Source organism: Streptomyces sp. NPDC088261 (assembly GCF_044740805.1).
In the GTDB taxonomy this organism is placed as follows: domain Bacteria; phylum Actinomycetota; class Actinomycetes; order Streptomycetales; family Streptomycetaceae; genus Streptomyces.
The window spans coordinates 13,903-129,245 of the sequence record NZ_JBIURL010000003.1; the positions used below are offsets into that span (position 1 = coordinate 13,903).

Sequence of the window (115,343 nt, forward strand, 5' to 3'; positions counted from 1 at the left end):
CGGCCTGGGCGGGGCCGCCGGGTGGGGGTGGCTCCCCCCGCCCCCGGTCCCGGCCACCCCCGCCGCGGGGGGGGGGGGGGGGGGGGGGGCGCGGGCGGGGGGGGGGGGCCCCCCACCCCCCCCCCCCCCACCACCGTCATGTCCGCTTACGGTCGTCCCGCTGCGAGTCGCCGATCAACGGCGGCCGCTCACAAGGGAGATCGGGGGTGTCCTCGTGCGGATCGGACTGCTCACGGACGGTGGCCGTCCGTATGCGAGGGGTGCGTGCAGGCCGTGGTGCGACCGGCTCGTGCGCGGGCTCGCGGGGCGCGAGCGCCGCCGGTTCGCCGCGTACGTCGGACAGCTCGCCCCGGGGAGCTGCGCGGCCCCGCGCTCCGAGGCCGCCGTACGGATCCTGGAGGAGGCCGCCTGCCGCGCGCCCGGCGCACGCCGGGGTGTCCCGCACCCGACTGTCCGCGACCACCTCGCCGTCGCCGGCCGGTCGGAGCGCGCGCCGCGCCCCCTTTCGCTCCCTCGGTACGAGGACGGCTGGTACGAGGACGTCTGGTACGAGGCCGGCGCCTCCGGCGCGGACCGGGGCGCGGACCCCGGCGTACGGGACGGCCGCAGTGCGGTCGGCCTCCGTCACGCGGCGGCCGGCGGCACGGCGGCGCCGCCGGACCTGCCGGGTCCGGTGGCCAAACGCTTCTCCGGCGTTCCGCTGCCGGTCACCGCGTACGGCGTGCGGCTGCGGGCGCACCACCCGGTGGCGGGCGGCCCCGTCGCCCCCTCCGGAGACCCCGCGCCGGGTGCGGGCCGCCGGACCACGCCCCGCGAACCGGTCGGCGCCCGCGCGGAAGCCGGAGGCCGCCATGTCTGACCACGCCCCCCGCACGCCCCCCACGCCGACGGCCCCCTCGACCGGCCGCGCCCCGGCCGGCGAGGCGCGTATAGCCCGGCCCGCCATGACGGCGGGCCCCTTCGCCCCGGCCGCCGGACCCGCCGACCCCGCGGCCGCCGTCCTCACGCCGCTCGTCGCCGCCGGACCTGCGGCCGCCGGACCTGAGGCGTACGGCATGACCGACCGGACCGCCGCGCGGATCCGGCACCGTGACGTGTTCCCGCTCCGCGGGGAGCTGTACGCCCGCGCCCGGCGCGGAACCACGCGCCCGGCGCGCGCCGACGCCCACCGCCCGGTCCCCGGCGCCGGCCTCTCCGCCCCCTGGTCCGCGCCCCTCACGCCGCTCGCCGCGATCGCCCGCGTACGCCCCCTGCCGCCCGCGCCCGGCCCGTACGCCGTGGTCCTGGCCGGGCTCGTCGCGCCGAGCGGGTGGGGCGTGGGAGGTGCGCGGCCTGCGGCCTCGCTTCGTCCTCCATCGCCGGACGGGCTTGATCTTCCCGCCCTCGCGCCCGCGACGGAGCACCAGCAAGCCCGTCCGGCGATGGAGGACACACCCGGCGACGGAGGCGCGCTCCCGCTCCTCGCCGTACCGGTCGCCGTGCCCGCCCCCACCCGCGCCCCCGCCGCGCCGGGGCCGCGCCCCCACGCCGGCCTCGTACTCGCCCGGGCCTCGGCCCATACCTGAGGAGCCACCCCCGTACCGCCCCGGTACGCCCCATGACCGCACCACCCCCGTACGCCCCTACGAACACCACCCCGTACGCCCCCTAAGGAGACGACCCACATGACCCCGCACTCCCCAGCCCCGGCCGCGGCCCCCGCGCCCGCGCCGGACCATCGCCCGCGTCGGCACAGAGGGGCGGGCGCGCGATGAGGGTCCTGCTGCTCGGCGCCAACGGTTTCCTCGGCCGCTTCGTGGCCGACCGGCTGCTCGCCGACCCCGCCGTGCATCTCACCGCACTCGGCCGGGGCGACGACGCCGACGTACGGTTCGACCTCGCCGGCGGCAGCCCCGGCGCGCTCACCCGCTTCCTGGACGCCGTCCACCCCGGGGTGGTCATCAACTGCGCCGGCGCCACCCGCGGCGGCGCCCGCGAACTGGTCCGCCACAACACCGTCGCCATCGCCACCGTCTGCGAGGCCCTGCGCCGCAGCGGCTGCGGCGCGCGCCTCGTCCAGCTCGGCTGCGCGTCCGAGTACGGGCCCTCCCCGCAGGGCTCGTCGACCGCCGAGGACGCCGTGGCCCGGCCGGGCGGCCCGTACGGCGTGAGCAAGCTCGCCGCGTCCGAACTCGTCCTCGGCTCCGGCCTCGACGCCGTCGTCCTGCGGGTCTTCTCGCCCGTCGGCCCCGGCACCCCCGCGGGCTCCCCGCTCGGCCGCCTCGCGGAGGCCATGCGCCGCGCCATGCAGTCCGGCGACGGCGAGCTGAAACTCGCCGGCCTCGGCGTGCAGCGGGACTTCGTGGACGTACGGGACGTGGCGCGCGCGGTCCACGCCGCCTCCCTCTCCGCCGCGCAGGGCGTCGTCAACATCGGCACCGGCCGCGCCGTGAAGCTGCGCGACGCCGCCGCCGTCCTGGCCAGGGTCGCGGGCTACGCGGGCGCCCTGCACGAACTGGACGCGCCCGGCGGCCCGGTCCGCGCCGGGCACGCCGCCCTCGGCGCGCAGCGCGGTGAACCGCTCGTGGAACACCTGGGCATCGGGCCCTCCCCGTACCCCGACGGCTGCGGCAACTGGCAGCAGGCGGACGTACGCACCGCCCGCGACCGGCTCGGCTGGCGCCCCCGTATCAATCTGGAGGAGTCCCTCGCGGACATCTGGATGGAGGCGGCGTGCCGCATCTGACCACCACCGGCGGCCGCCTCTCCGCCACCGGCGCGGACCGCCTCGGCCTCGGTGTCCCCGGGTACGCGCACCCGCTGCTCGCCCGCGCCGAGTGGGCCGGGCTGACCCGCCCGGGCACCCCCCTGCACTGGGCCGTCCTCAACGTCGCGGACGGCCCGGGCTCCCGCCCCGACCCGCACTGCCTGGAGGCCGCGGGCCGCCTGCGCAACGCGGGCGTGCGGGTGCTCGGGCATCTCGACCTGGCGTACGGGGAGCGGTCGTTCGGCGAGATCGTCGCCGAGGCGCACGACTACACGGACTGGTACCGGGTCGGCGGCTTCTACCTGGACCGGTGTCCCACGACCGCCTCCGACCTGACCGACGTACGGCTGATGACAGCCACGCTGGAGGTGGTGCTGGAGAGCGGGCCCGGCGGGCTCGGGGACGGTGGGTCCGGCGGCGGGTCCGGCGGGGAGTCCGGCGGGGGACCCGGCGGAGGGTCCGGCGGCGGGCACATCGTCCTGGCCCACGGGACGCACCCGCACCCCGGGTACGCCGAGATCGCCGGCCAACTGGTCACGTTCTCCGGGCCCTGGGACAGATACCGCTGGTCACAGGCGGCCGAGTGGACCGCCGACCACCCGCCCGAGCGGTTCGTCCATCTCGTCCACGGCGTCCCGCGCACCCATCTCGACGAGGCGATGCGCGTCGCCCGCTGGCAGGGCGCGGGCACGATCTTCTTCACCGACCGGGGTGACGGGACGGGAGGGAACGACCCCTTTGCGGCGTTGCCCGGCTACTGGGACGAAATCGTCTCGCGAGTCGGACCAGGTATCTAGGAATGAGCGGGGCCGTGGCAGTGTTACAGGGAAGATTCCTTATTGAATGACCGACCAACCCCATGTTGAGGTCCCTGTGTCGCTGCCCCCCCTGGTCGAGCCCGCTGCCGAGCTCACCGTCGACGAGGTCCGCAGGTACTCCCGTCATCTGATCATCCCGGACGTCGGGATGGACGGGCAGAAGCGGCTGAAGAACGCGAAGGTGCTGTGTGTGGGGGCCGGTGGCCTCGGCTCACCGGCCCTGATGTACCTGGCGGCGGCCGGTGTCGGCACGCTCGGCATCGTGGAGTTCGACGAGGTCGACGAGTCGAACCTCCAGCGCCAGATCATCCACAGCCAGGCCGACATCGGCCGGTCCAAGGCGCAGTCCGCCCGTGACTCCGTCCTCGGGATCAACCCCTATGTGAAGGTCGTCCTCCACGAAGAGCGGCTCGAAGCCGAGAACGTGATGGACATCTTCTCGCAGTACGACCTGATCGTGGACGGCACGGACAACTTCGCCACCCGCTATCTCGTCAACGACGCCTGCGTGCTGCTGAACAAGCCGTACGTGTGGGGTTCGATCTACCGCTTCGACGGCCAGGCGAGCGTCTTCTGGTCCGAGCACGGCCCGTGCTACCGCTGCCTCTACCCGGAGCCCCCGCCCCCCGGCATGGTCCCCTCCTGCGCCGAGGGCGGCGTGCTGGGCGTGCTCTGCGCGTCCATCGGGTCCATCCAGGTGACCGAGGCGATCAAGGTCCTCACCGGCGTCGGCGAGTCGCTCGTCGGGCGCCTGATGATCTACGACGCCCTGGAGATGCAGTACCGCCAGGTCAAGGTCCGCAAGGACCCGGACTGCGCGGTCTGCGGCGAGAACCCGACCGTCACCGAGCTGATCGACTACGAGGCCTTCTGCGGCGTCGTGTCCGAGGAGGCCCAGGAGGCGGCGGCCGGCTCGACCATCACTCCCAAGCAGCTCAAGGAGTGGATGGACGACGGCGAGAACATCGAGGTCATCGACGTACGGGAGCCGAACGAGTACGAGATCGTCTCGATCCCCGGCGCCAAGCTGATCCCGAAGAACGAGTTCATCATGGGGACGGCCCTGGCGGGCCTGCCGCAGGACAAGAAGATCGTCCTGCACTGCAAGACGGGTGTCCGCAGCGCCGAGGTGCTGGCCGTGCTCAAGGCCGCGGGCTTCTCGGACGCGGTGCACGTGGGCGGCGGGGTCATTGGCTGGGTCAACACGATCGAGCCGGAGAAGCCGGTCTACTAGGACGCGTCCTGTAGACCGCGTCCTAGGACGTCAGCTGTACGAGAGTGGGGCGGGCCGGAGACGGTCCGCCCCACCGTCGTACCCGGCTGCTTCCCGGGCCCTGAAACGGATCGTGCTTCCTAGGAACCCTAGGAACAGACCGTGCCCGCCGCCGGCACCTTCCCGTTCAGCAGGAAGCCGTTCACCGCCTTCTGGACGCAGGCGTTGCCGCTGTTGTACGCCCCGTGGCCCTGCCCCTTGTACGTGATCTCCACGCCGACGCCCTTGCCGAGCGCGTCGACCATCGCCCTGGCCCCGGCGTACGGCGTGGCCGGGTCACCGGTGTTGCCGATGACCAGGATCGGTGCGGCACCCGGCGCGCTGACGTCCGGGTGGGGCCACTGCCCCGGCACCGGCCAGCGCGAGCAGGACATCATGCCCCAGCCCAGGAAGTCCCCGAAGACGGGCGACGCCTTCCGGAACTCCGGGAGCTTCGCCCTGGTCTGCTCCACCGTGTAACGGTCCTTGGAGTCGACGCAGTTGATCGCCGCGTTCGCCGCCTGGAGGTTGCTGTAGCGGCCCTGCTGGTCGCGGCCGTTCATCGAGTCCGACAGGGCCAGCAGCAGGGCGCCGCTGCCCGCGTCCGCCTCGTCGAGCCCCTGTTCCAGCAGGGGCCAGAACTCCTGCGAGTAGAGGGTCTGGGCGATGCCGTTGGTGGCCTCGGTCTGGGTCAGCTTCCGGGGGCCGATCCCGGCGATGGGCTTCTTGTCGAGCTGCCCGAGCAGCCCGGTGATGAACGCCTCGATCTCCTTCGGGGTGGTCCCCGGCAGCTTGCACGCGCCGCCGCGCGACACACAGTCCTTGGCGAAGTTGTCCAGCGCGAGCTGGAAGCCCCGGGCCTGGCCGAGCGAGCCCTGCTCGGAGTCCTGGCTCGGGTCGACCACCGCGTCGAAGACCGTCCTGCCGACGGACTTCGGGAACTGGTGGGCGTACACGCCGCCCAGTTCGGTGCCGTACGAGATCCCGAAGTAGTTCAGCTTCTTGTCGCCGAGGACCTGGCGCATCATCTCCATGTCCCGCGCCGCGTTGGTCGTACCCACATGGGGGAGTGCCGGGCCCGAGTGCTTCTCGCAGGCGGAGGCGTAGGCCGCGAGGTTCTTGGTGAAGGTCTTCTCCTCCGCCGCGGTGTCGGGGGTGGCGTCCTGCGCGTAGTACGCGTCGAGCTGCTTGTCGCTCTCGCATTCCACGCCGTCGCTCCGGCCCACGCCGCGCGGGTCGAAGCTGACCAGGTCGTACCGGCCGCGCAGGGTCTCGTAGTCCGGCGCGAAGGACGGCAGGGCGGTGATCCCGGAGCCGCCGGGGCCGCCGAAGTTGAAGACCAGCGAGCCGATCCGCCTGCTCTTGTCGCGGGCCTCGGCGCGGATCAGGGCCAGCGCGATGGTGTCGCCGTCCGGCTTCGCGTAGTCGAGCGGTACGTCCATGGACGCGCACTGCCACCGCACGCCCCCGGGGAGCGGTGAGGGGGCCGTACCCCCGCCCTGTGCGGCGCTGGGCGCCTTGCAAGCGGTCCAGTCCAGCCGCTGGGAGGCGAGGCCCCTGGGGCCGTTGCGGTCACCGCCGTCCCCGCCGACGGGGCCCGCGCCGGCGGACCCCCCGCCGCCGGAGCATCCGGTGACGGCCAGGAGGGCGGCGGCGGTGACGGCGGCGAGCGGCGCGGAGCGCCGGGCGGAGGGGGTCGGCATGGAACCATCCTGCGCCGGGTCCCGGCGGGGCGCCCGGGGCCGCGGGCCAAGCGGGTGGCGGGCCGTGCGGGACGGCGTGCTGTGCGGGCCGGGGGACCGATGAGTTTCGGGGGCGGCCCCGGTCTGCACTGGTACCACCTGACAAGAGTGAGACATGGAGCCTGAGATGACCGAGGAACAGACGACCGCCGACGGTTTCCCGTACACGCTGGAGCGCGTCCTGGAGGCTCCGGTGGCGGCGGTGTGGAACGCCTGGACCACCGCGGAGCCGTACACGCAGTGGTCCTACGCCGCCCCGGGGACCGTCGAGATGGACGTGCGGCCGGGCGGGAAGTGGACGTCGACGATGGTCACCCCGGACGGTACGAAGGTCCCGTTGACGGGCTCGTACGCCGAGGTCGACGTGAACCGGCGTCTTGTGGTCGGCATGGACGTGCCCGGGCAGGACGCGCAGGCGCTCATGACGGTCGAACTCGCCGAGCAGGGCGCCGACGGGACCCGCATCACGGTGACCCAGACCTGCGACACCGCCGAGCAGCGCGACATGGCCGAGCAGGGCACCACGATGCTGCTGGACAGCCTGACGGTCTTTCTGAAGACCGCGAGCTGACCCGCCCCGCCCTATTCCCCGAACGCCGAGCGGCCGGGCGGGTGCGGACACCTCCTAGGACGTGTCCGCACCCGCCCTAAAGCGCTCCCTTGCGCGTCAGGTGGTTGAACGACACCCACCCCGGCAGCACCGGCAGCCACAGCGTCATCAGGCGGAACAGCAGCACCGCCGGGGCCGCGACCTCCTTGGGCAGGCCCACCGCCAGCAGACCCAGCGTCAGCGCGCCCTCCACGGCGCCCACCCCGCCGGGCGTCGGCGCCGCCGAGCCCAGCGCGTTGCCGGCCAGGAAGACCACGGCGATGCTCGCGTAGCTGAGCTGCTGGTTGCCGTTGTCGAACGCGCGGATCGACGCGTCCAGGCACATCACGAACGTGCCGGTCAGCAGCAGCATCCCGCCGATGCCCGTCAGCAGCTTCATCGGCTGCTGGAGCACGTCGAGCATGCGCGGTACGACCCCGGCGAACAGCGACCGCAGCCGGGTCACCACGAACTTCCGCAGGAACGGGATCGCCGTCACGACCAGCACCAGCACCGCGACCGTGAGGAGGCCCGCGATCACCGTCCTGGACGGGGTGAGCGACGCGGTCTTCTCCGTACCGGTGAGATAGCCGAACGAGAGCAGCAGCACGATGTGCGCGCCGAGCCCGAAGAGCTGCGAGGCGCCCACACTCGCCACGGCGAGCCCCGGCCGGACGCCCGACCGTTGCAGGAAGCGGGTGTTCAGCGCGACCCCGCCGACCGCCGCCGGGGCGACGATCTTGACGAAGGACCCGGCGACCTGCGCCTCGACGGTCCGTTTGAACGACACCCGCTCCGGTACGAAGCCCAGCAGGCTCATCGAGGCGGCGACGTAACTGAGCGCCGAGAACGCCGCCGCGGCGGCCACCCAGCCCCAGTGCGCCTCGCCGACGACCGTCCCGAAGTCGACCTGCGTGATCTGCGTGAGCAGGAAGTACGCGGCGACCGCGCCGGCGATGAAGCTGAGCAGCGTCCGGGGCTTGATCCGTTCGAGGCGTACCGGCTCGACCGGCGCCTGCGGCCTGATCAGCAGCACCTGCTGCCGGATCTGGGAGAGCAGATCCTCTTCGCGCGCCTCGTCGAGCGCGTCGTCTATGGCGCGCTTCTCCGCCTGCTTCTCGGCCCGCAGGGACTTCCGTACGGCCCGCCGGGGACCCTCGCCCTCGGCGGCGGCCGTACGGGGCGCTCCCTCGGTGGTGTGGCCCGCGTGTGCCGCGCCGTCACCGGAATGGGGTCCCGCGTGTGTCTCGTCCAGCCGGGCGCGCTTGTTCGCCTCGGACGCCTTGAGCACCGCGTCCCGTTCGCGCTGCGAACGCTCGCGCGCGAGCCTGCGCAGCGTCGCGCGCGTGGAGCGGCTCAGCGCGATCGGCTGGAGCAGCGGCAGGCAGTCCGCGATCGCGTCGGGGCCCAGCACCTCGACCCCGGCGGCGACCGAGCGCTCCGCGCCGACCCGCAGTCCCATGGTCGTGAGCAGCTGGGCGGTGTCCATCCGCAGGACGACGTCGCCCGCCGCGATCTCGCCGCCGCGCAGCTCGGTGAGCACGACCCTGCCGGAACGATCCACCACCAGGGCGTCGCCGGTGAGCCTGCGGTGCGCGATACGGCGCGACTGGAGCGCGCTCACCTGGCGCCAGGCGCCGCGCATCAGCTCGTCGGTGATCTCGTCGTCGGCGAGCGCGTCCAGGGACCGGCCGCCGAGGTGCTCGTACACGAGCATGACGGCGTCTGGTCCCAGCTCGGAGGTGGCGATGAGTTTGGGGGCGTTGGCGCCGGCGGCGATGGCCGCGTACGCGAGCAGGGCTTCCTGTTCGAGGGCCTGGCGGAGGGAGGGGATGGATCTGCGGGTGGTGATGGAGCGCAGGGTCAGCTGCCGCCACACGCGGTAGAAGAAGCCCTGCGCCTGCTGTTCGCGGTCCACGACCGTGACGTCGAGCGGGGGGCCGTCCTCCAGGGGCACGAAGTAGCGGCGGCCCCGGTCGCCCTGCTCGGCGGAGTCGGGGACGTCCTCGGCGCGCATGGCGCTGATCGGGTGGAAACCCACCCGGCGCAGACCCGCCATCAGCGTCTGCCCGGTGGGGCGGACGTTGGGCGAGCCGACCGTGTAGAGCGTGCCGTACGCGACGGTCCAGCCGATCAGGACGGTGAGGATGATCGAGAACGGGGTGGTGTACCCGGCGACGAGCATGGCGAAGGCGTCGAGCAGCAGCACCACCCACAGGACGACCCGCCAGCGGGGTCTCCGGGCCATCCCGACGGCCGTCATGTAGGCGATGACGGGGGCGAGATAGCCGTGTACGGGGTCGGTGAGCCCGGCGCCCAGCTGGGGTCTGGTCAGGGCCTCCTGGATGGAGTCGGGCGCGGACCTGGCGACCCAGAGGTCGGTGGCGAGGGTGACGCCGTGCGCGAGGACGGCGGCGAGGACGCCGTCGGCGATGCGCAGTCCGTCGCGTTTGATCAGCCGCTCGATGGCGAAGGCGACCGGGACCAGGAGGACGGCGATGGAGGACGCCAGGCCGGCCAGTTTGACCATGAGGTCGGGGGCCTGTCCCGTGCCCTTGCTGATGTCCTGTTCGAGGCCGGCGGTGGTGCCGTGGGCGAACGCGGAGAGGCCGATGACCAGGGCGATTCCGAGCAGGCCGATCAGCAGGCGGAGCAGGTCGGAGGGGCGGTGCACGCGGGCGGCGAGGAGCGGTTCGTCGCCGGAGAGGCGGTCGACGCGGGTGGCGCCGCCGGAGGTGTCGTCGCCGGGGTCGGCGGAGTCGGCGGGCGTCTTGTCGGCGCCGGGGTGGGAGCGGGTGGCTCCGGTGTGCTCGCGGGGGGAGGCGGGGGGGTCCTCCGGCGGGTGCGGCGGGTCGGCCGGATCCGGCGCGCCACGGGGGGACTCGTGGGCTGCGGGGGGTTCGTGGGGCGTGGCGGGCTCGCGGGACGGCTCGGGCCGGGACCCGGAGCCGGATCCCGTGCTTGATCCCGTACCGGATCCTGCGGCTGACCCCGTGCCGGATCCGGCGCCTGACCCGGCACCTGTTCCCGTACCCGACCCGGCACCTGAGCCCCTGCCGGACCCTTCTCCCGATCCGGAGCGCGCGCCGGGGCCCGGCCCGGAGTGTGCCCTCGCGCGGCCGTCGTCGGAGAACCGTCCCGGTCGCGGCCCGGTGGACGCGTCGGGGCGCGACTCAGCCCCTGAAGTGTCCGCCGCCGCAGGTGGCTGCACGCCCTGCCCCTCCGCCGAGTCCGTCTCTTCTTGATCTCGTATCACCAGTCACCGCCCGCATGATGGTGGCACGAGCGGCCGACAGACGGGGGCATCAGGGTGCATTGCGGGGGCGTGGAGTGTGCGAGATACGTCCCTTTGCGTGTGTATGCACACACGGTGACCGAACGAATGCGCTGGGGCGCGAGGGGCGGGCGGGGGCGGGCGGGTTGTCGGTGGCGTGCGGCAGGATGGGTCGGATGAGGCACGAGGAGCGGGACAAGCCGGACATGGAGGTGTCCGGGGAGGAGCCGGAGCGGCCGGGCGACCTTCCCGTCTACGCGGAGCGGGTGCTGGAGGTCGCCGAGCTGGTCCCGGCCGGCCGGGTGATGACGTACGGCGATGTCGCGGAGTGGCTCGGCGAGGGCGGCCCGCGCCAGGTCGGCCGGGTGCTGGCGCTGTACGGCGGCGCGGTGCCGTGGTGGCGGGTCGTCCGTGCGGACGGGGTGCTGCTCGCGGGTCACGAACTGCGGGCCCTGGGCCACTACCGCGACGAGGGCACCCCGCTGCGCGAGGCCCCGCGCAGCGCCGAGGGCCACCTGCCGCGCCTCGACCTGAGACGGGCCCGGTGGGACGGCGGGGCTGCTGACGGGGACGCCGGCGACGGGGCTCACATATGACAGCTTCCGCCATTCGGCCGCGCGGCGGGGAATCCGGCGGTGGCGCGGGGGCCCGGACGGAGTACGGAGGGGTGCCGCTGGGGGCGTACGGCGGTACCGCGCGCGGCCCCCGGTACGGACCGGAGCGCCCGCGTCCCCGGCCGGGGACGGCGTAGCGTCGGCGCCACGCGCCCCGCGGGCGTCGCCGTGGCCCGGGCGTCCCGCCCTGCCCCGTACGCCCACCGCTCGCTCCGGCTCCCGTACGCTCACCATCTCCCCCTCCCACTCCAGCTCCTGCTCGCACCCCAGCTCCAGCTCCACCCTCTCCAGGACCGGCGATCCACGTGAGTTCCTCCTCCCCCTCCACCGGGCGTACCCCGCACCGCCGGGTACGGCAGCGGACTCCTGGCGCCTACCGACTGGTCCGTACCGCACCCGTGCCGGTGGACCCCCCTGTGCTGGACGCGGCGCAGCGCGCGGTGGTTGACCACGGCGCCGGGCCGCTGCTGGTGCTGGCGGGTCCCGGCACGGGCAAGACCACGACGCTCGTGGAGTCGGTGGCGGCGCGGGTGGAGCGGGGCGCGGATCCGGAGCGGATGCTGGTGCTCACGTTCAGCCGCAAGGCGGCGGTGGAGCTGCGCGACCGTACGGCCGTGCGACTGGGCGGCACCCGCGGGCCGCAGGCGACCACGTTCCACTCCTTCTGCTACGCGCTGATCCGCGCGCACCAGGAGGCCGAGCTCTTCACGGAACCGCTGCGGCTGCTGTCGGGGCCCGAGCAGGACGTGGCCGTACGGGACCTGCTGGCGGGTCAGCTCGACCTGGAACGGGAGGGGCGGGCGCACGTCCGGTGGCCGGACGAGCTGCGGGCGTGCCTGACCACGCGCGGTTTCGCCGACGAGGTACGGGCGGTGCTGGCGCGCAGCCGTGAACTGGGCCTGGGGCCGGACGCGCTGGCGGCGTTCGCGCGGCGTACCGGTCGGCCCGACTGGTCGGCGGCGGCGTCCTTCCTCGCCGAGTACTTGGACGTCCTGGACATGCAGGGGGTCCTCGACTACGCGGAACTGGTCCACCGGGCCGTGCTGCTGGCGTCCCGTCCCGAGGTGGCGGAGCAGTTGGCGGGGCGGTACGACGTGGTGTTCGTGGACGAGTACCAGGACACGGACCCGGCGCAGGTGCGGCTGTTGGAGGCGCTGGCGGGGCAGGGGCGCACGCTGGTCGCGTTCGGCGACCCCGACCAGTCGATCTACGCGTTCCGGGGCGCGGACGTGAACGGCATCCTCGACTTCCCGTACACGTTCCCGGGCCGGGACGGCCGCCCGGCGAGGGTGGAGGTCCTGACGACGTCCCGCCGCTCCGGCGACAAGCTCCTGGACGCGACGCGGCTGCTGACGCGCCGGATGCCGCTGCACCGGCTTCCCGCGGAGAAGATCCGGGCGCACCGCGAACTGGGCGCCGTCCGGGAGGGCGGCGGGGTCGAGACGTACACGTATCCGACGGCCTCCACGGAACTGGAGAACATCGCGGACATCCTGCGCCGCGCGCACCTGGAGGACGGCGTTCCCTGGTCGGACATGGCGGTCCTGGTCCGCGCGGGCGGCCGCACGATCCCGTCGATCCGCCGCGCCCTGACCTCGGCGGGCGTCCCCCTGGACGTGGACGGCGACGACGTCCCCCTCCGCCACGAACCGGCGGTGTCCCCTCTCCTGACGGCCCTGAGGGTGGTGGCGGAGGCGGCGATCCGCCCTGGTCGGGCGGCGTCCGGGGACGAAGCGGGCCGTGGGCTGCCGGCGGAGGCCGGGGCGGTCGGTGCGGACGGGCGGGACGACGCGCCCGACTCCGGCCTCCCGGAGGACGGCCCCGCTCCTGGACCGCCGGAGGCGCCGCCCGGCGGGGCGGGCGGACCGGCCCCGCATGGCCGCACACGGCCCGTGGTTGAGGCCGACCCCGACGGGGAGACCGGAGCGTCCCCGTCCTCCGAGGGCGCGGAGGACGACGCGGCCGACCTCGGCCGGGCAGGGGCCGCGGTCGATCCCGGCCCGGCAGTGGCGTCCGCGTCTCCCGAGGACACGCAGGACGTGGCCGGGAGCGTCGGTGATTCACGTCCCCCGGAAGGGGGCGGGTGGCTCGGGGTCGAGGCCGCGCTCTCGTTGCTCGCCTCGCCCCTCGGCGGGATGGACACCGCCGATCTGCGGCGGCTCGGGCGGGCGTTGAGGGACGAGGAGCGCGCCGCCGGGAACCGGCTGCCGCCGTCCTCCGACACGCTGCTCGCCCTCGCGCTCGCGCAGCCCGAGCGGCTCGTCGCGCACGACCCGGCGTACGCCAGGGGCGCCCAGCGCCTCGGCGCGCTCCTGCGCAAGGCGCGTGAGCTGCTAGAAGGCGGCGGCACCGCCGAAGAGGCCCTCTGGGAGCTGTGGGACGGCACCCCCTGGCCCGGACGGCTGGAGCGGGCCGCCCTGCGCGGCGGCGCGGCCGGCCGCAACGCCGACCGCGACCTCGACGCGGTCTGCGCCCTCTTCGACGCCGCCGCCCGCGCGGAGGAACGCACCGGCGGCCGCGGCGCGCTCAACTTCCTCGAAGAGCTGGACGCCCAGGACATCGCCGCCGACACCCTCAGCCGCCGCGCCCTACGCCCCGACGCCGTACGGCTCATGACGGCCCACCGCTCCAAGGGCCTGGAGTGGCGGCTCGTCGTCGTCGCGGGCGTACAGGAGGGCCTCTGGCCCGACCTGCGGCGCCGCGGTTCCCTCCTGGAGGCCGACAGGATCGGCCGCGACGGACTCGCGGAACCACTCAGTCCCGGCGCCCTTCTTACAGAAGAGCGCCGCCTGTTCTACGTAGCCGCCACCCGCGCCCGCGAACGCCTCGTCGTCACCGCCGTCAAGGCACCCGCCGACGACGGCGACCAGCCCTCCCGCTTCCTCACCGAACTGGGCGTCGAACCCCGCGACGTCACCGGCCGCCCCCGCCGCCCCCTCGCCGTCGCCCCCCTCGTCGCCGAACTGCGCGCCACCACCGTCGACCCGGAGGCCACCCCCGCCCTGCGCGACGCCGCCGCCCGCCGCCTCGCCCGGCTCGCCGCGCTGACCGACGAGGACGGCCACGCCCTCGTCCCCGCCGCGCACCCGCACAGCTGGTGGGGGCTGTACGAACCGACCCGCAGCACGGTCCCGCTGCGCGACAGGGACCTCCCCGTCGCGCTCTCCGGCAGCACCCTCGACCAGCTGGAGAACACCTGCGCCCTCCAGTGGTTCCTCGGCCGCGAGGTGAAGGCGGACGCCCCCGCCACCGCCGCCCAGGGCTTCGGCAACGTCGTGCACGTCCTGGCCGACGAGGTGGCCTCCGGCCGTACCCCCGCCGACCTCGCCGTCCTCATGGAGCGCCTGGACTCCGTGTGGGACGGACTCGCCTTCGACGCCCCCTGGAAGTCCGCCCAGGAGAAGGAGCACGCGCGCGTGGCGCTCGAACGCTTCCTGCGCTGGCACGTGACGGACCGGGGCGGCCGTACCGCCACCGCCACGGAGCACGACTTCGACGTCACCCTCGAAGCGGGTCCGTACGAAGTACGGATCAGGGGTTCCATGGACCGCGTCGAGCGGGACGCGGAAGGCCGCGCGTACGTCGTCGACTTCAAGACCGGCAAGGCCGCGCCCACCAAGGACGAGGTGGCGCACCACCCGCAGCTCGCGGTCTACCAGCTCGCGGTCCGCGAGGGCGCCCTGGACGAGGTCTTCGACGGCCGCCGCCCCGAGCCGGGCGGCGCCGAACTCGTCCAACTGCGCCAGCCCGCGCCCAAGAAGGAGGGCGGGGAGGACTTCCCCAAGGTCCAGGCGCAGGAACCGCTCGCGGGCGAGTGGGTGGGCGACCTCCTGGCCTCCGCCGCCGGCCGCGTCCTGGACGAACGCTTCACCCCGGCCACCGGCCAGCACTGCGCGCACTGCGCGTTCCGGGCGTCGTGCAGCGCGCGGCCCGAGGGCCGCCAGATCGTGGAGTGAGCCGCCGGGGACGGCCCGGGCGGGCATCCCGGCGGCCCACAGCCCGCGCGCAGGGGGGCTGCCCACACGCCCGCCCCCCCGCGTTGTCAGTGGTGGCCGATAGCCTTCCTGAGGTGTCCGCACCCCTCACCCACCCCGAGCAGCTCAAGGAGCTCCTCGGCATCCCCTTCACCCCGGAGCAGACGGCCTGCATCACCGCGCCGCCCGCCCCGCAAGTCATCGTGGCCGGAGCCGGGTCGGGCAAGACGACGGTCATGGCGGCCCGGGTGGTGTGGCTGGTGGGGACCGGACAGGTCGCCCCCGAGCAGGTCCTCGGGCTCACGTTCACCAACAAGGCCGCGGGCGAACTGGCCGAGCGGGTCCGCAAGGCGCTGGTACGGGCCGGCGTCACCGACCCCGACACGATCGACCCCGACCACCCCCCGGGCGAACCCCGCATCTCCACCTACCACGCCTTCGCCGGGCAACTCCTCACCGACCACGGTCTGCGCATAGGCCTGGAGCCGACGGCCCGGCTGCTCGCGGACGCCACCCGCTTCCAACTCGCCGCGCGGGTGCTGCGGGAGGCGCCGGGGCCGTACCCCGCCCTGACCAAATCCCTCCCCGCGCTGGTCAGCGATCTCCTCGCGCTCGACGGCGAGCTGTCGGAGCATCTGGTACGGCCCGGCACCCTCGGCGCGCACGACACCACGCTGCTGCGCACCCTGGACGGCGTCCGGCTCAGCAACGCCGAGCTGCGCAAGGTCCCCGAGGCCGCCACCGCCCGCCGTGAGCTGCTCGACCTGGTCGGGCGCTACCGCGCGGCCAAGAGCGCCCGCGACCTCCTCGACTTCGGCGACCAGATCGCGCTCTCCGCCGAACTGGCCACCACCAGACCCGAGGTGGGCCGGATCCTCCGGGAGGAGTTCCGGGTGGTCCTCCTCGACGAGTACCAGGACACGTCCGTCGCCCAACGGCTCCTCCTGTCCGGCCTCTTCGGCGGCGGAACGGGCCACGCGGTGACCGCCGTCGGCGACCCCTGCCAGGCGATCTACGGCTGGCGCGGCGCGTCCGTCGCCAACCTGGACGACTTCCCCGTCCACTTCCCGTACGCGGACGGCACGCCCGCAACCCGCTTCTCGCTCAGCGAGAACCGCCGCAGCGGCGGCCGGCTCCTCGACCTGGCCAACGGCCTCGCCACGCCCCTGCGCGCGATGCACGAAGGCGTCGAGGCGCTGCGCCCCGCGCCCGGCGCGGAGCGCGACGGCATGCTGCGCTGCGCCCTCCTGCCCACCCACGCCGAGGAGATCGCCTGGCTCGCCGACTCCCTCGCGCATCTGGTCCGTACGGGCAAGGAACCGGGCGAGGTGGCCGTCCTGTGCCGTACGGCGGACGACTTCGCCGAGATCCAGGGCGCGCTGGTGGCCCGTGAGGTGCCGGTCGAGGTGGTGGGGCTCTCCGGGCTGCTGCACCTCCCGGAGGTCGCCGACCTCGTCGCGGTGTGCGAGGTGCTCCAGGACCCGGGGGCGAACGCGTCGCTGGTACGGCTCCTCAGCGGCCCCCGCTGGCGCATCGGCCCCCGCGACCTGGCGCTGCTGGGGCGCAGGGCGCGGCTCCTGGTGCACCGGGGGCCGGGGCCGGACGGCGAGGACAGTACGGACGCGCGGCTGGCGGCGGCCGTGGAGGGGACGGACCCGGCGGAGGTGATCTCCCTCGCGGACGCCCTGGACACGTTCCTGGAGTCGGCGGGCGCACCGGACGACGGGCTGCCGTTCTCCGCCGCCGCCCGCGTCCGCTTCGCGCGGCTCGCCACCGAACTGCGCGACCTGCGCCGGTCGCTGGCCGACCCGCTGATGGACGTCCTGCACCGGGTCCTCGCCACGACGGGCCTGGAGGTCGAACTGGCCGCGTCGCCGCACGCGCTGGCCGCCCGCCGCCGGGAGACGCTGAACAACTTCCTGGACCTGGCGGCCTCCTTCGCCGCGCTCGACGGGGAGGCGGGACTGCTGGCGTTCCTCGCCTTCCTGCGGACGGCGGCGCAGTACGAGAAGGGGCTGGACAACGCGCTGCCCGGCGGCGAGAACACCGTGAAGGTGCTCACCGCGCACAAGGCCAAGGGCCTGGAGTGGGACGTGGTCGCCGTCCCCGGGCTGGTCGCCGGCCAGTTCCCCAACCACCGGGCGCGGGAGGCGTGGACGTCCCAGGCGAAGGTCCTCCCGCACCCGCTGCGCGGCGACGCGCCCACGCTGCCGGAGGTCACCTCCTGGGACGCGAAGGGCCTCGCGGCGTTCAAGGACGAGATGAAGGCGCACCAGCACACGGAGGAACTGCGCCTCGGTTACGTCACCTTCACGCGCCCGCGCTCGCTGCTCCTCGGCTCCGGCCACTGGTGGGGCCCGACCCAGAAGCGCACGCGCGGCCCGTCGGACTTCCTGCACGCGCTGTACGACCACTCCGTGGCCGGCCACGGCGAGATCGAGGCGTGGGCGGACGAACCGGCCGAGGGCGAGGAGAACCCGTCCCTGCGGGCCCCCTCGACCCCCCAGCCCTGGCCGCTCCCGCTGGATCCCGACGCCCTGGAACGCCGCCGCGCGGCGGCGGACACGGTGCTGGCGCACCTGGACGAGCTGCGCTCGGAGTCCGCCGGGGAACCGTCTCCGGCGGCGGCGGACGAACTGTGGGACGCCCCTTTCGACGAGGCACCGTTCGAGGACGAGGCGTTCGAGGACGCCCCTTTCGAGGACGAGGCGTTCGGCGACGAGCCGGAGGACCCGGAGGACGGCTACGCCCCACCGGACACCGACCACGGCGAGGCGGAGCACGACCACTTCCCGGAGTGGAACGCCTCGCCACCTCCCCCCGGGCGACCCGAGCACGCCGGGGCCGTGCCCGGGCCCCCGCGCGCCTCCGCGCGCACCGGGCCCGGCTCTTCCGTGCCCGCTCCCCGCGCAGGGGGCCGGCCCGCTCCCGAGGAGGTTCGGATCCTCGCCTCCTGGGATCGTGATCTCGACGCGCTCGCGCGCGAGTTGCGCCGCTCGCGGGCGGCCGTCCGCGACGTCCCCGTACCGGCCTCGCTCTCCGCCTCCCAGCTGATGCGTCTCGCCGCCGACCCGGACGGGTTCGCGCACGAGCTGGCGCGCCCCATGCCCCGGCCGCCGCAGCCCGCCGCCCGCCGGGGGACCCGGTTCCACGCCTGGGTGGAGTCGCGGTTCGAGGAGCTGCCCCTGCTCGGCCCCGACGAGCTGCCCGGCGGCGACGAGGACGAGCCGGAGATCGCGGACGAGCGTGACCTGGCCGCGCTCAAGGCGGCCTTCGAGCTGACCCCGTACGCGCGCCGTACGCCGTACCGGGTGGAAGCGCCGTTCCAGCTCACCCTCGCGGGGCGGGTGATCCGCGGCCGGATCGACGCCGTCTACCGCACCACCGACCCGGAGACCGGCGCGGACACGTACGAGATCATCGACTGGAAGACCAGCCGCGCCCGCACCGCCGACCCCCTCCAGCTCGCCGTCTACCGCCTCGCCTGGGCCGAGCAGCACGCCCTGCCGCCGTCCGCCGTCACGGCCGCGTTCCTGTACGTGCGCACCGGTGACGTCGTCCGCCCCGACCGCCTCCTCTCCCGCACCGAGCTCGAAGCGATCCTCATCGGCGGGGACGGGGAGGACGGGAACGGGGAGGACGGGGGCGCGGACGGCCACCGCGACGGAGAACGGACAGCAGAACGGACGAGCGCCGGATCCGGTTAGGCTCGATGTCATGAGCGACACCCCGGACAGCGTCGTCCGTACGTACATCGAGTCCCACCGCGCCGCGTTCCTCGACGACCTCGCGGACTGGCTCCGCATCCCGTCCGTGTCCGCCCAGCCCGATCACGCCCCCGACGTGCGCCGAAGCGCCGACTGGCTGGCCGCCAAACTCCGGGAGACGGGCTTCCCCGTCACCGAGATCTGGGAGACCCCGGGCGCCCCCGCCGTCTTCGCGGACTGGCCCTCGGACGACCCCGCGGCCCCCACCGTGCTCGTCTACGGACACCACGACGTACAGCCCGCCGCCCGCGAGGACGGCTGGTCGAGCGACCCCTTCGAACCGGTCGTACGGAACGGCAGGATGTACGGACGCGGCGCCGCGGACGACAAGGGGCAGGTGTTCTTCCACACACTGGGCGTCCGCGCCCACCTCGCCGCCACCGGCCGCACCACCCCCGCCGTCCACCTCAAGCTGCTCGTCGAGGGCGAGGAGGAGTCCGGCTCCCCGCACTTCCGCGCCCTGGCCGAGGACCGCGCGGCCCGCCTCGCCGCCGACGTCGTGATCGTCTCCGACACCGGCATGTGGGCCGAGGACACCCCGACGGTCTGCACCGGCATGCGCGGCCTCGCCGACTGCGAGATCGAGCTGTACGGCCCCGACCAGGACATCCACTCCGGTTCCTTCGGCGGAGCCGTCCCCAACCCGGCCACCGTCGCCGCCCGCATCGTCGCGTCCCTGCACGACGAGGACGAACGCGTCGCGGTCCCCGGCTTCTACGACGGCGTCACCCCGCTCACCGACGAGGAGCGCGCCCTGTTCGCGGCGCTGCCCTTCGACGAGGAGCGCTGGCTGCGTACGGCGAAGTCCCACGGCACCCTCGGCGAGGCCGGGCACTCCACCCTGGAGCGGATCTGGGCCCGCCCGACCGCCGAGGTCAACGGCATCGGCGGCGGCTACCAGGGCCCCGGCGGCAAGACGATCGTGCCGTCCTCCGCCCAGGTGAAGCTCTCGTTCCGGCTGGTGGCGGGCCAGGACCCGGACCGGATCGAGCGGGCCGTACGGGAGTGGATCGAGGCGCACGTCCCGAACGGCGTCCGCCACAAGGTCACCTTCGGCGCCGCCACCCGCCCGTGTCTGACCCCGCTCGGCCACCCGGCCCTCCAGTCGCTCGTACGGTCCATGGGCCGCGCCTTCGGACGCACCGTCCTCTTCACCCGCGAAGGCGGTTCGGGACCGGCCGCCGACCTCCAGGACGTCCTCGGCGCACCCGTGCTCTTCCTGGGCATCTCCGTACCGTCCGACGGCTGGCACGCGCCCGACGAGAAGGTCGAACTGGACCTGCTGCTCAAGGGCGTGGAGACCACCGCCTACCTCTGGGGCGACCTTGCCGCCGCTCTCCGCTGAACAGAACCCATCCATCCGGGGGAGTTGGAAGTACCTGTGAGCACCATCAGCAGTGCCGATCTCGCACACCGACCGATCGGCCTCACCGCGCCCAGCGGTGTCGACCGCGCCGCGCACCACCGTCTCGACGAGGCGTGGCTCGCGGCGGCCTGGAGCCACCCCACGACCCGGGTCTTCGTGGTGTCGGGCGGACAGGTGCTGATCGACGACACCCCCGACGGCCGTACCGAACTGGTCATGACCCCCGCCTTCGAGGCGCCCGTCACCGAGACCCACCGCTACTTCCTCGGCACGGACGAGGACGGGGTCAGCTACTTCGCGCTCCAGAAGGACGCGCTGCCCGGCCGCATGGACCAGTCGGCGCGCGCGGCGGGCCTGCGGGAGGCGGGGCTGCTGCTGTCGCAGCGGGACGCCGGCCTGATGGTGCACGCGGTCGCGCTGGAGAACTGGCAGCGGCTGCACCGCTTCTGCTCGCGCTGCGGCGAGCGCACGGTGATCGCGGCGGCCGGCCACATCCGCCGCTGCCCGGCCTGCGGCGCCGAGCACTACCCGAGGACCGACCCGGCGGTGATCATGCTGGTCACGGACGAGGAGGACCGGGCGCTGCTCGGCCGGCAGGTGCACTGGCCCGAGGGCCGGTTCTCCACGCTGGCGGGCTTCGTGGAGCCGGGGGAGTCCATCGAGCAGTCGGTGGCCCGCGAGGTCTTCGAGGAGGCGGGCGTCACGGTCGGCGAGGTCGAGTACGTGGCCAGCCAGCCGTGGCCGTTCCCGTCGAGCCTGATGCTGGGCTTCATGGCGAGGGCCACGTCGTCGGAGATCACCGTGGACGGCGAGGAGATCGAGGAGGCGCGCTGGTTCTCCCGGGAGGACCTGCGGACCGCGATCGAGACGGGCGAGATCCTGCCCCCGGCGGGCATCTCGATCGCCGCGCGGCTGGTGGAGCTCTGGTACGGGAAGCCGCTGCCGAAGCCGCTGCCGCGATAGGGCGGCGCCGCTCCCGGGACCGCTGGGAGCAGTCGCTCCCCGGACCGCACAGCACCGATCCCCTCCGAAGCGTCGGCCTCGGAGGGGATCGGGGGATGCCGGAGGAGCGGGGCGGGGCGGGGTCAGGCGCCGAGCGCCTGCTTCACCTGCGCGAGGCTCGGGTTGGTCATCGTGACGTCGACGCCGCTCGGCGCGACCACGACCACGGTCGGCACCGTCTGGTTGCCGCCGTTCGCCTTCTCCACGAAGGCCGCGGACGCGGCGTCCTGCTCGATGTTGATCTCCGTGTACGCGATGCCCTCGCGGTCCAGCTGACCCTTCAGCCGACGGCAGTATCCGCACCACGTGGTGCTGTACATCGTCACAGTGCCCGCCATGTCCCTCGCGCTCCTCTGTTTCGCTCTCGCTCTGTGCGTCGGCTCCAGGCCGTGTGCCCCGGTGGGTGCACCGGCGCACACCGTGGAACGTACGCGGGGCGGCGGCCATTCCCGTGGGGGCGGGGGCCGTCCATGTGAGGGAGGCGACCGGTCCCGTAACGGTCCGGACCGTATTCGTATGACAGACGCGGCACAGCTGTGGACAACGGGAACAGCCGTCTCCGGCGACCTGACAGCATGGCGGGGTGACAGCAGCAACGCATTCCCCACTGTTCCCGCACGACCCGCACGAGGGCAGGACCGCCGGTCCCGGCCAGATCGTCGACCCGCCGCGGGACGCCGACGCGGTGCTCGAAGGGCTCGACCCCGAGCAGCGCGAGGTCGCGACGGCCCTGCACGGCCCGGTGTGCGTGCTGGCGGGGGCCGGTACGGGCAAGACACGCGCGATCACGCACCGGATCGCGTACGGCGTGCGGGCGGGGATCCTCCAGCCGGGCAGCGTGCTGGCCGTCACGTTCACCAACCGCGCCGCGGGCGAGATGCGGGGGCGGCTGCGCCAGCTGGGCGCGGGCGGGGTCCAGGCGCGCACGTTCCACTCGGCGGCGCTGCGCCAGCTCCAGTTCTTCTGGCCCAAGGTCGTCGGCGGCGAGATGCCGAGGCTGCTGGAGCGCAAGGTCCAGCTGGTCGCCGAGGCCGCGGCGCGCTGCCGGATCAGGCTGGACCGCAACGAGTTGCGGGACGTGACGGGCGAGATCGAGTGGGCGAAGGTCACCCAGACCGTGCCTGCGGACTATCCGGCGGCGGTCGCCAAGTCGCTGCGCGACGCCCCGCGCGACGCGGCCGAGATCGGCCAGATCTACGGGATGTACGAACAGCTCAAGCGCGACCGCTCGGTCATCGACTTCGAGGACGTGCTGTTGCTGACGGTCGGCATCCTCCAGGACCGGCACGACATCGCCGACCAGATCCGCCGCCAGTACCAGCACTTCGTGGTGGACGAGTACCAGGACGTGAGCCCGCTCCAGCAGCGCCTCCTGGAGTTGTGGCTGGGGGACAGGGAGAGCCTGTGCGTCGTCGGCGACGCCAGCCAGACCATCTACTCCTTCACCGGCGCGACCCCGGACCACCTGCTGAACTTCCGTACGCGGCACCCGGGCGCCACGGTGGTGAAGCTGGTCCGTGACTACCGCTCCACCCCCCAGGTCGTCCACCTGGCCAACGGCCTGCTGAACCAGGCGCGCGGCCGGGCCGCCGAACACCGCCTGGAGCTGATCTCCCAGCGGGGCGCCGGCCCCGAACCGGTGTACACGGAATACGCGGACGAGCCGGCGGAGGCCGAGACCACCGCCCGCCGGATCCGCGACCTGATCGCCGCGGGCGTCGCGGCGGGCGAGATCGCCGTGCTGTACCGGATCAACGCCCAGTCGGAGGTCTACGAACAGGCCCTCGCGGACGTGGGGGTGGCGTACCAACTGCGCGGCGCCGAGCGCTTCTTCGAGCGCAAGGAGGTACGGGAAGCGGGCGCCGCCCTGCGCAGCGCGGCGCGCTTCGGGGGCAACGACGCGGTGCTCGACGACGTGGTCGAGCTGCCCTCGCAGGTGCGTGCGGTGCTCTCGACCTCCGGGTGGACCACGGAACCCCCGACGGGTTCCGGGGCGGTCAGGGACCGCTGGGAGTCGCTCGCCGCGCTGGTGCGGCTGGCCGAGGACTTCGTACGGGCCAAGCCGTCCGCGACGCTCTCGGACCTGGTGGCCGAGCTGGACGAGCGCGCGGCCGCGCAGCACGCGCCCACCGTGCAGGGCGTCACGCTCGCGTCCCTGCACTCGGCCAAGGGCCTGGAGTGGGACGCCGTGTTCCTGGTCGGGCTCACCGAGGGCATGATGCCGATCACCTACGCGAAGACCGACGAACAGGTCGAGGAGGAGCGCCGTCTCCTCTATGTCGGCGTCACCCGCGCCCGGATGCACCTCTCCCTCTCCTGGGCGCTCTCCCGCTCGCCGGGGGGCAGGGCCTCCCGGCGGCCCTCGCGCTTCCTCAACGGGCTGCGGCCGGGCTCCGCGGTCCCGGGCGGCAGGCGCGCCGGCGCGGCCGCCGCGGGCGGGTCCTTCGAGCGCGCCGGAGCGGGCGCGGGCGTGGGAGGTGCCGGGGGCGCGCGGCGCAAGCGGCGGGGCCCGGTGCTCTGCCGGGTGTGCGGGAAGACCCTCACCGACGCGGGCGAGATGAAGCTGACGCGCTGCGAGGACTGCCCGTCGGACATGGACGAGGCGCTGTACGAGCGGCTGCGCGACTGGCGCGCCGGGCAGGCCAGGCTGCTGGGCCAGCCGGCCTATTGCGTCTTCACCGACAAGACCCTCATGGCGATCGCCGAGGCGGTGCCGGGCAGCGAGGGGGAGTTGACCGGGATCGCCGGCGTCGGCAGGCGCAAGCTGGACCGGTTCGGCGCCGACGTTCTGGCCATCTGCGCAGGTGACGAGGTTGCGGGCGACGTGGACGACGCGTGAGCGAAAATCGACGGGAAAATAGTTTGCGCGCGCCCCGGGAATCCCCATAGGTTCTTAACCACGGGAACAAGAGCTTCACGAAGCTCGGTCCCCGTGCTCTACTTGTCCATACACATGACCGGCTCCGGCCGGTCCCCGAGACGCCGAGAGGAGGCGATTCCAGTGTCCACGATTTTTGAGATCAAGACCGCTCCCACCGTTGTCAACACCGGCGGCTTCGCTGTCAGCACCGTCAAAATGACCGATCTGCTGGTCGCCTCCGTGTGCTCGCTCGACGTGTCGCGTGTCGAACTGAACGGCAATGGTCTGCCCGGCGTTTCCTCCGTCGTGCCGTCCGTCGGCTTCGCGGGTCTTCCCGTCCGGCCGGTGGCACGCGATGAGCGACCGATCGAGGCACTGGAAGCAGGAGCGGCAGCGGTGGAGGCCCAGGCCTACGCCTACGCGGCGGCCAGTGCCGAGACCGGACAGCAGGCGAGCAAGACGACCAAGCACCACACGATGTGGGCCTTCCGTGGGCCTGAACCCTGGAGTGATCCAGCCTGATCCACCATCAGGCCGGCGCCTTCAGGGCCGCGGAACCCCACCCGGGATCCGCGGCCCTTCTGTTTGTCCCGAACGGGACGGGCGGAGCGAAGGGGCCTCGGGATTGAGAACAACAGGTACCAGCCGCAGCCCGGCCGACCGGCCGGAACGACCAGACGAGGAATCACACCCCGTGCAACTCGAAGCGCACGCCCCGTCCGTACCGCCTTCCGAAACGATCCCCCCGCCCGGCCTCACGGAGGACTCCACCTTGATCCCCCTCACCGCGCTCACCGCGCTCGACGACGCCATCGAGAACCTCGGCGTACCCGTTCCATGCCGTGCCTACGACCCGGAGGTCTTCTTCGCGGAGTCCCCGGCCGACGTCGAGTACGCCAAGGCGCTCTGCCGCACCTGCCCGCTGGTCGAGGCCTGCCTCGCCGGGGCCAAGGAGCGCCGGGAGCCCTGGGGCGTCTGGGGTGGCGAGCTCTTCGTCCAGGGCGTGGTCGTGGCCCGCAAGCGGCCCCGCGGCCGCCCGCGCAAGAACCCGGTCGCAGCGGCATGACCATCAGCGGAACCATCGACCGTCCCTACACGCACGATCCCAAGAAGCAGGCTCCGATGACCTCTTCCCTGCGTGAGCCCACCGGCTCCGCCGCCCCAGCCGTCAGCAGCACCACCGACGCGGACGACTCGCGTCAGAACAGGACCCGCGAAATGCAACTCATCCCAGAAGCCATGGCTCGTGTCCATATGGCGGACCGCCTGCGCGAAGCCGACGCGGAACGCCGGGCCGTGCGCCTGGTCGCCGCCCGCCGGATGCAGCGCCGCGCCGAGCGCGTCTCGATGCGCGCCCGCCGCGCGCTGGCCATGGCGGTCATGCAGTAACAGACCCACCGTCCCAGGGCACATCAGTGCCCGGTGAGTCCCGGAAGAACGGGGGGCCGGTCCTCAGGACCGGCCCCCCGTCGTCATGTCAGGTCTGGTCCGCCCCGTCCTCTTCTTCCTCGTCCGGCAGGAAACCGGGCAGCCAGTCCTCCAGTTCGTCCCGCAGCCGCACCGTCGCGTTCAGCTGGCAGAGCACACCGATCGTGCTCAGCGTGACGCGGTGGATCAGCAGATAGGCCGGGGGCAGGTTCAGCTGCCTGCCCAACTGGTGGGCGGGCGACCGGGGATCGGCGATCCGCGCGGCCTGGTTGCGCATCCAGCTCCGGGTGAACGTGAACTCGTCCACCGCCGCCGGCTCGATGATCGGCAGCAGGTAGTCCAGCACCGCGTCCGGGTCCAGATCGATGGACTCCTTGACGAACCCGTCCTCACGCAGCAGGTCGTACACCCCCTCCGCGTCGCCCTCCAGCGTCATCCGCAGCGCGTAGCCGATGGTGTCGGGCAGCCCGCCGGGCAGCCGGTCGACCGTCCCGAAGTCGAGCACCCCCAGCCGGTACTCGCCGTCCTCCACGCCCTCGTCCGGGGGCAACAGCCGGAAGTTCCCCGGATGCGGGTCCGCGTGCAGCAGACCCGTACGCGCCGGGCCCGAGAAGAGGAAGCGGGCCAGCAGCTGGCCGGCGCGGTCCCGCTCCTCCGCGGACCCACCCGAGATCACGTCCGCCAGCGGCTTCCCGTCGATCCACTCGGTGACCAGCACCTGCTCGCTCTGGTGCACCACGTCGGGCACCAGCACATCGGGATCGTCCGCGAACTCCGCCGCGTGCTCCCGCTGCGACTCGGCCTCCAGCGCGTAGTCCAGCTCCTCGGAGACCCGGTCGCGCATCTCGCTGATCAGCGGCTTCATGTCCATGCCCGGGATCAGCGGCCCCAGCAGCCGGACGAACCGGCTCAGCTGGGTCAGGTCCGACAGCAGGGCCTCCCCGGCGCCCGGATACTGCACCTTGACCGCGACGACCCGGCCGTCGTGCCACACCGCCCGGTGCACCTGCCCGATCGACGCCGCCGCCGCGGGCTTCTCCTCGAACTCCAGGAACAGCTCGCGCCAGTCCTCGCCCAGCCGCTCGGCCAGCACGGCGTGCACCGTGCTGCTGGGCATCGGGGGCGCCGCCTCCTGGAGCTTGGTGAGCGCCGCCCGGTACGGCCCGGCGACCTCCTCGGGCAGCGCGGACTCGAAGACGGACAGTGCCTGCCCGAACTTCATCGCACCGCCCTTCAGCTCCCCGAGGACCTTGAAGAGCTGGTCGGCCGTGCGCTGCTGCAACTCCTTGGAGACGATCTCCGCGGACTTCCCGCCGATCCGTCTGCCCAGGCCCCAGGTGGCCCGTCCCGCGAAGCCGATGGGCAGGGCCGCCAGCTTCGCGGTGCGGGTGACCGCCTTCCGGGGAAGATCTGACATCAAGTCCTCCAGACAGCCGTGCCGCGTACAGCGGTTACCCGGTCATTGTGTCGTGCGGGGGCAAGGCTTCCGCCAGGCGCTCCCCCTCGCGTCCCCCGGCCGCCCCGCAGGGGCACTCCGGATGGGGTGCCATCCGGCGCGACCGCCAGTCGAGCCGGGGAAGTGACACCTCCCATCGTGCACCTGTCGTGGCCGGCAGTTCACCATCCAGGAACGACAAGGCGTGCGCCGCCGCCAGACCCGCCACCGTCGTGGCCAGTCCGACATCGCAGGCCTGCGTCCCCCTGACCCCCCGCCCGGACCGCCACTGGGCCAGCAGCCGGGGCCATCCCGGGTCCCGGTCCGCGCGCTCCAGGGCCAGGCACCCCGCGCACGCCGAGCCGCCCGGCAGCACCAGCGGGCCCACCACACCCGTGGCCTCGATCACGCCCGCGTACAGATGCGGGGTCCCCGAGGCGAGCCACGTCTCCGCCACCACCGGATCGGGGGCGTGGACCGCCAGGCCGTCGCGGGGCGCCACGACCACCAGGGCCAGCGGCGGCTCCCCGCCGGCCGACCACCGCGCCCGCTCCGCCTCCCGCGGCGCCCGCCCCGGCGCCGACCGCCGTACCAGCTGCCGGGCCGCCGTGTCCCTCCGTTCCCCCACGGACCCGTACGGCAGCCCGCCCGGCGCCACGTCGTCCTCCTGGGCGAACCCGCCGTCCAGCACGTCGACCCGCCCCACCCCGGCCGCCGAGAGCACCGCCGCCACGGCCGCCCCGACCCGCCCGGCGCCCCGGACCTGGACCCGCAGCGCCCGCCGCGCCGCCAGCCGCGCCATCCCCGCCCCCGGCTCCCGGTGGATGACGGAGAGCGACGCCAGGTCGGGCCGCAGCCGCTCCACCACCCCCGCCCGCTCGCGCAGCGCGTCCGCCGCCTCGCCACCGCCCGCCGGGTCGTCCAGCACCCCCGCCGCCGCCAGCCGCTCCACCAGCGCGTCGGCCCGGCCGTCCGGCAGCCCCATCGCCCGCGCCTCCTCCCGCAGCAGCGGCAGCCCCCGCGTCCCGTCCAGCAGCTCCAGGAAGCTCCCCGTCGCCGTGTCGACCGGTCCCACCAGCACCGCGTGCGCCGGGGTCACCCCGAACTGGACCGTCTGCCGCTCCCGCCAGGCCCGCCGCAGCGCGGGCTTCACCCGTGGATGCATCTCGCCGTCCCCCGTCCCTTTTCCGGCTCACCGAACTCCGCCCCGGCCCGTTTCCCGCTCGCTCGGCCGTTTCCAGAATGCAAGGAACCGGCTCCCGACGCGGAAAGTTATCCACAGGCGTGGGATATCAGTCGTTCAAATGGTGGACGCCACTCGGTGGATCAAGAAAGGACCGACCGGGAGGCGGGACTTCCCGCACACACAGCGGGTAACGTCGTGGCGTGTCCGCCGATCCCTCATCCCGCCTCACGGCGACGAGCGCCGTCGAGGTCCGCCGGAGCGCCCGCCGGAGCCGGACCGTCTCGGCGTACCGCGAAGGTGACCGGACGATCGTGCTCATTCCCGCCCGGATGTCCGAGGCGGAGGAGCGGCGCTGGGTGACGGTCATGCTCGACAAGCTCGCCGCCCAGGAGAGCAAGCGGGTCATCGGGGACGAGGCCCTGATCGAGCGGGCCGAGCGGCTGTCCGCCCAGTACTTCGAGGGCCGCGCCCGGCCGGTCTCGGTCCGCTGGGTGACCAACCAGAACACCCGCTGGGGCTCGTGCACCCCCGCCGAGGGCAGCATCCGCCTCTCGCACCGGCTCCAGGGCATGCCGGAGTACGTCGTCGACTACGTCCTCGTCCACGAACTGGCGCACCTCCTGGTCCCGGGCCACGGGCAGCGCTTCTGGCGGCTGCTGGAGGCCTACCCCCGTACCGAACGCGCCCGCGGTTATCTGGAAGGCGTCGTGGCGGCGGACCGGCTGCCCCGTTCGCCGTCGACCCGCGACGACTGAACCCCCTCGGGACGCCCGACCGGCCGGGGCGACTGATCAGCCGCGACGCCGATCGGTCTTGATCCCCGTCCCTGCCCGATCCTGTACCGAATGCGTACCGGCTCGGTTCAATGTCGGACACAGCCGTTAGCCTGGCGCGACGTATTTCATTCGGGATGGGGGACGGTCGTTACGCATGGCGAGGGAATTCCAACGCGGGCACAAGGCCAAGATCAGTGATCTCACTCCGGGGACGGATCTGTACGTAGGTGTGCAGATCGCCGCTCCCGGACTGAGCTTCGACATCAGCTGTTTCGGCCTCGACGCCGACGAACAGCTTTCGGACGACCGCTACTTCATCTTCTTCAACCAGCCGAAGTCCCCCGAGGAATCAATCCAGTTGCTGGGCGCGCAGGCGGGCGACACCGAGTCGTTCCGCGTGACGCTCGACCGGATCCCGGCGACCATCCACAAGCTCTCCTTCACCGCCACGATCGACGGCGCCGGACAGATGTCCCAGGTCGCCCCGGGATACATCCGCATCGTCGCGGGCGGTGAGGAGGTGGTCAGGTACGCGTTCAACGGCTCGGAGTTCACCACCGAACGCGCCGTGATGCTCGGCGACTTCTACCTCAAGGACGTGTGGCGCTTCGCCGCCGTCGGGCAGGGCTTCGACGGCGGACTGGACGCGCTGCTCAAGAACTTCGGCGGCGAGGTCGCCGAGGAGGAGCCCGCCGCGCCGGAGCCGCAGGCCGCCGCCCCCGCGCCGTCGTTCGCCCCGCCCGCGTTCGCGCCCCCGCCGGGCGGCGCCCCCGCCCCGGCCTTCGGCGCACCGCCCCAGGCCCCCGCGCCCCAGGCCCCGCCGCCCGCGCCCTCGTTCGGCGCCCCGGCCGGACCTCCCGCCCCCGCGCCGGTCCCGCCGCCCGTCCACGCGGCCCCGACGCTCATGGCGCCGATGTCCCCGCCCGGCGGCACCGTACCCCCGCCGCCCGCGCCGTCCCCGTACGGACAGCCGCCCCAGCCACCGCAGTTCGGCCAGGTGCCGGGCCACGTGCCGGGCCAGGCCACCGGCCAGATCCCGGGCCAGTTCCCGCCGCCCGGAGCGCCCCAGGGCCTTCCCCAGGGTGTCCCGCAAGGCGTCCCCCAGGGCGGCGCCGGGCTGACCGCGGCCCTCCAGCCGTACAAGGAACTGCCCACCGGGCAGCGCTGGACCCCGCAGAACGGCCAGCTCATGCGGGTCGACCTCGCCATGGGCGGTACGCCCGTCCTCGCCCGCCAGGGCAGCATGGTCATGTACCAGGGCAAGGTCGAGTTCGGCCACAAGGGCGCGGGCTTCGCGGGCCGGATCGTCGGCAACGCGACCGGCCAGGAGATGCAGCTGATGCGCTGCTCGGGCCGGGGCCAGGTGTTCCTCGCCGAGGACGCCGCGCACCTCCACCCCATCGAACTCCAGGGCGACGGCATCTGCGTCTCCGCGGAGAACGTGCTCGCCTTCGACGAGGGCCTCCAGTACGAGGTCCGCCGCATCGAGGGCCACGGCATCCCCGGCGGCGCGCTGTTCACCATGCAGTTCCAGGGCACGGGCACCGTCGTCGTGAAGACGCACGGCACCCCGGTGGTCCTGCCCGTCACACCGACGACCTTCGCCGACTGCAACGCCGTCGTCGCCTGGTCGTCCGCCTCCCAGGTGATCATCTCCAGCCAGGTCAGGCTGCGCCGTAACGCGTACCCGGGCCACAGCGGGGAGACCGTGAACCTCCAGTTCCGGGGCGCCCCCGGCAACTTTGTCGTCGTCCAGCCGTACGAGGTCTGAGGGAGCCCGGACTATGAACCAGCAGCTCGCGGGCTACGCCCCGACGCCCATCGCGGCCCGGATGGAGAACCACGGCCGCGCCATGCTCAAGGTCGCGATGGCCTCCGGCCAGGACCTCTTCGCCCGGACCGGCTCGATGATCGCCTACGAAGGCTTCATCCAGTACGAGCCCAACCCGCCCGCCCTCCGCCAGGTCGCCTCCCAGTGGGTGACCGGCGAGGCCGCGCCGCTCATGAAGTGCGCCGGTGACGGCCTGCTCTACCTCGCCGACTACGGCGCGGACGTCGTCGTGATCAACCTCAACAACGACGCGCTCTCGGTCAACGGCAGCAACCTGCTGGCCTTCGACGCCCACCTCCAGTGGGGCGTCGAAAAGGTCAAGGGCATGGCCAAGTTCGCCGGCCAGGGGCTGTGGAACGTACAGATCTCCGGGACCGGCTGGGTCGCCCTGACCTCGCGCGGCACCCCGATCGTGGTCGACTGCGGCCGGGGCGAGGACGAGACATACGTCGACCCGGACGCGCTCGTCGCCTGGTCACCGGCGCTCAAGGTGAAGGGCAAGCGCAGCTTCAAGGCCGGCGCGCTGGTCGGCAGGGGCAGCGGAGAGGCCTACCAGATGGCCTTCTCGGGCCAGGGAATCGTGGTCGTACAGCCGAGCGAGGACAGCACCGACCGCCTGCGGATCCGGGGCTGAGGGGGAGCAGGGAACCATGCAGAGTCCGCTTTTCGCATATACGGAACAGCAGTCCCAGGACCGCTACGTCGTGCAGAACCCGCAGCTGCTGCGGGTCGCCCTGACCGGCCAGGACGACGTCCTCGCCCGCAAGGGCGCGATGGTCGCGTACCAGGGGCTGATGGACTTCGACGGTGAGTACCAGTCGGGCGGCCAGCGCCGCGCCAGGGCGCGTACGGGCGAGGGACTCGACCTCATGCGCTGCTCCGGGCAGGGCACGGTCTATCTCGCCAACCTCGCGCAGTACATCCACGTCGTGGACGTCGACCACGAGGGCATGACCGTCGACAGCTCCTACGTCCTGGCGCTCGACTCCACGCTGCACACCGAGGTCATCGCGGTGGACAGCCAGTACGGCATCTCCGGCTCCGGCAAGTACCAGCTGAACATCTCGGGGCGGGGCAAGGTCGCGCTGATGACCTCGGGCCAGCCGCTGATGTTGCAGGTCACGCCGGACAAGTACATCAACGCGGACGCCGACGCGGTGGTCGCGTGGTCGACGTCCCTGCGGGTCCAGATGCAGGCGCAGACCCATTCCTCGGGTGTCACCCGGCGGCGCGGCAACACCGGCGAGGGCTGGGAGCTGAGCTTCCTGGGACAGGGCTTCGCGCTCGTCCAGCCCAGCGAGGTCATGCCGCCGCAGAACGCGGGGATCGGCCAGGGCCTCGGCGCGCAGTTCGGCGTCGGCGCCCAGGGCTCCCACGCCCAGAACCAGGGCAACGCCTGGAGCCGCTGACTCCCGGACCGGGGTGACAGACGGAAGGGGGCGTCCTCCCAAGGAGGACGCCCCCTTCCGTCACGCCTGGGCCCTCAGCGCCGCCCTGGTCCGCTCGATCAGCCTCAGCACCGAGCCGTCCGCCACCTGCGCGGCCTCCTCGAAGCCGAACCAGCGCAGGTCCAGCGACTCGTCACTGATCCGCTCCAGCGCCCCGGCCGGCGCCGACGCCGCGTACTGGACGTCGAGATGCCAGTTGCAGGGCGCCGGAATCGGGTGCCGGTCCAGCTGTACGGGTCCTCCGGGCAGCAGCGTCAGATCCGGGATCCCGGACTCCTCCGTGGCCTCCCGGAGAGCCGCCTCCGCCAGGGTCCGGTCCGCAGGCTCGCAGTGGCCGCCCATCTGGAGCCACATGTTCAGCTTCCGGTGCAGGGTGAGCAGCACCTTGCCCCGCTCCGGATCGATCACCAGTGCGCTGGCCGTCACATGCCCGGCCTCGCAGGCCTTCCACATCCCGTCGGGATGGGCCGCCAGATGATCCAGGTAGAGCCCGCGCAACTCCTCCTGGGAGCCGTATTCCCTCAGTACGAGAACGGCGTCGTCGTGCAGGCTCACTTGTCGGGGTTGTCCTCGTCGTTCTCGGTGGAGTCCTCAGGCTCGGCATCGTGCTTCTTCAGATCCGGCTTGCCCCCCGCCGCCTCGCCGAGCATCTTGTCCAGCTCGGAGAAGTCCAGCTGCTCGTGGTGGACAAAACCGTCCGGATCGTCCAGGTCCGACGCCGTCGGCAGGTTGTCCGGGTGCTCCCACAGCGCGTCCCGGCCGTCGGCCCCCCGCGCGTCCGTGAGCGAGGCCCACAGCCGGGCGGCGTCCCGCAGCCTGCGCGGACGCAGCTGGAGCCCGATGAGCGTGGCGAAGGTCTGCTCGGCGGGACCGCCCGAGGCACGCCGCCTGCGCAGCGTCTCGCGCAGCGCGTCGGACGCCGAGAGCCGGTCCTTCGCGGCCTCGTGCACCACCGCGTCGACCCAGCCCTCCACCAGCGCCAGCGCCGTCTCCAGACGGGCCAGGGCGGCCTTCTGCTCGGGCGTGTCCTCCGGCTGGAACATGCCGGACTGGAGCGCCTCCTGGAGCTCCTCCGGATTGGCCGGGTCGAACTGGCCGACCACGTCCTCCAGCTTGCTGGTGTCGACCTTGATGCCGCGCGCGTACGCCTCGACCGCGCCGAACAGATGCGACCGCAGCCACGGCACATGCGTGAAGAGCCGCTGGTGGGCGGCCTCGCGTAGGGCCAGATACAGCCGGACCTCGTCCTTGGGGACGCCCAGGTCCTTCGTGAACGCCTCGATGTTCAGCGGCAGCAGCGCCGCCTTGCCCGCCGGGGCCAGCGGCAGCCCGATGTCCGTCGAGCCGACGACCTCGCCCGCGAGCACGCCCACGGCCTGCCCGATCTGCTGGCCGAACATGGCGCCTCCCATGGAGCGCATCATGCCGATCAGGGGACCCGCCACGTCTCGCATCTCCTCGGGCAGCACGTCGCCCATGGCGGCGCCCACCCGCTCCGCGACCGGGTCCACGAGCTGCTGCCACGCGGGCAGCGTCGCCTCGACCCACTCCGCGCGGCTCCACGCCACGGCCGTGTGCGCCCCGGAGGGCAGGGACGTCACGCCGTCCAGCCACAGGTCCGCCAGCCGCACCGCCTCGGTGACCGCCGAGCGGTCGGAGGGGCCGACGCTCGCGTCCTTCGTCCCGTCGGAGGTGCCCTGCGCGACCGTCTGGCGCGCGATCTGCTTGGCCATGTCCCAGTTCACGGGACCGCCGTCGTAGCTGAGCATCTGGCCGAGCTGCTGGAAGGCCGCCCCGAGGTCGTTCGGGTTCAGGGAGCCGAACATCGCGGCGAACGGATTGTCTCCGCCGCCCGCGCCGCCCGGCAGGCCGAACCCGAAGTTCCCGAAGGGACTGCCGGGACCGCCGGCACCCTGACCACCTCCGGCGGGGTCCTTCTTCTTGCCGTCGCCGTCCTCCGGCTCCTCCGGCGGAAGGCCGAATCCGAATGGAGAGTCACTCACGGGGTTCCTCGGCTCGTAGGGCCGGCGGCTTCTCGCCGACGGCGGCTGCCCGACTACACACCCAGCCTAAGACCGACCGGCACCTGGGGCGTCGGTCCGGGCGGCACGGCGTCGGCGGGCTGATCTGCGGACCGCCACCGCCCCCGAACTGCGTCGACACCCGGGCGGCTTCCGGGCTCGGTGCGGAGTCGGCGGACGGTCTGCGGCAGGATGGACATCACCTGGTACGGACGCGAGCGTTCACATCCGTACTGAAGACAACCGCTGGAGACGCCCGGTGAGTTCCCCAGATCCGCAGGTTCGCGCAGCGCGAAACCGATCGACTCCGACCCCGTCCCGAGGCCCGGTCGTCGCGGTCACCGGCGCCGCCACCGGCGTCGGTGACCTGCTCACCCGCCGTCTGGCGGCCTCGGAGGAGATCAAACAGGTCGTCGCCCTGGACGAGCGGCGCGGGGACGTGCCGGAGGCCCGGTGGCACATCCTCGACATCCGCGACCCGGCCATCGCCGAGAAGCTGCGCGGCGTCGACGTCGTCGTGCACCTCGCGCTCGACCTGGACCTGGAGACCGACGCCGCCGCCCGTACCGCGTACAACGTGCGCGGCACCCAGACCGTCCTGACGGCGGCGGCCGCCGCCGGGGTGCACCGGGTGGTGCTCTGCACCTCCGCCATGGTCTACGGGGCGCTGCCCGACAACGCCATCCCCCTGTCCGAGGACGCCGAGCTGCGCGCCACGGCCGAGGCCACCGGGGTCGGCGACCTCCTGGAGATCGAGCGGCTGGGCCGCAGGGCGCCCCGCGCGCACCCCGGACTCCATGTCACGGTCGTCCGGCCCGCCGTCCTCGTCGGCGGTACGGACACGGCCCTCACCCGCTACTTCGAGTCGCCCCGGCTCCTCGTCGTCGCGGGCTCCCGCCCCACCTGGCAGTTCTGCCACGTCGAGGACCTGGTCAGCGCGCTGGAGTACGCCGCGCTCGAAAAGGTCGACGGCGAGCTGGCGGTCGGCTGCGACGGCTGGCTGGAGCAGGAGGAGGTCGAGGAGCTGAGCGGGATCCGCCGGATGGAGCTGCCGTCGGCGGTCGCCCTGGGGGCCGCGGCCCGCCTGCACCGCATCGGGCTCACCCCCTCGCCCGCCGGGGACCTCGCGTACACGATGCATCCGTGGGTGGTCAGCGTCAGCCGGCTGCACGACGCGGGCTGGCGGGCCACCTGGACGAACGAGGAGGTCCTGGCCGCCCTGCTGGCGGAGGTCGAGGGCCGCCACACGGTCGCGGGCCGCCGCCTCGGCCGCAAGGACGCCACCGCGGCGGGCGCGGCGGGGGCGACGGTGGCCCTGCTCGGCACGGCCGCGCTGGTGCGCCGCGCCCGCAAGGCCCGCCGCCGCATCTAGGGCGTGTCCGCACACGCGCCGTCCAGGCCCACACGCGCCGTCCAGCGGAAGGAAGCTTCCACCATGCGGTCTTGTACGGCACGATGGGCGGTATGGCGACCACCCCCACCCACCCCGGCGAGCAGACGGCGCAGGACCCGATCCGTCTGCTGGCGATACGCGACACCCCTCTGAGCGTGGACGAGGTCTTCCGCGCGGTCGGGGACGACGCGGCAGGCGGCACCGCCCTGTTCGTCGGCACGGTGCGCAACCACGACGGCGGCGCGGACGTGGACGCGCTCGGCTACACCGCCCACCCGTCGGCCGGGGAGGAGTTGCGCCGCGTCGCGGAGAAGGTCGTGGCCGACTTCCCGGTGCGCGCGCTGGCCGCCGTCCACCGGGTGGGCGATCTGGCGGTCGGCGATCTCGCGGTGGTCGTGGCCGTCTCCTGCCCGCACCGGGCCGAGGCGTTCGAGGCCTGCCGCAGGCTGATCGACGACCTCAAGAGCGAGGTCCCCATCTGGAAGCACCAGACGTACGCGGACGGGACCGACGACTGGGTCGGTGCGCTGAACGGCTAATTCCGGTTCCGGATCCCCTCGCCGGCGGACCGTCGGCCCCCCTCGGGACCGGTCGGCGGGGTCCGGCCCTCCCAAACCGGTCGGGCGCCCGTACGGCCCGATTTGCGTAACCGGTGCCCTGCCCGGAGCGTTGGTTCAGCAGATGGTTAATCTGCTGATCGGTCGGTCGCAGGCGCTGCGAACGCTCATGGGGTACGGGAGGTCCGAATGGCCGCGCTCACCTGGTTGCTCATTCCACTTTTCGCCGCGGTCGGTGCCGCGATATGGGGAAGCTGGGCCCAGAGGAACCGCACGACCGGAGACATAGCCACGCTCAACGGCTACGCACGGTTCCGAGACGCGATGGAAAAGGTACATTCCGGCTCCGGCCCGGCCTGACGACAGCGGCTGCGGGCCCCTCGTACGGACCGGCCCCGGGGGTGGACTGACAGACCCTTCCCGTACTGTCGTTCCATGCCACGGCGCACCGCGACCATGCTCGCTTCCACCCTCGCCCTCATCGGGTTGCTCTGCGCGGGCCTGCTGCTCCCCGTGCCGTACGCCGAGATGAGCCCCGGGCCGACGGTGAACACCCTCGGTGAAGCGCGCGGCGAGCCGGTGTTGCAGGTGTCGGGGCACAAGACGTACCCGACGTCGGGGCATCTGAACATGACGACGGTCCGGGTCACCGGAGCCGATTACCGGATGAACGTCGTCGAAGCGGTGTACGGCTGGCTGGCACACGACAACGTCGTGGTGCCGCACGACACCCTCTACCCGGACGGCAAGACGGAAGAGCAGTCCACGCAGGAGAACGCGGAGGAGTTCAGCCAGTCCCAGGAGAGCGCCAAGGTCGCCGCCCTGGAGGAGCTGAACATCCCGGTCGCCTCGTGGATCATCGTCGCGTCCGTCGTCAAGGACAGCCCCGCCGAGGGCACGCTGCACGCCGGGGACGTCATCAAGGCGGTGGACGGCTCGCCGGTGAAGGACCCGACGGACGTCGCCAAGCTCGTCACCAAGCACCGGCCGGGCCAGAAGGTCGTGTTCACGGTCGTGCCCGCCAAGGACGCGAAGGCGGCGGAGAAGGCCGGCAAGGAGCCCACGGGCACCGAGGACGTCACCATCACGACCAAGAAGTCCGACGACGGCGACCGCGCGATCGTCGGCATCCAGGCCGGGACCGACCACACGTTCCCGTTCACGGTCGACATCAAGCTGGCCGACGTCGGCGGGCCGAGCGCCGGGCTGATGTTCGCCCTCGGCATCGTCGACAAGCTCACCCCCGGCTCCCTCACGGGCGGCAAGTTCGTCGCCGGTACGGGCACGATCGACGACCGGGGGAAGGTCGGCCCGATCGGGGGCATCGAGATGAAGCTCGTCGGCGCCCGCGACGCGGGCGCCCGGTACTTCCTCACCCCGGCGGAGAACTGCGCCGCGGCGGCCTCGGACATCCCGGACGGGCTCACGCTGATCAAGGTGAACACCATCGCCGACGCGAAGGCGTCCTTGGACAAGGTCCGCTCGGAGGACACGGCCGGCCTGCCGAGCTGTTCGGCAAGCTGACCGGCCGCGCCGCCCGCGGCGGGGTGGTTACGCCTCGAAGGTGGCGGACAGTGCCTCGGCCAGCCCAGGCACCAGGCCGGAGCCGGTGAGGACCTCGGTCGGCGAGTCCTTCTCGCGCAGCCGCAGCGCCGAGTCCCGCGCGCCGTCGCGCAGCACCGCCACCGTCATCCGTACCTCCTGACGGTCGGGGTGGGCGGCGACCCAGTCGGCCAGGCCGGCCTCGTCGAGGCCGTCCGGGACGGACGCCTCCGCGGACGGCGGCAGCATCAGCCGCTCGACGGTCATCGCGCAGCCCGCCACCGCCCCGGGCCACGCGATCGTGGCGAGGAACTCGTCCAGCGGGGTGCCGGCCGGGATCTCGTCCTGCTCGATGGGGGTGAGGGGCGCGGTCGCGTCGCCGTCGTCGAGGCCCAGCTGGGCCGCGAGCTCGGGCTCGTCGGTGCGCAGCCGGGCGGTGTCGACGAGGGCGAAGAGCCGGGCCGGCTGGTCCCAGCCGAGCCCCGCGGCGTACTCGTCGATTTCGAGGACCGCGCGGGTCAGCGGGCTCGCGGCCATGGGGGTACCTGAGGAAACGTTGGACATGGCCGATATCCTGCCCCCTCGGGGACCGCGGACGGGAACTAGGTAAAGCCTCAGTAAGTTGCATGAGTGGGTCCTACGATCGCGGGACCGCTGCAAGGCTGATCCGTTCGACGCTGATTCATGTTGATCCACAACGACGCTGATCCATACGACCGCGAACTTCGAGGTGCGCACGTTGGCTTTCCAGATGCCGGACCGCGGCGCAGGCCCCGCCGGGCCACGGATGAGAGTGGCCCGCCCGTCCCGGCGGGTCCGGACCCTGCTCATGACGCTGGGGGTGCTGGCCGTCCTGGCCATGCTCTTCGTCATGTTCGCCGGGTTCTGGACCGACTGGCTCTGGTACCGCTCGGTCGACTACTCATCGGTTTTCACCACGACACTCTGGACCAAGGTCGGACTGTTCGCGGTCTTCGGCCTGTTGATGGCCGCCGCCGTCGGGTTCAACATCTGGCTGGCGCACCGGCTGAGGCCGCCGCTGAGCGCCATGTCGATGGAGCAGCAGAATCTCGACCGTTACCGGATGGGTATCGCCCCGTACAAGAAGTGGGTGCTCCTCGCGATCACGGCCCTCGTGGGGCTGATCGCCGGAGCGTCCGCGTCGGGCCAGTGGCGTACGTGGCTGATGTACGTCAACGGCGTGTCCTTCGGCCAGAAGGACCCGCAGTTCCACCTGGACGTGTCGTTCTACGCGTTCAGCCTGCCGTGGTACCGCTTCCTGCTGGCCTTCGGCTTCGCGGCCGCCGTGCTGTCCCTGATCGCCGCCGCCGTGACGCACTACCTGTACGGCGGGCTGCGGGTGACGAGCCCGGGGACGCGCGCGACCGGCGCCGCCACCGGTCACCTCTCCGTGCTCATCGGGATCTTCGTCTCGCTGAAGGCCGTGGCGTACTGGCTGGACCGGTACGGACTGGCCGTGAAGTCGAGTGACTTCAAGGCGGCGGGCAACTGGACGGGCCTGCGGTACGTGGACGCCAACGCGTATCTGCCGGCGAAGACGATCCTGTTCTGCATCGCCGTGATCTGCGCGGTGCTGTTCTTCTCGACCATTTGGCGCCGCACGTGGCAGCTGCCGGTGATCGGCTTCGGTCTGCTGGTGCTGTCGGCGGTCCTCATCGGCGGCCTCTACCCGGCGATCGTGCAGAAGTTCCAGGTCGAGCCGAACGAGCAGGCCAAGGAAGCCCCGTACATCAAGAAGAACATCGACGCGACGCGCACCGCGTACGGCATCGCGGACGCCGATGTGCAGGACTACTCGGGGCAGAGCGACCCGGCCAAGCGGGCCGACCAGCGCAAGGCGGCCGACACCGCCGCCAGTTACCGGCTGGTCGACCCGAACGTGGTCTCGCCCGCCTTCCAGCAGCTCCAGCAGGAGCGCAAGTACTACCAGTTCCCGGCGACGCTCGACGTGGACCGCTACACGGGCGCGGACGGCAAGCCGCAGGACACGGTCATCGGCCTGCGCGAGCTGAACATCACGGGTATCCCCAAGAGCAACTGGATCAACGACCACTTCACGTACACCCACGGGTACGGCGCCATCGCGTCCAAGGGCACCAACACGGTGATGTCGAACGACAACGGGGGCACGATCGGCGCCCCCGACTTCACCGAGGCGGGCCTGCCGACGACCGGCACGCTCGGCACGTACGAGCAGCGGATCTACTACGGCGAGAAGACCGAGCAGTACTCGATCGTCGGGGGCCCGCAGAAGGAGCTCGACTACGAGAAGAACGGTGAGAAGACGACGAGCTACGCCGGCAAGAGCGGCGTCGACCTCTCGAACCCGGTGAACCGCGCGGCGTACGCCGTGGCGTTCAGCGAGCCGCAGATGATCTACTCCGGCGCAATCGGCGAGGGGTCGCGGATCCTCTACAACCGGACGCCGAAGGACCGCGTCGAGGCGGTCGCCCCCTGGCTGACCATCGACGGCGACGCCTACCCGGCCGTGGTCAAGGGCCGGATCCAGTGGATCGTCGACGCCTACACCACGACCAACGGCTACCCCTACGCGTCGCGGACGACGCTGGGGGACACGACGGCCGACTCGCTGACCGACAACCAGCGCGCGGTCGTGGCCCAGCAGAACCAGGTCAACTACATCCGGAACTCGGTGAAGGCGACCGTCGACGCGTACGACGGCACGGTCACGCTCTACCAGTGGGACACCGAGGACCCGGTGCTCAAGACCTGGATGAAGGCCTTCCCCGGCACGGTGAAGCCCAAGGCGGACATCGACCCGGACCTGCTGGCGCACCTGCGCTACCCGCAGGACATGTTCAAGGTGCAGCGCGAACTGCTCACCCGCTACCACGTCACCAACGCCTCGCAGTTCTACAGCGGCAGTGACGCGTGGCAGGTGCCGGACGACCCGACCAACAAGGACAGCAGCGCGGTCCCGCCGTACTACCTGAGCCTCAAGATGCCGGGCCAGACGGACCAGCGGTTCTCGCTGACGACGACGTTCACGCCCAACGGGCGCCCCAACCTGGGGGCGTTCATGGCGGTGGACGCGGACGCGACCAGTCCGGACTTCGGCAAGATCAGAGTCCTGAGAGTGACCTCCAACGTCCAGGGCCCACAGCAGGTGCAGAGTGAGCTGAACGGTGTCGACAAGGTCGCCGAGTTCGTACGGAACCTGAGAGGCACCGACTCGGACATCGAGTACGGCAACCTCCTGACGGTGCCGCTCGACGGAGGGTTCCTCTACATCGAGCCGGTGTACGCGCGCGGTGGCAGCGCCAACTACCCGCTGCTCAAGATGGTGGCCGCCTCCTACGGAGGAGGCAAGCCGGTCTTCGAGGAGAGCCTGACGCAGGCGCTCAACGCGGTCTTCGGTACGGAGGGCTCGCAGCCACCGTCGACCACGCCGCCACCGCCGGGCGACACGACCAAGCCGCCGTCCACCGGCAGCACGGCGCTCAAGCAGGCCATCGCCGACGCCCAGAAGGCGTACGACGAGGGGCAGGCGGCGCTCGCGAAGCAGGACTGGACGGCGTACGGCAAGGCCCAGGACGAGCTCCAGGCGGCGCTCAAGCGGGCCGCGGAGGCGGACGCGGCGGCCGGCACGTCGGAGAAGCCGGGCGACAAGCCGTCGGCCTCGCCGTCGGGGAAGCCCGGTGACAAGCCCTCGGGCTCGTCCACGGAGAAGCCGTCAACCGGGACGTGAGCCCGTGAGCCTCACGAGCCGCCTGAGCGGTTGAGCCCTGAGTGACTGAGAAAGCGTCACCCCCGCGTCGTGGTACGGTTGGGACACAACGACGCGGGGTGGAGCAGCTCGGTAGCTCGCTGGGCTCATAACCCAGAGGTCGCAGGTTCAAATCCTGTCCCCGCTACGCGAAGTCAAGGGCCCGGATCCTTCTAGGATCCGGGCCCTTGACGTGTGCCGCCGCCACCTGTGTCTCAGGTGGGCCGCGTTGGTTCCCCATCGGGTTTGACTTGTCTCTCTGTGGGCAAGTCGACAAAACGCAACGACGACCTCTCCGGCCGCGATATACCAGCTGTACGTGGGTGGACAGGTGGTGCGACGATGGTATTTATGGGGGATAGGGCAACTCTGTTGGAGACAGGGCGGTTTGTGCAGCAACACGAGGCCTCGGACGCCGAGGCGGAAGCGCGTCACCGCCGCGCCGCCGAGCAGGGCGACACCGCCTCGATGAGCGTGCTCGGCGCCCTGCTGCTGCGCCGTGGCGACCTCGACGCCGCCGAGCCCTACCTGCGTGCCGCGACCGCCGAGGGCGAGCGCGCCGCCGCCAACAACCTGGGTGTCCTCCTCCACCAGCGCGGCTACGTCGAGGAGGCGGCGGGCTGGTGGCGGATCGCCGCCGTCGCCGGATCCGCCGCCGCCGCCCACGCCCTCGGCCGCCACTACCGCGAGCGCGGCGACGAGCCCGCCGCCGAATACTGGCTGCGCCAGTCCGCCGAGCAGGGCCACGCCCTCGGCGCCTACGCGCTCGCCGACCTGCTGGAACACCGCAGCGACGTCGGCGCCGAGCGCTGGCTGCGCGCCGCCGCCGAACAGGGGCACCGCGAGGCGTCGTACCGGCTGGCCCGCGCGCTGGAGCGCCGGGCCAAGGAGAGCGCGCGCTCCGGCGCGGACGTCGTCTACAGCAGCAACAGGGGCCAGTACGAGACCGGTACGGGCCGGCCGGTCCCGCCGGGCGCTCGGGGCTCCGCCGCGTCCTCCCCGTCCCGCGCGGACCGCGCGGGACGCCAGGACCCGCTCGACCGCCTCGGCCGGCCGGGCCGCGCCGCCCGCCAGGACCGCCGCGCCACGGCCGACGGCCCGACGCTGATCAGCGAGGCCGCGCAGTGGTACCAGCAGGCCGCCGCGCGCGGCCACCGCCGCGCCGCCCTGCACCTCGGCGCGATCCTGGAGAAGCGCGGCGAGCTCAAGGAGGCCGGCCGCTGGTATCTGACCGCCGCCAAGGACGGCGAGGCCAGGGCCGCCTGCGCGCTGGGCTTCCTGCTGCGCGACGCCGGGGACGAGGAGAGCGCGGCCGTCTGGTGGCTGCGCGCCGCCCAGGACGGCGACGGCAACGCGGCGAACGCCCTCGGCGCGCTGCACGCCGCCCGGGGCGAGCCGCAGACCGCCGAGCGGTGGTACCGCGCCGCCATGGACGCGGGCGACGTCAACGGCGCGTACAACCTCGGGCTGCTCTGCGCCGCTCAGGACCGTACCGTCCAGGCCGAGCAGTGGTACCGCCGCGCCGCCTACGCGGGCCACCGCGAGGCCGCCAACGCGCTCGCCGTCCTGCTCCTCCAGGCCGACGACGCGACCGGCGCCGAGCCCTGGTTCTCCAAGGCCGCCGAGGCCGGCAGCGTCGACGCCGCGTTCAACCTGGGCATCCTGCACGCCGGGCGCGACGAGGACCGTACGGCCCTGCGGTGGTACGAGCGCGCGGCGGCGGCCGGGCACACCGAAGCGGCCCTCCAGGTGGGCATCGCCTACCTGCGGGACGGCGACGAGCAGTCCGCCGAGCGCCACCTGCGCTGCGCCGCGGGCGGCGGCAGCGCCGAGGCCGCCTTCCGGCTGGCCACGGTGCTCGACGCGCGCCGGCCGCCCCCCGGGCCGCCCGCGCTCGGGGAGACGTACCCGGAGAAGAGCGAGTGCGAGCAGTGGTACGAGCGCGCCGCCGAGCAGGGCCACCGCCGGGCGCAGGTGCGCGTCGGCATGCTCGCGGCCGGCCGCGGGGACATGACCGACGCCGCCCGCTGGTACCGCGAGGCCGCCGAGGCGGGCAGCCGGAACGGCGCCTTCAACCTCGGCCTCCTGCTGGCCCGCGAGGGCGGCGAGCGGGAGGCGGCCCTGTGGTGGACCCGCGCCGCGCAGGCCGGGCACGGCCGGGCCGCGCTGCGCCTCGCGCTGCTCGCGGCCCGCAGGGGAGAGCTGACCGAGGGCCAGCGCTGGTGCGCCCGCGCCGTCGAGCTGGGCCCCTCGGAGGTCTCGGAACGGGCCGCGCGGCTGCGCGACGCGCTCCACCAGGAGCTGACGGCGTGAGCCCGGCGGAGGTCATTTGCGCTGGTCGACGCCTTGACGTAATGTTCAGTTCAACGGCGCGGGGTGGAGCAGCTCGGTAGCTCGCTGGGCTCATAACCCAGAGGTCGCAGGTTCAAATCCTGTCCCCGCTACTGATACGTGAGGCCCGGGTCCCGCAGGGGATCCGGGCCTCACGTCTGTCCGACGACAAAATCCGACAACAAGAAGGCCCGGCTCCTCAGGACCAGGAGCCGGGCACTTCCCGTGGTACTGCCGTTTCCACCGCCGTTTCACGTGCCGCTTTACGCCGCCGCGCAGTTCGGGCACGTACCGCGGTACGTCACCTCGACGTCGGAGATCGAGAATCCGAAGCGCTCGCCGTCCGGGAGGGACGCCAGTGGGTCACCCGTCGGGTGCACGTCCTTGATCGCGCCGCACTGGGCGCAGACCAAGTGGTGGTGCGGGTGGTGCGCGTTGGGGTCGTAGCGCTTGGCCCGGCGGTCCGTGGACACCTCGATGACCTCGCCCAGCGTGACCATCTCACCGAGGGTGTTGTAGACGGTCGCGCGGGAGATCTCCGGGAGCCGGGCGACGGCACGCGCGTGCACCTCGTCGGCCGTCAGGTGCACGTGGTCGCCGTCGAGGACCTCGGCCACGACACGCCGCTGTGCGGTCATACGCCAGCCGCGCTCGCGAAGTCGTTCCAACAGGTCACTCATGGGCCCAGCCTAACAGTGAGGGGACTCAGGTCCCGAACGAGTGTGACTTTGGATGTTTACTTGACTTAGACAGAGTCCATCGTAGGATCGAGATCGGCAAACGCCAAGGGACAGAACGCAGTAATGACGCTGGAGGCGCACGTGACGCAGGGACCACTGACGACGGAGTCCGGGGCTCCGCTGGCCGACAACCAGAACAGTGAGACCGCTGGTGCCGGTGGTCCCGTCCTGGTGCAGGACCAGGCGCTGCTGGAGAAGCTCGCGCACTTCAACCGCGAGCGCATCCCGGAGCGCATCGTGCACGCCCGCGGCGCCGGCGCCTACGGCACCTTCACGGTCACCCGTGACGTCTCGCAGTGGACCCGGGCGAAGTTCCTCTCCGAGGTCGGCAAGCAGACCGAGACGTTCCTGCGCTTCTCCACCGTCGCGGGCAACCTCGGCTCGGCGGACGCGGTGCGCGACCCCCGCGGCTTCGCGCTGAAGTTCTACACCGAAGAGGGCAACTACGACCTCGTCGGCAACAACACCCCGGTGTTCTTCATCAAGGACGCCATCAAGTTCCCCGACTTCATCCACACCCAGAAGCGCGACCCGTACACGGGCTCGCAGGAGGCGGACAACGTCTGGGACTTCTGGGGTCTGTCGCCCGAGTCCACCCACCAGGTGACGTGGCTGTTCGGCGACCGCGGCATCCCGGCGACGCTGCGCCACATGAACGGGTACGGCTCGCACACGTTCCAGTGGAACAACGAGGCCGGCGAGGTCTTCTGGGTCAAGTACCACTTCAAGACCGACCAGGGGATCAAGAACCTCACCACGGAGGAGGCCGTCCAGGTCTCCGGCCTCGACCCGGACAGCCACCAGCGTGACCTGCGCGAGTCCATCGAGCGCGGCGACTTCCCGTCCTGGACGGTGCAGGTCCAGATCATGCCGGCGGCCGAGGCGGCCACGTACCGCTTCAACCCGTTCGACCTGACCAAGGTGTGGCCGCACGCGGACTACCCGCCGATCGAGATCGGCAAGCTGGAGCTCAACCGCAACCCGGAGAACATCTTCGCCGAGGTCGAGCAGTCCATCTTCTCGCCGGCGCACTTCGTGCCGGGCATCGGTCCCTCGCCGGACAAGATGCTCCAGGGCCGTCTCTTCGCGTACGGCGACGCCCATCGCTACCGCGTCGGCATCAACGCCGACCACCTGCCGGTGAACCGTCCGCACGCCACGGAGGCGCGCACGAACAGCCGGGACGGCTACCTGTACGACGGCCGTCACAAGGGCACCAAGAACTACGAGCCCAACAGCTTCGGCGGCCCCTTCCAGAGCGACCGCCCGCTGTGGCAGCCGGCCCCGGTCACCGGTGTCACCGGCAACACCGAGGCGCCCGTGCACGCCGAGGACAACGACTTCGTCCAGGCGGGCAACCTGTACCGGATGCTCTCCGAGGACGAGAAGAGCCGCCTGATCGACAACCTCGCCGGGTTCATCTCGAAGGTGTCGCGTGACGACATCGCCGAGCGCGCGGTGAACAACTTCCGCCAGGCGGACGGCGACTTCGGCAAGCGGCTGGAGTCCGCGGTCCAGGCCCTGCGCGGCTGACAGCTCCGCCTCGCCGAGACGTCAGGGGCCGGATCCTTCGGGATCCGGCCCCTTTCGCCGTGTTTTCCGCGTCACCCCGCCATGACCGCGGCCCGCGTCTTGGCCGGGGACCAGCAGCGGATGATGTCGCGTACGGAGACGATGCCGACCGGTTCCCGTTCGTCGAGCACGATCAGATGGCGGAAGCCGCCGTACGTCATCGCCTCCGCCGCCTCTTCGAGCGTCCACGACGGGGCCGCGAAGACGACGTCACCCGTGGTGTGGGTGCCCGCGGTCTCGGCGTCGGGACTCTGTCCCGCGCCGAGCGAGACGAGGATGTCCCGCTCGGTGAGGATGCCGATCCCGCAGTGGTCGGGGTCCAGGACGACGGCGGCGCCGACCCGGCGGGCCGCCATCAGCCGGGCGGCCTGGCGGAGAGTGTGATCGGGTCCGATGGTGAGGACCACCGAACTCATGGCGTCACGGACAAGCATGGGATGGAGCCACCTCCTAGGTGAATCGTCGCGCCGGGTACGCGGGGCGCACACGGCGTGCGCGATGCGTACGGAACGTAACGAGAAGCGATTCACAAGTTCACAAGTGGGGGGACTCTTAGAGTCGCACCGATGCGCCGGGCCAACAAGAGGGGCGTAGGAGTGCGGAGGGGGCGTGAAAAGATCACACAAAGCGCCGTCGAGGCACGCTCACGCTCAGTAGCGCTGGTTCAGGTAGCCGAGCAGTTCCTCGTGGAGCACGCCGTTCGAGGCCGCCGCGTTGCCGCTGTGCGGTCCCGGCTGCCCGTCGAGGCCGGTGAAGCTGCCGCCCGCCTCCTGGACCACGACCGCCACCGCCGCCATGTCCCACAGCGACAGCTCCGGCTCCGCGCACATGTCCACGGAGCCCTCGGCGACCATCATGTACGGCCAGAAGTCGCCGTACGCGCGGGTGCGCCAGACCGCCCGGGACAGGTCGAGGAAGCCGTCGAGCCGGCCCTGCTCCTCCCAGCCGGTGATCGAGGAGTACGCGAACGACGCGTCGCCCACGTTCGCGACGTCCGAGACCCGCAGCCGGGTCGCCGAGGAGAGACTGCGGCCCGTGTACGCGCCGCCGCCCTTCGCCGCCCACCAGCGCCGGCCCAGCGCCGGCGCGGACACCACGCCGACGACCGGTTCGTACCCGCCCTCGGTGGCCACCATCAGGGAGATCAGCGTCGCCCAGACGGGCACCCCGCGCACGTAGTTCTTGGTGCCGTCGATGGGGTCGACCACCCAGCGGCGCGGCCCCGTGCCCTCGATGCCGAACTCCTCGCCCAGGATCGCGTCCCGCGGCCTGGCCCGCTGGAGATGCCCACGGATCAGCTCCTCGGCGGCCTTGTCGGCCTCGCTCACCGGAGTCATGTCCGGTTTGGTCTCGACCTTCAGGTCGAGCGCCTTGAACCGGTCCATCGTCGCGGCGTCGGCGGCGTCCGCGAGAACGTGGGCAAGGCGCAGATCATCGTGGTAATCGGGCATGGGCGTCACAGTATCGACCGGTCACCGGGCCGGGCTACGGGGCACGGTACGGGGGGAGGGAGAGGCGTTGACGCGGTACGGGGACGCCTACCGCCCGCGTTGCCGCGACCCTTGACACTGCGCGACGGCCCGTCAACTCTGAGCGCACAGCCGACGCCCCGGAGGCAACGATGCCTACCGCACGTGAAGCCCTGCTCGACGCCGCCCAGTCGGCGCTCGCCGAGTCGCCCTGGCAGGCCGTCAGGATGGTCGAGGTGGCGTCCGCCGCCGGGGTGTCCCGGCAGACCCTCTACAACGAGTTCAGCGGCAAGGACGGCCTCGCCCGCGCGCTGGTGCGGCGCGAGGCCGACCTCTATCTGCGGGGCGTGGACGGGCAGTTGGCCGGTACCGACACCCGCGCCGAGCCGGCCGAGCGGCTGGCCGCCGTCGCCGAGTGGACCGTCGCCCGCGCGGGGGACCGGCCCCTGCTGCGGGCGCTGCTCACCGGCTGCTGGGGGGAGTGGCTGCCCGCGCCGCGCCCGTCCCGCCCCGCCGGGGAGCGCGCGGCCGTCCCCGCGCGGCGCGCGGCCGACGCGGGTCCGCCCGTACCGGCCGAACTGCTCGCGCTGGTACGGGACCGGTCGGCGAGCACGCTGGACGGGGGGCGTACGGACCACAATCTGCACCGGTGCGAACTCGCCGTACGCCTCGCGCTGTCCCATCTGGTCGCGCCCGGCGCACAACCGGTGGGTCAGCTGGTCCGCAGAGCGGTCACGGCGGCGCCCGGCGCGTACGGAGTCAGTGGGCCGAGCCCGAGAGCTGGAGGCCGATGACGCCGATGATCACCAGCGAGATGGAGACCAGCTTGAGGACGGAGACGATGTCCCCGAGGAAGATCATTCCGTAGATCGCGGTGCCCGCCGCCCCGATGCCCGTCCACACCGCGTATGCCGGACCCACGTCGAGCTTCTTCAGCGAGAGCGTCAGCAGACCGAAACTCCCGAGGGCGAAACACGCGAACGCGATGGTCGGCCACAGCCGCGTGAAGCCGTGCGAGAGCTTGAGACAGACCGCGAAACCCGTCTCCAGGATCCCGGCGACCACTACCAGCAGCCACGCCATCTTCTGGGGCCTCCCGCGTCGGTGACTGCTCGGTGTCGCTCGGTGCGATTATGCACTTACCAACGCCGGTTGCCCGCAAACGCGTTGTGTCAGTCGCCTTCGCGTCGCTCGCGTGTGGCGAGAAGCCGCCGCAGCGAGTACAGCCGGGCCGGGCTCGCGTGCCCCTCGGCGACCCACGCGTCCAGCGCGCAGTCCGGCTCGTCGTGGCTGCACGCGCGCGGGCAGCCCTCCGTCCCCGGCACCAGGTCCGGGAAGGCCAGGATGACGCGCGACGGGTCGACGTGGTGCAGCCCGAAGGACCGGATGCCCGGGGTGTCGATGACCCAGCCGTCCGCCTTCGCCAGCGGCAGCGCCAGCGCCGAGGTGGTGGTGTGCCTGCCGCGCCCCGTGACCGCGTTGACCAGGCCCGTACTCCGGTGCCTGTCCTCCGGGACGAGCGCGTTGACGAGCGTGGTCTTGCCGACGCCGGAGTGCCCGACGAACGCGGTCGCCTTGCCTTCCAGGTACTCCCGCACCCGGTCCGCCGCGAACCCGCTCTCCAACTCGTCGCGCCGCGTGACGACATAGTGGATGCCGAGGTCCTGGTACGTCTCCAGCAGCTCGTCCGCCGACGCCAGGTCGGACTTGGTCAGCACCAGCAGCGGTTCCAGCCCGGCGTCGAACGCCGCGACCAGGCAGCGGTCGATCAGCCGGGGGCGCGGCTCGGGGTCGGCGAGCGCGGTGACGATCGCGAGCTGGTCGGCGTTGGCGACGACCACCCGCTCGTACGGGTCGTCGTCGTCCGCCGTGCGCCGCAGGACCGAGGTGCGCTTCCCGATCCGTACGATCCGCGCCAGCGTGTCCTTCTTGCCCGACAGGTCACCGACGATGTCGACCCGGTCGCCCACCACCGCCGCCTTGCGGCCCAGCTCACGGGCGGTCATCGCGAGGACGACCCGGTCCTCGACGAGGCAGGTGAGCCGGCCGCGGTCCACGGTCAGGACCATGCCCTCCGAGGCGTCCTCGTGCTTGGGCCTGATGTTCGTGCGCGGCCGGTTGCCCTTGGGGTTGGGGCGGGTCCGGATGTCGTCCTCGTCGGGGTTCTTGCCGTAACGGCGCATCGCGTCAGGCTCCCGCGCCCGCACCCGGGCCGGGGCCCGCTCCCGTTTCGGCTCCCGTTTCCGCCCCTGCGCCCGTTCCCGTTCCCGTCCCTGCTCCCGCTCCCGCTCCCGCGAGCATGTCGGTCCACATCTGCGGGAAGTCCGGCAGCGTCTTGGCCGTCGTCCCCACGTTCTCGATCTCGACGCCGTCGACCACCAGGCCGATGATCGACCCGGCGGTGGCCATGCGGTGGTCGTCGTACGTGTGGAAGACGCCGCCGTGCAGGGGGCGCGGGCGGATGTGCAGCCCGTCGGCGGTCTCCGTCACGTCGCCGCCCAGCTCGTTGATCTCCTTGGTCAGCGCGGCCAGCCGGTCCGTCTCGTGCAGCCGCAGGTGCGCGACCCCGCGCAGGGTGGAGGGCGAGTCGGCGAGGGCCGCGACGGCCGCGATGCCCGGCGTCAGCTCACCGACCTCGCTCAGGTCGACGTCGATGCCGTGGATCCGGCCCGTGCCCGTCAGGGTGAGCGCGCTGCCCTCGTTGGTCATGCCCCACGCGCAGGAGCCGCCCATCGCCGTGAAGATCTCGCGCAGCGCGTCCCCGGGCTGCGTGGTGTGCTCGGGCCAGTCCGGGATCGTGACCCGGCCGCCGGTCACCAGGGCGGCGGCGAGGAAGGGCTGGGCGTTGGAGAGGTCGGGCTCGACGGTCAGGTCCCGGCCGAGCAGCGCGCTGGGGGAGACCCGCCAGACGTTCGGCTCGCCGCCCGTCTCCGGCTCGTCGACCTGGGCGCCGACCGCGCGCAGCATGTCGACCGTCATCCGGATGTGCGGCATCGACGGCAGGGACGACCCCACGTGCCGTACCTCCACGCCCTGGTTGAACCGCGCGCCCGACAGCAGCAGCGCCGAGACGAACTGCGAGGACGAGGACGCGTCGATCTCCACCGACCCGCCGTCCAGCGCCCCGCCGCCCTGCACGGTCAGCGGGAGCGAGCCGCGGCCCTCGTCGTCGATCCGCGCCCCGAGGACGCGCAGCGCCTCGATGACGGCGCCCAGGGGGCGTTCGTAGGACCGGGGGTCCCCGTCGAAGTGCACCGGGCCGTCGGCCAGCGCCGCGACCGGCGGCAGGAAGCGCATCACCGTGCCGGCGTTGCCGACGTCGACGGTGGCGGGGCCGTACAGACCCGCCGGGATGATCCGCCACGCCTCGCCGGTGAAGCCGTCCCGGCCCGCGGCGGCGGAGCTGGACGACACGGTCTCCTCGATCCCGACGCCCATGGCGCGCAGGGCGTCGGCCATCAGCAGGGAGTCGCGGGAGCGCAGTGGGCGGCGCAGCCACCCGGGCTCGGCGGCCAGCGCGGCGAGGATCAGTCCGCGGTTCGTGACCGATTTGGATCCGGGCACGGTGACCGTCGCTTCGACGGCCCCGCGGGCGGAGGGGGCGGGCCAGAGGGCGGGCTGCACGGAGCTTTCGGTCATGCCTTCACTTTAGTGGTTTCGCGCCGACTCGGATCCTGACAAAAAGCGCGGAAACCCGGACGTAACCCAGGTTTGGTAAGGCGGCTACACGGGCGGTGCGGGGCGGGGGCAGCTCGGGGGCAGCTCGGGGGCAGGCCAGGGGCGGGCCGGGGGCGGGTCAGAGACCGAGCATCCACCGTCCGCCGCCGATCAGTGAGCAGAGGGAGACGGCGTGGAACAGGAACAGCCACAGCGCGGGCGGTACGTTCGTCAGCCGCGCCAGCTGGTCCGCGTCCGAGTCGCCCGCCCCGCCGTGCCGGCGCTTGGACTGGAGCTCGAAGGCCGGCCGTACGCCTCCGAGCAGCAGGAACCACACGGCGGTGTACGCGAACGCCGACTGGACCACCGGCCCGGTGAGCCAGGAGATCAGGAGGAAGGCCGCCCCGGTCAGGATGACGGTGAGCGCCCCGTACGCGTTGCGGATCATCACCAGCATCGCGAGCAGGAGGGCGGTCGCGAGCCAGAGCAGCAGCGTGATGTGGTGCGCGGAGAGCAGCCAGGCGCCGCCGAGCCCGAGCAGCGGGGGCGCGGTGTAGCCGGCGGCGGCCGTCAGGATCATCCCGATGCCGGCGGGCTTGCCCCGGCTGACGGTCAGGCCCGAGGTGTCCGAGTGCAGCCGTATCCCGTTCAGGCGGCGGCCGGTGACCAGCGCGATCAGGCCGTGGCCGCCCTCGTGGGCGATGGTGATGGTGTTGCGCGACACCCGCCAGACGGGGTGGGGCACCACCGCGGCGAGGGCGACGGCCCCCGTCACGACCACCAGCCACGGGGCCGGCGCCGGCTGACTGCCGAAGACCCGGTCCCACAGGTTGGATATGGACGTGACGTCGATGCTGGCCATTTCTCGGTCGGCTCCTCAACGGGGACGGGGTCGTGGCAGTCTGGCACTTATGTGCGGACGGTATGCGGCGAGCCGGCGGCCCGAGGACCTTCAGGGGCTCTTCGGGGTGGAGAAGTGGGAACCCGAGGAGACCCTGGCGCCCGATTGGAACGTGGCCCCGACCAAAGAGGTCTACGCGGTTCTGGAACGTCCTGTGAAAGACGCGGAAGAGCCGGATCCGGTTCGGCAGCTGCGCAAACTCAGGTGGGGGCTCGTGCCGTCGTGGTCGAAGACGCCCGAGGGCGCGGCCCGCATGATCAACGCGCGGGCCGAGACCGTGCACGAGAAGCCGTCCTTCCGCCGCCCCTTCCTCGCCCGGCGCTGCATCCTGCCGGCCGACGGGTATTACGAGTGGGTGACCGGCGCCGACGAACGGGAGCTGGAGGTACGGGGGAAGAAGAAGCGCCCCCGCAAACAGCCGTACTTCGTGACGCCGGCCGACGGGTCTGTCATGGCGCTGGCGGGACTGTACGAGTTCTGGCGCGACCGGACGCTGCCCGACGACCACCCGGGCGCCTGGTGGGTGACCTGCTCGGTGATCACGACCGAGGCGGAGAAGACCCCGCTGGCCGTGGCGCCCGCCGAGGGGCCCGGATCGCTCGCCGACATCCACCCCCGTATGCCGCTGATGCTGACGCCGGACCGCTGGGACGCGTGGCTGGACCCGGCCCGTACGGACCCCGACGACCTGCGTGAGCTGCTCGCGCCGCCCGAGGCCGGGCTGATGCGGGCGTATCCGGTGGCGACGGCGGTCAGCAATGTCCGCAACAACGGGCCGGAGCTGCTGGAGGAACTGGCCGCGCCGGAGGAGAGCACGCTGTTCTGAGCTGGTCTGGTCTGGGCCTGGTCTGGTCTGGGCTCTTCCGAAGCGTGGCGAGGAGCGCTGAGCTGTGCGCTGCTGAGGCGTTCCGGGGCGCGGGCGCGGCAGGATGTCCGGTGTGACTCCTGACACGCGTGGGACGCGGAGCGAGAACGTGCGGACCGTCGGCACTCCGGGCGGCGACGCCCGCGTCACCTGGCACCCGGCGGAGGACCCCCGGCTGGTCCTCGCCCTCGGCCACGGCGCGGGCGGCGGCATCGAGGCCCGCGATCTCCAGGCCCTCGCCGCCGCGCTGCCGCCGCTCGGCGTCACCGTCGCGCTGGTGGAGCAGCCCTGGCGGGTGGCGGGCAGGAAGCTCGCTCCGGCGCCGAAGACCCTGGACGCGGGATGGCGGGCGGTGTGGCCCGTGCTGGCGGAGCCGGGGCCGCCGGTGATCGCGGGCGGGCGCAGCGCCGGAGCGCGGGTGGCCTGCCGTACGGCGCCGGAGCTGGGGGCGTACGCCGTACTGGCCCTCAGCTTTCCCCTGCACCCCCCGGGCAGGCCGGAGAAGTCCCGGGCGGCGGAACTGCTGGGCGCGGGGGTGCCGACGCTGGTGGTCCAGGGCGGCAACGACCCGTTCGGGAAGCCTGCCGAGTTCCCGGACGCGGGTGGCGGGAGGGACGCCGGTACGAAGGGGGGCGGCGCGTTCGCGCTGTGCGAGGTCCCGGGCGCCGACCACGCGTTCGCCGTCGCGAAGAGCGCCGCCGTCTCGCAGGAGCGGGCCCTCGCGATCATCACCGCGAACGTGGCGGAATGGGCGGCGAAACTCGCCTGAGCACCGGGTCCCGGCCGGGAATGTGGGACAGATGTCCACTGTTTCACCAGACAACGGAACACAGAGCATGGAGAGGGAGTCCGTCGTATGGGTTCGACCATCTGCCCGCGCCGCTCAGACGCCAGTGAACTGGAGTGGACGGTGCTTCCCGCGTCCAAGAACGCTCCGGTCCGGGCGGCCGGCGGAGCGGACCACCGGCCCTCGTTGTCACAAGGTCGACTATTCTCCGATTCGAGTGGGTCCGCTTTCGGGCCCGCCACAGCGTTGGAGGAGGTGGGTCCGGTCACTGGGACCGACGCAGGGACCGACGACGGCGGCATCGAAGAGACCACGGCCGAGCGCAACGCCCGTTTCGAGCGGGACGCGCTGGGCTTCCTCGACCAGATGTATTCCGCCGCGCTGCGCATGACGCGCAACCCGGCGGACGCCGAGGACCTCGTGCAGGAGACGTATGCCAAGGCGTACGGCTCCTTCCACCAGTTCCGCGAGGGGACCAACCTCAAGGCCTGGATGTATCGCATCCTCACCAATACCTTCATCAACTCGTACCGCAAGAAGCAGCGTGAACCCCAGCGCAGTGCCGCCGAGGAGATCGAGGACTGGCAGCTCGCGCGTGCCGAGTCGCACATGTCGACCGGTCTGCGCTCGGCGGAGGCACAGGCGCTCGACCACCTCCCGGACTCCGACGTGAAGTCGGCGTTGCAGGCGATCCCGGAGGAGTTCCGCATCGCGGTGTATCTCGCCGATGTCGAGGGCTTTGCGTACAAGGAGATCGCGGACATCATGGGGACTCCCATCGGTACGGTGATGTCGCGGCTGCACCGGGGGCGCCGCCAGCTGCGCGGCATGCTGGAGGACTACGCCCGCGAGCGCGGGCTCGTCCCGGCCGGTGCCGGGGAGTCGTCGGACGATCGGAAAGGTTCGGGCTCATGAGCTGCGGAGAGCCGCATGAGACGGATTGCTCCGAGGTACTCGATCATTTGTATGAGTTCCTCGACAACGAGATGCCGGACAACGACTGCACCAAGTTCGAGGTGCACTTCGAGGAGTGCTCCCCGTGCCTGGAGAAGTACGGCCTTGAGCAGGCCGTGAAGAAGCTGGTCAAGCGCTGCTGCGGCCAGGACGACGTGCCGTCCGACCTGCGGGCCAAGGTCATGGGCCGGATCGATCTGATCCGGTCGGGAGAGATCGGTCCTGAGCGGGAAGTGTCGACGGCGGGCGCGGATGTGCCGCGGGCGGCGCAGGACTGACGTACCGACGTACGGTGCGGCCGTCCGAGCGGGCCCGCACCACCACCCGCTGACCCCAGCAAGCCCCCCTTCGCACGGGGTACGAGGGCGTGCCGCGCATCGCGCGGTGCGCCCTCACCCGTATCACCGGCAGAGCGGCCGTGTCACCCGAAGGTGCTAATCGTCGTCGTCCGCCCGCCGCCCGCGCCCCGACTCGCTAGCCTGACGCTCTGTTTCGGGCCCTTCCCGGGCCGGATCGAGGAGCCGAGGAAGGGCGAGAACCCGTGAGGGCCATACCGGGTGCGGCGCGCGCGTACATCCTGGGCGCCGCGCTCTGCGCCGCCGTCTGCCTCCTTCCCGCGTTCCGCCCCGGCACCCCGTGGCGGGCCGTCGCGCTGCTCGCCGTCCTGTACGCCTTCTGCGAGATGCCGGCCCGCTGCCGGTTCCCCGGGCGCTCGCCGCACGGCTCCGCGCCGGTCGCCGCCGGATCGTTCTTTCCCGTCCTCCTCGCCTCCGCCCTGTTGCTGCCGCCCGCCGCCGCCGCGCTGGTGGCCGTGCCCGGCGCGCTGCTGGGACGCGTCGAGCAGCGGCCGAAGGGCGCGCGCCGGGTCTGGCGCGCCGCGCAGCTCTCCCTCGCCACCTGGACGGCGGCGCGGGTCCAGGTCCTGTTCGGCGGTCCCGTCGCCCTCGGGGGTGGTGGCTACGGGCTCAAGACGCCGGACTTTCCCTATGTGTTGCTACCCGCCGGGGCGGCCACCCTCGCCTTTTGTCTGGTTCTCGCCACGCTCGACGGCGGGGTGCTGGCGGCGGCCGAGCGGCTGCCGCTGCGGACCGCGTGGCGGGGGCTGTTCGTCCGGTCGCTGGCCCCGCACGGGGCGCACGGCCTGGCCGGGCTGATGATGGCGGTGCTGTGGCGGAGCCCGTACGGTCCGCTCTCCGCGCTCTTCGTCCTGCTGCCCATGTACATCTCCTGCTGGGTGTTCGCGCAGTATCACCGCGAGTCCGCCGCCCACCAGGCGACGATCAGGGCGCTCGTGCAGGCCGTCGACCTCAAGGACACATACACGCGCGGGCACAGCGAACGGGTGGGGCGCGCCTCGGTGTTGATCGCCCAGGAGCTGGGCATGGACCGGGACCGGACGGAGGTGCTCCGGTTCGCCGGGATCCTGCACGACGTCGGCAAGCTCGGCGTACCGACGCGGGTGCTGCGCAAGGACGGGCCGCTGACGCCCGACGAGCGGCGGGTGATGGAGCTGCATCCCGAGTACGGGCACGAGATGGTGCGCGGCATCGGCTTCCTCGGGGAGGCGCGGGAGGCGATCCTGCACCACCACGAGCGGCTGGACGGCAGCGGGTACCCGTACGGGCTGGCCGGGGCGCAGATCCCCGAGTGCGCGCGGGTGGTGGCGGTGGCGGACGCGTTCGACGCGATGACGTCGACCCGCTCGTACAGCAGGGCGAGACCGGTGGGCACGGCGATGGCGGAACTGGAACGCTGCGCGGGCACCCAGTTCGACCCGGACATGGTGAACGCGCTGGTCAGGGCGCTGTCCCGACACGGCTGGCAGACGACGGTCACGGCGGACGAGGCGGAGGCGCCAGCGGCGCCGGGTGGGGGCGCGAGGCCGGGCCCGGTCCCGTCACCGGGCGCCGGCTCGCCGACGACGGGCGCGCACCCGGCGCCTGACCCGGGGACGGCGGGCGCGCGTCTTCCGCCCGGCCCCCGTGCCCCCGTCTTCCCGCGTGTGCCCCGCCGGAGGCGCGCGTGAGTGCGGGCGCCGTCCCGGAGCGGGCGCCTGTCGCCCGGGCGCGGCCCGCCGTCGCCGTGGCCGGGGTGTACGGCTCCGCCGCGCTGCTCGCCGGGAGTGCGCTCGGCGGGACGCTCTGGCGGGGGCTCGCCGAGCCGCGTACCGCTCTCGCGTTCGGCCTGCTCGTTGCGGTCGGGGAGCTGGCTCGCTGGGGCGCGCTCCCCGGTGAGCGCGAGCCCGCGCCCCTCGGGGCCGCCGGTGCGCTCGCGTACGCCCTCCTCGGCGAGAACGCCGGGCAGCGCGCCACCCACGGCGTCCTCCAGACCCTCGCGGTGGTGGCCGCCGCCACCCTCGCCGGCTCCGTACCGCACCTCGCCAGGCGCCGGGGCCCCGCGCTCGACCACCTGGTCCGCCGCGTCCTGACCACCGCCTTCGCGGCCGTGTGCTTCCAGCCGCTGTACGACGCGGGCTACGGGTCCGGCTCCGACGGGCTCGTGGAGCGCTTCGGCAAGGGCCCCTTCTACGCCGCCACCCTCCTGCTCCTCCTCGTCCTCACCGCCCTCTGCGACGCCGTCCTCGCCGCCCTCCTGCTCCGCGCCCGCACCCGCCACCCCTTCGGCCCCCTCCTCCGCGACGAGCTGCGCGCCCTCCTCCACATCGGCTCCGCCGTCTGCGCCACCGGCGCCGTCATCGCCCTCGGGGTCGCCGTCGCGGGACTCTGGGCGCTGCCCGTGTTCTGCGTACCGCTGCTGCTGACCCAGCTGTCCTACCGGCGGTACGCCGCCGTGCGGACCACGTACCGCCAGACCATCGCCTCCCTCGCCCGCGCCACCGAGATCGCCGGCTACACCCCCCACGGCCACGCCCGCAGGGTCGCGGAGCTGAGCCGCGCCGTCGGCCGCGAGCTGGGCCTCTCGGGACCGGAGCTGACCGTCCTCGAATACGCGGCCCTCATGCACGACATCGGACAGCTCTCCCTCGTCGATCCCGTCCCCGAGGGCGCCACCGCCTTCCTCCCGGCCGACGAGCAGCGCCGTATCGCCCTCCTCGGCGGCGAGGTGGTCCGCCAGACCGGCGTGCCCGCCGCCGTCGCCGTCGTCGTGGAGCGCCAGGCCGATCCGTACCGCGAACAACCCCTCTCCGCCAGGATCGTCCGCACCGTCAATGCGTACGACGACCTCACCGGGGAATGTGCCAGTGCGAGTGGACCGCTCGGCGGATCGCTCGGCGCACTGGAGCGGCTGCGGCTCGGGACGGGGCACGACTACCAGCCCGAGGTCGTGGAATCCCTGGCACGCGTGCTGTCCCGAGGCGGCCCGGCCCCGGGCGGGACCGGGTAACCCATGGGTAATGAGCGGGCGTGGGACCGGGCATGGTTGGATGCGAAGAAGAGGAAGAAGAGGGTGTCCGGGGGCACAGACCCGAGCGACCGGCAGGCGGGAATCGTGAGGATCTTCGGGAAGGTACGGCATCGGCCCTCCGCCTCGTGGCGGCAGGCCACCGACCGCGCGTTCACGCTGATCGGTGACGGCCGGTACGAGGACGCGGGCGCGCTGCTCACCCGTGCGGCGGACCTGGAGCCCTGGCTCTCGGAGTCGTGGTTCAACCTGGCGCTGCTGCACAAGTTCCGCCACGACTGGGAGCAGGCGCGCGCCGCCGGGCTGCGGGCCGTCGCGCTGCTCGACAAGGAGACCGGCGCCCCCGACTGGTGGAACGTCGGCATCGCCGCCACCGCCCTCCAGGACTGGCCGCTGGCCCGCCGCGCCTGGCAGGCGTACGGGCTGAAGGTGCCCGGCAATCCGCACAGCGTCGAGGCCAACGGCGAGCCCGAGGGCATGGAGCTGGGCAGCGCCGCCGTCCGGCTCTCGCCGGAGGGCGAGGCCGAGGTCGTCTGGGGCCGCAGGCTCGACCCGGCCCGCATCGAGCTGCTCTCGATCCCGCTGCCGTCGTCGGGACGGCGCTGGGGCGAGGTCGTGCTCCACGACGGCGTACCGCACGGCGAGCGCACGACGGCCGCCGGGCCGGACGGCAACACCCGCGCGTACCCCGTGTTCGACGAGATCGAGCTGTGGGCGCCCTCGCCCGTACCGACGTGGGTGGTGCTGCTGGAGGCGGCCACCGAGGAGGACCGGGACGCCCTGGAGCGCCTCGCGGCCGACGCGGGGTTCGCGGCCGAGGACTGGTCGTCGTCCGTACGGCTGCTGTGCCGGGCCTGCTCGGAGAGCCGGATGCCGAGCGCCGAGGGCGACGGGGAGCACCTCGACCCGCACGACCACAGCGAGCCGGGGCACCCGGGGCCGCTGGGGCACCGCACGGCCGGCGAGCTGTGGGTGCCGGAGCGCGAGTGCGGGATCGCGGCGCCGCAGGGGCTGGTGCGGGGGCTGCTGGACGGGTGGGTCGCGGACAGTCCGGACACCCGGGAATGGCGCGATCTCGAAGAGGTCTGCTGACGCCCGCCGGCTGCCCTTAGGCTGTATGGGCACATCGTGCCGATCGTGCGGGCAGCATCGGGAACCGAGGAAGGCGTACTGCGGACATGGCGCAGCAGGAGACGGACCAGCGGGTCGACAGGGGAACCACCGTGGCCGGGACGGCGGACGGGTTCGCCGACGACACGGAGCGCGCCGCGGAGCGTGAGCTGGCGCACCGCGAGCGCGGCACGTCCCGCCCGATCACCGTCGTCGGGAATCCGGTGCTCCACAAGGAGTGCCGGGACGTCACGGAGTTCGACGACTCCCTCGCCGCGCTGATCGACGACATGTTCGCCAGCCAGCACACGGCGGAGGGCGTCGGCCTCGCCGCCAACCAGATCGGCGTGGACCTCAAGGTCTTCGTGTACGACTGCCCGGACGACGACGGCAAGCGCCACGTCGGGGCGATCTGCAACCCGGTGCTGGAGGAACTGCCGCCGGAGAAGCGCCACTTGGACGACTCCAACGAGGGCTGCCTGTCGGTCCCGACGGCGTACGCGGCCCTGCCCCGCCCCGACTACGCGGTGGTACGCGGCCAGGACGCCCAGGGCAATCCGGTGAAGGTGGCGGGCACCGGGTACTTCGCGCGCTGCCTCCAGCACGAGACGGACCATCTGTACGGGTACCTGTACATCGACCGGCTGTCGAAGCGGGACCGGAAGGACGCGCTCAAGCAGATGGAAGAGGGCACGCCGCGCTACGAGACGGTCCCGAACGCCTGAGACCGTGAGGCCGGGACAGGGGCCTGGGCCGGGACGGGGGCCGGGACGGGGACGGATGCCGGGCCCGAGGCCGGGCCCGGGCCCGGCCCCTGGAACGTCCGCCGGTACGCGTTCGGCGTCGTCCCGAGGGTCCGCAGGAAGTGATGCCGGAGCCCCGCCGCGTTCCCGAACCCGGCGCGTCCCGCGACCCGGTCGACCGTCTCGTGCGTACCCTCCAGCAACTCCTGTGCCAGCAGCACCCGTTGGCGCAGGAGCCAGCGGTACGGAGTGGTCCCCGTCTCCTGCTGGAAGCGGCGGGCGAAGGTGCGGGGCGACATGTGGGCCCGCTCGGCCAGCTGCTCCACGGTCATCTCGCGGTCCAGGTGGCGCTCCATCCAGGACAGCACCTCCCCGACGGTGTCGCAGGCGACGGGCAGCGGCCGCTCGATGAACTGGGCCTGGCCGCCGTCGCGGTGGGGCGGGACGACCATGCGGCGGGCGAGCGCGTTGGCGATCTCCGGGCCGTGTTCCTGCCGTACGAGATACAGGCACGCGTCGATGCCGGCGGCCGAACCGGCGGACGTGATCACGGGACCGTCCTCGACGTACAGCACGGCGGGCTCCACCCGCGCCTCGGGAAAACGCCGCGCGAGGTCGGCCGAGTGCCGCCAGTGCACGGCGCAGCGGCGCCCGTCGAGGAGGCCCGCGGCGCCGAGCAGATAGCCGCCGGTGCAGACGCTGAGCACACGGGCCCCCCGGTCCACGGCCCGCCGCAGCGCCGCCAGCAACTCCTCGGGGAACGCGCGCTCCGCGTAGGCGTCGCCCGCGGGTACGGCGATGAGGTCGGCCTCCTCCAGCCGTTCGAGCCCGGCCAGCGAGCCGAGGGTGAACCCGGCGTGGGTGCGCAGCTCCGCCCCCTCCGCGGACACCACCGCGAAGTCGTAGACGGGCAGCCCGTCGTCGCTGCGATCGAGCCCGAACACCTCGCAGACGACGCCGAGTTCGAAGGGGTGGACTCCGTCGAGCAGGACGGCGGCGACGTTTTTCAGCATGCGGCCCAGTGTGGCAGTAATTCGAGGTTCGATGACAGTCCTGCCACTGCCCTGTGGGGAACCCATCCACGACGCTGGACGCATGGACACCTTCCTGGCGTTTGCCGCCCTTACGGCCCTGTTCGTTCTCCTGGCCCTCCCGGCCCTGCTCTGGCTCCTCAAGGACCTGTCGATCGACCGCCAGTTGCGCCACGCGACGGTCGGGAGGGGGGATCCGGAGGCGGCGCGGGACGACGGACGGGCGCCGAGCGCGTCGAGCGCGTCGAGCGCCCCGATCGGGCCGAGCGCGCCGGCAGCGAGTGCAGGACTGCTGCCGCGCCCGCGCCGACCGCGTACCACAGCAGGTCAGGTGCGTTGAAGGTCGAACCCAGCACCAGCCGGGCGAGCCCGCTGCGCGCGGCGAGCCCGGCCGGGACCGGGGTGAGCTGGAGCAGTTCGACCGCGCAGCTGAACACAAAGGCGCCGACGGCGGCGGTGCGGGGCCGTACCCGGGGGACGGCGCACACGACGAGGGCGTGGACGAGCACGGTGTACAGCGCGTCGCCCGCGTACTTGGCGAGATCGCCGTCCGCCCACGCCCTGACCCCGAGCCCCGCGGCGACGGTCGCCGCGGCACACGCGAGAGCCGCCGGCCGGGTACGGATCACGGGGTGAACGGAGAGCTGGACCACCGCGGGACCTCCAGGCTGTGCAGGCGGCCCAGCACCACCGCGTCGCGGCTCACCGACACCCCGAACTCCGCTGCCAGGGCCTCGCACAGCCACCGCGCCGGTGCGGCCGGGTCGCGGGTGGCGGTCCGGGCCGCGAGGTGGCGGCGCGGATCGAGGGCAGGGGGGACCTCTCCCCGGGCCTCGGGCTCGGTGATCCCGGGCGGGCCGACGGTGACCTCCCACACGATCCGCCCGGCCTCGGCGGCCGTGACCCGCAGAGTCGGCACGTCCGGGTCGAGGTTCAACGTACTGCCCACGCTCAGGACCAGGCCGCCGGAGACCGCCGACGCGGCCGGGGCGGGCGACCGCATCACCCCCCGCCCCGCCATCTCCACCAGGGCGAACGCCCAGCCCTCGCCCTCGGTGTCCTGGCCTGCGCGGCCCACCGCCGCCGCCGAGGGGAGCCCGTTCGCGGGTATGCCCGGGACCACCAACTTCCCCGGACTGTCCTTCAACACCAGCGGTGGCGCCGGCGGGTGGAACGCCGTTTCGAGCCGCCTCGCCACCGTCACCGGATGCGGCGACAGCCCGCGCTCGGTGCCCAGGACGCGCGGCAGGTCCGCCGGCTCCACCCCGCGCGCCAGCACCAGCCACCACTTGAACTCGAACCTGCGGTCCTCCGCCACCAGCCACGCCAGTCCGTCCGGCTTCGCGGTGACCGCCACGGCGGCCGTACGGGACGAGGTGAGCAACTCCCGTCCCCGCCGGGCTGTCAGCAGTGGTCCCAGTACGCCGTCCGCCACCAGCCCGAGTGGCGCCACCTGCTCCTCGTCGTCGTACGGGCGCCATTCCCGCATGCCGTCGCGCAGCGTCGCCCACGCCTCGTCCACGCAGCCCCAGCGCGCGAACTCCCGGGCCCGTGCCACCACTTCACCGAACGGGCCCTCGACGGTGTGGCGGTACGTGCCGTCGAAGACCGCGTGCAGCACCGGCTCGACCACCGCCGGATCGACCGCCGGGAAGTCCCTGCGTACCCCCTCCAGATTGGGCACGCTGCCGAGCGAGGTCCATCGCTTCGCGGTCAGGCACCTCTTCGGGAGCAGTTCCCGCACGGTGTACGCCGTGTCGCCGACCGGCGCCGCGCGTTCGCCGCCCGGCGGTAGCCCGAGGAGCTCGGTGAGTTGCTCCTGGATCGACAGGGCGCGCGGATGGCGGGCCCGTACCGCCGGCGCCAGCAGCGCCAGCGCCCCGTCCGGATCACCGGCGAGGGCCAGCCGCCGCGCGCGGTCCACGTCCGCGTCCAACGCGTCGGCATCCGCCTGGGCGTCCGCGTCCGCGAGGAACCTCTCGTGGACGGACTCCATGTACGCCCGGAACGACGGATACCGCACGGGCTCCGCCCGGCTCCCCGCTACCCGGACCCGCACCGCCCACTCGCCGTCCTCCGCCACGTCCAGCGGGTCGAGCACCACGTCCACGCGGGCCGAGTCGTCGGTGAGCCGCAGCGACCGGCCCCCCGACCCCGTCTCGTCGGAGACCCCCTCCGTCCGCGCCAGGAGCCATACCGGCGTACCGGTCATCCGCCACCCGTCGGTCACCTCCAGGAACGCCCGGAACGACGGCGGCAGCGCACCCCCCGCCCGCGCCTCCCACACCGCGAGCGCCTTCGGATCCGCCGGCCCGAACCCGAGCCACCGCTGCTCCCGCGCCTCACGCAGCCCGTGCCCGTCCACCACGTCCGGATCGGCCGCGTCGGCCCACTCCGCGCTCCACCCGCGCAGGAACGCCCGCCAGTCGAACTCCTCGCGCGAGCGGGGGTGGTCGTGCCCCGTGTTCGTCGTCGTCATGGGTCCATGGTGTACGCGACCACTGACAACGCGACAACGCGACAACGCGCCCCACCCCCGCCACAGCGGAGAGGGGGCGCGCCCCGGTCGTGCCCCGGCCGCACACCAGCGACCCGGAAGCCCTACCCCAGCGACCCGGAAGCCGCGGAACAGCGGCCTAGAAGTCGTCGTCGAACGCGACCGACCCCTCCACCGCCACCTGGTACGCCGACGGGCGGCGTTCGAAGAAGTTGGTCAGTTCCTGCACGCCCTGGAGCTCCATGAAGGAGAACGGATTCTCCGAGCCGTACACCGGCGCGAAGCCCAGCCGCTGGAGCCGCTGGTCCGCGACGCACTGGAGGTACTCGCGCATCGACTCCGTGTTCATGCCCGGCAGGCCGTCCCCGCACAGGTCGCGCCCGAACTGCAACTCCGCCTCGACGGCCTCCTTCAGCATGTCCGTGACCTGCTGCTGGAGCGCGTCGTCGAAGAGGTCGGGCTCCTCCTTGCGGACGGTGTCGACCACCTCGAAGGCGAAGTTCATGTGCATCGTCTCGTCACGGAACACCCAGTTGGTGCCGGTGGCCAGGCCGTGCAGCAGACCGCGCGAGCGGAACCAGTACACGTACGCGAAGGCTCCGTAGAAGAACAGCCCCTCGATGCACGCCGCGAAGCAGATCAGGTTGAGGAGGAAGCGGCGCCGGTCCGCCTTGGTCTCCAGGCGGTCGATCTTCTCCACCGAGTCCATCCAGCGGAAGCAGAACTGCGCCTTCTCGCGGATCGACGGGATCTCCTCCACCGCGTCGAAGGCCGCCGCGCGGTCGTCCGGGTCGGGCAGATAGGTGTCGAGCAGCGTCAGATAGAACTGGACGTGCACGGCCTCCTCGAAGAGCTGGCGGGACAGGTACAGCCGCGCCTCGGGGGAGTTGATGTGCTTGTAGAGCGTCAGCACCAGGTTGTTCGACACGATCGAGTCGCCCGTCGCGAAGAACGCGACCAGCCGGCCGATCATGTGCTGCTCGCCGGGGGAGAGCTTGGCGAGGTCCGCGACGTCGGAGTGGAGATCGACCTCCTCCACCGACCAGGTGTTCTTGATCGCGTCGCGGTAGCGCTCGTAGAAGTCCGGGTAGCGCATGGGGCGCAGGGTCAGCTCGAAGCCCGGGTCGAGCAGGTTCTTCTCGGCGGGGCTCGTCACGGCGGGACCTTTCTCGGGGGAACTCATTACTGGCAGGCCTCGCAGGACTCGGGGTTCTCCAGGGAGCAGGCGATCGCGTCCGCGTCCGGGACCATCGGGTTGGCCGGGGCCGGGGACGCCTGCTGGAGCGGGATGGTGGTGGCGGCAGCGGCCGCGCTGGCCGGCGCCGGCACGGTGGCCGCCGCCTGGGGGCCGCCCGCCGCGCGGGCGATGCGCGTCGCGGGGCGCGAGCGCAGGTAGTACGTCGTCTTGAGGCCCTTCTTCCAGGCGTACGCGTACATCGAGCTGAGCTTCCCGATGGTCGGCGTCTCCAGGAACAGGTTCAGCGACTGGCTCTGGTCGAGGAACGGCGTACGGGCCGCCGCCATGTCGATCAGACCGCGCTGCGGGATCTCCCACGCCGTGCGGTACAGCTCGCGCACCTCCGCCGGGATCCAGGTGAAGCCGGCCACCGAGCCGCTGGACTCGCGCAGCGCCTCACGCGTCTGCGCGTCCCAGACGCCCAGGTCCTTGAGCTCCTGCACCAGGTACGAGTTGACCTGGAGGAATTCGCCGGACAGCGTCTCGCGCTTGAAGAGGTTGGAGACCTGCGGCTCGATGCACTCGTACACGCCCGCGATCGAGGCGATGGTCGCCGTCGGCGCGATCGCGAGGAGCAGCGAGTTGCGCATGCCGCTCTTCGCGACGCGGGCGCGCAGCGCGTCCCACCGCTCCGGCCAGTTCAGCTCGACGTCGTAGTGGTCGGGGTGCAGCACCCCGGCGGCGGTACGGGTCTCCGACCAGGCCGGGAGAGGCCCGTTGCGCTCGGCGAGCGCGCAGGACGCCTCGTACGCGGCGAGCATGATCCGCTCGGCGATCCTCGTGGAGAGCGCGGCGGCCTCGGCGGAGTCGAACGGCAGGCGCTTCTTGAAGAAGACGTCCTGGAGGCCCATCGCGCCCAGGCCCACCGGGCGCCACTTGGCGTTGGAGCGGCCGGCCTGCTCGGTCGGGTAGAAGTTGATGTCCACGACCCGGTCGAGGAAGGTGACGGCGGTACGGACGGTCTCGTCCAGCCGTTCCCAGTCGATCTCGCCCGAATCGAGCACGAACGCGCCGAGGTTGACCGAGCCGAGGTTGCAGACGGCCGTCTCGCCGTCGTCCGTGACCTCCAGGATCTCCGTGCAGAGGTTGGAGGAGTGGACGACCTTGCCGGGCAGGGCGGTCTGGTTGGCCGTACGGTTCGACGCGTCCTTGAAGGTCATCCAGCCGTTGCCGGTCTGGGCGAGGGTACGCATCATGCGGCCGTACAGCTCACGGGCCGGGACGGTCTTCCGCGCCAGGCCGGCGGCCTCCGCCTTCCGGTACGCGGCGTCGAACTCGTCGCCCCACAGGTCCACGAACTCCGGGACGTCGGCGGGGGAGAACAGCGACCACTCGCCGTCCGCGTCGACGCGGCGCATGAACTCGTCCGGGATCCAGTGGGCGAGGTTCAGGTTGTGCGTACGGCGGGCCTCCTCGCCGGTGTTGTCGCGCAGCTCCAGGAACTCCTCCAGGTCCGCGTGCCAGGTCTCCAGGTAGACGCAGGCCGCGCCCTTGCGCCGGCCGCCCTGGTTGACCGCCGCGACCGACGAGTCCAGGGTCCGCAGGAAGGGGACGATGCCGTTCGAGTGCCCGTTCGTGCCGCGGATCAGCGAGCCGCGCGAGCGGATGCGGGAGTACGAGAGGCCGATGCCGCCCGCGTGCTTCGAGAGGCGCGCGACCTGGTGGTAGCGGTCGTAGATCGAGTCCAGCTCGTCCAGCGGGGAGTCCAGCAGGTAGCAGGAGGACATCTGCGGGTGGCGCGTACCGGAGTTGAAGAGCGTCGGCGAGGACGGGAGGTAGTCCAGGCGGCTCATCAGCCGGTAGAGGGAGGCGACCTCCTCCAGCGCGCGCACGCTCGTGTCCTCGGCGAGACCGGCGCCGACGCGCAGCAGGAAGTGCTGGGGGGTCTCGATGACCTTGCGGGTGATCGGGTGGCGGAGCAGGTACCGGCTGAAGAGGGTACGGAGCCCGAAGTAGCCGAAGCGGTCGTCGGCGTCCTGGTCGATGAGCGCGTCCAGGAAGTCGGCGTGCAGCGCGACGAATTCGGCGGTGCGGTCGGCGATCAGGCCCTCGCGGTGCCCCACCGTGACGGACGCGGAGAACGCCACGGCGCCCTGGCTCGCGGCCTCTTCGGAGATGGTACGGGTGAGCAGCCGGGCGGCGAGCCGGGAGTAGGCCGGGTCCTCGGCGATGAGCCCCGCGGCCGCCTCGGTGGCGAGCTCGCGCAGCTCGGCCTCGTCCGACCGGGCGTTGCGGCCGCGCAGCGCGGCGCCGGCGACGCGTCCGGGGTCGGTGTCGGGCAGATCGGCGGTCAGGTCGGTCAGGAGCCGCAGCAACGCGGTCCCGGGTCCGTCGGTCACCTGTGCGGAGACCTCGGAGATGCCTGAAGCCGGATCGGCTGGCGCGATGGTCACGTGGTGCTCTCCCTCGCTCGGCTCTGGGCCGTCGGCGGGGGAGCGGGGGCGCGCGGATCCGCCGCGTACCCGTCTCCGGGCAGCACGAACCACGGCGTCTCCGGCCCAGCCTCGGGGCCCGGACGTCCTGGCACCCGGTTCGGTCGAGCCGGATGCGTCGCCGGCAGGTCCTCGGACTCACGGGTATGACAAAGCACACCACAGCAGACCGTTGCGGGACAGTTCCGGATTCACACCGGATTCCCCTGCGTCGACAACGAGGTCGAGCATACATCTGGGGGGCACACGGTGAAGCACCCCCTAGATGTTGTGTCGCGCCCCACTTCGCCCCCCTGTGTCGGAACCGGGAAGGCGGGCCGCCCGGAGTCCGGGGGCCCGCCTTCCGCCGTACGTCCGCGCTCTCTCAGCGCACCGGGTCCGGGTCCGGTGGGGTCGCCGGGGACAGCGGGAGGTCCTTCTGCACGCCCGGGTCGCCGATGTCCGCCGTGTAGTCCGACGGGCTGGTCTCGTCCACGCCGTCCGGGGCCTTCGCCGCCCTCAGGGCGAGCGTCAGGACCACCGTCACCACCGCGTTGAGGACGAACGCCGTCAGGCCGATGTAGCCGATCTCGCCGATTCCCGGGATCTCCTTCGAGGAGCCGCCGAAGTGCGCCTGCGTCGGGCTCGCGACGCCGTACGCCGCGATCGTGCCGTACAGCATGCCCACCGCCCACCCCGTGAGCAGCGCCCAGCGGTGGAACCAGCGGGTGAAGAGGCCGCCGACCAGGGCCGGCATCGTCTGGAGGATCCAGATCCCGCCCAGCAGCTGGAAGTTGATCGCCACCGTCTTGTCCATCGTCAGGACGAAGGCCAGCGCCCCCACCTTCACCAGCAGCGACACCAGCTTGGAGACCTTCGTCTCCTGCGCGGGCGTCGCGTCCGGCTTGATGAAGTCCTTGTAGATGTTGCGGGTGAAGAGGTTCGCCGCCGCGATCGACATGATCGCGGCCGGCACCAGCGCCCCGATCCCGATCGCCGCGAACGCCACCCCCGCGAACCAGTCCGGGAACATGTTCTCGAAGAGCTGCGGGATCGCCAGCTGCCCGTTGTCGACCTTCACCCCGGCGGCGATCGCCATGAAGCCGAGCAGCGCCAGCAGGCCCAGCATCAGCGAATACAGCGGCAGGATCGTGGTGTTGCGCCGGATCACCTCACGGCTGCGGCTGGAGAGCGTCGCCGTGACCGAGTGCGGATACATGAAGAGCGCGAGCGCCGAGCCGAGCGCCAGCGTCGCGTACCCCCACTGCTGGGCCTCGCCCGGCGCGAGCGCGCCGCGTGGCGCCCCGGTCGCCGGGTTCTTCTGCGCGAACGCGTCGCCCGCCTTCGCGAAGATGTCGTCGAAACCGCCCAGTTTGATCGGGATGTAGATGATGGCCACGATGATCACCAGATAGATCAGGGTGTCCTTCACGAACGCGATCAGCGCGGGCGCCCGCAGCCCCGACGAGTACGTGTACGCCGCGAGCACCGCGAACGCGATCAGCAGCGGCAGGTCCTTCACGAACCAGTTCGTGTCCTCGCCGCCGCCCACGCCCATCACGTCCAGCACCGCCTGGATCCCCACCAGTTGCAGCGCGATGTACGGCATGGTCGCGAGGATGCCGGTGACGGCGACCGCCAGCGAGAGGCCCTTCGAGCCGAACCGGCCCCGGACGAAGTCCGAGGTGGTCACGTATCCGTGCTTGTGCGACACCGACCACAGCCGAGGCAGGAAGGTGAAGATGAGCGGATAGACGAGGATCGTGTACGGCACGGCGAAGAAGCCCGCCGCGCCCGCCGCGTAGATCGCCGCCGGCACGGCCACGAAGGTGTACGCCGTGTAGAGGTCACCGCCGAGCAGGAACCAGGTGACCCACGTGCCGAACGACCGCCCGCCCAGGCCCCATTCGTCGAGGCTCTGCTCGTTCTCCGCCCGGCGCCAGCGCGCCGCGAGGAAGCCCATGACCGTGACGGCCAGGAAGAAGAAGACGAAGACGCCGAGCGCGACGCCGTTCACCCCGTCGTTCATCGCGCCGCACCGCCCTTGCGGAGTCCCGTACGGGAGCGCTGGTCGCGCTGCCACAGCTGGTGGGCGACCAGCGTCAGCGCGGCCGACACGACGACCCAGAGCATCTGGTACCAGTAGAAGAACGGGATGCCGATGAAGGCCGGGTCGGTCTTCGCGTACGACCCCACCCAGAGCAGCGCCACGAAGGGCGCGACCAGGCAGAGGGCGATGATCACACGGACAGGGGTGACCGTGGGGGGAGGGCTCTCCTCAGGTGTTTCCGAAGGTGATGCTGGCGGTGTTTCCGACATGCGCGGCTCCGTCCCCTCACTGCTCGCCGTTTCGCTGATCGCTTTCGCAACGCGCAGGAAATCTAGGGGACGGCCCCGGCCGTGGGAAGACCGCGAGCGGCCGGTCAGTCGGCCGGCCTGCGCAGTCTCGCCACGAACTTGTAACGATCGCCCCGGTACACCGACCGCACCCACTCCACCGGTTCGCCGTTCCCGTCGATCGAGTGGCGCGACAGCATCAGCATCGGCAGCCCGACGTCCGTGCCCAGCAGCCCGGCCTCCCGGGGGGTGGCGAGCGACGTCTCGATCGTCTCCTCGGCCTCGGCGAGGCGCACGTCGTACACCTCCGCCAACGCCGTGTAGAGGGACGTGTACTTGACGAGCGAGCGGCGCAGGGCGGGGAAGCGTTTCGCCGACAGGTGGGTGGTCTCGATGGCCATCGGCTCCCCGCTGGCGAGCCGCAGCCGTTCGATCCGCAGCACCCGCCCGCCCGCGGTGATGTCGAGCAGCCCGGCGAGCGTGTCGTCCGCGGTGACGTACCCGATGTCCAGCAACTGGGACGTGGGTTCCAGCCCTTGGGCCCTCATGTCCTCGGTGTACGAGGTGAGCTGGAGGGCCTGCGAGACCTTGGGCTTGGCCACGAACGTGCCCTTGCCCTGGATGCGTTCGAGCCGTCCCTCGACGACCAGTTCCTGAAGTGCCTGCCGAACTGTCGTTCTCGACGTGTCGAACTCCGCGGCGAGAGTACGCTCTGGCGGTACCGGTGTGCCGGGGGGCAGCGTCCCCGTCATATCGAGCAAGTGCCGCTTGAGACGGTAGTACTTGGGCACGCGCGCCGTGCGTACGGGAGCCGTACCCTCGGACTCCGTACCGCTCCCGTCCGTGGCCATGGCCTGCCTTCCCGACTGTGCTGCTGCCGTCACCGGCTCCTCCGTCTGTCGCGGCTCACATGGTGGCACGGACCGCTCACGGGTCGTCGCCCCTCCTCAGGTGTCGGTCCGATAACGGACGCGACTGTCCTTCTTATACACCCTTGACACCCCCAAAGGTCTAGGCCAAGCTCCCGGTACTGGTCTAAACCATTCAAGGCCAAGCCCCCGACCCCACAGTCACTACTAGTCGTATGGCTTCGCGGTGGGCAGCAGTTGCAGGCATCCCTGAGGAGGGTGGCGTGAAGCGCAAGCTCGTCGCGGCGATAGGTGTCGCGGGCATGATGGTCAGCATCGCCGCATGTGGTTCGGACGACGACAAAGGTAGCGAAACCAAGGCCGGCGGCAGCAAGAACCTGACCGTCTGGGTCATGGACGGCTCCGCCCCCGACGCCTGGATCAAGGGTGTCAACAAGGAGTTCGAGGCGGCCCACAAGGGCGTCAAGGTCAAGGTCGAGATCCAGCAGTGGAACGGCATCCAGGAGAAGGTCACCACCGCCCTCTCCGAGGACGCCCCGCCGGACGTCCTCGAACTCGGCAACACCCAGACCGCGGGCTACGCGGTCACCGGCGGTCTCGCGGACCTCACCGGTGACAAGGCGGCGCTCGGCTACGACGGCTGGAACAAGGGCATGCTGGCCTCCACCGAGCTGGACGGAAAGCTGTACTCCGCCCCTTGGTACGCCGCCAGCCGCGTCGTCGTCTACGACAAGGCCGTCTTCAAGAAGGCCAAGGTGACCCCGCCGACCACGCGTGACGAGTGGATCGCCGGCCTCAAGAAGATCCAGGCGTCGGACAAGAAGGTCCAGCCGATCTACCTGCCCGGCCAGAGCTGGTACGTGTACTCCGGCTTCGTCTGGGACGAGGGCAGCGACCTCGCGGTCAAGGACGGCGACCAGTGGAAGGGCAACCTGGCCTCCCCCGAGGCCACGGCCGCCATCAACTTCTACAAGGAACTCCAGTCGTTCTCCACCGCGCCCAAGGACAAGGACGAGGCGACCCCTCAGCAGTCCACCGACGTCGTGGCCAAGGGCGGTGTCGCGTCCTGGATCGGTCTCGGCTGGGAGGCCGGCGGCGCGATCGACGCCATGAAGAAGGCCGGCAAGACCGCCGACTTCGGCTACTTCCCGATCCCGGGCAAGACCGCCGACAAGCCGGGCTCCGTCTTCTTCGGCGGCTCCAACCTCGCGGTGGCCGAGCGCTCCCCGAACAAGGACCTCGCCAAGGAGTGGCTGGCCCTCGCCGCGGGCAAGGCCCAGATGGCCAAGTACGCCGAGGCCACCGGCGGCGCCCTGCTGCCGAACAACGACGCGTCGCAGTTCGCGCCGCCCGCGGACTCGTTCGCCGAGGCCATGGCCAAGTCGGCGCCCGTCGGCAAGATCACCCCGGTCACCCCGGGCTGGGCGAACGTCGAGACCGCGCCCAACCCGATCAAGGACTACATGACCAAGGTCCTGAACGGTGAGGACCCGAAGAAGGCCGGCGAAGCGGCCGACAAGGTCATCGACGAGCGCATCAACCAGCAGTAGTCGTCACCACCCGGTGGTGCGGGCGGTGTTCTGCACCGGCCGCGCCACCGGGTTCTGTTCGTGCACAGCGGCCCGCCGTCCGCGGGTCGCGCCCGGCCGGGCGCGGGAGCCCCAGAACCGCGAGGAAAGACCATGACCGTGCACTCCCAGGGAGCGGTGACCGCCGCACCCGAGGACGCGCCCGGAAGGGCGGCAGGGGAGTCGACGACTCCGCCTCCCCCCACCGGATCCCAGGAAATCCACACCCCTCCACGCGGTAGACGCTCCCGGCTCGGCGGGCTGGTGCCGTACCTGCTGATCGCCCCCGCGGTCCTCTCGATGGCGGTGCTGCTCCTCTATCCGCTCGTCAAGAACGTGATCCTCTCCTTCCAGCAGGTCAACAGGAAGGAACTGATCACCCGGCTCCCCGAATGGGTCGGCTTCGACAACTACACGGAGCTGCTCAAGGACCCGGACTTCTGGACCGTCGTCCTGCGGAGCCTGGTCTTCACGGTCGCCAACGTCCTCCTGATCATGGTCATCGGGTCGCTGATCGGCGTGCTGCTCAACCGCCTCGGCACCAAGATGCGCCTGGTCCTCTCGCTCGCGCTCATGCTCGCCTGGGCCATGCCCATCGTCGCCTCCGTGACCGTCTTCCGGTGGCTCTTCGACGAGCAGTTCGGCGTCGCGAACTGGGTGCTGCGCACCCTCGGCTTCTCCGGCTACGAACAGCACAACTGGTTCGAGACTGGCTTCTCGACCCTCGTCATCGTCACGCTGCTGATCGTCTGGGGCTCGATCCCCTTCGTCGCGCTGAACATGTACGCCGGTCTCACCACCATCGGCAGCGAGCTGTACGAGGCCGCGAAGATGGACGGCGCCAACGGCTGGCGCACCTTCTGGTCGGTGGTCTTCCCGAACCTCAGGCCCTTCTTCATGATCACCACGTTCCTGGAGATCATCTGGGTCTTCAAGGCGTTCGCGCAGGTGTACGCGATGAACCAGGGCGGCCCGGACCACGCGTCCGAGACCCTCCCCGTGTACGCGTACATCACCGGCCAGGGCCTGTTCCGCTACGGCCTCGCCGCCGCGATCTCCGTACTGACCATCGTGATGCTGATCGCCATCATGTCCTTCTACTTCCGCCTGATCCTGAAGCAGGAGGAGGAGCAGTGACCACCACCCTCACCAAGCCGCCCGCCGCCGCGCCGCCCGCCGCCCCCGCGGCCCGCAACAGGAAGCCCCTGCGGCCCGGCGCGATCGCCAAGAACGCGGGCGCTCTCCTCATCGCCCTGGTCCTGATCTTCCCGGTCTACTGGATGTTCGCGTCCTCGCTGAAGCCGCAGAGCGAGATCCTCACCAAGGACCCGGTCTTCGTCTTCACCCCGACCTTCGAGAACTACACCAAGGCGACCGGCGTCGACCTGTTCTGGACGTACGTCACGAACAGCCTGATCGTCACGATCGGCGCGGTGCTCATCTCCCTGGTCGTCGCCCTGGCCGCCGCCTTCGCCATCGCACGGATGAAATTCCGCGGGCGCAAGGGCCTGGTGCTCGGCGTCATGATGGCCCAGATGGCACCGTGGGAAGTCATGGTCATCGTGGTCTACATGATCGCCCGTGACGGCGACTACCTCAACAGCCTCGGCACCCTGACGGCGATCTACTTCGTCATGGTGCTGCCCTTCACCATCTGGACCCTGCGCGGCTTCATCGCCGCCGTCCCGGTCGAGCTGGAGGAGGCCGCACTGATCGACGGCTGCAACCGCGGCCAGGCGTTCATGAAGGTGATCTTCCCCCTGCTGGCCCCCGGCCTGATGTCGACCTCGCTCTTCGGCTTCATCACCGCCTGGAACGAGTTCGCGATGGTCCTGATCCTGAACAAGGAGAAGGAGTCGCAGACGCTGCCGCTCTGGCTCACCCAGTTCCAGACCGCCTTCGGCAGCGACTGGGGTGCGACCATGGCCGCGTCCACGCTCTTCGCCCTCCCCGTGCTCCTCGTCTTCGCCTTCCTCCAGCGCCGCGCCGTCGGCGGTCTGACGGCCGGCGCGGTGAAGGGATAACACCACCCATGACCACACTCCTGACCGGCCCCGACACGCTCACCCGCGACGCCCTCGCCGTGCTCCAGCCGGGCTTCGCCGGCGCCACGGCCCCGGACTGGGTCCTGCGGCGCATCGGCGAGGGCCTGTCCTCCGTCGCCCTGTTCGGCCGCAACATCCGCACACCCGAGCAGATCTCCGCGCTCACCGCCCAGTTGCGGGCCGAGCGCGACGACCTCCTCGTCGCCATCGACGAGGAGGGCGGTGACGTCACCCGCCTGGAGGTCAGGCACGGCTCGTCCTTCCCCGGCAACTACGCGCTGGGCACGGTGGACGACCTCGACCTCACCCGGGCCGTCGCCCGGGAGCTGGGCGGCCGGCTCGCCGCGTGCGGGGTGAACTTCAACTGGGCGCCCTCCGCCGACGTCAACTCGAACCGGAACAACCCGGTCATCGGGGTACGGTCCTTCGGCGCCGACCCCGACCTGGTGGCCCGGCACACCGCCGCGTACGTGGACGGTCTCCAGAGCGCCGGCGTCGCCGCCTGCGCCAAGCACTTCCCCGGCCACGGCGACACCGCCGTGGACTCGCACCACGCGATGCCCCGCATCGACGTGGACCTGGACACACTGCACGCCCGTGACCTGCTGCCCTTCCGGGCGGCCGTCGCGGCGGGTTCCAAAGCGGTGATGAGCGCGCATATCCTGCTTCCCGCGCTCGACCCCAACCGCCCGGCGACGCTGAGCCCGCAGATCCTGCTCGGTCTCCTCCGTGAGGAACTGGGCTTCGACGGCCTCATCGTCACCGACGGCATGGACATGGAAGCCATCGTCGCCACGTACGGGATCGAGCGCGGCACCGCCCTCGCGATCGCGGCGGGCGCCGACGCGATCTGCGTCGGCGGCGGCCCGTCCGACGAGGGAACCGTACTGCGGCTGCGCGACGCGCTGGTGGCGGCGGTACGGGACGGCGAACTGCCCGAGGAGCGTCTGGCCGACGCGGCCGCGCGGGTGCGCGCGCTCGCCGACTGGACGGTTCGGGTCAGGGGGGCTGCGGAGCCGGGCGCGGATTCACAGGAGGGGACCGCGCCCGGCACCACAAGCGTGACCCTGAGCGGGTCTGTGAGCGCTCCCGCGACCGGCACTGCCGCCGACGCCCCGGTCGGACTGGTCGCCGCGCGGCGCGCGGTGCGGGTCACCGGTACGGGCAAGCCGCTCGACGAGGCGCCGTACGTCGCCGCCTTCACCCCGATGGCGAACATCGCCGTCGGCGACGAGACCCCGTGGGGCGTCGCCCCGGAGCTGGAGCGGCTGCTGCCCGGCACCGAGACCGGCGCGTACAACAGCGCGGGCATCGACGGTACGGACACCGCCGCGCTCACCGGGAAGGTACTCGCCGCCGCCGGTGACCGCGTGATCGTCGCCGTCGTACGGGACCTGCACCGGCACGCGTGGATGGCGGACGCCCTGGACGCGCTCCTCGCCGCACGGCCCACGACGGTCGTCGTTGAGATGGGCGTGAACGAGGCGGAGCCCAGGGGTGCGCTGCACATCGCCACGCACGGCGCGGCGCGGGTGTGCGGCACGGCGGCGGCCGAGGTCATCGCGGGCCGCGTCTGAGCCGCGGGACACCCCAGGAGCTGAGTCCCGGCCGGTGCCGTTGTCCTGGCCGGGACGGAAGTGACGAGTGCCGGACCACCCCTCGCGGGCGGTCCGGCACTCGTCTTCGTACGTCCGGAGAAGACGCGGTCGTCCGGAGAAGACGCGGTCGTGCGGAGAGGGCGCGGTCGTCCCTACAGCCCCTGCCAGTCCGGCTTGGCCGCGTACGTGTCCCGGAAGTAGTCCGCGAGCTTGAGCTTCGAGGCGGCGGCCTCGTCCACGACGACCGTGGCGTGCGGGTGCAGTTGCAGCGCGGAGGCGGGCACCAGCGCGGCGACCGGACCCTCGACGGTCTGTGCCACGGCCTCCGCCTTGCCCTCGCCGGTGGCGAGCAGGATCAGGTGACGCGCCTCCAGGATCGTCCCGATGCCCTGGGTGATCACGTGGTGCGGGACGTCGTCGATGCTGTCGAAGAAGCGCGCGTTGTCCTCGCGGGTCTGCCGGGTCAGCGTCTTGATGCGGGTGCGCGAGGCGAGCGAGGAGCACGGCTCGTTGAAGCCTATGTGCCCGTCCGTGCCGATGCCGAGCAGCTGGAGGTCGACCCCGCCGGCCTCGGCGAGCGCGCGGTCGTACGCCTCGCACGCCGCCAGGATGTCCTCGGCACTGCCGTCCGGCCCCAGGAAGGACTCCTCGGAGAGGCCCAGCGGCGCCACGACCTCGCGCAGGACGACCGAGCGGTACGACTCCGGGTGGCCCTGCGGCAGCCCCACGTACTCGTCGAGCTGGGCGATCCTGGCGCCCGAGACGTCCACCGCCCCGGACCCGACCAGGGCCGACAGCGCCCGGTAGACGGGCAGCGGGGTCGATCCCGTGGCCACACCGAGGAGGGCGTCGCGCTTGCGGCGCAGCAGCGCGGCGATGGTGTCCGCGATGAGCGCGCCGCCCGCCGTGGCGTCCTGGACGATGACAACTTCCACGCTGGGGCCTGCCGATCTGAGGAAGGGGCTTTTTGTGGTATAGACCAATCTAGCAGAGGGGCCGGAGGCGTCCAGGGGGCCGTACGGGCGGGCGTGCGCGCCGGGTGCGAATGACGGGAACGCGCCGGGGCGCGGAGTCGGGGCGGGCGCCCCCGGGGCCGGAAACACCCGCGGGCCGCGGCGCCGCGACGGGACCCTCAACCCGTCCGGCACCGCAGCCCGGAGTTGCTACGGCCGGCAGGTGTGCGGTCCCGCACGGCCGTGGGGGAGGCCTCGGCGCAGTCAGGGCAGAGAGCGCCGGGTACCTCGTTCCGCGCTCCTGTGCGGGGAGCGCGGAAGCTCTTTACCGAATCATTGTGGACTAGACCATTCCGCCCTGTCCATCCATTCCGGCAGGCGATTTCCGGCCCTTGGCGCCCCCGGCGGGAGCGGGCCCGCGGCCTCCGCGGCGGGCCCGCTCGCGGTTCGTCCCGGTTCCTGCCGCAGGTACGCTCGCCTGTGTGCCCTCCATGAACGACCTCGTCCGCCAGCACGCCGCCCTGAGCGAATCCGACCTCGACTGGCTCCACCTGCTGGTCTCGGAGTGGCAGCTGCTCTCCGACCTGTCCTTCGCCGACCTCGTGCTGTGGGTCCCTACCCGGGACGGGACGCGCTATGTCTCCGTGGCCCAGATGCGCCCCAACACCGGCCCCACGTCCTACCAGGACGACATGGTCGGCCACCTCGTCCCCCGGGGCCGCAGACCCCTGCTGGACGCCGCCCTGGACGAGGGGCGGATCGTCCGCGAGGGCGACCCGGAGTGGCGCGAGGAGGTGCCCGTACGCGTCGAGTCCATCCCCGTACGCCGGGAGGCCCGCGTCCTCGGCGTCATCGCCCGCAACACCAACCTGCTCACGGTCCGCACGCCCAGCCGGCTGGAGCTGACGTACCTCCAGTCCGCCTCCGACCTCGCCCAGATGATCGCGGCGGGCTCCTTCCCGTTCCCCGGGCAGCAGGTCGACATGGACGCCTCGCCGCGCGTCGGCGACGGGCTCATCCGGCTCGACGCCGACGGGGTCGTCCAGTACGCGAGCCCCAACGCCCTCTCCGCGTATCACCGGTTGGGACTCGCGTCCGACCTGGTGGGACATCACCTCGGACGGACCACCGACGAACTGGCGCCCGCCCGGGGCCCGGTGGACGAGGCCATGGTCAAACTCGCCAGCGGTTACGCCCCCCGGGAGACCGAGGTCGAGGGCAGCGGCGGGGTCATCCAGCTGCGCGCCATCCCGCTCAAACCCAAGGGCGTCCGGATCGGTTCGCTGGTCCTCTGCCGTGACGTGACGGAACTGCGCCGCCGCGAGCGGGAGTTGATCACGAAGGACGCCACGATCAGGGAGATCCACCACCGGGTCAAGAACAACCTCCAGACGGTCGCCGCGCTCCTCAGGCTCCAGGCCAGGAGGATGGACTCACCGCAGGGCCGGGAGGCCCTCAACGAGGCCGTACGGCGCGTCGGTTCGATCGCGATCGTGCATGAGACGCTGTCCCAGAATCTGGACGAGCGGGTCGAGTTCGACGAGATCGCGGACCGGGTCCTCGCGATGGTGGCGGAGATCTCCCCCGGAGTGGTCGCCTGCCGGCGGACCGGACGGTTCGGGATCCTGGACGCGGAGGTCGCCACCCCGCTCTCGATGGTCCTCGCCGAAATCCTTCAGAACGCGCTGGAACACGCCTTCGCGCCGGGCGAACAGGGCCGGGTCGAGGTCTCGGCGGTCCGCAGCGGCGACCAGCCGGCGGCGAAACGCGGTGAAGGGGTGCGCTCCGACGCCCGGTTGCTCATCACCGTCCAGGACGACGGGGTCGGGCTGCCCGAGGGGTTCGACCCGCAGCGGACCGGGAATCTGGGGCTCCAGATCGTACGGACGCTGGTGGAGGGGGAGTTGGGCGGCGGCTTCGACATGGTGCCCAACCCCGGGGGCGGTACGCGCGTGGTGCTCGACATACCGGTGGAACCGCAGAAGTAGCCGTAAGGGTGAGGCTGTTCGACCCGGTTCGTCGCACGCACGTCACCCGTCACCCGTCACAAGCATCGAGCCCCGGACCGTGGTGACGGTCCGGGGCTCGGTTCGAAGCTCACATTGCGATGCGCATCGGGGGGTACTGCGCGCTGCGTTTCGGGGGCGGGGCCGTGCGCACTCTCTGTGCGCTCCGCCTGGCCGGGGCTCGTTGCGGGGTGGTTCAGGCGGTCGCGTTACGCGCCCGGTTGCGAGCGGCGCGGCGCTTCATCGCGCGGCGCTCGTCCTCGCTGAGGCCACCCCAGACACCCGAGTCCTGGCCGGACTCGAGCGCCCACTGCAAGCACTGCTCCATGACGGGGCAGCGACGGCAGACGGCCTTGGCTTCCTCGATCTGCAGCAGCGCAGGACCGGTGTTGCCGATGGGGAAGAAGAGCTCGGGGTCTTCCTCGCGGCAAACGGCGTTGTGACGCCAGTCCATGGCTGCTACCTCTCTTGGTGTGACGAACATGTTGCTTGTGAATGTGAACGCTTTCACGAATCCCCCGACAAGGGAAGGGCCGACCGCCAGACAAGCTGGTGTGGTCCTTGAATGAGGAGGGGTTCTGGTTCTCAGGGAGGCCGGTGTTGCGGGCCGTCCCGATCGCCATGTAGAGATTCGCAAACCTCGGCGGCGGATACAACCCCTTCTGGAAAGTTTTTTTTGATTCCTCGGTGACGACTCCGTCACAGCCGTACTTCCATGGGGTGGATGCCAGCCTAAACGTTCGAGTGGAAGGACTTTGGGTCCTTCCACTCACACAATCACACGCAGTGCACGGCGAACGCCTGTGAACGTCACACTGGTGCGCAGTCCCAGGTGGTCGCCGTCCATCTGGAAGGGCAGCCGCGCCTTGGAATGCAAGGTGAAGTCCGTCAGGTCGTGGAGCGACACGGCATGGCGTCCGTGGGGCCCTTTTTCGGGGGACGAAGTGAGCAATTGGGTCGCGTACCGCGCCACCGCCGCGGGGCTCAGACTGTTCAGCCCGAGCACGTCCAGCGCGGTGTCGAACGAGGCGCCCGGCGACGCGTACAGAGGACGATTGCCCAGGTAGGACCAGGGGGCGGTGTTGCAGACTATGGACAGCACCAGGTCCGTCACGGGGTCCTCGCCGGGGCGGTCCAGGGTGATCACGCCGTGCCGGCGGTGGGGCTCCTCCAGGAATTGCCGTACCACCTGGCGCACATAGAGGGCGTGCGTCGATCTTTTCCCGCGCTCCCTCTGTTGTTCGACTCTTCCGACCACTCCCGCGTCGAATCCGAATCCGGCACAGAAAGTGAACCATCGTGACGGAACCGATTCGTCTTCCGTCCCGGGAGTCCCGGCCGCCAGTCCCAGACCGACCGTACGTTCGCTCTGCCGGGCCAGTGCGTCCAGAATCGCGCCGGTCGCCTCGACCGCGTCATTGGGCAGTCCGAGCGCACGGGCGAACACATTGGTCGAGCCGCCGGGAACGACCGCGAGACGCGGCAGCCGGTCGGGGTCGGGGCCGTGGTGGAGCAGCCCGTTCACGACCTCGTTGACCGTGCCGTCGCCGCCGAGGGCGACGACCAGTTCTATGTCGTCCGACTCCGCCGCCCGCCGGCCCAGGTCCCGGGCGTGCCCCCGGTACTCCGTGGTCACGGCCTCCAGCTTCATCTTGCTGGCGAGCGCGTGGATCAGTACGTCACGGGTGCGGGCACTGGTGGTGGTTGCTGCCGGATTGACCACGAGGAGTGCGCGCATGGTCAGCAGATTACCGGCCGGGGCGCGGTCGGGTCGCCTCGGGACGGGCGGGCTGCCTGGTGGGACGGGCGGCGGCCCGGCCGAACGTACGGGAGGGAGCGCGGCCGGCGGTACGGCAAGAGGCCTGCCGGCGGCGCGGCTTGAGACCTGGCCGACCGTACGGGCGGCGGCCTCGCCCATGGCCCGGGAGGCGGCCTGGTCGGCCGGGCGGGAAAACGCGGCGGCTACCCTGCTGGGGTGAGCAGCAGCGAAGAGACCGGCCCCGCGTCCCCGCCCACGTCCGCGTCGGCCCCCGCGCCGGCGCCCGCGTCCGGCCCGCGGCCCCCGCGCCTGACCGCGCTGGCGGCGCTGTGCGGGCTCGAAGCCCTCGCGCTGCTCGGCGCCGGTGGATACCTGCTGGTCATGGGGTTGCTGGGCCGCCCCGACAGCCCCCGGCAGGCGGAGACGGGCGGCCTCACCGTGATCGTCCTCGCCCTGCTCCCGCTGCTGGCGGTCCGGGGCCTGCTGCTGCGGCGCTCCTGGAGCCGGGGCCCCGCGCTGATCACGCAGATCATGGCGCTGCCGGTCGCCTGGACGCTGCTCCAGTCGTCGGGCGCCGGGATCCCGGCCGGCGTCGCCCTCGCGGCGGTGGCCGTGACCGGCCTGGTCCTGCTGCTCCACCCGACGACGACGGAGGCGCTGGGCATCGGCGCCAGGCCGGACGACTCGACGCGCGACTGAGGTCCTGGGCGTGCGGGGATTCCTGGGCGTGTGCCGGGGGAGCGGCGTCCGGCCCGCGACGGTCGGCGGGGTCGCGGCCGGTACGCACCCCGGGCCGCCGGTCCCGTCCTGCCGTCACCGCGCCGGAGGTCGGGGGTCCGCCCCCAAGCGTCGACGCACAGGGTGCGGGGGGCCTTCGGCGGTGCGCCGCTGCCGCCTCGGCGGCGCGTATTCCGTCCGCCGCGCCCGACCGCCCGACGGCGCCGCGTCGGCGGTCAGGCCCGACCGTCGGCGTGCCGGGTGCGGAGGTCCGGGCCTGAGCGCCGCACCGCGTCCGGGTGCGGTGCCGGTCGGCGGGCGCCGTGCGGACCGGCTCGGCCCCCGCCCACCCCGGTGGGCGTCGTACGGACCCGCGGCCCCCGCCGCCCGGCGGGTGTCCACCGGGTCGGCCCCGGAGGGCGGGGGCGGGGCGGCTCGGAGCCGTACCGAATGATGTTTGTCCTACTCCTCGACCAGCAGGCGCTCGCGCAGCTGCGCCAGCGTCCGGGCCAGGAGGCGGGAGACGTGCATCTGGGAGATGCCGACCTCCTGCGCGATCTGGGACTGCGTCATGTTGCCGAAGAAGCGGAGCAGCAGGATCCGCTTCTCGCGCGGCGGCAGGTCCTCCAGCAGCGGCTTGAGCGACTCGCGGTACTCGACGCCTTCCAGCGCCTCGTCCTCCGAGCCCAGCGTGTCCGCCACGGCCGGCGACTCGTCGTCCGTGTCCGGGACGTCCAGCGAGAGCGTCGAGTACGCGTTCGCCGACTCCAGCCCCTCCAGGACCTCCTCCTCGGAGATCCCCAGCCGCTCGGCCAGCTCGTGCACCGTCGGCGACCGCCCGTGCTGCTGCGACAGCTCCGCCGTCGCCGTCGTCAGCGACAGCCGCAGCTCCTGGAGCCGGCGCGGCACCCGCACCGCCCAGCCCTTGTCGCGGAAGTGCCGCTTGATCTCCCCGACGACCGTCGGCGTCGCGTACGTCGAGAACTCGACCCCGCGCTCCGGGTCGAACCGGTCCACCGACTTGATCAGACCGATCGTCGCGACCTGCGTCAGATCGTCCAGCGGCTCGCCGCGGTTGCGGAACCGTCTCGCCAGATGCTCCACCAGCGGCAGGTGCATCCGGACCAGCTGGTTCCGCAGGTCCGCCTTCTCCGGCGACCCGTCCGGCAGCTCGCGCAGCGTGATGAACATCAGCCGCGCCCCGCTGCGGTCGTGGGGGTCGTGCTGCTTCTGCTCGGTGTGCTCGGTCTGCTCGCTGTGCCCGCTGTGTTCGGTCTGCTCGCTGTGTCCGGTCTGCTCGTTCTGCCCGGTCTTCTCGGTCTGCTTGGTGTGCTGCTGCTCGCTCTGCTCGCTCATCGTGGCCGCCCGCTCTGCCTGCACCTGCTCCGCCGCGGCCTTCTGGCCGTCAAGCCCGTCCTCCGGGTGGGGACGGGCCTGCTGCTCCGGGATGCCCTCGGGGGCGAGCACGGGCTCCACCGGAGCACCGTGCCCGTCCCGCGGTCCCGCCGGCCGGGATCCTTCCGGCCGCGCGTCCCGTGGGACGCGCCCCTCGTCACGCACCGGCCCTTCCCCGTTCGTCACGCCGGCCCGGGTCCCGCGCCGCGCTGTTTGTACAGGCTGATGGAGACCGTACGGTCCTCCGCGACCGTCGAGTCGACCTTTCCGGCCAGTGCGGAGAGCACCGTCCAGGCGAAGGTGTCCCGTTCCGGTGCCCGCCCGTCGGTGGTCGGCGCCGAGACGGTCACCTCCAGGGAGTCCTCGACGAGCCGGAAGACGCAGCTGAGGACGGAGCCGGGCACGGCCTGCTGGAGCAGGATCGCGCAGGCCTCGTCCACCGCGATGCGGAGGTCCTCGATCTCGTCGAGGGTGAAGTCCAAACGCGCCGCGAGGCCGGCCGTGGCCGTACGCAGCACGGACAGGTAGGCACCCGCAGCGGGCAGCCGGACTTCCACGAAGTCCTGGGTCCCGGGCTCGCCTGCGATCTGGGACACCCTCACCTCCAAGGTGGCACAAGCTCTTCAGGGCTCCGGACAAGGGACGTCCCGAAGCCTCGCGGTACGTAGTCGGTACGCAGCCGGTCTGGACTGGCGACGCTATCGCGATCCATAGTGCCCTGTCGCCGGACCCCCGTCCGACGGGTGTCACTCATAGTAAGTCCATGAGCACGGAAAGTCGCCGGACGTGCGCCGCCCTCAAATACAAGAAACCGGCGGAGGGTTGACGTACCCAAGCGTCAGACGATCGAACCGTCCACGTAACACCACCGCCAGCTCTCTCCGGGTTCGATACTCCTCATGACCTCATGATCGGTGTTCTTGAAATGCTGTGTGGCGTGTTGGTACGGCGAGGAGTCGCAGCACCCCACGTTCCCGCAGACCAGGCAGAGCCGTAGCTGAACAGGATGACTGCCGACCGCGAGGCACTCCAGACAGGTGTCGCTCTGCGGTTCGGGCTCGGGGCGCGGCAGTTCCGCGGCATGCAGGCACTCGCTCATGATGGCCAGGTTACGACGCTAGTGAGGACCATGTGATGGACGTATTGAGGACCGTGTGATGGACGTATTGCCGCTGGTCGCGTTGGTGGCGGGGAGCGCGGCGATCGCCGGCGCGGCCCGCAGGACGCCGGTGCCCGCTCCCCTGCTGCTGGTGACCGTGGGGCTGATCGCCGCGTACGTGCCGGGCGTGCCGGACTACACGCTGGATCCGCACATCGTGCTGCCCCTGCTGCTGCCGCCGCTCCTGTACACGGCCGCGGTGGACAGTTCGTACCTCGACCTGCGCGCCAACATCCGGCCCGTCGCGCTGCTCTCGGTGGGATACGTGCTCTTCGCGACGGTCGTGGTCGGCTACCTCGCCTATCTGCTGGTGCCCGATCTGCCGCTGACCGCCGCCCTGGTGCTCGGCGCCGTCGTGGCGCCGCCGGACGCCGTCGCGGCCACCGCCATCGCGCGGAAACTGGGTCTGCCGAGCCGGATAACGACCATCCTCCAGGGCGAGTCCCTGGTCAACGACGCGACCGCGATCACCGCCTTCAAGGTGGCCCTCGCCGCGGCCGTGGGCGAGGGCGCGAGCTGGGGCGGCGGGCTCGCCGAGTTCGCGCTCGCCTCCCTGGGAGGCGTCGGCATCGGGCTGGTGATGATGGTGCCGCTGCACTGGCTCCGTACCCACCTGAGGGAAGCCCTGCTCCAGAACACTCTCTCCCTGCTCATCCCGTTCGTCGCCTACGCCGCGGCCGAACAGGTCGGGGCCTCCGGGGTACTGGCCGTCGTGGTCGTCGCCCTCTACCTCGGCCACCGCTCCTGGCAGGTCGACTTCGCGACGCGGCTCCAGGAGGCCGCGGTCTGGAAGATGGTCGCGTTCGTCCTGGAGTCGTCCGTGTTCGCGCTGATCGGACTGCAACTGCCCTTCGTCCTCAGGGGGCTGGGGGAGTACGGCGTCGGGGAGGCGCTCCTGTACGCCGTCGGCGTCTTCGTCACCGTGGTGCTGGTGCGGTACGTCTGGGTCTATCCGGCGACCTTCCTGCCGCGCAAGCTGTTCCCCAGGATCAGGGAGCGCGAGCCCGACACCGACTGGCGGTCGCCGCTGATCGTCGGGTGGGCGGGGATGCGCGGGGTGGTCTCCCTGGCGATCGCCTTCTCCATCCCGCTGACGATGCACGACGACCAGCCGTTCCCGGGGCGCAACCTCGTTCTCTTCCTGACGTTCACCACCGTCATCGGGACGCTGGTCGTGCAGGGGCTCACGCTGCCGCCGCTGATCCGGCTGCTGAGGATCCCGGGGCGCGACGTACAGGCCGAGACCCTGGCCGAGGCGCAGGCGCAGAGCGAGGCGTCCAGGGCGGCGGAGGTACGGCTGGACGAGCTGCTCGCCGACGAGAGCAACGCGCTGCCGCAGCCGCTGGCCGCGCGGCTGCGCGCCGTCCTGGAACGGCGCCGCAACGCCGTGTGGGAGCGGCTCGGGACGGTCAACGAGGTGACGGGCGAGTCGGCGGACGACACGTACCGGCGGCTGTCGGGGGAGATCCTGGAGACGGAGCGCTCGGTGTTCGTGGAGCTGCGGGACCGGCGGGCGATCGACGACGAGATGATGCGGACGCTGCTGCGGCGGCTGGACCTGGAGGAGGCGTCGGCGTACCGGGAGGACACGCCCTAGCCTCCTTCAGGGGGCACCCGTGATCACCGCGGCCACCGTCGTGCCCTCCGGGAACGCGCCCGCCTCGGTCAGCGCCGTCAGGCCGTACAGCATCTTGGCCACGTACAGCCGCTCGACCGGCAGCCCGTGCCGCGCCCCGAAGTCCTCGGCGAACGTGTCGAGGGCGGGGGTGGTACGGGCGTACCCGCCGAAGGTGAAGCGGCCGTCGAGGTCCCAGTCGCCGGTGGGGGCGCCGAACGCGGCGCGCTGGAGTTCCCGTATGTCCGCCTCCAGGAAGTCCCCGCCGACCACGGGGAAGCCCAGCGCGCGCTGTCCGGCGGCGAGCCCGGCGGCCAGGCCGGCGAGCGTCCCGCCCGTTCCGCAGGCGACGGCCACGACGTCGGCCGTCCCGCGCAGCTCCTCGCCGAGGGCGGCGCAGCCGCGTGCGGCGAGGGCGTTGCTGCCGCCCTCCGGGACGACGTGGACGTCCTCGGGACGCAGCGCCGCCTCCGTGAGAAGCGCGGTCAGGACCGCCGGCTCGGTCTTGCGGCGGTACGTCGCGCGGTCGGTGAACAGCAGCCGCATTCCGTCCGCCGCGCACCGGGCGAGGGAGGGGTTGAGGGGCCGGTCCGCCAGTTCCTGGCCCCGGACGACACCGACGGTGGCGAGGCCCAGCAGCCGGCCCGCGGCGGCGGTGGCGCGCAGGTGGTTGGAGTAGGCGCCGCCGAAGGTCAGCAGGGTGCGGCGGCCCGCCCCGGCGGCGGCCCGGAGGTTGGGCGCGAGTTTGCGCCATTTGTTGCCCGGGAGCTCCGGGTGGATCAGGTCGTCGCGCTTGAGCAGCAGCCGTACGCCGTGCCGGGCGAAGCGCTCGTCCTCCACGGCGGTGAGCGGGGACGGGAGCCGGGGCCGCAGGGCGGCGAGGTCGGGGGCTCCGGGCGGCGGGGTCACCGTCCCATTGTCGCGGTGGGGGTGCGCTGGCGCGGGGTCGTGGTGGCGGTGTCGTGGCGCGCGGTCGTGGTGGCGCTGTCGCGTGGGCTCACTTCAGGCGGTCGCGGACACGGCTCCGCATCGACGCCATCGTGAACCCGCGCGGGTCGATCTTGCCCGGCTGCCACTCCAGGTGACCGATGACGGACGGCGCGCCCCAGCCGTGGTGGCGGCAGATCGCGGCGGCGGCCTTCTCGATGGCCTCCAGCTGGACGGCGGGCCAGGGGTCCTTCCCGTCGCCGAGGTTCTCGCACTCGAAGCCGTAGAAGTAGCGGTTCCCGTCGGTGTTCGTCTCGTTGTCCGCAGGGAGGGCCTTCTCGGCGATCACGGCGCGCAGGACGTCGTCGTCCCCGCTCCCCGCGTGATTGGCCCGCCCGTACCCGACCAGGTGGACCCGCCCGTCCTTGGCGATGACACCGTGGCACAGCGGACCCGGCAGGGCCGCGTACCCGTCCCGGCAGATGCGGACCGTGGCCTCGGTGCCCTTGGTGACGGTGTGATGGATCATCACGCCGTGGACCGGGCCCCAGGGCCCCTTGTGGTTGCGGTTGTGGGTGCGCCAGTCGCCGACCTGGACGACGGTGAGCCCTTCGCTCTTCAACACGTCGAGAAACGTGCTCGCGGACATCGGTGAGGACACGGCCGGTCCCTTCGGACGGTAAGCGGAATATCTCGTACCGCGCCTCTTACCCCAACGGCCGTGCCACCAACAGCCGTTCGTATCGCCCTCGTACGGCGTTCGCACGGTGTGCGAACCGATCCGGACACGGGAGCGAACGAGCGGCGGGAACGGGCCGCCGATGGGCCGTCCGGATGAATTTCGGCGTGTTGTTCCCCGATCTCGGTGATCCAGTCCCACTCATTTGTGTAATGGCGCGCCGACTCTCCGTCCTGAAAGTGTCTGTCGTGCAGGTCAGTACATGAACGAAGGGGAGTCTTCATGTCGGTTGGTGACGAGGTCCGCGAGTCGCAGGCACCGCCCCAGCAGAGTCTGGGAACGGACGCCGCGCGCAACTTGGCGACCACCACCAAGTCGGTACCGCAGATGCAGGAGATCACCTCGCGGTGGCTGCTGCGGATGCTGCCGTGGGTGCAGGTACAGGGTGGCACCTACCGGGTCAACCGCAGGCTCAGTTACGCGGTCGGGGACGGGCGTGTGACGTTCGTGCAGACCGGGGACCGGGTGGCGGTCATCCCCGCGGAGCTGGGCGAACTGCCCGCGCTGCGGGGGTACGGGGACGAGGCGGCGCTCGCCGAACTGGCGGGGCGCTGCGAGCAGCAGGAGTTCGCGGCCGGGCAGGTGCTCGCGTCCGCCGGGGACCCGGCGGACCGGGTCTACCTGCTGGCGCACGGCCGGGCGGAGAAGGTCGGGACGGGGCCCTACGGGGACGACGCGGTGCTGGAGACGCTCGCGGACGGCGCGTACTTCGGCGATCAGGCCCTGGTGGACGGGGAGGCCACCTGGGACTACAGCGTCCGCGCGGCGACGGCGTGCACGGTGCTGATCCTGACCAGGTCGGACGTCCTGAACCTGGCGGAGCGCGCCACCTCGCTGCGCGAGCACCTGGACGCGCTGGCGAGCGTGCCGCACCAGCGGACCAACAAGTACGGCGAGGCCGAGATCGAGCTGTCCGCCGGGCATGTGGGCGAGGCGGTCGTCCCGCACACGTTCGTGGACTACGAGGGGACGCCGCGGGAGTACGAACTGAGCGTGGCCCAGACCGTGCTGAAGGTGCACAGCAGGGTCGCGGACCTCTACAACCAGCCGATGAACCAGACCGAGCAGCAGTTGCGGCTCACGGTCGAGGCGCTGCGCGAGCGCCAGGAGTTCGAGCTGATCAACAACCGCGAGTTCGGGCTGCTGCACAACAGCGACTACAGCCAGCGGCTCCAGCCCCACGACGGCGGGCCCAGCCCCGACGACATGGACGAGCTGCTCTCGCGCCGCCGCGGCTCAAAGCTCTTCCTGGCGCATCCGCGGGCCATCGCGGCCTTTGGGCGCGAGTGCAACAAGCGCGGGATCTACCCGGACACCGTGGAGGTCGGGGGACACCACGTGCCCGCGTGGCGGGGTGTGCCGATCTTCCCGTCCAACAAGATCCCGATCTCGGCCGCCAGGACGACCTCGATCCTCTGCATGCGTACGGGCGAGGCCGAGCAGGGGGTCATCGGGCTCCAGCAGAGCGGCATCCCGGACGAGATCGAGCCGAGCCTGTCCGTCCGCTTCATGGGGATCGACGAGCAGGCGATCATCTCCTACCTGGTCACGGCGTACTACTCCGCGGCGATCCTCGTCCCGGACGCGGTGGGCGTACTGGAGAACGTGGAAGTGGGCCGCTGGAGCTGAGCCGGCCGGCCGGAGGGGCCGGCCCCGCGCCGGCCCCTCCGGGCACCCGCACGCCCGGTCCGACACAGCGACAGAGGAAGTGACCGTGACCATGACCAGTACGGATGCCGCCACCGAGGGCCACGAGGCGGTGGCCCTCCTGGACCGCACCCGCACCGCCGTCCATCCCCAACTGCGTTCCACGGTGGAGTCGTTGCCGGACTCCATACGCCGTGTCGCGATGTACCACTTCGGCTGGGAGCACGCCGACGGCACCCCCGCTTTGGGGCGGGCGGGCAAGGCCATCAGGCCCGCGCTCGTGCTCGCCTCGGCCCGGGCGCTCGGCGGGGACCCGCTCCACGCCGTCCGGGCGGCCGTCGCGGTCGAACTGGCCCACAACTTCACGCTGCTGCACGACGACGTCATCGACGAGGACCCCACGCGGCGCCACCGCGCGACCGCCTGGACGGTCTTCGGTACGCCGGCCGCCATCATCGCGGGCGACGCGATGATGGCGCTCGCCCTGCGGCTCCTGGCCGAGGACCCGCATCCGGCGTCGGGCGCGGCCTCGGCCCGGCTGGCCGCGTGTGTCATCGAGCTGTGCGCGGGACAGCAGGCGGACTGCGCCTTCGAACAGCGGGCCCCCGACGAGGTCTCCCTGGACGAGTGCGTGGCGATGGCGATGGCCAAGACCGGTGCGCTGCTGGGCAGTTCGTGTGCGCTGGGGGCGCTGTACGCGGGCGCGGGCGAGGAGGAGATCGCCGCGATGGACGCCTTCGGCCGGGAGGCGGGGCTCGCCTTCCAGCTGATCGACGACCTGATCGGGATCTGGGGTGACCCCGACCGTACGGGCAAGCCGGCCGGCGCCGATCTCGCCGCGCACAAGAAGTCCCTGCCGGTGGTCGCCGCGCTGGCCTCCGGAACCCCGGCGGCGGAGGAGCTGGCCGAGCTGTACCGGTCGCCGATGGACAGCACCGCGATCCGCCGGGCGGCGGACGCGGTGGAGCGGGCCGGGGGGCGCGACTGGGCGCAGGTCCAGGCGGCCGACCGGATGGCCAGGGCAGTACAGCAGCTGTCCCTGGCGGTGCCCGACCTCACGGCGGCGGGCGATCTGCTGGCGCTGGCGGAGTTCGTGACGCGCCGCACGCGGTGAGGTGGAGCGGCAAAAAGGGTTGCGTCACCACTACGGGCTGAGCACTATGGATGAAGTGGTCAGGCGTTCCGTCCTTCCCGGGGCGCCCGACCGCCTTCCGTCCCGCGACCCGGAGGACCCGTGTGCGCAAGCTGACCTATTTTGTCGCTGTCTCGATCGACGGCTTCATCGGCGATCCCACCGGGGACGCCTCCTGCTTCCTGCGCTTCGTGGACGAGGAGTTCGTCGCCCACCTGACGTCGCACTATCCGGAGACGATCGCGAGCCCCGGCCGCCGGGCGCTCGGTATCGACCACCTCAAGAACGAACAGTTCGACACCGTCATCCAGGGCCGGGCCAGTTATGACCTGGCGCTCGCCGAGAACGAGACCAGTCCGTACGCGCACCTGCGGCAGTACGTGGCCTCACGGAGCATCAAGGAGAGCCCGGACCCGGCCGTGGAGATCGTGGCCGGAGATCTGGCCGAAAAGGTTCGGGAACTGAAAGCGGAGGACGGCGACCTGGGGATCTACCTCTGCGGAGGTGCCGACCTGGCCGGGCAGTTGAAGGAGGAGGTGGACGAACTGGTCATCAAGACCTATCCGCTGGTCCTCGGCGCGGGAATGCCGATGTTCGCGGCCGGTTTTTCCGTCGGCGAGTTCACTCTGGAGTCCGTGGAGACGTTCGGAAATGGTGTGGTGGTCCGGAAATACGTCAGGAAGCGGTGACCCGTGCTGCGGGGGAAGATCCCTTACCGCTACAGTCCGCGCCATGACAGCGGAGTCGACGGATTCATGGGCAGGCTGGTACCGGGACCGCCTGGGCGCGGAAGCGATCACGATCCTCTCGGGCGGACAGCAAGTACGCACCAGCATCAGGGGAGTTGAGTACGAAGGCACGGAGTTCGCCACGCTGGAGCCGGTGGGCGGGGGCGCGGTGCTGTCCTCCTGCGTCATGGAGTGGGACATGCCGATGCCGGTCAGCACGGAGGGCACGGTCCAGCAGGCGACGCTCAACTGCCTCCTGGCGCTGGGCGAACGGGCGTCCGGCGACCCGCAGGGGCGCGCGGAGCTGAGCCTGACGCTGCGGTGCGGCGGCGCGGCCTACGAATCGGGCATCGCCGGGGGCGGGTTCGAGGAGGCGCTCGGCCGCATCCGCCGCCAGCTGCCGACGGACACGGAGCTGGGCGGCAGACCGCTGGTGGGGGCCTGACCCACGGGTGGCGCTCGGCCGCCCGGCGGACGTTCCGCTGTCGCTGTACGGGTGCGCCGCCCCGCCCGCCGGACGGCCCTTACGCGCCCGGGTTGTCGTCGAGGAGGACGAACTCCTCCTCGACATCGGCCGCCGGGAAGCCGGCCGCGGCCAGGGCGTCGAGCAGCGCGTCCAGCCGGGCGCGGGCCGACGGACGGCCGCTCCCGAAGGCGCGCTGCGTCACGTACCGCTCCTGGACCCCGCCGGACAGCACGCGCCGGGCGGTGCGCGAGACCCGCGCGGCGTGCCCTTCCACGACGGCGGCGAGGCGTTGGGTGTCGTACGGGATCCGCAGCCGCAGCGTGACGCGGTGGGCGAAGTGGCAGTGCGCGGGCAGTACGGCGGCCTCGGCGTCGGTCCCCGGCACCCCCGCGTTCCACGGCGCCGCCGCGATCGCCGTCCGTATCACCGGGAATCCGGCCTCCGCGAGCCGGCCGGACCACAGCTCGGCGGCGTGCCGCTGGGCGTCGAGGCTGCCCGTACCGCGCAGGGTGAGCACTGGGCGGGAGGGCGTGCGGCCGCGGTCCCGTACCCCGGTGGTCAGGTCGAGCCCCTGGGCTCCGGCCCAGGCGGCCAGCCGGGCGGCGGGCTCCGGCCGGTCGGCCCGTACCGTCAGCCGGGTCGTGAAGTCGCCCTCGACGGCCGGGGCCGGACCGGGCCGGGAGGCGGCGCCGGTGTCCGTACTGCCGGTGTCCGTACCGCCGACGCTCGTGCTGCCGACGTCCGTCGTACCGGGTTCCGTCCTGCCGGATTCTGTCCCGCCGGTTTCTGTCCTACCGGTTTCCGTTCTGCCGGTTTCCGTACTGAAGTCCACCGCCCGACGTTACCAAGGGGAAGGGGCGCCCCGTGGTGTACTTCGGGACGCCCCTGTGAAGCCGCGCTGTCATGCGCGTGTCGTGCGGTGGTGGGGGGTTGGCTCCGGTCGGTGCCGGGGTCAGGAGAGCTTGGCCACGGCGGCCGCGAGGCCGTTGACCCACAGCTGGTTCACGCGCGAGCGCTCCGCCGCGTTCGGCTGGGCGTTCTGGCAGGACGTGCCGGGGCCGCCACCCGACATCAGCTCGCTGCACGGACCGCTGTAGTGGTCCGGGAGGCCGAGCACGTGCCCGGTCTCGTGCGCGGTGACGCGGGTCGAGTTGTACTGCTGGTTCTGGGCGTAGTCGAGGAAGATGTAGCCGCTGCCGTGGCCGTTGGTGCTGGCGAACGAGCCGCGCGGGTCGTTGCCCTCGCGGTACGTGAAGTCGGCGTTGGTGCCCGACGCGAGCTTCACGTTGGTGACCGCGCTGTTCCAGATCGACGCGCTGCTGGCTATCTGGCTGCGGAAGCGGGGCGCGGCGGACGCGTTGTAGACGACGGTCACCACGGCGGCGCCGGGGTTGGCCGCGCGCTTCTCGGCGACCGACTTGAGGACCGCGTCGAAGAACGCCTTGTTGTTGGCGGCCTCGGCCTTCGAGCCTTCGTAGGCGGCGTACGAGGACGCGGCCGGGACGCCGCTGGGGGCGGGCGCGGCGGAGGCGGGGGCGGCGCTCAGCGCGGTCGCGAGGGCCAGGCCGAGGCCGGCGATCGCGGAGAGGGCGGACTTCGAGACTCTGGGGTGACGCATGTGGGGGGCTCCTAGTCGTCCGGTGAACGGGTTCGGTAGGGGAGAGTCTCGGGGAGTCCGCCGCGTTACGGATGATGTCAATCGGCGATAGCACCAGCGCATATCCCTGGTTGGCTTTCTTCGAATGCGCTCCGGATTAGCGCGATTTGGGTGTCTGGTGCGGCTCAGGACCCGGCTCTACTCTTCGGGAATGGAGCTGGAGGTCAGGCATCTGCGTGCCCTGTGTGCCATCGCCGAAGCGGGCAGTCTGCGCAAGGCCGCCCGGCAGCTGGGGATGAGCCAGCCGTCGCTGACGACCCAGTTGCGGCGGATCGAGAACGCGCTCGGCGCCGAGCTGTTCGCCCGCGAACGCACGGGCTGTCGCCCCACTCCGCTGGGCCACTCGGTGCTGAGCCGCGCGCGGCCGCTGGTCGACGGGATGGCGACGCTGGTGTCCGAGGCGCGGGCCGCCGCGGATCTGGCGGCCGGCCCCCGGCTGCGGATCGGTTCGACCGCGAGCCGGGCGCTCGGCGGCTGGCTGCGGCGGCTGAGGGGGCGGCTGCCCGGGACGGACATCTCGCTCCACATGGACGTCTCGGCCGGGGCGTTGCTGCGGATGGTCGCGGCGGGGCGGCTGGACGTGGCGTTCGTGCACGAGGTGGAGGGCTGTCCGCTGACGGTCCCGGAGGGCCTGGAGAGACGCGTACTGGTCGAGCGTGAACCGCAGTTCGTCTCCATGGCCCGCGACCATCCGGCCGCCGCGAGCCCGGTGGTGGCGCTGGCCGACCTGGCGGGGGACCGCTGGGTGGTCGACCCGACGGTGGACGGCGAATGGGACGGCCTGCGCCGGGTGTTGGTCGCGGCGGGCATCAACCCGGCGGTCCTGCACGGGGATTACCTCACGGCGGCGACGCTGATCGCGGTCGGCGAGGCGGTCGCCCCGTGCCAGCCCACCTCGGGCCCGCGCGACGACATGGCGATCCGGCCGCTGCGGGACGACCCGCTGGCCGTACGGCTCCAGCTGTTCTCGCGCCCGGGGACGACGCCCGGGGCGGGGGAACGCCCGGCGGGCATCCGGTCCGTCGTGGACGAGGTGTACGCGGACCTGGAGGCGGCGTACCGGGAGGCGGCGCTGCGAGCGGTGGGCTACCGCCAGTGGCTGACCCACCACAAGAGCCCGCTGCTGCACGCGCCGGCGGCGTAGGGGGCGCGCGGGCGGGGCCGTACCGCTCCGTCCGGAGGCAGAGCCGTACCGCTCCATCGAAAGCCGTCCACGCGTGGGGACAAATACCACATTCCCGCATTCGGGGATCTCGGCGGCCTGGATCCGCCCGACAATGGCTTGATCCAGGTGCAAAAGTCTGGATTCGGCCAACGATGGGTGACTTTCGGGGGTGTCGGGCAACCCGGGGCGACGCGTCTCCGATCTCACAGGGTGTTCACAGGTCCGATGCCCCGGTGGCACGCGCAGACGAGGAACCGATGACCAGAGATCACCACAACCGTTTCGGGCGGCCGGCGCTGGCCGCCTCCGCCGCCCTCGCCGTCGTCGCGGGCGTGGCGGGCGCCGCGCCCGTCGCCGGGGCGGCGCCGGCCGGACCGGAGATCGGCCTGCTCGCCGCCTCCAGCAGCGTGACGCTCGACCGGTGGGAGGGGGAACCCGGGGTCTACCTGGACCTCGGTACGTACGTCACCGTCGACGGCGGCCCCCTCGAATTCAGGGTGACGCGCGCGTCGTACAAGACCCCCGTGATCGCCCACCAGGTCATCCGCGACGGGAAGAAGACGCGGACGAAGCGGCTGCCGACCGGGCTGGTCAAGGACTTCTCCGGGCTGCCGGGCTTCATCGAGGTGTCCGTCAAGGACGCGAAGGGCAAGCAGGTGGTGAAGGCGAGCGACCCGTTCTGCCCGAACAACGCGTCCGGGCGCATCCGCCCCGACGCCCCGGCCACCTCTGCGTATCCGGAGAGCTGCCCGACGAACCCGTTCACGCTCGGCTCGGTGTGGGGCGTGGAGAAGGGCTGGGCGTCGAACACCAGCAACGGCTCCTACTCCGAGCCGGTCGACCTGCCGGCCGGCGGCTACACGGCCACGGTGTCGGTCGCGAAGAAGTACCGCGACCTGCTGGGCATCGCGAACAAGCCGCGGACGATCAGGCTGACGGTACGGCAGCAGGGGGACGGGGTCGGGGGCGCGGCGAGGTCGGCGCCGGGCCCGGCCCACTCCGCCCACGTCTCCGCCATGCCCCAGGGCCACGACACAAACAGCGCAAGCCCCATGGGAGACACACCCCCCGCCCACCTCCACAGCACCGGCCGGGGAGCCGACGTCCCCACCCCGCCCGCCCGTCCCCACGCGATCGGCCCCCGCGCCCTCACCCACCTGGGCGACGGCCCGGGACACACCGACGGCTCGCGCATCGCGCCCGCCCTCCGGCCCCACGCGAAGCGCCCGACGGGCGCGGCGAAGGTGCCCGACGTACCGAAGCCGGACCTCCGCTCGCTGCCGGCCTGGGACATCGGTATCTCCGACGGGGAGGACGGGGACATCCCCGGCAAGGACTACATGGTGTTCAGCGCCAACGTCTGGAACGCCGGCCCCGCGCCCCTGGTCGTGGACGGATTCCGCAGCCCGGGCAAGGAGTTGATGGACGCGTACCAGTACTTCTACGACGCCCGGGGCAAGCAGGTCGGCTACACCCCCACCGGCACGATGGAGTGGGACCCGCGCGTGGGCCACGAACACTGGCACTTCACCGACTTCGCCAGCTACCGCCTGCTGAGCGCGGACAGGTCCGAGATCGTACGGAGCGGCAAGGAGGCGTTCTGCCTGGCCAACACGGACGCCATCGACTACACGGTGAAGAACGCCAACTGGCACCCCAACAACACGGACCTGTCGACCGCCTGCGGCCAGCAGAACTCGGTCTCCGTACGCGAGGTCCTCGACGTGGGCTCCGGTGACACGTACACCCAGTACCGCCCCGGCCAGTCCTTCGACGTCACCGACCTGCCGAACGGCACGTACTACATCGAGGTCATCGCCAACCCCGAACACCGCCTGCAAGAAACGAACCTCAAGAACAACGTAGCGCTGCGCAAGGTCCTCCTGACCGGCAAATCAGGAGCCCGAAAGGTGACGGTCCCCCCGATCGACCTGATCACCACCCCCTGACCCCACCCCCGACCCGTGCCGCGGCGAACAAGACCGCACCCGCACCCTCAGCCGCGCCGGGATCGGGGCGGGCTGTGGGGCGGGTGCGGTCATGGGGCGTGACCATGGGCGGGTCAGGCCTTCTTCGTCTCCCAGAAGATCTTGTCGATCTGGGCGATGTAGTCCAGGGCCTTCTGGCCCGTCGCCGGGTCCGTGGAGGCCTTGGCGGCCGAGAGGGCCTTCAGGGCGTCGTTGACCAGCTGGTGGAGCTCGGGGTACTTCTCGAAGTGCGGCGGCTTGAAGTAGTCGCTCCAGAGCACCGACACGTGGTGCTTGGCGAGCTCGGCGCGCTGCTCCTTGATGACCGTCGCGCGGGCCTGGAAGTGTGCGTCGTCGTTGCCGGCCATCTTTTCCTGGACGGCCTTGACCGACTCGGCTTCGATGCGGGCCTGGGCGGGGTCGTACACGCCGCAGGGGAGGTCGCAGTGGGCGCTGACCTTCACCTTGGGGGCAAACAGGCGGGAGAGCATGGAGCTGTCCTTCCTCGTGATCGTCTTCTCAGGTGGGACATTACTCCGTGAGAAGCGTGATTTCGCGAGTGCCCCCGTGGGCTTAGGACAAAAGTCCGGGGCCAAAATGGGACAGGTGGCGGAACGGACCGCGGGACCGGGAGGGTGTCGGGATGACGGAGCACGAGCGTGAGCCGAGAGCGCCGTTGGGGATCGCCGAAGTGACCGGGCCGTCCATGTACCCGACGCTCCGGCACGGCGACCAGCTCCTCGTCCACTACCGCGCCCCCGTCAAGGCCGGCGACGTGGCCGTGCTCAAGCACCCGCTCCAGCAGGACCTCCTCATCGTGAAGCGGCTGGTGGAGCGGCGCGACGACGGATGGTGGGTGCTCGGCGACAACCCGGGCGCCGAGGGGGACAGCCGGGTGTTCGGCGCCGTACCCGAGGAGCTGCTGCTGGGGCGGGTGAGGGCCCGCTACCGACCGCCCGCGGAAGGTCAGCGGTCCGTGCTCGGGACCGTCTCGTGGCTCGTCTCGGCGCTGAGGCCGGTGCTCGCCGACCGCTCCGTCTCCAGGCGCTTGCGCGCCCGGTAGGCGGCCACGTTGGCCCGGGTCGCGCAGCGGTCCGAGCAGTAGCGGCGCGACCGGTTGGTCGAGGTGTCCAGATAGGCGTTGCGGCACGGCGCGGCCTGGCACAGCCCCAGCCGGTCCACCCCGAACCCGGTCAGGTGGAAGGCCAGCCCCATCGCCGCCGTCGCCGCGTACCCCGCAGTCGCGTTGGACGGGTGCTCCGCCAGATGCATGTGCCAGCGCGGCCGCCCCTCCTCGTCCAGGAAGTCGTGCCCGGAGACCTGCGGGCTGACCGGGAACTCCAGCAGCAGCGAGTTCAGCAGGTCGACCGCCCGGCCGCCCTCGCCCTCGTCGGCCGCCGTGAAGACGGCGCGCAGCCGGGCCCGTACCGCCCGGAAACGCGTGAGGTCCGCCTCCGTCGCCCTGCGGGCCAGCTGGGTGCTCGCGCCGAACAGGGCACGGATGTCCTCCACCGAGGTCAGCGTGTCCGTGCCACGGGCCGGCTCCTCGGTGTTGACCAGGCGCACGGCGAAGTCCGAGTAAGAGGCCAGTTCCACTTGTAGTCCTTACGGCTGCGGTCTAGGTTGGTTCGTCGGAAGAGGACGTAATGGGCTTTCGCCCTGTCAGGGTATTACGAATGCGTGGAGGAGACGTCTCATGTCGCTCGTCGACACCGACTGGACGGACTGGCAGCGGAGCTGGGACCGCCAGCAGGAGTGGTACATGCCCGACCGCGAGGAGCGCTTCCGGGTCATGCTGGACATGGTCGAGGCCGTCGTCGGCCCCGAACCGAGGGTGCTGGACCTCGCGTGCGGTACGGGCAGTATCACCGACCGGCTGCTCCGGAGGTTCCCCGGCGCCACGAGCACCGGCGTCGACCTCGACCCGGCGCTGCTCACCATCGCCCGCGGCTCCTTCGCCGGGGACGACCGCGTCACCTTCGTCACCGCCGACCTCAAGGACCCGGACTGGCCGGGGCTGCTGCCCGAGGGACCGTACGACGCCGTCCTCACCGCCACCGCCCTGCACTGGCTCCACAGCGAACCGCTCGCGGTGCTGTACGGGCAGCTCGCCGGTGTCGTCAGGGAGGGCGGGGTCTTCATGAACGCCGACCACATGCCGGCCGACGACACCCCCCGTATCAACGCGGCCGAGCGCGCCCACCGCCACGCCGCGATGGAACGGGCGAAGGCCGAGGGGGCCCTCGACTGGGCCGACTGGTGGGATCTCGCCGCCAAGGACCCGGTCCTCGCGGAACCGACCGCCGAGCGCTTCCGTATCTACGGCGAACACGCGGACGGCGACACCCCCACCGCCGCCTGGCACGCGCGCACGCTCCGGGAGGCGGGCTTCGCGGAGGCGCGGACCGTCTGGTCCTCGCCGTCCGACAGCCTGGTCCTCGCGCTGAAGTAAGCAGGCCGCCGGGCCCTGAGGCAGGGACGCCGCGGGCGTCTTCGTACCGTCCCCCGGTACGGAGACGCCCGTACCGCCCGCTACAGCACCTTCGACAGGAACGACTTCGTACGGTCGTGCCGCGGGTTCGTCAGGACGTCCCTCGGGTGCCCCGACTCCACGACCACCCCGTCGTCCATGAACACCAGCGCGTCCCCGACCTCCCGCGCGAAGCCCATCTCATGGGTGACCACGATCATGGTCATGCCCTCCTCCGCCAGCCCGCGCATGACGTCCAGGACATCACCCACCAGCTCCGGGTCCAGCGCCGACGTCGGCTCGTCGAAAAGCATCAGCTTCGGCTCCATCGCCAGGGCCCGCGCGATCGCCACCCGCTGCTGCTGGCCGCCGGAGAGCTGCGCCGGGTAGCTGGCGGCCTTGTCGCCGAGGCCCACCCGGTCGAGCAGCCGTACGGCCCGCGCGCGGGCCACGGCCTTCGTCTCGCCGCGCACCTGGACCGGCGCCTCCATGATGTTCTCGATCGCCGTCATGTGCGGGAAGAGGTTGAAGCGCTGGAAGACCATGCCGATGTCCCGGCGCTTCCTGGCGACCTCGCTGTCCTTCAGCTCGTACAGCTTGTCGCCCTTCTGGCGGTAGCCGACCAGCTCCCCGTCCACCGACAGCCGCCCGGCGTTGATCTGCTCCAGATGGTTGATGCACCGCAGGAACGTCGACTTGCCGGACCCCGACGGGCCGATCAGGCAGAAGACCTCCCGCGGGGCGACCTCCAGGTCGATCCCCTTGAGGATGTGCGCGGCGCCGAAGGACTTGTGGACGCCCTCCGCCCTCACCATGGCGGTCATGCGGCGGCTCCCGTACGAGTGCTGAATCCGGCCAGATTCCTCTTGACCTTCTGGAACGGCGTCAGCGGCAGCGAGCGGCTGGAACCACGCGCGTAGTACCGCTCCAGATAGAACTGCCCGACGCTGAAGACCGTGGTCAGGATCAGGTACCAGGCCGCCGCGAGGAAGAGCATCTCCGCCGCCGCGCCCGAGGTGGTCCCGATGTCCTGCGCCGTCCTCAGCAACTCGGTGTACTGCACCGCCGAGACGAGCGACGTCGTCTTCAGCATGTTGATGACCTCGTTGCCGGTGGGCGGCACTATCACCCGCATGGCCTGCGGGATGATCACCCGGCGCAGCGTCTTGCCGTGGCTCATGCCCAGCGCGTGCGACGCCTCGGTCTGGCCCTCGTCGACGGAGAGCAGTCCGGCCCGGCAGATCTCCGCCATGTACGCGGCCTCGTTGAGGCCGAGTCCCAGCAGCGCCGTCAGGAACGGCGTCATGAACGAGGACCAGTAGTCCTTGTAGATCGGGCCGAGGTTGATGTACTCGAATACCAGTCCGAGATTGAACCAGACCAGCAGTTGTACGTAGACGGGCGTACCGCGGAAGAACCAGATGTAGAACCACGCGATGGACGACGTCACCGGGTTCTTCGACAGGCGCATGACCGCGAGGATCACGCCCCCGACCACACCCATCAGCATCGCCAGGACGGTGAGGAGGAGGGTGTTGCCGACCCCGGACAGGATCCGGCCGTCGAAGAAGTAGTCGGGGATGGCGCCCCAGTTCACCTTGCCCTGCGAGAAGGCGTAGATGAGCGAGACGAGCAGGGCGACGGCCACCACGGCGGAGACGTACCGGCCGTAGTGCCGGACCGGGATCGCCTTGATGGCCTCGGGCCCGGCGGGGGGCGTGTCGATCGGCCCCGCCTTTTCGATGTCAGCAGTCACAGGTGTTGTGCCTCTCAGCGCCGGATGTCCGGCCGGGACGCTCGGGTGGGAACGTCCCGGCGGGGACGGTCGGGAGCGTCCCGACGGGGGACGGTCGGGAACGTCCGGTCAGGAGCCGCCGTTGAGCTTGGCCTCGGTGACCGCGCCGGACTCGGCGCCCCACTTGGCGAGGACCTTGCCGTACTCGCCGTTCTTGATGATCGCGTTCATCGCCGCCTGGAGCGCGGCGGAGAGCTCCTTGTTGTCCTTCGCGACCGCGATGCCGTACGGGGCGGCCTCGACGGTGTCGCCGACCAGCTCGAAGTCGTTGCCGCCGCCCGAGGTCTTCACCGCGTACGCGGCGATCGGGGAGTCCGAGGAGCCGGCGTCGGCGCCGCCGGAGCGCAGCCGTACCTGGGCCTGCTGGTCGTTGTCGAAGGACTCGATGGCGAGCTTCTTGCCGGCCGGGCACTTCTTCGCCTGGTCCTTGGCGAGGTCCTCGGAGACCGTGGCGCGCTGGACGACGATCTTCTTGCCGCAGAGGTCGTCCCAGGTCTTGATGCCCTGGTCCTTGCCCTTCTGGGTGTAGATCGAGACACCGGCGGTGTAGTAGTCGACGAAGTCGACGCCCTCGCCGACCTTCTTGCCGTCCTCGACACCCTCCTGGCGGTCCTTGGTGTCGGTCATCGCGGACATGGCGATGTCGTAGCGCTTGGCGCGCAGGCCGGTGACCAGGGTGTCGAAGGTGCCGTTCTCGAACTCGAACTTCACCCCGAGCTGCTTGCCCAGCGCGTCGGCGAGGTCCGGGTCGATGCCGACCGTCTTGCCGGACTTGTCCTTGAACTCCACCGGCGCGTACGCGATGTCGGAGCCGACCTTGACGACACCCTTGTCCTGGATGGCCTTGGGCAGCTGGTCGAAGAGCGGTGCCTTGTTCGTGTCGGCGGACGCGGCGCTGTCCTTCTTGCCGCTGTCGGTCTGGTCGCCACAGGCGGTCAGCAGCATGGCGCCCGCCACCGCGATCGCGCCGGCCGCGGCGATCCGGGACTTCGCGGCGGTCGTACGACGTGTGGTGCTAGCGGTCATGATGAGAATCCTCCGGCGGGTCGGGCGGGTGAGGAACCGCCACAAAGACGGGACAATCCGGCTGGCACACGCCTTCGATTTTCGCAACGGTGTGTGATGAGAGGCATCTTGCCATTCGGACTGACCCGTTCAGGGGACCAGTCATGTCAAAATCGGGTAACGGGACTCACCCTCACCCCGTTCGCCCCGCCCATCACGGCGGGACCATTTACCGGGTTGTCTCTTTCCGACCGGAAAATCTCCCGTTCGTACCGGCTTGGACGCATGATTCGCGCGGTCCGCCGCAGGTGTCCACATTTTCGTTTATGAGGCATGTCACCGCGTCGGTGTGGAGTCGCAGGCGGCGTTGTCCGTCCGGTATGAAGGACGTTTACGCCCCGCATCCGGGGCCCGGAGCGCGTGTGCGGCGCGCCCGCGCGTACGTACCACCCCCTGGCCCGGCCGGCCGAACCGCCGGGCCGGGGCGCGTACGCGGTGTTCACCCACCCCTCCTCGACCAGGAGTGGACACCCTCAACCGATGAAGACCTAAGGGGTCACAGAAAACATGGCAGCGGAGATCGTCAATCCTCGCAGCGCGAACGGTACGGAGAGCGCGCCCGACGAGCCCTTCGATCCCGCCTTCGCGCTGCACCGCGGGGGCAAGATGGCCATCCGGGCGACGGTGCCGGTGCGCGACAAGGACGATCTGTCCCTCGCGTACACGCCCGGAGTGGCCAAGGTGTGCAGCGCGATCGCGGAGAACCCGGAACTCGTCCACGACTACACGTGGAAGTCGCAGGTCGTCGCCGTCGTGACGGACGGGACGGCGGTGCTGGGGCTGGGTGACATCGGCCCGGAGGCGTCGCTGCCGGTGATGGAGGGCAAGGCCATCCTGTTCAAGCAGTTCGGCGGGGTCGACGCCGTGCCGCTCGCGCTGGCCACCACCGACACGGACGAGATCGTCGACACCGTCGTGCGGCTCGCGCCGTCCTTCGGCGGGGTCAACCTGGAGGACATCTCGGCGCCCCGCTGCTTCGAGATCGAGCGCAGGCTCCAGGAGCGGCTGGACATCCCGGTCTTCCACGACGACCAGCACGGCACGGCCGTCGTCACCCTCGCCGCACTGAACAACGCGGCGAAGCTGACCGGCCGCACCCTCGGGGACCTGCGGGCCGTCATCTCCGGGGCGGGCGCGGCGGGGGTGGCGATCGCCAAGTTCCTGCTCGCCGCGGGCATCGGCGACGTGGCCGTCGCGGACCGCAAGGGCATCGTCAGCACCGACCGCGACGACCTGACGGACGTCAAGCGGGAGCTGGCCGGGATCACCAACCGGGCGGGGCACTCCGGCTCGCTGGACGCCGCGCTGTCCGGCGCGGACGTGTTCATCGGCGTGTCGGGCGGTACGGTCCCGGAGCCCGCGATCGCCTCGATGGCGCCGGGGGCGTTCGTCTTTGCGATGGCCAACCCGAACCCCGAGGTGCACCCCGACATCGCGCACCAGTACGCGGCGGTGGTGGCCACCGGGCGCAGCGACTACCCGAACCAGATCAACAACGTCCTCGCCTTCCCCGGGATCTTCGCGGGCGCCCTCCAGGTGCGGGCGTCGCGGATCACCGAGGGCATGAAGCTCGCGGCGGCGAACGCCCTGGCGGACGTCGTGGGCGACGAACTGGCGGCGGACTACGTGATCCCGTCCCCGTTCGACGCGCGGGTCGCCCCGGCGGTGACGGCGGCGGTGGCCGCGGCGGCGCGGGCGGAGGGTGTGGCGCGGCGCTGAGGTGAGGTGAGCCGAGCCGAGCGGTACGACGGGGGCCGCGCCGCGCGTCGTGGGGGTGACGCGGCCCCCGGGACGTCGTGTGCGTGACGGGGCGCCGTTGCCTCGCGTTCGTGACGCGGCCGCCGGCGCTCCCGGCCGTGGTGGGGCCACGATGCTCCCGGCGGCCGGCGGCCCCGATCGTGCCTCGGCCACGTCCCGGCGGCCCCGGCCGTGACGCGCGCGTCGGCGCCCCCGCCCGCGACGCGGTCCGTGTCACACGTCGTTCCGGTTCCGCCGCGCCCGGGCGTCGCCCTATCGTCAGGGCCATGTTCGCCGCCTACGCAGCCCGCATCGACCGTGACCATCCGCTGAACGGCCTGGAGCTGGGGGAACGCCCGGCGCCTGGGGCGCGGCCCGGCTGGACCACCGTGACCGTACGGGCCGCCTCCCTCAACCACCACGACCTGTGGTCGCTGCGCGGGGTCGGCCTGCCCGCCGACCGGCTGCCGATGATCCTCGGCTGCGACGCGGCCGGTGTCGACGAGGACGGCAACGAGGTGGTCGTCCACTCGGTGATCGGCGCGACGGGCCACGGTGTCGGGCCGCGCGAGACGCCCTCGATCCTGACCGAGCGCTACCAGGGGACCTTCGCCGAGCAGGTCACCGTACCCACCTGGAACGTCCTGCCCAAGCCGCCCGAGCTGACCTTCGAGCAGGCCGCCTGCCTGCCGACCGCGTGGCTCACCGCGTACCGCATGCTCTTCACCAACGCCGGTGTACGGCCCGGGGATTCGGTCCTCGTCCAGGGCGCGGGCGGCGGGGTCGCCACGGCCGCGATCGCCCTCGGCAGCGCCGCCGGGCTGCGGGTCTACGCCACCAGCCGTGACGAGGCGAAGCGGGCGAAGGCCCTCGAACTGGGCGCGGCGGAGGTCTTCGAACCGGGCGCGCGGCTGCCCCGGCGGGTGGACGCCGTCATCGAGACGGTCGGGGCGGCGACCTGGTCGCACTCGGTCAAGTGCCTTCGCAGGGGCGGCACGTTGGTGATCTCGGGCGCGACGAGCGGCGACGCGCCGGCCCACGCGGAGCTGACGCGGATCTTCTTCCTGGAGCTCAAGGTCGTCGGCTCGACGATGGGGTCGAAGGACGAGTTGGAGGATCTGCTCTCGTTCTGCGCGCTGACGGGGGTACGGCCGGTGATCGACGAGGTGCTGCCGCTGGAGCGGGCGCGGGAGGGCTTCGAGCGGCTGGAGGCGGGGACCCACTTCGGGAAGATCGTGCTTACGCCGACCCCGTAGCGGGCTCGTGGACGACATCCACGATCCGGCCGCCGAGATCGACCGTCCCGACGCCGTCGGGCCACGCGTCCAGCCCGAACGCCTCGACGACGGCGGCGCGCTGAACGGGCGTCTGCGGTCCGGTGGGGGGGGCGCGGCTTCCTTCTTTTGTCCTCAATCGCCGGACGGGCTTGTTTGTGCGTCTGCCCGGGGCGCGGGCGCGGCTTACTGATGTCCTCAATCGCCGGACGGGCTGGGTTTGTCGTGGTGACGGGGGGCGGGGCCTGCGGAGGTACGTATGTCCGGACTGCATGTTTTACGGCGCGTGCGAGCCCTTGTCTTGATTAACGGTAGCCATGCGCCACAAAACACGCTTTACGTCCGGCCACACGCACCTCCTCCGACCCCACCCCCCTCACGCCGCCGGGAACGGTGAACGACCCCGCCCGCCCCGGGGGTGGTTGTGGCCCGGCACGCGGGCGCGGCTCACGGATGTCCTCAATCGCCGGACGGGCTGGATGGTGCCCTGCGCGGTGCGCGGGCGCGGCTTACCGATGTCCTCAATCGCCGGACGGGCTTGAGGGGGCGGCCGCGCGGGCTGGGTTGGTCCCTGCGCGGTGCAGGGTGCCGGTCAAGGATGACCTCAATCGCCGGACGGGCTGGAGAGGGGCGTCCGGGCGGGTCGGGGGTGCGTCGGGACTGGTTGGCCTCCGTGCCGGTGATGGGTGCGGGTCAAGGATGTCCTCAAACGCCGGACGGGCTGGGGGTGCCTCCGGGCGGGCCTGGGTTGCCCCCGGGTGCGGGGCACTCGGTTCCGCCCTCGCCCGACGGGCCGTCGGTTGTCTTGTGCGCGGGCCTGGAAGGGGGACGGGCAGGGGTCGTGTCCGGAACGTAAAGCGTGTTTTGTGTCGCATGGCTACCGTCAAACAAAACGAGGGCGCGCACGCGACGTAAAACATGCAGTGCAGGACACGACCCCTGCCCGGCCCCCGGCGACAACCCGCACCCCGCCCACCGGCCCGCAGCGGGCACCATCAAGCCCGTCCGGCGATTGAGGACAATCAGTGGGCCGCGCCCACCACCGCGCCGCAGACGCCCGAGACCTCAGCGCGCCCCCGGACGAAGCAGCGCAGCGACACGCGCCGCAGCCGTCGACAAGTGCCGCCTCGCCTCGCTCAGTTGCGCCTCCGTCACCCCATGGTCCCGCGCAGCATCGCGGATGTCGTCGCGGAAGCGGTCCAGCAGGCGATCCAGCTCCCGAGCCGGGTCACGGGCCGGGTCACGGGCCGGGTCGTGGGCCGAGTCGTGGGCCGGGTCGCCCGTGCCCGTGGCGTCCCCTCCCCAGCCGGCGGAGCCGGCAGCCGCGGTCGCGTCCGCGGCGGCGTCCTTCGCCGCCCCCGCCCCCGGGCCGCCGCCCCCGTACACCCCCCGCAACTGCCCCGTCAGCTCCGACAGCCCCTCCCGCAACCCCGTCGGCCAGTCGCCCCGCGCGAAGTGCCCCTGCACCTGGTCCTGGACCTGCTTCGCGATCCGTTGCATCTCCTGCCGCGCCGTCTCCTGCGCCTCCCTCGCCTGGCGACGCGCCTGCTGCGCGTCCTCGCGGGCCCGGCGGGACTCGTCCTTCGCCCGGCGGGCCTGCTCCTTCCAGCCCTGTTGCGCGCGCCGCAACTCCTCCTTCGCCGCCGACCAGTCGCCCGGCGCGCCGGTCTCGTCGGAGGCGGCGCCCGCCTTGGACGACGCCCGGCGGTTCTCCGACGCCGCCGCCCGCATCTCGCTGCGCAACTGCCCCGCCGCGCCCCGCACGTCGTCGCGGATCTCCGCGGCCAGTTCGGAGACGGAGTCGCGGATCTCCAGCTCCAGGTCGGCCAGTTCACCGCTGCGCCCGGCCAGCTCCGCGCGTCCCGCGTCCGTGATCGAGTAGACCTTGCGGCCGCCCTCGGTGGCGTGCGTGACCAGGCCCTCGGCCTCCAGCTTGGCCAGGCGCGGGTAGACCGTGCCCGCCGAGGGGGCGTACAGGCCGTGGAAGCGCTCCTCCAGCAGCCGGATCACCTCGTAGCCGTGGCGCGGGGCCTCGTCCAGGAGCTTGAGCAGGTAGAGGCGGAGTCGTCCGTGGGCGAAGACCGGGGGCATGTCAGAGCTCCTTCGTGGCGGCGGGGGCGCCCGGCGCCGGGGGCGGGGGCGCGGCGGGGGAGTCGTACGGTTCCGCCGCCGGCCTGCGCAGCAGCGCGATCGAGCCGGACACCGTCGTCGCCCTGAGGCTCCCCGTGCCCGCCCCCAGCGTGCCGGTGATGTTCTTCGCCCCCCACCGCCCGCCGACCCGCAGGTCGTCGAAGGCGCTGGAGACCCTGCCGCTCGCCGTGTTCGCCTCCACCTGCGCGTCCGTCAGGTGCGGCAGCCGGATCGCGACCTCGCCGGAGACCGTGGCGACCTGGATCTCCGTGGGGCGGCCCGAGTGGTCCAGGTCGATGACCATGTCACCGCTGACCGACTCGGCCCGTACCGAGGAACCCGCGCCGTCGAGGACCGTCAGGTCGCCCGAGACCGACTGGAAGTGGAGGTCCCCGCTGACCGCCTGGGCCTCCAGGCCGCCGGAGACGGACTCCGCGCCGACCGGGCCGGAGAGGCCGACGAGCGTGGTGTCGCCGGTGACGCCGCGTACGTCCGTACGCCCCCGGATCCCCGAGACCACGGCCTCCGCGTTCACCACCCCCACCTCGACGGACGCCCCGGCCGGGACGGCGACCGAGACGACGGCCTTGCGGCGCCAGCCCTGGGGGTCCAGCCACTTGAGGAAGCCCTTCCAGGGCAGGTCCTCGTACGCGACGGTCAGCGTCGAGCCCTCCTGGGTCACGATGAGCGGGGGCCCCTGGATCCCGGAGATCTCCAGGTGGGCCGCGCCGTCCGTGCCGACGACGTTCACCGTGCCGTCGACGATGCGCACGCTGAGCTCCGTGACGGGGTCGTCGAAGACAAGCTTTCTCGGCTCTGAGACGGACCACTCCATGGTGCTGACCTCCCGGGGCCGGACATGACGCAACATATCGCGTCTCCTGGGAAACACGATATATCGTGGCTGGGGGAAGTCAAGGCCCACGCCTACAGCGCACCTGTGGTCCGATGGTCCCCGTCCGCCGACCCTCTCCGGAAGGAACGGAATGACCGGCCACGGCCTGCCCGACGCCGAGACGATCGAGACCCTCCTCGCCTCCCACGAGGGCGCGTGGGAAGCCGGAACGAAGGTGCTCTCGGTACGTGACCTGTCGCCCGGACTCGGACAGGCGGCGGTCCTCGGGGTGAGCGCCACCGCCCCGGACGGCCGCCGGTCCGGGTGGATCGTCAAGATCCCCGGCTGGGGTCACCGATCCCTGCTCGACTCGCGCGACAGCCAACTGGACCGCCGCGAGGCGCACTTCTTCGGCAGCGGCATTCCGGCGCTGCTGCCCCGCGGCCTGGCCGTACCGCCGGACGCGACCGTGGTCGGCCACCGCGGTCTCGACTGGATCGTCATGCGCGACCTCGGCCCCGTCCTGAGCCGGCCCTGGACCCCGGCCGCCGCCACGACGACCGCCCTGCGCGCCGCGCTGCTGTATGTCCCGGGGGCCCGGGACCCCGGCCTCCTCGACGTCCCCTGGCTGGAGCGCGAAGGCCACGCCGCCTACAGCCACCACGTCCCGGCCGCCCACGACAACCTCGACGCACTCGCCCACGAGCCGCGCCTCCGGGCCCTGTTCACCCACGAGCAGGTCCACGCCCTGCACCTCTGCCTGGACGCGGCCGCCGAGCTGACCTCACGCGCGGCCGCGCTGCCCGCCACTCTCGTCCACGGCGATCTCACTCCGCGCAACGCATGCCTGGACGGCGACCACGCCCTCGTCCTCATCGACTGGGAGCACGTCGGCGTCGGCCCCGTGGGCTTCGACCTGGGCACCTTCGTCTCCCTCTACCGTACGTTCGGCGGATACGGCGAGCTGGACGAGGCGGCCCTCCTGGACGCCTATGGCCGCGCCCTCGGTGAGCTGGCCGGCGCCGAGTCGCGCCGCGCCGCCGCCGTGGGGTTCGCCACCGCCCACCTCACGTGGGGACTGCACCTGCGTCTCGGTCCCGGTCTGACCGCGGTCCGCCAGGGCCTCCACAGCGACAACCCGGGGGAACTGGCCCGGCACCTGGACGATGTCCGCTCGGGATGTCTGCGCGCCCTGGCCTGGGCCTCGGTGGCCGGGGTGGCGGCGGGCCGCTGACCGGCCGCCCGGCCGATACTCCAGGCGCTACTCGCTGCTACTCGTCGTCCTCGTCGTCGTCCGACCTCGCCAACCACGTCGCCAGCCGCTCCACCGGCACCTCGAAATCCGGGTTGAGGTCGACAAAGACCCGCAACTGCTCGGCGAGCCAGGCGAAGGTGACCTCCTCCTCGCCGCGTCGCTTGTCCAGTTCCTCGATCCCACGGTCCGTGAAGTACATACGACCAGCGTAACGACCTGGTGGGGGAGCGGAGAACGCCGGAGGGCCCGGTCCGCGCGGCGTATCGCGCGGGCCGGGCCCTCCGGCCGTACCACCAGAGGTCAGGCGTCGAAGACCTCGTTGACCAGCTGGGCCTGCTCCGCCTGGTGGCGCTTGGCCGAGCCGACCGCCGGGGACGAGGAGTGCGGCCGCGAGATGCGGCGCAGGCGCTCACCGTGCGGGATGTCGGCGCCGACCGCCAGGTCCAGGTGGTCGATCAGGTTGAGCGCGATGAACGGCCACGCGCCCTGGTTCGCCGGCTCCTCCTGGGCCCACAGGTACTTGTCGGCGTTCGGGAACTTGGCGATCTCCGCCTGGAGTTCCTGGCCGGGCAGCGGGTACAGCCGCTCCAGGCGCAGGATCGCCGTGTCCGTCGAACCGCGCTTCTGCCGCTCGGCCTCCAGGTCGTAGTAGACCTTGCCGGCGCAGAAGACGACCTTGCGCACCGCGGCCGGATCGACGGTGCCCGCCGCGACCGCCGTGTCGCCGATCACCGGGCGGAAGCCGCCGGTGGTGAACTCCTCCACCTTCGACGCGGCCGCCTTGAGACGCAGCAGCAGCTTCGGGGTGAAGACGATCAGCGGCTTGTGGTGCGGGTTGTGGACCTGCCAGCGCAGCAGGTGGAAGTAGTTCGACGGCAGCGTCGGCATGGCGACCGTCATGTTGTTCTGCGCGCACATCTGGAGGAAGCGCTCGGGGCGCGCGGACGAGTGGTCCGGGCCCTGGCCCTCGTACCCGTGCGGCAGCAGCAGGGTGACGCCGGACGTCTGGCCCCACTTCTGCTCGGCCGAGGAGATGAACTCGTCCACGACCGTCTGCGCGCCGTTGACGAAGTCACCGAACTGCGCCTCCCACATGACCAGCGATTCCGGCCTGGCGAGGGAGTAGCCGTACTCGAAGCCCATCGCCGCGTACTCGCTGAGCAGCGAGTCGTAGACGTTGTACCGGGCCTGGTCGTCGCTCAGGTAGAGCAGCGGGGTGTAGTCCTCGCCGGTCTCCTGGTCGACGAGGACCGCGTGGCGCTGGCCGAACGTACCGCGCCGGGTGTCCTGGCCCGACAGCCGGACCGGCGTGCCCTCCATCAGCAGCGAGCCGATGGCGAGGGTCTCGCCCATGCCCCAGTCGATCGTGCCGTCGTCCACGGACGACGCGCGGCGCTGGAGCTGCGGCATCAGGCGGGGGTGGACGGTGACCGAGTCGGGGATGGCGACCTGCGACTCGGCGATCCGCTTGACGACCTCCTGGGAGACGGCCGTGGTGACCGCGACCGGGAACTCCGCCTGGGCGTCCGGGACATGGGTCGGGGCGGGCTGCGAGGTGGCCTCGCGGACCTCCGCGAAGACCTTCTCCAGCTGGCCCTGGAAGTCCTGGAGCGCCTGCTCCGCCTCTTCCAGCGTGATGTCGCCGCGACCGATGAGCGACTCGGTGTAGAGCTTGCGCACCGAGCGCTTCTTGTCGATCAGGTTGTACATCTGCGGGTTGGTGAACTGCGGGTTGTCGCCCTCGTTGTGACCGCGGCGGCGGTAGCAGATGAGGTCGATCACGACGTCCTTGTTGAACGTCTGGCGGAACTCGAACGCCAGCCGCCCGACGCGGACGACCGCCTCCGGGTCGTCACCGTTCACGTGGATGATCGGCGCCTCGATCATGCGCGCGACGTCGGTCGCGTACATGGACGAGCGGGACGCCTCCGGGGCGGCGGTGAAGCCGACCTGGTTGTTGATCACGATGTGGACCGTGCCGCCGGTGCGGTAGCCGCGCAGCTGCGACATGTTGAGCGTCTCGGCGACCACACCCTGGCCCGCGAAGGCCGCGTCGCCGTGGAGCGCGACGGGCAGGACGGTGAAGTCCGTGCCGGCCTTGTTGATGATGTCCTGCTTGGCGCGGGCGATGCCTTCGAGGATCGGGTCGACCGCCTCCAGGTGCGAGGGGTTCGCGGCCAGCGAGACCTTGATCTGCTCGCCGTCCAGACCGGTGAAGGTGCCGCTGGCGCCCAGGTGGTACTTGACGTCGCCGGAGCCGTGCATCGACTTCGGGTCGAGGTTGCCCTCGAACTCGCGGAAGATCTGGGCGTACGACTTGCCCACGATGTTCGCGAGGACGTTGAGGCGGCCGCGGTGGGCCATGCCCACGACGACCTCGTCCAGGCGCGCCTCGGCGGCGGAGTCGAGGACCGCGTCGAGCAGCGGGATGACGGACTCGCCGCCCTCCAGCGAGAAGCGCTTCTGGCCCACGTACTTCGTCTGGAGGAACGTCTCGAACGCCTCGGCCGCGTTCAGCCGGCGCAGGATCCGCAGCTGCTCCTCGCGCTCCGGCTTGCCGCGCGGGCGCTCGACGCGGTCCTGGAGCCACTTGCGCTGCTTCGGGTCCTGGATGTGCATGAACTCGATGCCGGTGGTACGGCAGTACGACTCGCGCAGCACGCCCAGGATGTCGCGCAGCTTCATCATGGACTTGCCGGCGAACCCGCCGACCGCGAACTCCCGCTCCAGGTCCCACAGCGTGAGCCCGTGCTCGGTGATGTCCAGGTCGGGGTGCTTGCGCTGGCGGTACTCCAGCGGGTCGGTGTCGGCCATGACGTGGCCGCGGACCCGGTAGGAGTGGATCAGCTCGAAGACCCGGGCGGGCTTGGTGACGTCCTCGTCGTGGGAGGCGTCGATGTCCTTGAGCCAGCGGACCGGCTCGTACGGGATCCGCAGCGACTTGAAGATCTCGTCGAAGAAGTCGTTCTCGCCGAGCAGCAGTTGGCTGAGGATCCGCAGGAACTCGCCGGACGCGGCGCCCTGGATGACGCGGTGGTCGTACGTCGAGGTCAGCGTCATGACCTTGGAGATGCCCAGCTTGTTCAGGGTGTCCTGCGAGGTGCCCTGGAACTCGGCGGGGTAGTCCATCGCGCCGACACCGAGGATGAGGCCCTGACCGGGCATCAGGCGCGGCACGGAGTGGACGGTGCCGATGCCGCCGGGGTTGGTCAGCGACGCGGTGACTCCGGTGAAGTCCTCCATCGTCAGCTTGTTCGTACGGGCGCGCCGGACGATGTCCTCGTACGCCTGCCAGAACTCGAAGAAGTTGAGCGTCTCGGCCTTCTTGATGCCGGCGACGACGAGCTGGCGGTCGCCGTTCGGCTTCACCAGGTCGATGGCCAGGCCCAGGTTGACGTGCTCGGGCTTGACGAGGGTCGGCTTGCCGTCCTTCTCCGTGAAGGAGTGGTTCATCGTCGGCATGACCTTGAGCGCCTGCACCATCGCGTACCCGATGAGGTGCGTGAAGGAGATCTTGCCGCCCCGCGCGCGCTTCAGGTGGTTGTTGATGACGATGCGGTTGTCGAACAGCAGCTTCACCGGGACGGCGCGCACGGACGTGGCCGTGGGCAGCTCCAGCGACGCGTTCATGTTCTTCGCGACGGCGGCGGACGGGCCGCGCAGGGTCACGTACTCCGGGCCCTCGGGCGCGGCGGCGGGGGCGTTGCCGTTCGTGGACGGCTTCGCCGCGGCCGGGGCCGGCGCGGTCGCGGGCTTCGGGGTGACCGGTGCGGTGGTCACGGGCGCGGGCTGGGCCTGCTGCGCCGGCTGTGCCTGCTGTACGGGAGCGGCGGCGGCCGGGGCCTGCGCGGGCCGCGCCTGCGGGGCGGGAGCGGGAGGGGCGGCCGGGGCCTGCGCCGGTGCCGCGGCGGGCCGTGCCGGTGCCGCGGCCTGCGGGGCCGGGGTGGCTGTCGGGGCCGGGGCGGCCGCCGGTGCGGCGGCCGGGGTCACCGCAGCCCCCGCGGCGGCGGTCTCCGCCGGCTTGTCCGCCGTGCCGGGCGTGCCCGGCTTGTAGTCGGCGAAGAAGTCCCACCAGGCGCGGTCGACCGAATTCGGGTCCTGGAGGTACTGCTGGTAGATCTCGTCGACGAGCCACTCATTGGCGCCGAAGGCGGCGGCGGGGTTCTTCCCCTGCCCGTCTTCATCGGTCGAGATACTCGGCTTACTGGGGGACTGAGACGACACGGCGTGAACCGCCCTCTTCCGCTTCACAAGGTGATGGACAGCGGGAATCAAGGCTACGCCTAACCGGGCCCGCAGGTGCAGGCCAGGCGGGCCATCGTCGTGCAAGTCACATCTGACGGCGGGTTTCAGCGTATGAAATGGCGGGAAACAAGCACGGTTCACCTCGCCGGGAGAGCGCCCGTGGAGCACTGTGCCCGGCTACGGCGGGTCCGCGGCCCGTAGTCCGCCCGTCCCCGACTCCGTACCCGGAGATCGTGCGTTAACAAGTCCGAACTCTACGTCAATCCCGGGCCTGGGGAATTCCCGGAAGAGTGACGCGTATCCGGCAGCCACGCGCGGATTCGGCCACTCCGATGCGCCCGCCGTGCAGATCGACCGCCCAGCGCGCGATCGCCAGGCCCAGACCGGTGCCCCCGTCGCTGCCGGGACCGTGCGGCGAGGGGGCGCTCCCGCGGTTGAACCGCTCGAAGACCCGGTGCCGTTCGGCCTCCGGTATCCCGGGACCCTCGTCCTGGACCTCCAGGTCCAGCGACTCGGGGCGGGGGCCGCGCCGGGCCCGTACCGTCACCCGCCCGTGCGGCGGGCTGTGCTTGACCGCGTTGTCGATGAGGTTGGCGACGACCTGGTGCAGGCGCTCCGCGTCCGCGTGCGCGGTCAGTTCCGGCGGCGAGACGTCCAGATGGAGGTGGACGTCCGTACGGGTGTGATTGCCGGATCCGGAGCTGAGCGCGCGCTGCGACGCGGCCAGATTGGCCTCTTTGAGTACGCCGGACAGGTACGGCCACACCTCGAAGCGCTGGGCCTTCAGGGTGACGACGCCGTTGTCGAGCCTGGACAGGTCGAGCAGCGTCTCGGTGAGCCGGCCCAGCCGTTCCGTCTGCCGCAGGGCGGTGCGCATCGTCTCCGGATCCGCGGCGGACACGCCGTCCACGACGTTCTCCAGGACCGCGCGCAGCGCCGCGATGGGGGTGCGCAGCTCGTGCGAGACGTTGGCGACCAGCTCCTTGCGGTGCCGGTCCACGGCCTCCAGGTCGTCCGCCATCCGGTTGATGGTGGCGGCGAGGTCGCCCAGCTCGTCGCGGCGGTCGATGCCGCTGACCCGGCGGGTGTAGTCGCCGTGCGATATGCCCTTCGCGACGGTGTTCATCTCGTCCAGCGGCGCGGTGAGGCCGTGGGCCACGAACTGGGTGATGAGGAGCGTGGCGATCACCGAGAAGACGGTGATGAAGCGCAGCTCGGTCTCCGTACGGAGGGCCACCATCAGCAGCCCGGTGGTGATGAAGACGGAGACGACCACCAGCGTGCCGAGCTTGGTCTTGATGGAGAAGGGGCGCAGACCGGTCTTCTCCGGGGCCCCGGCGCGGCGGCCGGGCTGCTTGGGCCGGCCGCCCGGTCTTGTCCGGGGTCCGCCGCGCTGTCCGCCGTACGGGCCGTCGAAGGGACCGCCGCGCGAGGTGCCGTAAGGACCGCCGCGCGGGTCGGTCCCCCGCCGCGCGCCGTCCCGGGGGCGGCTCATGGGGCCGGGGTCTCCAGGGCGTACCCGACCCCGTGGACCGTACGGATCCGCTCGGCGCCGATCTTCCGGCGCAGCGCCTTGATGTGGCTGTCGACGGTACGGGTGCCCGACGCGTCCGCCCAGTCCCACACCTCGGCGAGGAGCTGCTCGCGGGAGAGCACCGCGCGCGGGGTGCTCGCCAGGCAGACCAGCAGGTCGAACTCGGTGGGCGTCAGGTGGACGTCCTCGCCGCGCACCCGTACCCGGCGCTGCGCGTGGTCGATCTCCAGCTCGCCGAGGCGCAGGATGCCGCTGCGCGGGGTGACGGCGGCGAGCGCCGCGCGCTCCACGCGGCGCAGCAGCACGTGCACGCGCGCCGCCAGCTCCCGCATGGAGAAGGGCTTGGTCATGTAGTCGTCGGCGCCGACGCCGAGTCCCACCAGCATGTCCGTCTCGTCGTCGCGGGCGGTCAGCATCAGCACCGGCACGGGGCGCTGCGCCTGGACGCGGCGGCAGACCTCCAGGCCGTCGAAGCCGGGCAGCATCACGTCGAGGACCATCACGTCGGGCTGCCAGGCCTCGGCCGCGTCGACGGCCGCGGGGCCGTCCACCGCCGTCTGGACCAGGAAGCCCTCGGCCCGCAGCCGGGCGGCGATGGCGTCGACGATGGTCGCGTCGTCCTCGACGACCAGGACCCTTCGCTGGGCCCCCGGCGTCGCCGCGACCCCGTTGTGGCTGGTCTGTGTCTGCTCCATGGCCCCGCCCCTGCTGGCTGGTACGCGTTCCGCGATCGTCGATCCGTGATCTCCGATCTCCATGTCGATGTGGATGGAGATCGTGTGTGTCGGGAGCAGCGTAGAGGCAGGAACAGGGTCACGGCTACGCAGTGCGAGCGGCGAGATGAACGACGTCCGGTACGCCCCGGGCAACAGGGATCTCTTCGGCAGCAACTCCACCGAACCCGGCATTCCGTAGCGCTTCGCCGAAGGCGGGGGACGGCTGGGCGGACCAAATGGCCAGTACACCACCGGGGTTGAGGCGTTCGCGGCACGCCGCGAGCCCGGCCGGCGTGTAGAGGCTCCCGTTGTCCTCGGTGACCGTCCAGTCGGGCCCGTTGTCGATGTCGAGACACAGGGCGTCGTAGCTGTCCGTGGCGGTCTTCACGTGCTCGACCAGATCGGTGTGCAGGATCACCGTGCGCGGGTCGGCGAGCGCCGCGCCCGAGATCCGGGCGAGCGGGCCGGAGCGGTGCCAGTCGATGACCGCCTGTTCGCGCTCGACGACCACGATCCGGCCCCAGCGGGGGTCGGCGGCGGCGTGCGCGAGGGAGAAGCCGACGCCGAGGCCGCCGACGAGGACGGAGGGCCGCTGCTCGCGCCGGTCCTCGGGGAGGGCGGCGAGGGCGGCGTCGATGAGGAGGCGCTCGGAGCGGCCGTCGGAGGTGTCCATGAGGAAGCACCCGTTGGCGATGATCTCCAGCTCGGCGCCGCGCCGCCGGAGGACCACCTCGCCGTACGGGCCGTCGCGGCGGTCGAGGACGACGGGGCGGTCGTCGTGATCCGGTGAGTGGTGCGATT

General features: G+C 71.9%; 96 protein-coding genes, 2 tRNA genes, 1 pseudogene and 1 riboswitch (1 of these 100 running past the window's edge). Of the genes and pseudogenes, 54 read left to right on the top strand and 45 right to left on the bottom strand.

Going from position 1 to position 115,343, the window contains the following annotated elements; translation table 11 throughout:
- Window positions 1-289 precede the first annotated feature (289 nt).
- The 5 genes from ACIODU_RS07285 (at window position 290) to moeZ (ending at window position 4,798) form a co-directional block, all read left to right on the top strand.
- The gene (locus ACIODU_RS07285; protein WP_401764996.1) at window positions 290-859 is read left to right on the top strand and encodes a hypothetical protein; all 570 of its coding nucleotides are present in this window, start codon (window positions 290-292) and stop codon (window positions 857-859) included.
- Window positions 852-1,565 carry a hypothetical protein gene (locus ACIODU_RS07290; protein ID WP_401764999.1) on the top strand — a complete coding sequence of 238 codons (714 nt, stop codon included), beginning with the start codon at window positions 852-854 and terminating at the stop codon, window positions 1,563-1,565. The genes ACIODU_RS07285 and ACIODU_RS07290 overlap by 8 nt, the downstream gene beginning before the upstream one ends.
- 185 nt (window positions 1,566-1,750) lie before the next feature.
- Complete coding sequence (locus tag ACIODU_RS07295) at window positions 1,751-2,725, top strand: NAD-dependent epimerase/dehydratase family protein (RefSeq protein WP_401765001.1); 975 nt, start codon at window positions 1,751-1,753, stop codon at window positions 2,723-2,725.
- Window positions 2,713-3,543: a spherulation-specific family 4 protein gene (locus tag ACIODU_RS07300; RefSeq protein WP_401765003.1), complete on the top strand. Its 831-nt coding sequence runs from the start codon at window positions 2,713-2,715 to the stop codon at window positions 3,541-3,543. Before ACIODU_RS07295 ends, ACIODU_RS07300 begins: the two co-directional genes overlap by 13 nt.
- A gap of 76 nt (window positions 3,544-3,619) precedes the next feature.
- The gene (gene moeZ / locus ACIODU_RS07305; protein WP_356427433.1) at window positions 3,620-4,798 is read left to right on the top strand and encodes an adenylyltransferase/sulfurtransferase MoeZ; all 1,179 of its coding nucleotides are present in this window, start codon (window positions 3,620-3,622) and stop codon (window positions 4,796-4,798) included.
- Window positions 4,799-4,926: 128 nt separating this feature from the next.
- Here moeZ and ACIODU_RS07310 read toward each other — a convergent pair whose 3' ends face one another.
- Window positions 4,927-6,519, bottom strand: coding sequence for an alpha/beta hydrolase (locus tag ACIODU_RS07310; RefSeq protein WP_401765007.1), 1,593 nt, complete (start codon window positions 6,517-6,519; stop codon window positions 4,927-4,929).
- A 166-nt stretch (window positions 6,520-6,685) separates the two neighbouring features.
- On the opposite strand from ACIODU_RS07310, the gene ACIODU_RS07315 reads away from it, so the two are divergent.
- Complete coding sequence (locus ACIODU_RS07315) at window positions 6,686-7,129, top strand: SRPBCC domain-containing protein (RefSeq protein WP_401765010.1); 444 nt, start codon at window positions 6,686-6,688, stop codon at window positions 7,127-7,129.
- A gap of 76 nt (window positions 7,130-7,205) precedes the next feature.
- On the opposite strand, the pseudogene ACIODU_RS07320 reads toward ACIODU_RS07315, so the two are convergent.
- Window positions 7,206-9,848: pseudogene (locus tag ACIODU_RS07320) on the bottom strand (lysylphosphatidylglycerol synthase domain-containing protein); the annotation flags it as partial.
- 779 nt (window positions 9,849-10,627) lie between these two features.
- Between ACIODU_RS07320 and ACIODU_RS07325 the strand changes: the two are divergent.
- The 5 genes from ACIODU_RS07325 (at window position 10,628) to nudC (ending at window position 21,105) form a co-directional block, all read left to right on the top strand.
- Entirely contained in the window at window positions 10,628-11,017 is a 390-nt protein-coding gene (locus ACIODU_RS07325; RefSeq protein ID WP_401765856.1) for an MGMT family protein, read from the top strand.
- Window positions 11,018-11,340: 323 nt separating this feature from the next.
- Entirely contained in the window at window positions 11,341-14,991 is a 3,651-nt protein-coding gene (locus ACIODU_RS07330) for an ATP-dependent helicase (protein WP_401765013.1), read from the top strand.
- 113 nt (window positions 14,992-15,104) lie between these two features.
- Complete coding sequence (locus ACIODU_RS07335) at window positions 15,105-18,716, top strand: UvrD-helicase domain-containing protein (protein ID WP_401765016.1); 3,612 nt, start codon at window positions 15,105-15,107, stop codon at window positions 18,714-18,716.
- 10 nt (window positions 18,717-18,726) lie between these two features.
- Complete coding sequence (locus tag ACIODU_RS07340) at window positions 18,727-20,121, top strand: dipeptidase (protein WP_401765019.1); 1,395 nt, start codon at window positions 18,727-18,729, stop codon at window positions 20,119-20,121.
- 36 nt (window positions 20,122-20,157) lie between these two features.
- Complete coding sequence (gene nudC, locus ACIODU_RS07345; RefSeq protein ID WP_161309681.1) at window positions 20,158-21,105, top strand: NAD(+) diphosphatase; 948 nt, start codon at window positions 20,158-20,160, stop codon at window positions 21,103-21,105.
- A gap of 122 nt (window positions 21,106-21,227) precedes the next feature.
- Here the strand turns inward: nudC and ACIODU_RS07350 are convergent, their stop codons facing one another.
- A complete protein-coding gene (locus tag ACIODU_RS07350) occupies window positions 21,228-21,482 on the bottom strand; it encodes a mycoredoxin (protein WP_327234586.1) in 255 nt (84 codons plus the stop codon).
- A gap of 245 nt (window positions 21,483-21,727) precedes the next feature.
- Between ACIODU_RS07350 and ACIODU_RS07355 the strand changes: the two genes are divergently transcribed.
- The 4 genes from ACIODU_RS07355 (at window position 21,728) to ACIODU_RS07370 (ending at window position 25,393) form a co-directional block, all read left to right on the top strand.
- Window positions 21,728-23,983 (top strand): ATP-dependent DNA helicase UvrD2, encoded by a 2,256-nt coding sequence (locus tag ACIODU_RS07355; protein WP_401765022.1) that lies wholly within the window; start codon window positions 21,728-21,730, stop codon window positions 23,981-23,983.
- Between the two features lie 237 nt (window positions 23,984-24,220).
- Window positions 24,221-24,526, top strand: coding sequence for a hypothetical protein (locus ACIODU_RS07360; RefSeq protein WP_401765859.1), 306 nt, complete (start codon window positions 24,221-24,223; stop codon window positions 24,524-24,526).
- Between the two features lie 172 nt (window positions 24,527-24,698).
- Entirely contained in the window at window positions 24,699-25,070 is a 372-nt protein-coding gene (locus ACIODU_RS07365) for a WhiB family transcriptional regulator (RefSeq protein ID WP_327234585.1), read from the top strand.
- Entirely contained in the window at window positions 25,067-25,393 is a 327-nt protein-coding gene (locus ACIODU_RS07370) for a hypothetical protein (RefSeq protein ID WP_327234584.1), read from the top strand. Before ACIODU_RS07365 ends, ACIODU_RS07370 begins: the two co-directional genes overlap by 4 nt.
- A gap of 88 nt (window positions 25,394-25,481) precedes the next feature.
- On the opposite strand, the gene ACIODU_RS07375 is transcribed toward ACIODU_RS07370, so the two are convergent.
- Together ACIODU_RS07375 and ACIODU_RS07380 are read right to left on the bottom strand one after the other, a co-directional pair.
- Window positions 25,482-26,849, bottom strand: coding sequence for an AarF/ABC1/UbiB kinase family protein (locus ACIODU_RS07375; RefSeq protein ID WP_161308742.1), 1,368 nt, complete (start codon window positions 26,847-26,849; stop codon window positions 25,482-25,484).
- A 34-nt stretch (window positions 26,850-26,883) separates the two neighbouring features.
- Entirely contained in the window at window positions 26,884-28,032 is a 1,149-nt protein-coding gene (locus ACIODU_RS07380) for a TOMM precursor leader peptide-binding protein (RefSeq protein WP_401765027.1), read from the bottom strand.
- 221 nt (window positions 28,033-28,253) lie between these two features.
- On the opposite strand from ACIODU_RS07380, the gene ACIODU_RS07385 reads away from it, so the two are divergent.
- The 4 genes from ACIODU_RS07385 (at window position 28,254) to ACIODU_RS07400 (ending at window position 32,069) form a co-directional block, all read left to right on the top strand.
- Window positions 28,254-28,808 (top strand): M48 family metallopeptidase, encoded by a 555-nt coding sequence (locus ACIODU_RS07385; RefSeq protein ID WP_401765030.1) that lies wholly within the window; start codon window positions 28,254-28,256, stop codon window positions 28,806-28,808.
- Between the two features lie 175 nt (window positions 28,809-28,983).
- A complete protein-coding gene (locus tag ACIODU_RS07390) occupies window positions 28,984-30,600 on the top strand; it encodes a TerD family protein (RefSeq protein WP_401765033.1) in 1,617 nt (538 codons plus the stop codon).
- Between the two features lie 13 nt (window positions 30,601-30,613).
- Window positions 30,614-31,294 (top strand): AIM24 family protein, encoded by a 681-nt coding sequence (locus ACIODU_RS07395; protein WP_356427403.1) that lies wholly within the window; start codon window positions 30,614-30,616, stop codon window positions 31,292-31,294.
- Between the two features lie 16 nt (window positions 31,295-31,310).
- The gene (locus ACIODU_RS07400) at window positions 31,311-32,069 is read left to right on the top strand and encodes an AIM24 family protein (protein WP_356427400.1); all 759 of its coding nucleotides are present in this window, start codon (window positions 31,311-31,313) and stop codon (window positions 32,067-32,069) included.
- A gap of 60 nt (window positions 32,070-32,129) precedes the next feature.
- On the opposite strand, the gene ACIODU_RS07405 is transcribed toward ACIODU_RS07400, so the two are convergent.
- Window positions 32,130-32,663 (bottom strand): NUDIX hydrolase, encoded by a 534-nt coding sequence (locus tag ACIODU_RS07405; RefSeq protein ID WP_401765037.1) that lies wholly within the window; start codon window positions 32,661-32,663, stop codon window positions 32,130-32,132.
- The gene (locus ACIODU_RS07410) at window positions 32,660-34,111 is read right to left on the bottom strand and encodes a zinc-dependent metalloprotease (RefSeq protein ID WP_356427394.1); all 1,452 of its coding nucleotides are present in this window, start codon (window positions 34,109-34,111) and stop codon (window positions 32,660-32,662) included. The genes ACIODU_RS07405 and ACIODU_RS07410 overlap by 4 nt, the downstream gene beginning before the upstream one ends.
- A 277-nt stretch (window positions 34,112-34,388) precedes the next feature.
- Between ACIODU_RS07410 and ACIODU_RS07415 the strand changes: the two genes are divergently transcribed.
- The 3 genes from ACIODU_RS07415 to ACIODU_RS07425 all read left to right on the top strand — a co-directional run bounded on the left by ACIODU_RS07415 (window position 34,389) and on the right by ACIODU_RS07425 (window position 37,603).
- Window positions 34,389-35,501 (top strand): SDR family oxidoreductase, encoded by a 1,113-nt coding sequence (locus tag ACIODU_RS07415; protein WP_401765040.1) that lies wholly within the window; start codon window positions 34,389-34,391, stop codon window positions 35,499-35,501.
- Window positions 35,502-35,593: 92 nt separating this feature from the next.
- Window positions 35,594-36,061: a molybdenum cofactor biosynthesis protein MoaE gene (locus ACIODU_RS07420; RefSeq protein ID WP_356427388.1), complete on the top strand. Its 468-nt coding sequence runs from the start codon at window positions 35,594-35,596 to the stop codon at window positions 36,059-36,061.
- A gap of 453 nt (window positions 36,062-36,514) precedes the next feature.
- Window positions 36,515-37,603, top strand: a complete 1,089-nt coding sequence (locus ACIODU_RS07425; RefSeq protein WP_401765043.1) for a PDZ domain-containing protein — start codon at window positions 36,515-36,517, stop codon at window positions 37,601-37,603.
- Between the two features lie 27 nt (window positions 37,604-37,630).
- Here the strand turns inward: ACIODU_RS07425 and ACIODU_RS07430 are convergent, their stop codons facing one another.
- Window positions 37,631-38,185 carry a PPA1309 family protein gene (locus ACIODU_RS07430; RefSeq protein ID WP_327234572.1) on the bottom strand — a complete coding sequence of 185 codons (555 nt, stop codon included), beginning with the start codon at window positions 38,183-38,185 and terminating at the stop codon, window positions 37,631-37,633.
- 187 nt (window positions 38,186-38,372) lie between these two features.
- Here ACIODU_RS07430 and ACIODU_RS07435 point away from each other — a divergent pair, with 187 nt between their 5' ends.
- From ACIODU_RS07435 to ACIODU_RS07450, 4 genes are all read left to right on the top strand, one after another.
- Window positions 38,373-41,351 (top strand): UPF0182 family protein, encoded by a 2,979-nt coding sequence (locus ACIODU_RS07435; protein ID WP_356427474.1) that lies wholly within the window; start codon window positions 38,373-38,375, stop codon window positions 41,349-41,351.
- Between the two features lie 92 nt (window positions 41,352-41,443).
- Window positions 41,444-41,517, top strand: a tRNA-Met gene (locus tag ACIODU_RS07440).
- Between the two features lie 203 nt (window positions 41,518-41,720).
- Window positions 41,721-43,682: a tetratricopeptide repeat protein gene (locus ACIODU_RS07445; RefSeq protein ID WP_401765046.1), complete on the top strand. Its 1,962-nt coding sequence runs from the start codon at window positions 41,721-41,723 to the stop codon at window positions 43,680-43,682.
- Between the two features lie 57 nt (window positions 43,683-43,739).
- A tRNA-Met gene (locus ACIODU_RS07450) sits at window positions 43,740-43,813 on the top strand.
- A gap of 150 nt (window positions 43,814-43,963) precedes the next feature.
- Here ACIODU_RS07450 and ACIODU_RS07455 read toward each other — a convergent pair.
- Window positions 43,964-44,380 (bottom strand): Fur family transcriptional regulator, encoded by a 417-nt coding sequence (locus ACIODU_RS07455; protein ID WP_161311743.1) that lies wholly within the window; start codon window positions 44,378-44,380, stop codon window positions 43,964-43,966.
- 141 nt (window positions 44,381-44,521) lie between these two features.
- Here ACIODU_RS07455 and ACIODU_RS07460 point away from each other — a divergent pair, with 141 nt between their 5' ends.
- A complete protein-coding gene (locus tag ACIODU_RS07460) occupies window positions 44,522-45,973 on the top strand; it encodes a catalase (RefSeq protein ID WP_356427379.1) in 1,452 nt (483 codons plus the stop codon).
- Window positions 45,974-46,044: 71 nt separating this feature from the next.
- Here ACIODU_RS07460 and ACIODU_RS07465 read toward each other — a convergent pair whose 3' ends face one another.
- On the bottom strand, window positions 46,045-46,446 hold the full coding sequence (locus tag ACIODU_RS07465; protein WP_356427376.1) for a CBS domain-containing protein: 402 nt from the start codon (window positions 46,444-46,446) through the stop codon (window positions 46,045-46,047).
- Window positions 46,447-46,662: 216 nt separating this feature from the next.
- The gene (hisN, locus tag ACIODU_RS07470; protein ID WP_356427373.1) at window positions 46,663-47,463 is read right to left on the bottom strand and encodes a histidinol-phosphatase; all 801 of its coding nucleotides are present in this window, start codon (window positions 47,461-47,463) and stop codon (window positions 46,663-46,665) included.
- 170 nt (window positions 47,464-47,633) lie between these two features.
- Between hisN and ACIODU_RS07475 the strand changes: the two genes are divergently transcribed.
- A complete protein-coding gene (locus ACIODU_RS07475) occupies window positions 47,634-48,275 on the top strand; it encodes a TetR/AcrR family transcriptional regulator (protein ID WP_401765052.1) in 642 nt (213 codons plus the stop codon).
- Here ACIODU_RS07475 and ACIODU_RS07480 read toward each other — a convergent pair.
- The 4 genes from ACIODU_RS07480 to ACIODU_RS07495 form a co-directional block, all read right to left on the bottom strand.
- The gene (locus tag ACIODU_RS07480) at window positions 48,241-48,564 is read right to left on the bottom strand and encodes a multidrug efflux SMR transporter (RefSeq protein ID WP_161308152.1); all 324 of its coding nucleotides are present in this window, start codon (window positions 48,562-48,564) and stop codon (window positions 48,241-48,243) included. The two genes, ACIODU_RS07475 and ACIODU_RS07480, sit on opposite strands and share 35 nt — an antisense overlap.
- 89 nt (window positions 48,565-48,653) lie before the next feature.
- On the bottom strand, window positions 48,654-49,664 hold the full coding sequence (gene rsgA / locus ACIODU_RS07485) for a ribosome small subunit-dependent GTPase A (RefSeq protein WP_161308151.1): 1,011 nt from the start codon (window positions 49,662-49,664) through the stop codon (window positions 48,654-48,656).
- 4 nt (window positions 49,665-49,668) lie between these two features.
- Complete coding sequence (gene aroA / locus ACIODU_RS07490) at window positions 49,669-51,120, bottom strand: 3-phosphoshikimate 1-carboxyvinyltransferase (protein ID WP_401765056.1); 1,452 nt, start codon at window positions 51,118-51,120, stop codon at window positions 49,669-49,671.
- A 157-nt stretch (window positions 51,121-51,277) separates the two neighbouring features.
- Window positions 51,278-52,000: a M50 family metallopeptidase gene (locus ACIODU_RS07495; RefSeq protein WP_401765059.1), complete on the bottom strand. Its 723-nt coding sequence runs from the start codon at window positions 51,998-52,000 to the stop codon at window positions 51,278-51,280.
- Between the two features lie 49 nt (window positions 52,001-52,049).
- Between ACIODU_RS07495 and ACIODU_RS07500 the strand changes: the two genes are divergently transcribed.
- From ACIODU_RS07500 to def, 8 genes are all read left to right on the top strand, one after another.
- Window positions 52,050-52,865 (top strand): SOS response-associated peptidase, encoded by an 816-nt coding sequence (locus ACIODU_RS07500; RefSeq protein ID WP_401765061.1) that lies wholly within the window; start codon window positions 52,050-52,052, stop codon window positions 52,863-52,865.
- Between the two features lie 103 nt (window positions 52,866-52,968).
- On the top strand, window positions 52,969-53,673 hold the full coding sequence (locus ACIODU_RS07505) for an alpha/beta family hydrolase (RefSeq protein ID WP_401765064.1): 705 nt from the start codon (window positions 52,969-52,971) through the stop codon (window positions 53,671-53,673).
- A gap of 273 nt (window positions 53,674-53,946) precedes the next feature.
- Window positions 53,947-54,606: a sigma-70 family RNA polymerase sigma factor gene (locus ACIODU_RS07510; protein WP_208298586.1), complete on the top strand. Its 660-nt coding sequence runs from the start codon at window positions 53,947-53,949 to the stop codon at window positions 54,604-54,606.
- Window positions 54,603-54,923, top strand: a complete 321-nt coding sequence (gene rsrA / locus ACIODU_RS07515; RefSeq protein ID WP_161307225.1) for a mycothiol system anti-sigma-R factor — start codon at window positions 54,603-54,605, stop codon at window positions 54,921-54,923. Before ACIODU_RS07510 ends, rsrA begins: the two co-directional genes overlap by 4 nt.
- Before the next feature lie 263 nt (window positions 54,924-55,186).
- The gene (locus tag ACIODU_RS07520; RefSeq protein ID WP_401765069.1) at window positions 55,187-56,671 is read left to right on the top strand and encodes an HD-GYP domain-containing protein; all 1,485 of its coding nucleotides are present in this window, start codon (window positions 55,187-55,189) and stop codon (window positions 56,669-56,671) included.
- On the top strand, window positions 56,668-57,990 hold the full coding sequence (locus ACIODU_RS07525) for an HD-GYP domain-containing protein (RefSeq protein ID WP_401765071.1): 1,323 nt from the start codon (window positions 56,668-56,670) through the stop codon (window positions 57,988-57,990). The genes ACIODU_RS07520 and ACIODU_RS07525 overlap by 4 nt, the downstream gene beginning before the upstream one ends.
- A 105-nt stretch (window positions 57,991-58,095) precedes the next feature.
- Complete coding sequence (locus tag ACIODU_RS07530; RefSeq protein WP_161308126.1) at window positions 58,096-59,100, top strand: hypothetical protein; 1,005 nt, start codon at window positions 58,096-58,098, stop codon at window positions 59,098-59,100.
- Between the two features lie 86 nt (window positions 59,101-59,186).
- On the top strand, window positions 59,187-59,843 hold the full coding sequence (gene def / locus ACIODU_RS07535; protein ID WP_356427357.1) for a peptide deformylase: 657 nt from the start codon (window positions 59,187-59,189) through the stop codon (window positions 59,841-59,843).
- On the opposite strand, the gene ACIODU_RS07540 is transcribed toward def, so the two are convergent.
- From ACIODU_RS07540 to ACIODU_RS07575, 8 genes are all read right to left on the bottom strand, one after another.
- The gene (locus ACIODU_RS07540) at window positions 59,819-60,874 is read right to left on the bottom strand and encodes a GlxA family transcriptional regulator (RefSeq protein ID WP_401765073.1); all 1,056 of its coding nucleotides are present in this window, start codon (window positions 60,872-60,874) and stop codon (window positions 59,819-59,821) included. The two genes, def and ACIODU_RS07540, sit on opposite strands and share 25 nt — an antisense overlap.
- A 158-nt stretch (window positions 60,875-61,032) precedes the next feature.
- Complete coding sequence (locus ACIODU_RS07545; RefSeq protein ID WP_401765076.1) at window positions 61,033-61,521, bottom strand: DUF2809 domain-containing protein; 489 nt, start codon at window positions 61,519-61,521, stop codon at window positions 61,033-61,035.
- Window positions 61,518-63,371 carry an SMI1/KNR4 family protein gene (locus tag ACIODU_RS07550; RefSeq protein ID WP_401765079.1) on the bottom strand — a complete coding sequence of 618 codons (1,854 nt, stop codon included), beginning with the start codon at window positions 63,369-63,371 and terminating at the stop codon, window positions 61,518-61,520. Before ACIODU_RS07550 ends, ACIODU_RS07545 begins: the two co-directional genes overlap by 4 nt.
- Window positions 63,372-63,528: 157 nt before the next feature.
- Window positions 63,529-64,572 (bottom strand): ribonucleotide-diphosphate reductase subunit beta, encoded by a 1,044-nt coding sequence (locus ACIODU_RS07555; RefSeq protein ID WP_401765082.1) that lies wholly within the window; start codon window positions 64,570-64,572, stop codon window positions 63,529-63,531.
- A complete protein-coding gene (locus tag ACIODU_RS07560; RefSeq protein WP_401765085.1) occupies window positions 64,572-67,019 on the bottom strand; it encodes a ribonucleoside-diphosphate reductase subunit alpha in 2,448 nt (815 codons plus the stop codon). The genes ACIODU_RS07555 and ACIODU_RS07560 overlap by 1 nt, the downstream gene beginning before the upstream one ends.
- A 144-nt stretch (window positions 67,020-67,163) precedes the next feature.
- Window positions 67,164-67,306: riboswitch (cobalamin riboswitch) on the bottom strand.
- Between the two features lie 116 nt (window positions 67,307-67,422).
- A complete protein-coding gene (gene mctP / locus ACIODU_RS07565; protein WP_401765088.1) occupies window positions 67,423-69,066 on the bottom strand; it encodes a monocarboxylate uptake permease MctP in 1,644 nt (547 codons plus the stop codon).
- Entirely contained in the window at window positions 69,063-69,356 is a 294-nt protein-coding gene (locus tag ACIODU_RS07570; protein ID WP_356427338.1) for a DUF3311 domain-containing protein, read from the bottom strand. The genes mctP and ACIODU_RS07570 overlap by 4 nt, the downstream gene beginning before the upstream one ends.
- Before the next feature lie 104 nt (window positions 69,357-69,460).
- Window positions 69,461-70,225 carry a GntR family transcriptional regulator gene (locus ACIODU_RS07575; protein WP_161312002.1) on the bottom strand — a complete coding sequence of 255 codons (765 nt, stop codon included), beginning with the start codon at window positions 70,223-70,225 and terminating at the stop codon, window positions 69,461-69,463.
- A gap of 281 nt (window positions 70,226-70,506) precedes the next feature.
- Here ACIODU_RS07575 and ACIODU_RS07580 point away from each other — a divergent pair, with 281 nt between their 5' ends.
- The 4 genes from ACIODU_RS07580 (at window position 70,507) to ACIODU_RS07595 (ending at window position 75,433) form a co-directional block, all read left to right on the top strand.
- Complete coding sequence (locus ACIODU_RS07580) at window positions 70,507-71,793, top strand: extracellular solute-binding protein (RefSeq protein WP_356427335.1); 1,287 nt, start codon at window positions 70,507-70,509, stop codon at window positions 71,791-71,793.
- Window positions 71,794-71,925: 132 nt separating this feature from the next.
- Window positions 71,926-72,948, top strand: a complete 1,023-nt coding sequence (locus ACIODU_RS07585) for a carbohydrate ABC transporter permease (RefSeq protein WP_401765092.1) — start codon at window positions 71,926-71,928, stop codon at window positions 72,946-72,948.
- Window positions 72,949-73,016: 68 nt separating this feature from the next.
- Window positions 73,017-73,835 (top strand): carbohydrate ABC transporter permease, encoded by an 819-nt coding sequence (locus ACIODU_RS07590; RefSeq protein ID WP_356427461.1) that lies wholly within the window; start codon window positions 73,017-73,019, stop codon window positions 73,833-73,835.
- Between the two features lie 8 nt (window positions 73,836-73,843).
- The gene (locus ACIODU_RS07595) at window positions 73,844-75,433 is read left to right on the top strand and encodes a glycoside hydrolase family 3 protein (RefSeq protein WP_401765095.1); all 1,590 of its coding nucleotides are present in this window, start codon (window positions 73,844-73,846) and stop codon (window positions 75,431-75,433) included.
- Between the two features lie 173 nt (window positions 75,434-75,606).
- Here ACIODU_RS07595 and nagB read toward each other — a convergent pair whose 3' ends face one another.
- Window positions 75,607-76,389, bottom strand: a complete 783-nt coding sequence (gene nagB / locus ACIODU_RS07600) for a glucosamine-6-phosphate deaminase (protein WP_401765098.1) — start codon at window positions 76,387-76,389, stop codon at window positions 75,607-75,609.
- A gap of 509 nt (window positions 76,390-76,898) precedes the next feature.
- Here nagB and ACIODU_RS07605 point away from each other — a divergent pair.
- Window positions 76,899-78,395, top strand: a complete 1,497-nt coding sequence (locus tag ACIODU_RS07605; protein WP_401765864.1) for a sensor histidine kinase — start codon at window positions 76,899-76,901, stop codon at window positions 78,393-78,395.
- A 214-nt stretch (window positions 78,396-78,609) separates the two neighbouring features.
- Here the strand turns inward: ACIODU_RS07605 and ACIODU_RS07610 are convergent, their stop codons facing one another.
- Window positions 78,610-78,867: a WhiB family transcriptional regulator gene (locus tag ACIODU_RS07610; protein WP_004937597.1), complete on the bottom strand. Its 258-nt coding sequence runs from the start codon at window positions 78,865-78,867 to the stop codon at window positions 78,610-78,612.
- A gap of 315 nt (window positions 78,868-79,182) precedes the next feature.
- Entirely contained in the window at window positions 79,183-80,151 is a 969-nt protein-coding gene (locus ACIODU_RS07615; RefSeq protein WP_356427323.1) for a diacylglycerol kinase family protein, read from the bottom strand.
- Between the two features lie 237 nt (window positions 80,152-80,388).
- On the opposite strand from ACIODU_RS07615, the gene ACIODU_RS07620 reads away from it, so the two are divergent.
- Window positions 80,389-80,871 carry a hypothetical protein gene (locus tag ACIODU_RS07620; protein WP_401765102.1) on the top strand — a complete coding sequence of 161 codons (483 nt, stop codon included), beginning with the start codon at window positions 80,389-80,391 and terminating at the stop codon, window positions 80,869-80,871.
- Window positions 80,872-81,351: 480 nt separating this feature from the next.
- Here the strand turns inward: ACIODU_RS07620 and ACIODU_RS07625 are convergent, their stop codons facing one another.
- The 3 genes from ACIODU_RS07625 to ACIODU_RS07635 all read right to left on the bottom strand — a co-directional run bounded on the left by ACIODU_RS07625 (window position 81,352) and on the right by ACIODU_RS07635 (window position 83,383).
- On the bottom strand, window positions 81,352-82,470 hold the full coding sequence (locus tag ACIODU_RS07625; protein ID WP_401765105.1) for an RNA polymerase sigma factor SigF: 1,119 nt from the start codon (window positions 82,468-82,470) through the stop codon (window positions 81,352-81,354).
- Window positions 82,467-82,880 carry an anti-sigma regulatory factor gene (locus ACIODU_RS07630; protein WP_161306966.1) on the bottom strand — a complete coding sequence of 138 codons (414 nt, stop codon included), beginning with the start codon at window positions 82,878-82,880 and terminating at the stop codon, window positions 82,467-82,469. Before ACIODU_RS07630 ends, ACIODU_RS07625 begins: the two co-directional genes overlap by 4 nt.
- A 242-nt stretch (window positions 82,881-83,122) precedes the next feature.
- Window positions 83,123-83,383, bottom strand: a complete 261-nt coding sequence (locus tag ACIODU_RS07635; protein ID WP_161306967.1) for a UBP-type zinc finger domain-containing protein — start codon at window positions 83,381-83,383, stop codon at window positions 83,123-83,125.
- 58 nt (window positions 83,384-83,441) lie between these two features.
- Between ACIODU_RS07635 and ACIODU_RS07640 the strand changes: the two genes are divergently transcribed.
- Window positions 83,442-85,040 carry a Na+/H+ antiporter gene (locus ACIODU_RS07640; protein ID WP_161306968.1) on the top strand — a complete coding sequence of 533 codons (1,599 nt, stop codon included), beginning with the start codon at window positions 83,442-83,444 and terminating at the stop codon, window positions 85,038-85,040.
- A gap of 6 nt (window positions 85,041-85,046) precedes the next feature.
- Here ACIODU_RS07640 and ACIODU_RS07645 read toward each other — a convergent pair whose 3' ends face one another.
- Together ACIODU_RS07645 and ACIODU_RS07650 are read right to left on the bottom strand one after the other, a co-directional pair.
- On the bottom strand, window positions 85,047-85,967 hold the full coding sequence (locus tag ACIODU_RS07645; RefSeq protein WP_401765110.1) for a 1-aminocyclopropane-1-carboxylate deaminase/D-cysteine desulfhydrase: 921 nt from the start codon (window positions 85,965-85,967) through the stop codon (window positions 85,047-85,049).
- Between the two features lie 88 nt (window positions 85,968-86,055).
- Window positions 86,056-86,634 carry an N-acetylmuramoyl-L-alanine amidase gene (locus ACIODU_RS07650; protein ID WP_356427454.1) on the bottom strand — a complete coding sequence of 193 codons (579 nt, stop codon included), beginning with the start codon at window positions 86,632-86,634 and terminating at the stop codon, window positions 86,056-86,058.
- Between the two features lie 312 nt (window positions 86,635-86,946).
- Here ACIODU_RS07650 and ACIODU_RS07655 point away from each other — a divergent pair, with 312 nt between their 5' ends.
- From ACIODU_RS07655 to ACIODU_RS07670, 4 genes are all read left to right on the top strand, one after another.
- Window positions 86,947-88,353, top strand: coding sequence for a family 2B encapsulin nanocompartment shell protein (locus ACIODU_RS07655; RefSeq protein ID WP_356427310.1), 1,407 nt, complete (start codon window positions 86,947-86,949; stop codon window positions 88,351-88,353).
- Between the two features lie 91 nt (window positions 88,354-88,444).
- Window positions 88,445-89,485: a family 2 encapsulin nanocompartment cargo protein polyprenyl transferase gene (locus ACIODU_RS07660; RefSeq protein WP_401765868.1), complete on the top strand. Its 1,041-nt coding sequence runs from the start codon at window positions 88,445-88,447 to the stop codon at window positions 89,483-89,485.
- Between the two features lie 122 nt (window positions 89,486-89,607).
- Window positions 89,608-90,192: a dihydrofolate reductase family protein gene (locus ACIODU_RS07665; protein ID WP_401765113.1), complete on the top strand. Its 585-nt coding sequence runs from the start codon at window positions 89,608-89,610 to the stop codon at window positions 90,190-90,192.
- A gap of 43 nt (window positions 90,193-90,235) precedes the next feature.
- Window positions 90,236-90,676 (top strand): DUF6304 family protein, encoded by a 441-nt coding sequence (locus ACIODU_RS07670; protein WP_356427304.1) that lies wholly within the window; start codon window positions 90,236-90,238, stop codon window positions 90,674-90,676.
- A gap of 79 nt (window positions 90,677-90,755) precedes the next feature.
- On the opposite strand, the gene ACIODU_RS07675 is transcribed toward ACIODU_RS07670, so the two are convergent.
- Both ACIODU_RS07675 and snpA read right to left on the bottom strand, forming a co-directional pair.
- Window positions 90,756-91,529: a hypothetical protein gene (locus ACIODU_RS07675; RefSeq protein ID WP_401765116.1), complete on the bottom strand. Its 774-nt coding sequence runs from the start codon at window positions 91,527-91,529 to the stop codon at window positions 90,756-90,758.
- A gap of 120 nt (window positions 91,530-91,649) precedes the next feature.
- On the bottom strand, window positions 91,650-92,315 hold the full coding sequence (gene snpA, locus ACIODU_RS07680) for a snapalysin (protein WP_356427298.1): 666 nt from the start codon (window positions 92,313-92,315) through the stop codon (window positions 91,650-91,652).
- Between the two features lie 190 nt (window positions 92,316-92,505).
- Here snpA and ACIODU_RS07685 point away from each other — a divergent pair, with 190 nt between their 5' ends.
- Window positions 92,506-93,498 carry a LysR family transcriptional regulator gene (locus ACIODU_RS07685; protein WP_401765119.1) on the top strand — a complete coding sequence of 331 codons (993 nt, stop codon included), beginning with the start codon at window positions 92,506-92,508 and terminating at the stop codon, window positions 93,496-93,498.
- Between the two features lie 278 nt (window positions 93,499-93,776).
- Window positions 93,777-95,468 carry a lysyl oxidase family protein gene (locus tag ACIODU_RS07690; RefSeq protein ID WP_401765122.1) on the top strand — a complete coding sequence of 564 codons (1,692 nt, stop codon included), beginning with the start codon at window positions 93,777-93,779 and terminating at the stop codon, window positions 95,466-95,468.
- A gap of 113 nt (window positions 95,469-95,581) precedes the next feature.
- Here the strand turns inward: ACIODU_RS07690 and sodN are convergent, their stop codons facing one another.
- On the bottom strand, window positions 95,582-95,977 hold the full coding sequence (sodN, locus tag ACIODU_RS07695) for a superoxide dismutase, Ni (protein ID WP_167027254.1): 396 nt from the start codon (window positions 95,975-95,977) through the stop codon (window positions 95,582-95,584).
- A gap of 152 nt (window positions 95,978-96,129) precedes the next feature.
- Here sodN and sodX point away from each other — a divergent pair, with 152 nt between their 5' ends.
- Window positions 96,130-96,549 carry a nickel-type superoxide dismutase maturation protease gene (gene sodX, locus ACIODU_RS07700; protein WP_401765125.1) on the top strand — a complete coding sequence of 140 codons (420 nt, stop codon included), beginning with the start codon at window positions 96,130-96,132 and terminating at the stop codon, window positions 96,547-96,549.
- Here the strand turns inward: sodX and ACIODU_RS07705 are convergent.
- Window positions 96,453-97,082, bottom strand: coding sequence for a CGNR zinc finger domain-containing protein (locus ACIODU_RS07705; protein ID WP_401765127.1), 630 nt, complete (start codon window positions 97,080-97,082; stop codon window positions 96,453-96,455). The genes sodX and ACIODU_RS07705 overlap by 97 nt on opposite strands.
- A gap of 100 nt (window positions 97,083-97,182) precedes the next feature.
- Between ACIODU_RS07705 and ACIODU_RS07710 the strand changes: the two genes are divergently transcribed.
- Complete coding sequence (locus ACIODU_RS07710; protein WP_401765130.1) at window positions 97,183-97,938, top strand: class I SAM-dependent methyltransferase; 756 nt, start codon at window positions 97,183-97,185, stop codon at window positions 97,936-97,938.
- Between the two features lie 80 nt (window positions 97,939-98,018).
- Here ACIODU_RS07710 and ACIODU_RS07715 read toward each other — a convergent pair whose 3' ends face one another.
- From ACIODU_RS07715 to ACIODU_RS07725, 3 genes are all read right to left on the bottom strand, one after another.
- Window positions 98,019-98,771, bottom strand: coding sequence for an amino acid ABC transporter ATP-binding protein (locus tag ACIODU_RS07715; RefSeq protein WP_356427448.1), 753 nt, complete (start codon window positions 98,769-98,771; stop codon window positions 98,019-98,021).
- Between the two features lie 5 nt (window positions 98,772-98,776).
- On the bottom strand, window positions 98,777-99,712 hold the full coding sequence (locus tag ACIODU_RS07720; RefSeq protein WP_356427280.1) for an amino acid ABC transporter permease: 936 nt from the start codon (window positions 99,710-99,712) through the stop codon (window positions 98,777-98,779).
- A 108-nt stretch (window positions 99,713-99,820) separates the two neighbouring features.
- Window positions 99,821-100,777 carry an ABC transporter substrate-binding protein gene (locus ACIODU_RS07725; RefSeq protein WP_356427277.1) on the bottom strand — a complete coding sequence of 319 codons (957 nt, stop codon included), beginning with the start codon at window positions 100,775-100,777 and terminating at the stop codon, window positions 99,821-99,823.
- A 546-nt stretch (window positions 100,778-101,323) separates the two neighbouring features.
- Between ACIODU_RS07725 and ACIODU_RS07730 the strand changes: the two genes are divergently transcribed.
- Complete coding sequence (locus ACIODU_RS07730) at window positions 101,324-102,535, top strand: NADP-dependent malic enzyme (protein WP_401765134.1); 1,212 nt, start codon at window positions 101,324-101,326, stop codon at window positions 102,533-102,535.
- 305 nt (window positions 102,536-102,840) lie between these two features.
- The gene (locus ACIODU_RS07735) at window positions 102,841-103,809 is read left to right on the top strand and encodes a zinc-binding dehydrogenase (protein ID WP_401765137.1); all 969 of its coding nucleotides are present in this window, start codon (window positions 102,841-102,843) and stop codon (window positions 103,807-103,809) included.
- 1,083 nt (window positions 103,810-104,892) lie between these two features.
- Here the strand turns inward: ACIODU_RS07735 and ACIODU_RS07740 are convergent.
- Together ACIODU_RS07740 and ACIODU_RS07745 are read right to left on the bottom strand one after the other, a co-directional pair.
- Window positions 104,893-105,918 (bottom strand): helix-turn-helix transcriptional regulator, encoded by a 1,026-nt coding sequence (locus tag ACIODU_RS07740; protein WP_401765140.1) that lies wholly within the window; start codon window positions 105,916-105,918, stop codon window positions 104,893-104,895.
- Between the two features lies 1 nt (window position 105,919).
- Window positions 105,920-106,792: a DUF4097 family beta strand repeat-containing protein gene (locus ACIODU_RS07745; RefSeq protein WP_401765871.1), complete on the bottom strand. Its 873-nt coding sequence runs from the start codon at window positions 106,790-106,792 to the stop codon at window positions 105,920-105,922.
- Window positions 106,793-106,943: 151 nt separating this feature from the next.
- On the opposite strand from ACIODU_RS07745, the gene ACIODU_RS07750 reads away from it, so the two are divergent.
- Complete coding sequence (locus tag ACIODU_RS07750) at window positions 106,944-108,026, top strand: phosphotransferase family protein (RefSeq protein WP_401765142.1); 1,083 nt, start codon at window positions 106,944-106,946, stop codon at window positions 108,024-108,026.
- 37 nt (window positions 108,027-108,063) lie between these two features.
- Here ACIODU_RS07750 and ACIODU_RS07755 read toward each other — a convergent pair whose 3' ends face one another.
- The 5 genes from ACIODU_RS07755 to ACIODU_RS07775 form a co-directional block, all read right to left on the bottom strand.
- Window positions 108,064-108,246 carry a DUF6104 family protein gene (locus ACIODU_RS07755; RefSeq protein WP_356427260.1) on the bottom strand — a complete coding sequence of 61 codons (183 nt, stop codon included), beginning with the start codon at window positions 108,244-108,246 and terminating at the stop codon, window positions 108,064-108,066.
- 101 nt (window positions 108,247-108,347) lie between these two features.
- Window positions 108,348-112,271: a multifunctional oxoglutarate decarboxylase/oxoglutarate dehydrogenase thiamine pyrophosphate-binding subunit/dihydrolipoyllysine-residue succinyltransferase subunit gene (locus ACIODU_RS07760; protein ID WP_401765146.1), complete on the bottom strand. Its 3,924-nt coding sequence runs from the start codon at window positions 112,269-112,271 to the stop codon at window positions 108,348-108,350.
- 280 nt (window positions 112,272-112,551) lie between these two features.
- Entirely contained in the window at window positions 112,552-113,607 is a 1,056-nt protein-coding gene (locus ACIODU_RS07765; protein ID WP_401765874.1) for an ATP-binding protein, read from the bottom strand.
- A gap of 176 nt (window positions 113,608-113,783) precedes the next feature.
- A complete protein-coding gene (locus ACIODU_RS07770) occupies window positions 113,784-114,521 on the bottom strand; it encodes a response regulator transcription factor (RefSeq protein ID WP_161311201.1) in 738 nt (245 codons plus the stop codon).
- A 124-nt stretch (window positions 114,522-114,645) separates the two neighbouring features.
- On the bottom strand, window positions 114,646-115,343 hold the 3' portion of the coding sequence (locus tag ACIODU_RS07775) for a spermidine synthase (RefSeq protein ID WP_356427254.1). The gene runs 31 nt beyond the window's last position; the window shows 698 of its 729 coding nt (coding positions 32-729); its start codon lies off the right edge, out of view — the gene reads right to left on this strand; the stop codon is at window positions 114,646-114,648.

Coding starts and splice junctions, on each gene's coding strand:
- ACIODU_RS07750 (WP_401765142.1), top strand. CDS start 106,944: ATGACCGGCCACGGCCTGCCCGACGCCGAGACGATCGAGACCCTCCTC.
- ACIODU_RS07310 (WP_401765007.1), bottom strand. CDS start 6,519: ATGCCGACCCCCTCCGCCCGGCGCTCCGCGCCGCTCGCCGCCGTCACC.
- ACIODU_RS07455 (WP_161311743.1), bottom strand. CDS start 44,380: ATGAGTGACCTGTTGGAACGACTTCGCGAGCGCGGCTGGCGTATGACC.
- ACIODU_RS07360 (WP_401765859.1), top strand. CDS start 24,221: ATGACCGATCTGCTGGTCGCCTCCGTGTGCTCGCTCGACGTGTCGCGT.
- ACIODU_RS07445 (WP_401765046.1), top strand. CDS start 41,721: ATGGGGGATAGGGCAACTCTGTTGGAGACAGGGCGGTTTGTGCAGCAA.
- sodN (WP_167027254.1), bottom strand. CDS start 95,977: ATGCTCTCCCGCCTGTTTGCCCCCAAGGTGAAGGTCAGCGCCCACTGC.
- ACIODU_RS07685 (WP_401765119.1), top strand. CDS start 92,506: ATGGAGCTGGAGGTCAGGCATCTGCGTGCCCTGTGTGCCATCGCCGAA.
- ACIODU_RS07655 (WP_356427310.1), top strand. CDS start 86,947: ATGTCGGTTGGTGACGAGGTCCGCGAGTCGCAGGCACCGCCCCAGCAG.
- ACIODU_RS07505 (WP_401765064.1), top strand. CDS start 52,969: ATGTCCGGTGTGACTCCTGACACGCGTGGGACGCGGAGCGAGAACGTG.
- ACIODU_RS07610 (WP_004937597.1), bottom strand. CDS start 78,867: ATGGACTGGCGTCACAACGCCGTTTGCCGCGAGGAAGACCCCGAGCTC.
- ACIODU_RS07395 (WP_356427403.1), top strand. CDS start 30,614: ATGAACCAGCAGCTCGCGGGCTACGCCCCGACGCCCATCGCGGCCCGG.
- ACIODU_RS07555 (WP_401765082.1), bottom strand. CDS start 64,572: ATGAGTTCCCCCGAGAAAGGTCCCGCCGTGACGAGCCCCGCCGAGAAG.
- ACIODU_RS07370 (WP_327234584.1), top strand. CDS start 25,067: ATGACCATCAGCGGAACCATCGACCGTCCCTACACGCACGATCCCAAG.
- ACIODU_RS07295 (WP_401765001.1), top strand. CDS start 1,751: ATGAGGGTCCTGCTGCTCGGCGCCAACGGTTTCCTCGGCCGCTTCGTG.
- ACIODU_RS07400 (WP_356427400.1), top strand. CDS start 31,311: ATGCAGAGTCCGCTTTTCGCATATACGGAACAGCAGTCCCAGGACCGC.
- ACIODU_RS07740 (WP_401765140.1), bottom strand. CDS start 105,918: ATGCCCCCGGTCTTCGCCCACGGACGACTCCGCCTCTACCTGCTCAAG.
- ACIODU_RS07615 (WP_356427323.1), bottom strand. CDS start 80,151: ATGCGCGCACTCCTCGTGGTCAATCCGGCAGCAACCACCACCAGTGCC.
- ACIODU_RS07650 (WP_356427454.1), bottom strand. CDS start 86,634: ATGTCCGCGAGCACGTTTCTCGACGTGTTGAAGAGCGAAGGGCTCACC.
- ACIODU_RS07465 (WP_356427376.1), bottom strand. CDS start 46,446: ATGCTTGTCCGTGACGCCATGAGTTCGGTGGTCCTCACCATCGGACCC.
- ACIODU_RS07435 (WP_356427474.1), top strand. CDS start 38,373: ATGCCGGACCGCGGCGCAGGCCCCGCCGGGCCACGGATGAGAGTGGCC.
- ACIODU_RS07585 (WP_401765092.1), top strand. CDS start 71,926: ATGACCGTGCACTCCCAGGGAGCGGTGACCGCCGCACCCGAGGACGCG.
- ACIODU_RS07425 (WP_401765043.1), top strand. CDS start 36,515: ATGCCACGGCGCACCGCGACCATGCTCGCTTCCACCCTCGCCCTCATC.
- ACIODU_RS07725 (WP_356427277.1), bottom strand. CDS start 100,777: ATGACCGCTAGCACCACACGTCGTACGACCGCCGCGAAGTCCCGGATC.
- ACIODU_RS07635 (WP_161306967.1), bottom strand. CDS start 83,383: ATGAGCGAGTGCCTGCATGCCGCGGAACTGCCGCGCCCCGAGCCCGAA.
- ACIODU_RS07540 (WP_401765073.1), bottom strand. CDS start 60,874: ATGCTGAAAAACGTCGCCGCCGTCCTGCTCGACGGAGTCCACCCCTTC.
- ACIODU_RS07390 (WP_401765033.1), top strand. CDS start 28,984: ATGGCGAGGGAATTCCAACGCGGGCACAAGGCCAAGATCAGTGATCTC.
- ACIODU_RS07315 (WP_401765010.1), top strand. CDS start 6,686: ATGACCGAGGAACAGACGACCGCCGACGGTTTCCCGTACACGCTGGAG.
- ACIODU_RS07570 (WP_356427338.1), bottom strand. CDS start 69,356: ATGTCGGAAACACCGCCAGCATCACCTTCGGAAACACCTGAGGAGAGC.
- ACIODU_RS07660 (WP_401765868.1), top strand. CDS start 88,445: ATGACCAGTACGGATGCCGCCACCGAGGGCCACGAGGCGGTGGCCCTC.
- ACIODU_RS07715 (WP_356427448.1), bottom strand. CDS start 98,771: ATGGTGAGGGCGGAGGGCGTCCACAAGTCCTTCGGCGCCGCGCACATC.
- ACIODU_RS07745 (WP_401765871.1), bottom strand. CDS start 106,792: ATGGAGTGGTCCGTCTCAGAGCCGAGAAAGCTTGTCTTCGACGACCCC.
- ACIODU_RS07690 (WP_401765122.1), top strand. CDS start 93,777: ATGACCAGAGATCACCACAACCGTTTCGGGCGGCCGGCGCTGGCCGCC.
- ACIODU_RS07770 (WP_161311201.1), bottom strand. CDS start 114,521: ATGGAGCAGACACAGACCAGCCACAACGGGGTCGCGGCGACGCCGGGG.
- ACIODU_RS07735 (WP_401765137.1), top strand. CDS start 102,841: ATGTTCGCCGCCTACGCAGCCCGCATCGACCGTGACCATCCGCTGAAC.
- ACIODU_RS07755 (WP_356427260.1), bottom strand. CDS start 108,246: ATGTACTTCACGGACCGTGGGATCGAGGAACTGGACAAGCGACGCGGC.
- ACIODU_RS07605 (WP_401765864.1), top strand. CDS start 76,899: ATGAACGACCTCGTCCGCCAGCACGCCGCCCTGAGCGAATCCGACCTC.
- ACIODU_RS07420 (WP_356427388.1), top strand. CDS start 35,594: ATGGCGACCACCCCCACCCACCCCGGCGAGCAGACGGCGCAGGACCCG.
- ACIODU_RS07340 (WP_401765019.1), top strand. CDS start 18,727: ATGAGCGACACCCCGGACAGCGTCGTCCGTACGTACATCGAGTCCCAC.
- ACIODU_RS07575 (WP_161312002.1), bottom strand. CDS start 70,225: ATGGCCACGGACGGGAGCGGTACGGAGTCCGAGGGTACGGCTCCCGTA.
- sodX (WP_401765125.1), top strand. CDS start 96,130: ATGACGGAGCACGAGCGTGAGCCGAGAGCGCCGTTGGGGATCGCCGAA.
- ACIODU_RS07375 (WP_161308742.1), bottom strand. CDS start 26,849: ATGTCAGATCTTCCCCGGAAGGCGGTCACCCGCACCGCGAAGCTGGCG.
- hisN (WP_356427373.1), bottom strand. CDS start 47,463: ATGCCCGATTACCACGATGATCTGCGCCTTGCCCACGTTCTCGCGGAC.
- ACIODU_RS07730 (WP_401765134.1), top strand. CDS start 101,324: ATGGCAGCGGAGATCGTCAATCCTCGCAGCGCGAACGGTACGGAGAGC.
- ACIODU_RS07350 (WP_327234586.1), bottom strand. CDS start 21,482: ATGGCGGGCACTGTGACGATGTACAGCACCACGTGGTGCGGATACTGC.
- def (WP_356427357.1), top strand. CDS start 59,187: ATGGCGCAGCAGGAGACGGACCAGCGGGTCGACAGGGGAACCACCGTG.
- ACIODU_RS07325 (WP_401765856.1), top strand. CDS start 10,628: ATGGAGGTGTCCGGGGAGGAGCCGGAGCGGCCGGGCGACCTTCCCGTC.
- ACIODU_RS07380 (WP_401765027.1), bottom strand. CDS start 28,032: ATGCATCCACGGGTGAAGCCCGCGCTGCGGCGGGCCTGGCGGGAGCGG.
- ACIODU_RS07550 (WP_401765079.1), bottom strand. CDS start 63,371: ATGACGACGACGAACACGGGGCACGACCACCCCCGCTCGCGCGAGGAG.
- ACIODU_RS07290 (WP_401764999.1), top strand. CDS start 852: ATGTCTGACCACGCCCCCCGCACGCCCCCCACGCCGACGGCCCCCTCG.
- ACIODU_RS07595 (WP_401765095.1), top strand. CDS start 73,844: ATGACCACACTCCTGACCGGCCCCGACACGCTCACCCGCGACGCCCTC.
- rsgA (WP_161308151.1), bottom strand. CDS start 49,664: ATGCGCCGTTACGGCAAGAACCCCGACGAGGACGACATCCGGACCCGC.
- ACIODU_RS07480 (WP_161308152.1), bottom strand. CDS start 48,564: ATGGCGTGGCTGCTGGTAGTGGTCGCCGGGATCCTGGAGACGGGTTTC.
- ACIODU_RS07500 (WP_401765061.1), top strand. CDS start 52,050: ATGTGCGGACGGTATGCGGCGAGCCGGCGGCCCGAGGACCTTCAGGGG.
- aroA (WP_401765056.1), bottom strand. CDS start 51,120: ATGACCGAAAGCTCCGTGCAGCCCGCCCTCTGGCCCGCCCCCTCCGCC.
- rsrA (WP_161307225.1), top strand. CDS start 54,603: ATGAGCTGCGGAGAGCCGCATGAGACGGATTGCTCCGAGGTACTCGAT.
- ACIODU_RS07670 (WP_356427304.1), top strand. CDS start 90,236: ATGACAGCGGAGTCGACGGATTCATGGGCAGGCTGGTACCGGGACCGC.
- snpA (WP_356427298.1), bottom strand. CDS start 92,315: ATGCGTCACCCCAGAGTCTCGAAGTCCGCCCTCTCCGCGATCGCCGGC.
- ACIODU_RS07710 (WP_401765130.1), top strand. CDS start 97,183: ATGTCGCTCGTCGACACCGACTGGACGGACTGGCAGCGGAGCTGGGAC.
- ACIODU_RS07495 (WP_401765059.1), bottom strand. CDS start 52,000: ATGGCCAGCATCGACGTCACGTCCATATCCAACCTGTGGGACCGGGTC.
- ACIODU_RS07475 (WP_401765052.1), top strand. CDS start 47,634: ATGCCTACCGCACGTGAAGCCCTGCTCGACGCCGCCCAGTCGGCGCTC.
- ACIODU_RS07430 (WP_327234572.1), bottom strand. CDS start 38,185: ATGTCCAACGTTTCCTCAGGTACCCCCATGGCCGCGAGCCCGCTGACC.
- ACIODU_RS07640 (WP_161306968.1), top strand. CDS start 83,442: ATGGACGTATTGCCGCTGGTCGCGTTGGTGGCGGGGAGCGCGGCGATC.
- mctP (WP_401765088.1), bottom strand. CDS start 69,066: ATGAACGACGGGGTGAACGGCGTCGCGCTCGGCGTCTTCGTCTTCTTC.